The 89,271-nt window shown below is 69.8% G+C and carries 76 protein-coding genes, 1 tRNA gene and 5 pseudogenes; 41 read left to right on the top strand and 41 right to left on the bottom strand.

Going from position 1 to position 89,271, the window contains the following annotated elements:
* The first annotated feature begins 330 nt into the window (after positions 1–330).
* Entirely contained in the window at positions 331–885 is a 555-nt protein-coding gene (locus J5V16_RS23215) for a uridine kinase family protein (protein ID WP_208499600.1), read from the top strand.
* 133 nt (positions 886–1,018) lie between these two features.
* Entirely contained in the window at positions 1,019–1,198 is a 180-nt protein-coding gene (locus tag J5V16_RS25655; protein ID WP_208499598.1) for a hypothetical protein, read from the top strand.
* A gap of 76 nt (positions 1,199–1,274) precedes the next feature.
* Here J5V16_RS25655 and J5V16_RS23205 read toward each other — a convergent pair whose 3' ends face one another.
* The 4 genes from J5V16_RS23205 to J5V16_RS23190 all read right to left on the bottom strand — a co-directional run bounded on the left by J5V16_RS23205 (position 1,275) and on the right by J5V16_RS23190 (position 6,079).
* Positions 1,275–1,862: a GTP-binding protein gene (locus J5V16_RS23205; protein ID WP_208499596.1), complete on the bottom strand. Its 588-nt coding sequence runs from the start codon at positions 1,860–1,862 to the stop codon at positions 1,275–1,277.
* A 6-nt stretch (positions 1,863–1,868) separates the two neighbouring features.
* On the bottom strand, positions 1,869–2,246 hold the full coding sequence (locus tag J5V16_RS23200) for a DUF742 domain-containing protein (protein ID WP_208499594.1): 378 nt from the start codon (positions 2,244–2,246) through the stop codon (positions 1,869–1,871).
* A 218-nt stretch (positions 2,247–2,464) separates the two neighbouring features.
* Entirely contained in the window at positions 2,465–2,863 is a 399-nt protein-coding gene (locus tag J5V16_RS23195) for a roadblock/LC7 domain-containing protein (protein WP_030161947.1), read from the bottom strand.
* 45 nt (positions 2,864–2,908) lie between these two features.
* The gene (locus J5V16_RS23190) at positions 2,909–6,079 is read right to left on the bottom strand and encodes a sensor histidine kinase (RefSeq protein ID WP_208499592.1); all 3,171 of its coding nucleotides are present in this window, start codon (positions 6,077–6,079) and stop codon (positions 2,909–2,911) included.
* Between the two features lie 636 nt (positions 6,080–6,715).
* On the opposite strand from J5V16_RS23190, the gene J5V16_RS23185 reads away from it, so the two are divergent.
* Both J5V16_RS23185 and J5V16_RS23180 read left to right on the top strand, forming a co-directional pair.
* A complete protein-coding gene (locus J5V16_RS23185; RefSeq protein WP_208499589.1) occupies positions 6,716–7,552 on the top strand; it encodes an MHYT domain-containing protein in 837 nt (278 codons plus the stop codon).
* 78 nt (positions 7,553–7,630) lie between these two features.
* Entirely contained in the window at positions 7,631–8,752 is a 1,122-nt protein-coding gene (locus tag J5V16_RS23180) for an MHYT domain-containing protein (RefSeq protein WP_208499586.1), read from the top strand.
* Between the two features lie 140 nt (positions 8,753–8,892).
* Here the strand turns inward: J5V16_RS23180 and ccsB are convergent, their stop codons facing one another.
* The 8 genes from ccsB to J5V16_RS23140 form a co-directional block, all read right to left on the bottom strand.
* Positions 8,893–9,867 (bottom strand): c-type cytochrome biogenesis protein CcsB, encoded by a 975-nt coding sequence (ccsB, locus tag J5V16_RS23175; protein WP_208499584.1) that lies wholly within the window; start codon positions 9,865–9,867, stop codon positions 8,893–8,895.
* Complete coding sequence (gene resB / locus J5V16_RS23170) at positions 9,864–11,459, bottom strand: cytochrome c biogenesis protein ResB (protein ID WP_307793049.1); 1,596 nt, start codon at positions 11,457–11,459, stop codon at positions 9,864–9,866. Before resB ends, ccsB begins: the two co-directional genes overlap by 4 nt.
* Positions 11,460–11,550: 91 nt before the next feature.
* Positions 11,551–12,294 carry a cytochrome c biogenesis CcdA family protein gene (locus J5V16_RS23165; protein ID WP_208499581.1) on the bottom strand — a complete coding sequence of 248 codons (744 nt, stop codon included), beginning with the start codon at positions 12,292–12,294 and terminating at the stop codon, positions 11,551–11,553.
* A gap of 181 nt (positions 12,295–12,475) precedes the next feature.
* The gene (locus J5V16_RS23160) at positions 12,476–12,631 is read right to left on the bottom strand and encodes a hypothetical protein (RefSeq protein ID WP_208499579.1); all 156 of its coding nucleotides are present in this window, start codon (positions 12,629–12,631) and stop codon (positions 12,476–12,478) included.
* Entirely contained in the window at positions 12,628–13,224 is a 597-nt protein-coding gene (locus J5V16_RS23155) for a TlpA family protein disulfide reductase (protein WP_208499576.1), read from the bottom strand. The genes J5V16_RS23160 and J5V16_RS23155 overlap by 4 nt, the downstream gene beginning before the upstream one ends.
* Before the next feature lie 2 nt (positions 13,225–13,226).
* The gene (locus tag J5V16_RS23150) at positions 13,227–13,880 is read right to left on the bottom strand and encodes a histidine phosphatase family protein (RefSeq protein ID WP_208499573.1); all 654 of its coding nucleotides are present in this window, start codon (positions 13,878–13,880) and stop codon (positions 13,227–13,229) included.
* On the bottom strand, positions 13,877–15,184 hold the full coding sequence (gene hemL, locus J5V16_RS23145; RefSeq protein ID WP_208499569.1) for a glutamate-1-semialdehyde 2,1-aminomutase: 1,308 nt from the start codon (positions 15,182–15,184) through the stop codon (positions 13,877–13,879). The genes J5V16_RS23150 and hemL overlap by 4 nt, the downstream gene beginning before the upstream one ends.
* 316 nt (positions 15,185–15,500) lie before the next feature.
* Positions 15,501–17,306 carry an adenylate/guanylate cyclase domain-containing protein gene (locus J5V16_RS23140; protein ID WP_307793048.1) on the bottom strand — a complete coding sequence of 602 codons (1,806 nt, stop codon included), beginning with the start codon at positions 17,304–17,306 and terminating at the stop codon, positions 15,501–15,503.
* 589 nt (positions 17,307–17,895) lie between these two features.
* On the opposite strand from J5V16_RS23140, the gene J5V16_RS25650 reads away from it, so the two are divergent.
* From J5V16_RS25650 to J5V16_RS23120, 4 genes are all read left to right on the top strand, one after another.
* Entirely contained in the window at positions 17,896–18,870 is a 975-nt protein-coding gene (locus J5V16_RS25650; RefSeq protein WP_208499566.1) for a lytic transglycosylase domain-containing protein, read from the top strand.
* A gap of 72 nt (positions 18,871–18,942) precedes the next feature.
* A complete protein-coding gene (locus J5V16_RS23130; protein WP_208499565.1) occupies positions 18,943–19,968 on the top strand; it encodes a GNAT family N-acetyltransferase in 1,026 nt (341 codons plus the stop codon).
* Between the two features lie 54 nt (positions 19,969–20,022).
* Positions 20,023–21,789, top strand: a complete 1,767-nt coding sequence (locus J5V16_RS23125) for a potassium channel family protein (protein WP_208499563.1) — start codon at positions 20,023–20,025, stop codon at positions 21,787–21,789.
* Between the two features lie 230 nt (positions 21,790–22,019).
* A complete protein-coding gene (locus J5V16_RS23120) occupies positions 22,020–23,258 on the top strand; it encodes a trypsin-like serine peptidase (protein WP_208499561.1) in 1,239 nt (412 codons plus the stop codon).
* 65 nt (positions 23,259–23,323) lie between these two features.
* On the opposite strand, the gene mqnC is transcribed toward J5V16_RS23120, so the two are convergent.
* The 6 genes from mqnC to J5V16_RS23090 all read right to left on the bottom strand — a co-directional run bounded on the left by mqnC (position 23,324) and on the right by J5V16_RS23090 (position 31,618).
* Positions 23,324–24,481 carry a cyclic dehypoxanthinyl futalosine synthase gene (gene mqnC / locus J5V16_RS23115; protein ID WP_208499559.1) on the bottom strand — a complete coding sequence of 386 codons (1,158 nt, stop codon included), beginning with the start codon at positions 24,479–24,481 and terminating at the stop codon, positions 23,324–23,326.
* 93 nt (positions 24,482–24,574) lie between these two features.
* A complete protein-coding gene (locus tag J5V16_RS23110; protein WP_208499557.1) occupies positions 24,575–25,348 on the bottom strand; it encodes an FAD-binding oxidoreductase in 774 nt (257 codons plus the stop codon).
* 30 nt (positions 25,349–25,378) lie between these two features.
* On the bottom strand, positions 25,379–26,242 hold the full coding sequence (locus J5V16_RS23105; RefSeq protein WP_208499554.1) for a menaquinone biosynthetic enzyme MqnA/MqnD family protein: 864 nt from the start codon (positions 26,240–26,242) through the stop codon (positions 25,379–25,381).
* A 229-nt stretch (positions 26,243–26,471) separates the two neighbouring features.
* Complete coding sequence (locus tag J5V16_RS23100) at positions 26,472–26,762, bottom strand: HPr family phosphocarrier protein (RefSeq protein ID WP_208499550.1); 291 nt, start codon at positions 26,760–26,762, stop codon at positions 26,472–26,474.
* Between the two features lie 581 nt (positions 26,763–27,343).
* On the bottom strand, positions 27,344–30,214 hold the full coding sequence (locus J5V16_RS23095) for a hypothetical protein (RefSeq protein WP_208499547.1): 2,871 nt from the start codon (positions 30,212–30,214) through the stop codon (positions 27,344–27,346).
* Between the two features lie 102 nt (positions 30,215–30,316).
* Positions 30,317–31,618 (bottom strand): C40 family peptidase, encoded by a 1,302-nt coding sequence (locus tag J5V16_RS23090; RefSeq protein ID WP_208499545.1) that lies wholly within the window; start codon positions 31,616–31,618, stop codon positions 30,317–30,319.
* Positions 31,619–31,971: 353 nt separating this feature from the next.
* On the opposite strand from J5V16_RS23090, the gene mqnE reads away from it, so the two are divergent.
* Genes mqnE through J5V16_RS23075 form a run of 3 tightly spaced genes read left to right on the top strand, consistent with a single transcriptional unit; the run spans position 31,972 to position 33,805 of the window.
* Complete coding sequence (gene mqnE / locus J5V16_RS23085) at positions 31,972–33,147, top strand: aminofutalosine synthase MqnE (RefSeq protein ID WP_208499542.1); 1,176 nt, start codon at positions 31,972–31,974, stop codon at positions 33,145–33,147.
* A complete protein-coding gene (locus tag J5V16_RS23080) occupies positions 33,147–33,560 on the top strand; it encodes a hypothetical protein (RefSeq protein WP_208499539.1) in 414 nt (137 codons plus the stop codon). Before mqnE ends, J5V16_RS23080 begins: the two co-directional genes overlap by 1 nt.
* Positions 33,557–33,805 (top strand): DUF4229 domain-containing protein, encoded by a 249-nt coding sequence (locus J5V16_RS23075; RefSeq protein ID WP_208499537.1) that lies wholly within the window; start codon positions 33,557–33,559, stop codon positions 33,803–33,805. The genes J5V16_RS23080 and J5V16_RS23075 overlap by 4 nt, the downstream gene beginning before the upstream one ends.
* Positions 33,806–33,812: 7 nt before the next feature.
* Here J5V16_RS23075 and J5V16_RS23070 read toward each other — a convergent pair whose 3' ends face one another.
* Positions 33,813–34,568: an oxidoreductase gene (locus tag J5V16_RS23070; protein WP_208499533.1), complete on the bottom strand. Its 756-nt coding sequence runs from the start codon at positions 34,566–34,568 to the stop codon at positions 33,813–33,815.
* 329 nt (positions 34,569–34,897) lie between these two features.
* On the opposite strand from J5V16_RS23070, the gene acs reads away from it, so the two are divergent.
* The 3 genes from acs to J5V16_RS23055 all read left to right on the top strand — a co-directional run bounded on the left by acs (position 34,898) and on the right by J5V16_RS23055 (position 39,473).
* A complete protein-coding gene (acs, locus tag J5V16_RS23065; protein ID WP_208499531.1) occupies positions 34,898–36,856 on the top strand; it encodes an acetate--CoA ligase in 1,959 nt (652 codons plus the stop codon).
* Between the two features lie 442 nt (positions 36,857–37,298).
* On the top strand, positions 37,299–38,219 hold the full coding sequence (locus J5V16_RS23060) for an alpha/beta fold hydrolase (protein WP_208499529.1): 921 nt from the start codon (positions 37,299–37,301) through the stop codon (positions 38,217–38,219).
* A gap of 114 nt (positions 38,220–38,333) precedes the next feature.
* Positions 38,334–39,473: an amidohydrolase gene (locus tag J5V16_RS23055; RefSeq protein ID WP_208499528.1), complete on the top strand. Its 1,140-nt coding sequence runs from the start codon at positions 38,334–38,336 to the stop codon at positions 39,471–39,473.
* A gap of 155 nt (positions 39,474–39,628) precedes the next feature.
* Here the strand turns inward: J5V16_RS23055 and J5V16_RS23050 are convergent, their stop codons facing one another.
* Entirely contained in the window at positions 39,629–39,841 is a 213-nt protein-coding gene (locus J5V16_RS23050; RefSeq protein ID WP_208499526.1) for a hypothetical protein, read from the bottom strand.
* A 1,237-nt stretch (positions 39,842–41,078) separates the two neighbouring features.
* Between J5V16_RS23050 and J5V16_RS23045 the strand changes: the two genes are divergently transcribed.
* On the top strand, positions 41,079–41,381 hold the full coding sequence (locus tag J5V16_RS23045; RefSeq protein ID WP_208499524.1) for a hypothetical protein: 303 nt from the start codon (positions 41,079–41,081) through the stop codon (positions 41,379–41,381).
* Positions 41,382–41,484: 103 nt separating this feature from the next.
* Positions 41,485–42,825 (top strand): hypothetical protein, encoded by a 1,341-nt coding sequence (locus tag J5V16_RS23040; RefSeq protein ID WP_208499522.1) that lies wholly within the window; start codon positions 41,485–41,487, stop codon positions 42,823–42,825.
* Between the two features lie 53 nt (positions 42,826–42,878).
* Here the strand turns inward: J5V16_RS23040 and J5V16_RS25870 are convergent.
* Both J5V16_RS25870 and J5V16_RS23030 read right to left on the bottom strand, forming a co-directional pair.
* Positions 42,879–43,085 (bottom strand): annotated as a pseudogene (locus J5V16_RS25870) (transposase); the annotation flags it as partial.
* A gap of 134 nt (positions 43,086–43,219) precedes the next feature.
* On the bottom strand, positions 43,220–44,065 hold the full coding sequence (locus J5V16_RS23030; RefSeq protein ID WP_208499518.1) for an FAD-dependent oxidoreductase: 846 nt from the start codon (positions 44,063–44,065) through the stop codon (positions 43,220–43,222).
* A 316-nt stretch (positions 44,066–44,381) separates the two neighbouring features.
* Here J5V16_RS23030 and J5V16_RS23025 point away from each other — a divergent pair, with 316 nt between their 5' ends.
* Complete coding sequence (locus J5V16_RS23025) at positions 44,382–44,825, top strand: MarR family winged helix-turn-helix transcriptional regulator (protein WP_208499516.1); 444 nt, start codon at positions 44,382–44,384, stop codon at positions 44,823–44,825.
* Positions 44,826–44,909: 84 nt separating this feature from the next.
* Here J5V16_RS23025 and J5V16_RS23020 read toward each other — a convergent pair whose 3' ends face one another.
* The gene (locus J5V16_RS23020) at positions 44,910–46,118 is read right to left on the bottom strand and encodes a DUF4241 domain-containing protein (RefSeq protein WP_208499514.1); all 1,209 of its coding nucleotides are present in this window, start codon (positions 46,116–46,118) and stop codon (positions 44,910–44,912) included.
* A 111-nt stretch (positions 46,119–46,229) separates the two neighbouring features.
* Between J5V16_RS23020 and J5V16_RS23015 the strand changes: the two genes are divergently transcribed.
* The 6 genes and pseudogenes from J5V16_RS23015 (at position 46,230) to J5V16_RS22995 (ending at position 50,166) form a co-directional block, all read left to right on the top strand.
* Entirely contained in the window at positions 46,230–46,724 is a 495-nt protein-coding gene (locus J5V16_RS23015) for an NUDIX domain-containing protein (RefSeq protein WP_208499512.1), read from the top strand.
* A gap of 221 nt (positions 46,725–46,945) precedes the next feature.
* Positions 46,946–47,506 carry a hypothetical protein gene (locus J5V16_RS23010; protein WP_208499511.1) on the top strand — a complete coding sequence of 187 codons (561 nt, stop codon included), beginning with the start codon at positions 46,946–46,948 and terminating at the stop codon, positions 47,504–47,506.
* A pseudogene (locus J5V16_RS25865) lies at positions 47,503–47,867 on the top strand (hypothetical protein); the annotation flags it as partial. The gene J5V16_RS23010 and the pseudogene J5V16_RS25865, both read left to right, overlap by 4 nt.
* Positions 47,868–48,041: 174 nt before the next feature.
* Positions 48,042–48,758, top strand: a complete 717-nt coding sequence (locus J5V16_RS23005; protein WP_208499509.1) for a hypothetical protein — start codon at positions 48,042–48,044, stop codon at positions 48,756–48,758.
* Between the two features lie 221 nt (positions 48,759–48,979).
* The gene (locus tag J5V16_RS23000; RefSeq protein WP_208499507.1) at positions 48,980–49,789 is read left to right on the top strand and encodes a hypothetical protein; all 810 of its coding nucleotides are present in this window, start codon (positions 48,980–48,982) and stop codon (positions 49,787–49,789) included.
* Positions 49,790–49,845: 56 nt separating this feature from the next.
* Positions 49,846–50,166, top strand: coding sequence for a hypothetical protein (locus tag J5V16_RS22995; RefSeq protein WP_208499504.1), 321 nt, complete (start codon positions 49,846–49,848; stop codon positions 50,164–50,166).
* A 165-nt stretch (positions 50,167–50,331) separates the two neighbouring features.
* Here J5V16_RS22995 and J5V16_RS22990 read toward each other — a convergent pair.
* Positions 50,332–51,267, bottom strand: a pseudogene (locus J5V16_RS22990) (hypothetical protein); the annotation flags it as partial.
* Between the two features lie 9 nt (positions 51,268–51,276).
* Here J5V16_RS22990 and J5V16_RS25860 point away from each other — a divergent pair.
* Positions 51,277–51,459 carry an FAD-dependent oxidoreductase gene (locus tag J5V16_RS25860; RefSeq protein ID WP_208499501.1) on the top strand — a complete coding sequence of 61 codons (183 nt, stop codon included), beginning with the start codon at positions 51,277–51,279 and terminating at the stop codon, positions 51,457–51,459.
* Between the two features lie 1,067 nt (positions 51,460–52,526).
* Here the strand turns inward: J5V16_RS25860 and J5V16_RS22980 are convergent.
* Both J5V16_RS22980 and J5V16_RS22975 read right to left on the bottom strand, forming a co-directional pair.
* Positions 52,527–53,012 (bottom strand): hypothetical protein, encoded by a 486-nt coding sequence (locus J5V16_RS22980; protein ID WP_208499499.1) that lies wholly within the window; start codon positions 53,010–53,012, stop codon positions 52,527–52,529.
* 311 nt (positions 53,013–53,323) lie between these two features.
* Complete coding sequence (locus tag J5V16_RS22975) at positions 53,324–55,207, bottom strand: RCC1 domain-containing protein (protein ID WP_208499496.1); 1,884 nt, start codon at positions 55,205–55,207, stop codon at positions 53,324–53,326.
* A 579-nt stretch (positions 55,208–55,786) separates the two neighbouring features.
* Between J5V16_RS22975 and J5V16_RS22970 the strand changes: the two genes are divergently transcribed.
* From J5V16_RS22970 to J5V16_RS25855, 3 genes and pseudogenes are all read left to right on the top strand, one after another.
* Complete coding sequence (locus tag J5V16_RS22970) at positions 55,787–56,137, top strand: replication initiator (protein ID WP_332842096.1); 351 nt, start codon at positions 55,787–55,789, stop codon at positions 56,135–56,137.
* Between the two features lie 14 nt (positions 56,138–56,151).
* Positions 56,152–56,367: a helix-turn-helix domain-containing protein gene (locus J5V16_RS22965; RefSeq protein WP_208499491.1), complete on the top strand. Its 216-nt coding sequence runs from the start codon at positions 56,152–56,154 to the stop codon at positions 56,365–56,367.
* A pseudogene (locus tag J5V16_RS25855) lies at positions 56,364–57,585 on the top strand (site-specific integrase). Before J5V16_RS22965 ends, J5V16_RS25855 begins: the two are co-directional and overlap by 4 nt.
* 76 nt (positions 57,586–57,661) lie before the next feature.
* On the opposite strand, the gene J5V16_RS22945 reads toward J5V16_RS25855, so the two are convergent.
* Positions 57,662–57,737: transfer RNA gene (locus J5V16_RS22945), tRNA-Lys, on the bottom strand.
* Positions 57,738–58,213: 476 nt separating this feature from the next.
* Here J5V16_RS22945 and J5V16_RS22940 point away from each other — a divergent pair.
* Positions 58,214–58,957: a YaaA family protein gene (locus J5V16_RS22940; protein ID WP_208499480.1), complete on the top strand. Its 744-nt coding sequence runs from the start codon at positions 58,214–58,216 to the stop codon at positions 58,955–58,957.
* Between the two features lie 359 nt (positions 58,958–59,316).
* On the opposite strand, the gene J5V16_RS22935 is transcribed toward J5V16_RS22940, so the two are convergent.
* Positions 59,317–59,814 carry an inorganic diphosphatase gene (locus tag J5V16_RS22935; protein WP_205325795.1) on the bottom strand — a complete coding sequence of 166 codons (498 nt, stop codon included), beginning with the start codon at positions 59,812–59,814 and terminating at the stop codon, positions 59,317–59,319.
* A gap of 55 nt (positions 59,815–59,869) precedes the next feature.
* On the opposite strand from J5V16_RS22935, the gene dacB reads away from it, so the two are divergent.
* Complete coding sequence (dacB, locus tag J5V16_RS22930; protein WP_208499478.1) at positions 59,870–61,309, top strand: D-alanyl-D-alanine carboxypeptidase/D-alanyl-D-alanine endopeptidase; 1,440 nt, start codon at positions 59,870–59,872, stop codon at positions 61,307–61,309.
* A gap of 71 nt (positions 61,310–61,380) precedes the next feature.
* Here the strand turns inward: dacB and J5V16_RS22925 are convergent, their stop codons facing one another.
* Positions 61,381–63,183 carry a carbohydrate-binding module family 20 domain-containing protein gene (locus J5V16_RS22925; protein WP_208499475.1) on the bottom strand — a complete coding sequence of 601 codons (1,803 nt, stop codon included), beginning with the start codon at positions 63,181–63,183 and terminating at the stop codon, positions 61,381–61,383.
* 306 nt (positions 63,184–63,489) lie between these two features.
* On the opposite strand from J5V16_RS22925, the gene J5V16_RS22920 reads away from it, so the two are divergent.
* Together J5V16_RS22920 and tilS are read left to right on the top strand one after the other, a co-directional pair.
* Positions 63,490–64,608 (top strand): zinc-dependent metalloprotease, encoded by a 1,119-nt coding sequence (locus J5V16_RS22920; RefSeq protein ID WP_208499472.1) that lies wholly within the window; start codon positions 63,490–63,492, stop codon positions 64,606–64,608.
* 5 nt (positions 64,609–64,613) lie between these two features.
* Complete coding sequence (gene tilS, locus J5V16_RS22915; RefSeq protein ID WP_208499469.1) at positions 64,614–65,636, top strand: tRNA lysidine(34) synthetase TilS; 1,023 nt, start codon at positions 64,614–64,616, stop codon at positions 65,634–65,636.
* A gap of 299 nt (positions 65,637–65,935) precedes the next feature.
* On the opposite strand, the gene hpt is transcribed toward tilS, so the two are convergent.
* A complete protein-coding gene (hpt, locus tag J5V16_RS22910) occupies positions 65,936–66,514 on the bottom strand; it encodes a hypoxanthine phosphoribosyltransferase (protein WP_307793047.1) in 579 nt (192 codons plus the stop codon).
* Positions 66,515–66,851: 337 nt separating this feature from the next.
* Here hpt and ftsH point away from each other — a divergent pair, with 337 nt between their 5' ends.
* Positions 66,852–68,831 carry an ATP-dependent zinc metalloprotease FtsH gene (gene ftsH / locus J5V16_RS22905; protein WP_307793046.1) on the top strand — a complete coding sequence of 660 codons (1,980 nt, stop codon included), beginning with the start codon at positions 66,852–66,854 and terminating at the stop codon, positions 68,829–68,831.
* A 117-nt stretch (positions 68,832–68,948) separates the two neighbouring features.
* A complete protein-coding gene (folE, locus tag J5V16_RS22900; protein WP_208499462.1) occupies positions 68,949–69,590 on the top strand; it encodes a GTP cyclohydrolase I FolE in 642 nt (213 codons plus the stop codon).
* A 116-nt stretch (positions 69,591–69,706) separates the two neighbouring features.
* Here the strand turns inward: folE and J5V16_RS22895 are convergent, their stop codons facing one another.
* On the bottom strand, positions 69,707–70,363 hold the full coding sequence (locus J5V16_RS22895) for a hypothetical protein (protein WP_208499459.1): 657 nt from the start codon (positions 70,361–70,363) through the stop codon (positions 69,707–69,709).
* 159 nt (positions 70,364–70,522) lie between these two features.
* Between J5V16_RS22895 and J5V16_RS22890 the strand changes: the two genes are divergently transcribed.
* A complete protein-coding gene (locus J5V16_RS22890) occupies positions 70,523–71,188 on the top strand; it encodes a hypothetical protein (protein WP_208499456.1) in 666 nt (221 codons plus the stop codon).
* Here the strand turns inward: J5V16_RS22890 and J5V16_RS22885 are convergent.
* The 5 genes from J5V16_RS22885 to J5V16_RS22865 form a co-directional block, all read right to left on the bottom strand.
* Positions 71,185–71,745, bottom strand: a complete 561-nt coding sequence (locus tag J5V16_RS22885; RefSeq protein ID WP_208499453.1) for a hypothetical protein — start codon at positions 71,743–71,745, stop codon at positions 71,185–71,187. The two genes, J5V16_RS22890 and J5V16_RS22885, sit on opposite strands and share 4 nt — an antisense overlap.
* Before the next feature lie 55 nt (positions 71,746–71,800).
* Positions 71,801–73,312 carry an alkaline phosphatase D family protein gene (locus tag J5V16_RS22880; protein ID WP_408612515.1) on the bottom strand — a complete coding sequence of 504 codons (1,512 nt, stop codon included), beginning with the start codon at positions 73,310–73,312 and terminating at the stop codon, positions 71,801–71,803.
* Between the two features lie 363 nt (positions 73,313–73,675).
* Positions 73,676–74,824 (bottom strand): DNA polymerase III subunit delta', encoded by a 1,149-nt coding sequence (locus J5V16_RS22875; protein ID WP_208499447.1) that lies wholly within the window; start codon positions 74,822–74,824, stop codon positions 73,676–73,678.
* Positions 74,821–76,995, bottom strand: coding sequence for a dTMP kinase (tmk, locus tag J5V16_RS22870; RefSeq protein WP_208499444.1), 2,175 nt, complete (start codon positions 76,993–76,995; stop codon positions 74,821–74,823). The genes J5V16_RS22875 and tmk overlap by 4 nt, the downstream gene beginning before the upstream one ends.
* A gap of 106 nt (positions 76,996–77,101) precedes the next feature.
* Positions 77,102–77,770, bottom strand: a complete 669-nt coding sequence (locus J5V16_RS22865) for a TetR/AcrR family transcriptional regulator (protein ID WP_208499441.1) — start codon at positions 77,768–77,770, stop codon at positions 77,102–77,104.
* 310 nt (positions 77,771–78,080) lie between these two features.
* Between J5V16_RS22865 and mshA the strand changes: the two genes are divergently transcribed.
* On the top strand, positions 78,081–79,382 hold the full coding sequence (mshA, locus tag J5V16_RS22860) for a D-inositol-3-phosphate glycosyltransferase (protein WP_208499438.1): 1,302 nt from the start codon (positions 78,081–78,083) through the stop codon (positions 79,380–79,382).
* Positions 79,379–79,690: pseudogene (locus J5V16_RS24765) on the top strand (YbjN domain-containing protein); the annotation flags it as partial. The gene mshA and the pseudogene J5V16_RS24765, both read left to right, overlap by 4 nt.
* A 162-nt stretch (positions 79,691–79,852) precedes the next feature.
* Here J5V16_RS24765 and J5V16_RS24760 read toward each other — a convergent pair.
* The gene (locus J5V16_RS24760; protein ID WP_243901590.1) at positions 79,853–80,848 is read right to left on the bottom strand and encodes a hypothetical protein; all 996 of its coding nucleotides are present in this window, start codon (positions 80,846–80,848) and stop codon (positions 79,853–79,855) included.
* Positions 80,841–81,260: a hypothetical protein gene (locus tag J5V16_RS22850; RefSeq protein WP_208499435.1), complete on the bottom strand. Its 420-nt coding sequence runs from the start codon at positions 81,258–81,260 to the stop codon at positions 80,841–80,843. The genes J5V16_RS24760 and J5V16_RS22850 overlap by 8 nt, the downstream gene beginning before the upstream one ends.
* 322 nt (positions 81,261–81,582) lie before the next feature.
* Here J5V16_RS22850 and J5V16_RS22845 point away from each other — a divergent pair, with 322 nt between their 5' ends.
* From J5V16_RS22845 to mgrA, 4 genes are all read left to right on the top strand, one after another.
* Positions 81,583–82,332, top strand: coding sequence for a phosphoglyceromutase (locus J5V16_RS22845; RefSeq protein ID WP_208499433.1), 750 nt, complete (start codon positions 81,583–81,585; stop codon positions 82,330–82,332).
* A gap of 100 nt (positions 82,333–82,432) precedes the next feature.
* Positions 82,433–83,659, top strand: a complete 1,227-nt coding sequence (locus J5V16_RS24750; RefSeq protein WP_208499431.1) for a sensor histidine kinase — start codon at positions 82,433–82,435, stop codon at positions 83,657–83,659.
* 32 nt (positions 83,660–83,691) lie between these two features.
* Complete coding sequence (locus tag J5V16_RS25645; protein ID WP_208499429.1) at positions 83,692–84,378, top strand: response regulator transcription factor; 687 nt, start codon at positions 83,692–83,694, stop codon at positions 84,376–84,378.
* Positions 84,379–84,494: 116 nt separating this feature from the next.
* Positions 84,495–85,490, top strand: a complete 996-nt coding sequence (gene mgrA / locus J5V16_RS22830) for an L-glyceraldehyde 3-phosphate reductase (RefSeq protein WP_307793045.1) — start codon at positions 84,495–84,497, stop codon at positions 85,488–85,490.
* A 48-nt stretch (positions 85,491–85,538) separates the two neighbouring features.
* On the opposite strand, the gene J5V16_RS22825 is transcribed toward mgrA, so the two are convergent.
* Positions 85,539–85,934, bottom strand: coding sequence for an Hsp20/alpha crystallin family protein (locus J5V16_RS22825; protein WP_208499425.1), 396 nt, complete (start codon positions 85,932–85,934; stop codon positions 85,539–85,541).
* A gap of 191 nt (positions 85,935–86,125) precedes the next feature.
* Complete coding sequence (locus tag J5V16_RS22820; RefSeq protein ID WP_208499423.1) at positions 86,126–87,373, bottom strand: NAD(P)/FAD-dependent oxidoreductase; 1,248 nt, start codon at positions 87,371–87,373, stop codon at positions 86,126–86,128.
* 170 nt (positions 87,374–87,543) lie between these two features.
* On the opposite strand from J5V16_RS22820, the gene J5V16_RS22815 reads away from it, so the two are divergent.
* Positions 87,544–88,353 (top strand): nucleotidyltransferase domain-containing protein, encoded by an 810-nt coding sequence (locus J5V16_RS22815; protein WP_208499421.1) that lies wholly within the window; start codon positions 87,544–87,546, stop codon positions 88,351–88,353.
* A 21-nt stretch (positions 88,354–88,374) separates the two neighbouring features.
* Here J5V16_RS22815 and J5V16_RS22810 read toward each other — a convergent pair whose 3' ends face one another.
* Positions 88,375–89,028, bottom strand: a complete 654-nt coding sequence (locus J5V16_RS22810) for a shikimate kinase (RefSeq protein ID WP_208499419.1) — start codon at positions 89,026–89,028, stop codon at positions 88,375–88,377.
* Between the last annotated feature and the right edge of the window lie 243 nt (positions 89,029–89,271).

Below are 89,271 nucleotides of genomic sequence, written 5' to 3'. Positions count from 1 at the left end.
CCACGCCAGTGCCGGTCTTAGGCTGCCCCAGTGGGCGACCGCTGGGGGAAAGCGCCGCACAGCAAGACCATGCAGCGCAAGCCCGATCCCGCATGGGTTCGGGCCCCTCGGCATGCCCGGGGCCGGAAACCAGCCCCGCCTCACACCCTCCTGTCGCTGCCCGATCGAACCAGGACCGAATCGTGCCGGGTCGCCGAAGACCGGGCCGGGGTTGCCTCCTGCCTCTTGTCGCTGCCTGCTTTGAGTCGAGCGTTCAGAGGAGGCCGGTGCTACAGCCGCCTTCGCAGATCCCTCTGGGTGACAAGTCGCCCGCTCCGTAGAATCGCATCGATGATCGAGGAATTGAGCGAGCGGATCACCGCGAGGTCACCCAAGAACGGCGAGTTCCTGATGGTGGCCGTCGACGGACGCGGCGGGTCAGGCAAGTCGACCTTGACCGACAAGCTCGCGCACTTCCTCCCGGGCTTCACCATCATTCACGGTGACGACTACTGGGAGCCGAGCCAAGACAGCGAATTCGGCTGGTTCAACGAGGATCGCTTCCATCACGACGTCGTCGAACCCCTGGGCAAGGGACAGCGACGCCTGGCATATCGCCCCTACAGCTGGGAATCCGAGCCGCACCTGCAGACTCATGAACTGGTCGTGGACGCCGGGATCGTCATCGAGCGCTGCTACTCGATCGGCCTGCCGCTCAATTGGGACTACACCATCTGGGTCGATGCCACCCCCGAACTGGCCTTCGAGCGCGGCATCGGCCGCGAACCGCACCAGGCCGAGGTCTGGGCGAACCTCTGGCTCCCCAGAGAAGACGCCTACATCGAACGCGAACAACCGAAAACCCGCGCCGACAGCGTCATCGACGCAGCCCTGCCCTTCACATGAACCAGCCCCGGCGGCACCGTAGCCGACCGGTGTCATGCGAGCTCCATTGAGAGGCAGGGAAAGGCCGGGTGCGCAGATGCGTTCCCGACCTTGGCAGTTCGAATGGGGGTGTGCGTTAGGCGCGGGCCGCCGCTTGGAGCAGGCCCACGAAGTCGGCCGACTGCAGCGCGAAGACCGGCGAGTCGTGGCCGAGCTTGGAGTCGCGGACCTGGAAGCCCTCGGCGCGCTGGCGGGCTTCGCCGCAGTTGCTGTCAGCACTTCACCGGTCAACCGACGCTCGATCACGACAAAAGAAGAGGCCCAAGGCGGGTGAGCCTTGGGCCTCTTCGAAGCATGGTCCAGGTGGATGGGTCAGCCTAGACGATCGCCGTGCGTCCGTTTGTGGGCAACTAGTGGACGCCGACGGTGCGGGTGCGCCGCATCGAGAGCACGTATTCGACGAGCTTGATGAGCACCTGCTTGGTGGACTCCCGGTTCCGGGCGTCCGTGTACATCACGGGGACGTCGTGCGAGATCTGCAGGGCGTCGCGGATGTCGTTGAGGTCGTGGAGCTGCTTGCCGTCGAAGCAGTTCACGGCCACCAGGTAAGGCAGCTTCCGGTGCTCGAAGAAGTCGATGACCGAGAAGCAGTCGGCGAGGCGGCGGGTGTCGACCAGGACGATGGCGCCGATCGCGCCGCGCACGAGCTCGTCCCACATGAACCAGAAGCGGGTCTGGCCGGGGGTGCCGAACAGGTACAGGATGAGGTCCTGGTCGATGGTGATACGGCCGAAGTCCATCGCCACCGTGGTGGTCGCCTTGTCGGGCACCAGGTTGTTGTCGTCGACGCCCTCCGAGGCTGAGGTCATGATGGCCTCGGTCGTCAACGGAGTGATCTCGGAGACCGATCCGACCAGGGTCGTCTTGCCGACGCCGAAGCCGCCGGCGATGACGATCTTGGCAGAGGTCACACGAGAGGTGTCTGCGGGTGAGTTCATTAGGTTCTATAGCCTCCTGAGTCCACTGAGGACACGCTCAAGGAGTTCGGTTCCGACCGATCCGTCGCCGCCGTCCGCGTCGAAGCCGGTGGGTTCGTGCACTGCCAGCAATCCATCGGCCGCCATGTCGGCGACCAGCACGCGCGCGACGCCCAGGGGCACCTCCATGCGCGCGGCGATCTCGGCGAGGGACTGCAGGCGTCCGCCGCAGAGATTGACGATCACCTTCTGCTCCCGGCCGCCGAGGAACTGCCCGGACCGGCCGCGCGCGGTGGTCTCCACCAGCGCTTCCAGGGCGATCTCCAATTGGGGCCGCGTACGGCCGCGAGTGACCGCGTACGGTCTGACGAGTGAGCCGGTCGGCTCATCACCACCGAGGACCATTACTTACCTCCAACCACAGCGCACAGATCCCACAATCCTTGTGCCGCAGTCATGTCAGTTATCCGTGTACCGCGTGCCAGGGGAGGCACCGGCCCGTCGCCTGGGGATGCGACGGAGGGGTTCGATTGTTGTTCGTCCCACGCGTGCTGCTGTCCGCTCGGATGGAGCCTACCGTGCCGCACGTGCATTCGCCAATCGCGCCCGCTCAGGGAAGCGGTTCAGCTGCGGGCCGAAGGCGTCAGGGCCTGCCCGACGCGGTCGACCAGCAGGGCCATCTCGTAGCCGACCTGGCCGACGTCGCAGTTCTTCGAGGCCAGCACCGCGAACGAGGAGCCGTCGCTGATGGACATCAGGAACAGGAAGCCGCGGTCCATCTCGACGACCGTCTGCAGGACGGCGCCGCCTTCGAAGCATCGGGAGGCGCCCTGGGTGAGGCTCACCAGTCCCGAGGTGACGGCCGACAGCTGGTCGGCGCGGTCCCGCGGCAGGTCCCGCGAGGAGGCCAGCAGCAGACCGTCGGCGCTGACCGCGACGGCGTGGGCCACGCCCGGCACGCGTTCGGCGAAGCCGGCCAGCAGCCAGCCCAGGTCCTGGACCGAGGTTCCACCAGTGCTCATCGTTTGCGCTCCTTAGTAGCGTCTTCCGTGTTGCGGTTCAGCGACTCAGTTACCGTCATTGCCACGTCCTCGCTGCACCCCACGGTGATAGGCCGACAGCAGGCCCCGAATGCCCTCGGGGTTGCGCTTCTGCGCGCTGACGGTCTCCTGTGATTCCTCCACGGCCCCGGGAACCAGGCGTTCCATGGGGCGGCGCTTGGGAAGTCCCACCGAGGTCGTCTCAGCGGAGACGGTCTCGGCGAAGGCGTTGTCCACCCGAGACCAGCCGTCGTCGGCGGCCGTGCGCCAGGCGTAGGAGCCCGACTCGGCTTCGGGGGAGGTGAGGCGGCGTCGTTCCAGGCCCGGTGCGGACGAGTGCTCGTCGGCGGGCTTGCTCTGCATGGGCGTCGAGCCTTCCGTGGGCTGCGGAGGGGCGGGCGGTGCCGCCTCCCAAGCCGGGGCGGGGGGATCGACCGCTTCTGACTGGTCAGCGTAGCGCGGCGAGGTTGCCTCCGCCACCTCTGCGGGGGCCTCGTCGGCGGTCCGGAAGGCGGATTCGGGGCGCTCCTCGGCGGCGCCGAGCGTCGGCGCGTCGTCCTCGACCTTCTTGGGGGCGGGGGTGACCGCCTTGAACCAGGCCGACTCGACTTCGCGGAAGATCGGCAGCTCGGTCGTGGCGTCCAGTGCGGACACGCGGTCCTTCTTGGCCGCGCGGGGGGCCTCGGTGCCGGCGGGGGCGGCGGCCGCGTCGGGCCACGAGGGCGGGACGGGCTCCGGTTCGGGCGTGAACGCCTCGAGCTGGATCTTCGGCAGCGCGACGTGCTCGGAGGAGACGATCTCGCCGGTCACTTCCATGACCTTGCCGTTGGGACGGCGCTCCTCGGCGAGGCCGCCGGGGCGGAACATGAAGCCCGGCTCTTCGTCGACGACAGGCTGGAAGTGCGAGGGCTGGCTCTGGCCGCGGTGCAGCTGGTGTTCGCCGGTCAGCGGCTCGGGCTGCGGGGGCGCGACGGGCGGCCGGGACGGCTGCTGCGGGGCGCTCGGCTGCCACATCGGCTGCGGCTGTGCGGGAGGCGGCGACTGCGGGCCGGGCTGGGCGACCGTGTCGAACAGGCCGGCGGGGCTCTCGGGGACCTGCGGCAGGGCGCCGGAGTTCATGCCGAGGGCGCCGCGCGGGGAGTGGTCGCGGTCGAGCGAGAACGTGTCGCCGGTGTTGAGGGCGGCGGTGTCGAAGTCGGTGCCGTCGAGCGGGACGCCGGAGCGGAGTCCGCGTTCGGGGAGCTTCGGGTCGGTGAGGACCGAGTCGCCCATGATCACTTCGGCGACGGTGCCGCGCTGCTCGCCGGGGCGGAGTTCGACGCGGACGTCGTGCCGCTTGGCGAGGCGGGCGACCACGACCAGGCCCATCATGCGCGAGGACGCGAGGTCGATGGCGTCGGCCGATTCGGAGAGCTGGCGGTTGATGTCCTCGATCTGCCCGGGGGGCATGCCGATGCCGATGTCGTTGATGCGCACGCGGATCGCGCCCTGCGGGGAGTCGGCGGTGCGCATCTGCTCGGCCTCGACGAGCACCGGGGACTCCGGCGGGGAGAACGCGGTCGCGTTGTCCATGAGCTCGGCGATGAGGTGCACGAGGTCGTTGACCGCGGCCGGGCGGATCTCCCGCTCGGCCTCGAGGTTGCCGAACTCGATGCGGGTGTACTGCTCGACCTCGGACTGCGCGGCCTGCAGGATGTCGCCGATCGGGGCGGGGTAGCGCTCCTGGCGGGTGGAGTCCGCGCCGGCGAGCACCAGGAGGTTCTCGTCGTTGCGGCGCATGCGGGTCGCGAGGTGGTCGAGCTGGAACAGCTCGGCCAGGCGGTCCGGGTTCTCCTCGCCGCGCTCCAGGTGGTCGAGGTGGCCGATGAGCCGGTCGACGAGGTTCTGGGAGCGGCGGGCGAGGTTGATGAACATCTGCGAGACGTTGGCGCGCAGGGCGGCCTGCTCGGCCGCGATGCGGATCGCCTCGGTGTGGACGATGTTGAACGAGTGCGCCACGTTGCCGATCTCGTCGCGCTGGTCGATGTCGATGACCGCGCCGGTCTCGGCCGCGACCTCGTCCGGGGTCCGGTTGCCGATCGTCTCGGCGTCGCGCATCTGCGCCACCGCCTGGGGCAGCGACACGTGCGCCACGTCGAGCGCGCCTTCGCGGAGGCGGCGCAGACCGGTCGCCATGTTGCGGGCGATGAGGAGGGCGATCACGGTCGCGACCACGAAGGCCGCCAGGATGAGCACGGCCTCGAGCAGCAGCTGGAAGATCTGCGTGTCGCGGTCGGCGGCGGCCTGTTCGAGGACCTGGTCGGACTCGTCGTTGATGTATTTGAGGCCGTTCTCGAGGATCGCGTCGTAGGAGGCGATGACCTCGGCGTCGACCTTGAGCGCGGTGTTCGTGCTCGCGGAGACCGCGTCGTTCTCGAACTCCAGGGCCCGCTGGGCCTCCTTGGTGTTCAGGCCGCCCGGGCTGAAGAAGAACGCGAGCTGCTCGTCGCGGTCGGCCACGGTCTTGAACTCGACCTCGGCGGTCTCGCGCAGTGACGCGTAGGAGATGAAGTTCTGCCAGCGCGTGTTGTTGATGAATTCGTTGCCGTTGCCGACGTTGATGGCGATCGCGCGCTCTTCCTCGAGGGTTTCGAGGATGGTGGTGGCGGCGGCGATGGCCTGGAGGTTCCGGGCGATGTCGGGGTCGTTGACGATGCGCGAGGAGATGTCGGTGATGGTCACCAGTTCGGCGACGAGGCGCTGGTAGACGCGGGAGGTCGCGTCGATCGAGGCTTCCAGGCTCGGGTCGGCGGCCTGGGCGCGGATCTGGACGAGGCTGTCGTACTGGGTCTGGACGGCGTCGATGCGGTTGGCGATGTCGACGTCCAGGTCGGGGAGTTCGCCGGCCTTCTCGTTGAAGCGCTCGTAGGCGACGTCGGTCTCGCCCTGCTGGGCGGCGACGTTCGACTCGTCGTAGAGGGCCTTGTCGATGCCGGCGACGTGCTCGTCGTCGAGGCGGAGGTGGGTGACGAGGAGGGACCGCTCCTTCTGGAGCTCGTACCGGAGGTCGGCGACGTAGGTGTTGAACTCGACGAGGTCCACCATGTCGTTCGATTCGAACACGCGGTCGGAGAGGTCGTAGAGGCGGAGGCCGGCGACGGCCACCAGGACTACGAGGGGCACCAGGAGGATCAGTCCCAGCTTGGACCGGATTCGCATGTCGGCGATGCGGGGCAGGCCGAGCGGTCCTCGTCGAGCCGCTGAACCCGCACGGTTCGAGCTGCGCTTGCTCACCTTGTCTAGCCTCCTGGGGTGGTCCTCTGTGTCAGACCGAAGGGCCCGGGCCGGGCGGGTCGGTCTCGGGCCGACGTGTCGAGTCGGCTGCCGTCGCGCCGCCGGGGCGGCGGGGGCGGCATGTGAAGCCCAGCAGATTCCATCATGACGAATGCGGGCGGCGAAATCCAGGGGCGTACTGGAGTACTGAAGACCCCTGCGTATGCCACCGTGTTGCGGGGCGAATCCGAGGATACACTGATCTTTCGGACACATGCCTATGCGGTATTCGGTCGATCGGTCGAGAAGACGGTCCGATAGGTCGACAACCCCGGTGCCGGTCGGGCGGGTTCCGGTCCGTGGACGCGGCCTCGCGGGCCAGTACGGATCGCAACGGCGCGAACACGTTTTGTGGTGACCGTTTCGCCACCTTAGTCCATTCACCGAGCGCGATCCCGGGGACACGATCGAGGGACAGATCCGGCATAGCGTCCGCAGGTCCGCGCGCGACTCGCACATCCTGTGCGACACACTTCGCCCTCCATTAGGCACGGTTGATCCACAACCCCAGGAGGCGCCCCCATGGCAGTGCCAACGCACGACCTGCTCGCTCAAGCGCTCGAGCACCACCACTTCACTTACGGCTGGCTCAACCCCGTGATGGGCCTCGCCTTCGCCGCGGCCGGGTCGTTCCTCGGCCTGTCCGCGTCCCGCTACGCCCGCGCCGCCGCCTCAGCCGGTGGGCGCCTGCGCTGGACCCTGTTGGCCGCCTTGGCCATCGGCGGGGTCGGCATCTGGATGATGCACTTCATCGCGATGGTCGGCTTCACCGTGACCGGCGCCGACATCGCGTACGACCCCGGGCTCACGGCCGCGTCCTTCGGGCTCGCGGTCGCGGCGGTCGGCGTCGGCCTGTTCGTGTCGGGGGGCAAGCGCGCCGGCTGGCCGCGCTTGATCCTGGGCGGGCTGGTGTGCGGCGCGGGCGTGGTGGGGATGCACTACACGGGCATGGCCGCGGTGGCCGCGGGCGGCCGGGTCGTCTACGACCCCGTGCTGGTCGGGGCTTCCGCGGCCGTGGCGGTGGTCGCCTCGACGGTGGCCCTGCGGTTCACCGCGGTCGTCGACCGGCGCGGGACCATGGCGCTCGCTTCGGCGGTCATGAGCGTCGCGGTGGTGGGCATGCACTACACCGGTATGGCGGCGGTCGAAGTGCAGGGCCCGCCGCGGGAGGACGTGTCGGGCATCAGTCCGCTCGTGCTGCTCCTGCCGATCCTCATCCTGGCGATGATCGCGATCGTGGGCATGGTGTTCGGGGTGCTGGCCTCGCCGGCGCTCGACGCTATCTCACAGGACGATAACGCTGACCGAAATGACCGTCCTAGTGCAACTGTCCGTCTTGCGGACGCCGCCGGACAGTAGTCGTATAAATTTCACATCGCGCTGCACCAGAGGCGCCCTATTCCGGATACGGGCCGAGCCCGGGGAGGAAGACCACGGATGGAACATGTCAGTCACTTCACGTACGGCTGGATCAACCCCATCATGGCCTTCGGATTCGCGTTCGCGGGTTCGATCCTGGCGCTCATGTGCATGACCCAGGCCCGCCGCCAGGACGGGACGGTCAAGTCGGCCCGCAAGCGCGTCCGCTGGATCGCGCTCGCGGCGTTCGCCTTGGGCGGCACCGCGATCTGGATGATGCACTTCACGGCCATGATCGGGTTCAAGGTCATCGAGTCCGACATCGGCTACGACCCGCTGAAGACCTTCCTGAGCCTCATCGCCTCGATCGGCGCCGTCTTCTTCGGCCTGCTCGTGGCGGGCACCGGCCGGCGCAACACGGTCGCGAAGATCCTCATGGCCGGGCCGATCACCGGCATCGGCGTCGTCATCATGCACTACTCGGGCATGGCGGCCATCAACGTCTCGGGCCGCATCTCCCATGACCGCACGTTCTTCATCGCGTCGGTGGTGATCGCGGTCGTGGCCGCTACGGCGGCCCTGTTCTGCGGCATGTACCTCGACGGCTGGAAGTGGCAGTCGGGCGCGGCGATCATCATGGCTGTCGCGATCTGCTCGATGCACTTCACCGGCATGGCCGGGGTGCGCGTGACGCTGACCAACGAGGGCCGCAACTCGGTGCCGGGCATCGACCCGATCATGCTCATCCTGCCGATCCTCGGGGTGGCGACGATCGGGATCATCGTGCTCCTGTTCGCGCTCATGGGGACCCAGCCGAAGATGGTCACCAAGCGCGACCAGCTCGGCATCGAGGTCGCCGACGAGGAGGCGCCCCCGGCCACGACCGGTGCGATCCCGGTGGACAAGCTCCGCGGCCCGCAGCCGCACGCGAACCGCCAGGGCCCCAGCCGTTCCGGGAGGGTGCGCAACAAGAGCGACCGCGGCCAGGGCGGGCGCGGCGTGCAGGGGCGGGGTGTGCAGGGGCAGGTCGTCCCCGACCAGCGGACCGCGCCGATCCAGGCGCCCATGGGCAGCCACGACGGACCCTTGATCGTCCCCGACCGACCCGGTGCACGCGGGCAGCGCTCGTTCCAGCAGGCGAACCTCGAGCGGACCGCCGAGCACTACGACATCACGCCGCGCCAGACCCCGCGCCGGTAGCGCGGATATCGAAGCGCGCCTTCAGGGCTCGCGCACACGTCAAGCAGCGGGAACGGGCCCCCTCCGATCGGAGGGGGCCCGTTCCCGTGCCATACCTTATATATAGGGCCCGTCACGCACCGCGATCGGTGCGGCCGGGACTAGACGCCCGCGTACGAGTGGAGGCCGCCGAAGACGAGGTTGACGGCGGTGAGGTTGAAGAGCATCACGGCGTAGCCGAGAATGGCGATCCACGGGGCGTTCGCCTTGGCGCTGCGGCCGGAGACGCGCGCGTGCAGGTAGGCGGCGTAGACGACCCAGGCGATGAACGCCCAGACCTCCTTGGGGTCCCAGTTCCAGTAGCGGCCCCACGCGAGGTCGGCCCAGACCGCGCCCGCGAAGATGCCGAAGGTGAGCAGCGGGAACGCGAACACGTGGATCTTGAACGTCAAGCGCTCCAACGCGGTCGCGTCGGGCAGGCGCTCGGCCACGTCGAGCGGGAAGCGGATCGGCTTGCCGTCGGAGACCTGGCGGTCGAAGCGGCGCTTGACCAGGTGCAGGATCGCGAAGACGCAGCCGATGAGGAGGATGCCCGAGGCGGCGATCGCGGCCGTCACGTGGATGACGATCCAGTACGAGTCCAGGGCCGGGACGAGCGGCCCCGCTTCGGTGTAGACGCGCACCGAGGTGCCGAGGACCATCGTCACCGCGAAGGTCGCGAACAGGCCGAGGCGGCGCGGGACGGAGCCCTTGGAGACCAGGACGAGCCAGGTGATCATGCCCGCGAGCGCGACGCCCACCGTGTACTCGAACATGTTGCCCCACGGCCACCGTCCGGTGTAGACGACGCGGGTGACGATGCTCGCGGCGAGCGCGGCCGTGCCGAGGAAGGTGAGGATCAGCCCGAGCCGGCCCGCGCCGCGCGCGGCGGCGGGACTGATCGGGGCCTCGCCGGCCGGGGCTCCGATCTCGGCACCGTCGTCGGCGGTGCTCTCGGCGCCGACGACGGCGAGCTGCTTGGAGCGCTTGGGGGCGCGCTTGTCGAAGGCGTATTCGACCGCGTAGGCGAACATGGCCCCCGCGAAGAGGATGATGGCGGCGACGAACAGCGCGTTCGCGGCTTCGGCCCCGGTCATTGCTGGCTCCCGGTCGGGTCGTCGGAATCGGATGCGGGCGGCGGCTCGTAGCCGGGCGCGATCGCTGCGGTGAGCTCGTCGCACTCCTCGTCGAGGCCGTCGTAGTCGTTGCGGTTGAGCCCGGCGGTCTCGACGGTGCCGTCGGGGTTCCACCGGATCCAGAAGCGCCTGCGGCGCACCGCGAGCGCGGGCAGGAGGCCGCCGAGGAGGAGGATCGCGCCGGCGAGGACGACGGGGCGGCCCGGGTCGTGGCGGACCTGCAGCACGGCGTACTGCTCGACGCCGTCGAAGGTGAGGGTGGTGCCGTCGGGCAGGGTCATCGCGTCGCCGAGGCCGATGACCTCGACCTGGTCGTTGACCCGCTCGAGGTTCCCGGAGGCGACCTGGGCCTCGTTGATCGCGTACACCGACTCGGGCTGGCCGTCCGCGAGGCCGAGGTCGCCGGTGTAGGCGGTGAGGGCGAGGACCGGGTTGTTGAGCTCGGGGTCGGTGCCGAGGAGCATCGCGGTCGCGTCGTCGTACGTGGGCACGAGGATCGCGTCGAACCCGACCTCGGCGTCGGCGTCGACCCGCCCGGTCTCGGGGTCCACGTTCGCGTCGGGGAACTTGAAGGCGCCCTCGGAGTTCATCGCCGCGTCCATCGCCAGGAGCTCCTGGTGGAGGGTCTGGGTCTGGCCGTAGCGGTCGGTGTAGGTGACGACGGCGGTGTAGCCGTGGCCGATGAGGAAGACGTTCGTGCCGTCGATATTCAACGGGTGGTTGACCTCGAGGCCGTAGTCGCCGGAGCCGTCGGCGGTCTCGTAGGCGACGTCGGCGTCGTAGGCGGTCGGGCCGCCGTTGGTGAACTGGGCGTCGAAGTCGTTGAGGGTGAGGCAGAACCGGGGCAGGCTGGTCTCGTCGACCCACGCGCCCAGACCGTACTCGTCGTACTGCTGCAGGTTGTTGCAGTAGGCCTTGTCCTCGGAGAGGATGCGGTTCCCGTACCAGCTCATGAGGCTGCCGACCGCGACGCCGACGAGCATGAAGATGATGCTGGTGTGGAACAGCAGGTTCCCGGTCTCGCGCAGGTGGCCCTTCTCGGCGGCGAAGGTGACGGTGCCGTCCTCGGCCTCGCGCACGGTGGTGCGCCAGCGCCGCTGCTTGAGCACGGCGCGGGCCATCGACTGGTTCGCCTCGACGGCGACCACGCGGTGGTACGGCAGGATCGACATGCGCTTCGGCGCATCGGGGACCTTGGCGCGCAGGGCCTTCCAGTGGACGCCGAGGCGCGGCACGATGCAGCCGGCGAGGCTGATCATGAGCAGCAGGTAGATCGCGGAGAACCACGGCGAGGTGTAGACGTCGAAGGCCCAGAGGCGGTCGAGCCAGGGCGCGAGGTCGGGGTGCTCGTCGTAGTAGTTGGCGACGTCGACGGCGCTGATGGTGCGCTGCGGGAACGTCGAGCCGGGGATCGCGGCGAGCGCGAGCGCGAGCAGCAGCAGGAGCGCGGTGCGCATCGAGGTGAGCTGGTGCCACCAGCGGCGCGCGAACGCGCGGAAGCGATTGGCGGCCTTCGGCTTCGAACGGGGCGGGGGCGCGAGGGTGGCGGTCACGGGGCGCTCACCTCGGTGTCGGCGCGCAGCCGGTTCGTGGTCTTCACCGCACGCCCGGCTCCGACCGTGGCGCGCAGCATGTCGGTGGTCTTCACAGCACGCTCACCCCGGCTCCGACTGTGGCGCGCAGCCAGTTCGTGAACTCAGTCCAGGCGCCGGTGACGAGGGCGATGCCGACGAGGCAGAGCATGACGCCGCCGGCGACGGCGATGGCGCGGCTGTGGCGTTTGAGGAAGTCGAGGGCGCCGGCGAGGCGGTGCATGCCGACGGCGAAGAGCACGAAGGGCGCGCCGAGTCCGGCGCAGTAGGCGATCATGAGGCCGACGCCGCGCGCGGAGCCGTCCTGGATCACCGCGAGGCTCGTGATCGCGGCGAGGACCGGTGAGGTGCAGGGGATCCAGGAGAGCGCGAAGACCGCGCCGAAGAGCGGGGCCCCGGCGAGGCCGACCGCGGGACGCCATTTGGGGGCGAAGCCGCCGCGGGCGGGGATGAGGCCGATGAACATGAGGCCCATGGCGATCATGACGATCCCGGCGACGGTCTCGAGGGTGGAGGAGTTGGTGAGGAGGGCCCGTCCGGCGCTCTGGAGGGCGAACACGACGGTGGTGTAGACGGCGGTGAACCCGGCGACGAACAGGAGCGCGCCGAGCAGGACGCGTCCGGTGCGGCGGCGGTCCTTCGCGAGCTCCTGGCCGCTCATGCCGGTCACATAGGACACGTACCCGGGCATGAGCGGGAGGGTGCACGGGGACGCGAAGGAGACGAGTCCGGCGAGCGCGGCCACGCCGAAGGCGAGGAGCAGCGGGCCGGAGGCGGCGGTCTCGGCCGGGTTCATGCGGCCTCCGCGGAGGGGGCTGTCGCGGCGGCGCGCAGGGAAGCCGGTGCGGTGCGGCGGGCTCCGGGCCCGTGCACGTCCGGGAGCGCCCGGAGCCCCTGCGGCGCGGGGAAGCGGCGGGCCGTGGCGATGCGAAGGGCCGTCCGCGGTCCTCGCGGCGCGGCGGGTGCGGGGCGGAGGCTCACTCGGCCTCCTTGCGCGGCAACGGTTCAGCGGATTCGTCGAGGCGGCGTTTGACGAGGGTGCCGACGGCGACGGCGGCGAGCGCGGCGGTGCCGGCCATGACGGCGCCCTTGGCGGCCTTGCGGAGGGCGGACTTCGGGGCGGGCGGGGTCATGACGGCTCCAGGGCTTTGCGGACGTCGGCGATGAGGGTCTCGGCGTCGTCGATCTCGCCGCGCCAGATGGAGAAGACCCGGTGCTCGGCGTCGATCACGATGGTGGCGGGGATGTCGTTCGGGGAGAGCCCGTAGTCGACGAACTGGTCGGCGACGCGGCCCGCCTCGTCGCTGAGGGACGGGTACTCGACGCCCCAGCGCCGCTCGAAGGCCTTCGCGGTGTCGGCGGTGTCGCGGATGTTCACGCCGAGGAACTGCACGCCCTCGTCCTTGAACTCGGCGGCGGCTTCGACGAGGTAGGGGGCCTCGGCGACGCAGGGCGGGCACCAGGAGCCCCAGAAGTTGACGACGAGGACCGACCCGGCCCAATCGTCGGTGTCGATCGGGTCGCCGTCGAGGTCGTCGCCGGTGAGGCGGGGCGCGGCGAAGCGCTCGTCCGGCTCCTCCCAGCGGTAGTTGGAGCCGTCGCCCGAGACGAACCGGTCGCGGTTGATCTCGTTGACGCGGTTCGAGTTCTCGCCGCCCGTCTCGGAGCAGGCGGCCAGGGCCAGCAGCGGCACGGCCGCCAGCATCGTCCTCCGCCGCAGGGCCATCCTCAGGCGCCCTTGGCCTTCCGAGCGGACTCGGACTTGAGAAGCAGGTGCGCGGCGGGCTCGGAGTACTCGATGCGGGCGAGCTTGGCGCCTTCGTAGACGAAGCTCGTGATCGACGCAAGGGAGCATTCGCGCTTGCGCGGGTCGTGCCACAGGCGCTTGCGCTCGGCGAAGCGGCGGGCGGTCCAGATCGGCAGCTGGTGGCTGACGAGGACGGCCTCCGAGCCTTCGGCGGCGGTGCGGGCCTGCTCGATCGACTCCATCATGCGGCGCGCGATGTCGAGGTAGGCCTCGCCCCAGGAGGGGCGGAAGGGGTCGCGCAGGCGCCACCAGTAGCGGGGCTGGCGGAGGGCGCCGTCGCCGACACCGACGCGCTGGCCCTCGAAGGAGTTCCCGGCCTCGATGAGGCCGTCGTAGGTGGTGATGTCCATGCGGTAGGAGGCGGCGACCGGTTCGGCGGTCTCCTGGGCGCGCTGGAGCGGGGAGGAGCCGACGTGCACGACGTCGCGTCCGGCGAGGCGCTCGGCGGCGGCCAGGGCCATCTCGCGGCCCAGCGCGGACAGGCCGAAGCCGGGGATGCGCCCGTAGAGGATGCCGTCCGGGTTGTGGACCTCGCCGTGGCGCAGCAGGTGGACGATGGTCGTGGAGCCGCTCATGAGCGCACCTTAGCCGCGGCTTCGGCCGCTGTGTGCATGGCCTGTTCGATGTGTGACAGGGCTTCCTCGTCGATCGCGGCCGAGGTGAACCAGCATTCGAAGGCGCTCGGGGGCAGGTAGACGCCGCCTTCGAGCATCGCGTGGAAGAACGCGCCGTACGCCTCGGTGTCCTGGGCCTTCGCTTCGGTGAAGTTGCGGACCGGGCCTTCGGAGAAGAAGACGCTGAAGAGGTTCGAGGGGGCCGAGACGTAGTGCGGGACACCGGCTTTGGTGAGCGCTTCGGCGGCCATCCGCTGGAGTTCGGCGGCGGTGGCGTCGAGCGTGCGGTAGACGGCGTCGTCGCAGGCGCGGAGGGTCGCGAGGCCGGCGGCGACGGCGAGCGGGTTGCCCGAGAGGGTCCCGGCCTGGTAGACGGGGCCGGCGGGGCTGATCCGCGACATGAGGTCGGCGCGGCCGCCGAACGCGGCGGCGGGGAGGCCGCCGCCCATGACCTTGCCGTAGGTGTAGAGGTCGGCGGGGGCGGCGAGGCCGCCGGGGGCGACGCGGAAGCCGGTCATGACCTCGTCGGAGATGAGGAGCGCGCCGCGGGCGCGGGTGACGGCGTAGAGCTTCTCGTTGAAGCCGTCGAGCGGCTCGATCGCGCCCATGTTGCCGGGGACGGCCTCGGTGATGACCGCGGCGATCTGGCCGGGGTGCTTCGCGAACGCGGCTTCGACCGCTGCGATGTCGTTGTAGGGCACGACGATCGTGTCGGCCGCGGCGGCGGCGGGGACGCCGGGCGAGTCGGGGTGGCCGAGGGTGGCGACGCCGGAGCCGGCTTCGGCGAGGAAGTAGTCGGCGTGGCCGTGGTAGCAGCCGGCGAACTTGACGACCTTGTCGCGGCCGGTGGCGGCGCGGGCGAGGCGCACGGCGCTCATCGTGGCCTCGGTGCCCGAGGACACGAGGCGGACCATCTCGCACGGGGTGCGCTCGACGATGAGCTCGGCGAGCTCGATCTCGCCGACGGTGGGCGCGCCGTACGAGGTGCCGCGGGCGGCGGCGTCGGTGAGGGCCGCGACGACGTCGGGGTGGGCGTGCCCGAGGATGAGCGGGCCCCAGGAGCCGACGAGGTCGATGTAGGTGTTCCCGTCGATGTCGGTCATCCGGGCGCCCCTGGCCTCCTTGATGAAGACCGGGTCGCCGCCGACGCCGCGGAAGGCGCGCACGGGCGAGTTGACGCCGCCGGGGATGACCCGGGCGGCGCGCGCGATCGCGGCCGCCGAGGCGGAATGGGTGCGGGCGGCCTGCGATTGCCTGTCTGTCACGGCCTCAGCATCGCACACGGAGCGCGAGCCGACCGTGATCGGCCCGGACCGGTATCGCGCGGGCCGCAACACCCCACCCACCACCCCCCACCCACCACGAGAGGGGAGAAAACTGTCGCGCCGTTCGATCCTCCCGCCGGGGTCCGACAGAAAAAACGCCGAAAACGGCCCCGGCGGCCGAAGTGTCCCCCGAAAGAGGTCACCCGGCCGCCGAAGCGGGGCTCGCGAGGCGCACGGCAGGCGAAGCGGGCGCCGCACGCCCGGTGCACGGCGGCCCGCCGCGCGGCCGATGCGGTGCGCCGCCCGGCATGGGCCGCTAGGCGACCGCGCGCAGTCGGGCGTCCTCCAGGTGCACCGGGTGGACGAGCCGGCCCGCGAAGCCCGCCGCGATCGCCGGGCGCGGCTGCAGGCGCTCGGCGCGGGACGGCGCGGGACCGCGCTCCTCGCGGGCCGGGGCGGTCCCGGTGAGCAGCCAGCGCAGCGGCGCGGGCACGCGGTACACCGCCTGGTCCATCGCGGGCCGCTCGATCACCACGAGCGCGACGTCGACGAGCTCGACCAGGGCCTCGAGGCTCCCGTCGCGCTGTCGGCACAGGTCCAGGACCGCGTCGACCGTCGCGCCCTGCGACCGGCCCGCGAGCTCGAGGAGGACCGCGCGGGCCGGGCCGGAGATCGCGGCGACGGCCTCGTCGACCGCGGCGCGGAAGCGGCCGCCGCCGTCGAGGGCGCCCGCCGGGTCGTCGCTGAGGTAGCGGAGGGCGACGCCGGGCGAGCCGAGGGCGGTGACCTCGGCGAGGGCGGTCAGGGCGGGCACGAAGCCGTCGACGGCGGCCGCGAGCGGGCGGCAGTCGGCGACGGTCCAGGGCGCGCCGCGCTCCTCGCAGAAGCCGGCGAGGATCGCGGCGCTCACGTCGTCGGACGCGAGCCCGAGCGCGCGCTTGGCCTCGCCGGGGAGTTCGAGCGGGCGGGCGCCGACGGCGAGGACGTTGAGGCCGGGGCAGTCGCGGAGCAGCCGTTCGACGTCGGGCGCGTGCGAGCGGTCGAGGTCGTCGAGGACGAGGAGCGCGGCGGCCTCGCGGAGGCGGTCGGCGGCCGTGTCGAGCGGGGCCCGGAAGACCTCGGGCCGCTTGCCGAGGGCGTCGAGGAGGGCGGCGCCGAGGTCGTCGCCGGCGCGGCAGTACCAGACGCCGTGCTCGTAGCAGGCGAGGCGGCGGCTGGCCCAGGCCTTGGCGACGGTGGTCTTGCCGCAGCCGCCGAGGCCGGTGAGGGAGACGAGCCGGTGTGTGGCGAAGGCGCGGTCGAGCTCGCGGTACTCCCCCGGGCGTTCCACGGGCGGTTTGAGGTCGGCGGGCAGGTGGTGGGTGCGGGGCCGCACGGGCGGCGGCGGGAACGCGGTCGGGAGCCCGGGCGCGGCGAGCTGGACGAGTTCGGTCGCTTCGGGCAGGCCGCGCAGTTCGAAGTCGCCGAGGCGGTGCAGCGCCGCGGGCGGGAGCCCGGCCGCGGCCGCGCAGGCGGCGGAGGCGAGGATCTGGTCGCCGTGGGCGGCGGAGCAGATGCGCGCGGTGCGGTGGACTTCGGGCGTGGCGTAGCCGCCCGCAGAAGGCCAGGCCTCACCCGTGTGGAGTCCTATGCGGACTCTCGGACGGAGGGGGCGGCCGTCGTGGTCGGGCCAGGCGGCGGCGCGCAGGGCGGTCTGGATCCCGATGGCGGCGGCGCAGGCGTCGGCGGCGTCGTGGAAGGCGACGAAGAACGAGTCGCCCTCGGTGTCGATCTCGGTGCCGCCGGTGGCGCGCAGGACCTCTCTGACGAGCGCGCGGTGCCGGTGGAGGACGACGCGGTAGCGCTCGGCGCCGAGTCCGGTGGCGAGCCGGGTAGAGCCCTCGATGTCGGTGAACATGAACGTGACGTCGCCGGAGGGCAGCGGGGCGGTCCGGGCGGCGGCGCTGCCGCGGTCCGCAGGTCCGCTACCGGATGCACCGGTGTCGGCAATGGCAGCAGGAGCGAGGGCCGCGTCAGCGCAGCGACCCTCTACATCGGACGCATACCGGCACTCCGGTCCGTTGTCCCCGAGGGGAAGGGCAATGGCTGTCAGTGCGGTGTGCGATGCCGTTGTCGTATCCACGTGTCGATCAACTTTCGTTCAGCCCCCGTATGCCGGGCTGTGGCGCGCTGGTGCGCGGGCACAATTGCCCAGCGGCCTCACAGTGTCACCCCCATCTCAGTCGGTTACCTGCCGTGATGGGAAGTGGCACACGCCTGAACGCCGCTTCCAGCGCAGACGCGGATATGAGACTCTCTCGCCGCGGGTTTGCTCGTGGCAACCGCCGTGTCCGTTGGGAGAACGAGTCGAACGCCGCTCGGTCGCGGCCGAATCCGGAATTATTGGCGCTCAGGCGTTGCCCCCCGGGACGAAATTAGGGAATACTCGCTTTCAGTCCGGTCCTTCGCGAACGCACCCCACCGCCGCCGCGACCCACGGCCCCGCCGTTCCGGACGCCCACCGGCACCGCGGCACCGGCGCCGGACGACGCGAGGCACCGCCGCCGCGCCGTCCCCCGCACGCCCCGACCGAACCGGCGCCCGCAAGGCGCCGCCGACGAGACAGCGCAGCAACGACCGCGCCCCGACCACGAGCGCACCCAGCACACCGCGCCCCGACCGAACAGCGCTCGCCGAGCAAGCGCTTCGACAAGAGAGGACGACCCCCTCCCGTGTGGTTCGCGACCCTCCTCCGCCGCATCGCCGCCCTGCCCCGGCTCGCCCTCAAGGCCCTCCGCCGCAGCCCCCGACTGCTGTGGCGGGCCGTCAAGGCCACCCCGCGCGCACTCCGGCTCGGCGCCAAGGGCGTCTGGCGCGGCACCAAGGCGACGGGACGGGGCCTGCGCGCCGCCTACCGCGGGCTCCGGGCCCCCGCCGGGCGGCTCAGCGTCCAAGTCGTCCTCACCGTGCTCGCCCTCGCCGGCGCCCTCGCCGCGGGCTGGCTCGTCGTCCCCGGCGCCGGACCCGCCTGGTCCTTCGGCACCGAACCGACCCCCGAGGCGGCAGAGACGCCCCTCGCGCTCTCCCCCGAAGGCGCCCTCGACGCCGCGCCCGCCCCGGGCCTGCCCGCCGACACCACCCCCGTCGGCGACATCCTCGACCCGACCGAGGCCGCGACCGAATCCCCCACGAGCGCGGCCACCAGCCCCGCCGGGCCCACCAGCCTCGACGCGTGGGCCGCGGACCTCAGCGACCTCGGCATCCCCCAGCGGGCCCTCGTCGCCTACGGCCGCGGCGAACTCGTCTCCGCCGCCCAGAACCCCGGGTGCAACCTCTCCTGGACCACCCTCGCGGGCATCGGCGCCACCGAGACCACCCACGGCACCATCGACGGCAACCAGATCCAAGCCGACGGCACCACCCTCACCGACATCATCGGGCCGATCCACGGCGAATGGGGGCCCATGCAGTTCCTCCCCAGCACATGGGAGCACTGGAAGGCCGACGGCGACGGCGACGGCGAATCCGACCCGCACGACATCGACGACGCCGTCACCGCCGCCGCCAACTACCTCTGCCACGACAACCGCGACATGAGCAGGCCTGACGGCTGGTACGCCGCCCTGTGGAGCTACAACCCGCGCGACGACTACGTCAAGAAGGTCTTCGACCGCGCCGACGAGTACGGACGGAAGAGCACCACCTGACATATCCCCCGATCCGCTGCATGCTGTGAGGAGGGGGTTCCGTTCGGTGACGATTTCGGGTAAGGATAAGAGATGCCCCTGAAGCAGCTCGCTCCCGGCGAGATGACCGCCGACGACCTCCGCGACTGGTGCTCGGTGCTGAACGACATGACCGCCGCGGACATGCCGGCCGAACCGCGCTGGCGCACCGACCGCCTCAGCGACTACCTCACCGGGTCGCTCCCCGACGACCGCCGGTTCCTGTTCATGGACCGCGACGCCGACGGCGACCTCGTGGGGCACGCGAGCCTGATCCTGTTCGGGGGCGAGCAGGCCGGCACCGGCGTCGTCGAGATGTCCACCCGACCCTCGGCGCGCGGCAAAGGGGTCGGCTCGCGGCTGCTGCGGGCCGTCGCCGAATGCGCCAAGGCCAACGGCTGCCGGACCCTCTCCGTCGAGGTCATCGCCACCACCCCCGCGGTCGGCTTCTACGACCGGCACGGCTTCAAGCGGGCCGCCGTCGAACAGCGCCACCTCCTGCGCTGGGCCGACATCGACTGGGAGAAGATCGAGCAGGCCGCCGGGCGCCTCGCCGCCGGGTACCGCCTCGAATACCACGCCGGGGGCGTCCCCGACCGGCTCATGGACTCCTACGCGGACGTCAAGGCCAACCTGCGCTCCAGCCCCGGGAACGTCGCGTTCGTGCCCGAATGGCGCGGCTCGGCGTACGCCCCGGCCCTGCGCGACTCGTTCCAGACCCTCGCCCGCCGCGGCATGCGCTCGCACATCGCCGTCGCCATCGCCGAGCCGTTCGGGAACGTCGTCGGCCTCACCGAACTCGTCGTCTCCGCGCAGCGGCCCACCCGCGCCGACCAGTACGACACCGTCGTCGCCCCCCAGCACCGCTCCTACGGGCTCGCCATGACCATGAAGGCCCGGCTCCTCACCGAACTGCGCCGCGCCGAACCACAGCTCGTCGACGTCCAGACCTGGACCCTCGAGACCGCCGACGACGTCCGCTGGATCAACAGCGAACTCGGCTTCGTCCACGACGTCGACTGGTACGACTACGAAGCCGACGTCGAGAAACTCCTCGCCCGCCTCGACCGCAGGCGCTGAGAAAGCAGACCCTTTGGGCCGCAATCGTTTGCGAACCATCCGTAGAATTCACCCATGCACCCCCGGCACGATCGCTACGACGACCCCTCCGAACGGCACGTCATCGTCGTGGGCGACAACGGACTCACCCTCCGCTTCATCAAGCACCTCATCGAGCGCTACGCCTTCCGCGTCACCGCCGTCTTCCCCGACGGCCCCGGCGGCCAGCGCGAGGAGATCCGCCGCGAAGCCGAGGTCAACCGCAAACTCCAGGTCTTCACCCAGCCCGTCGTCACCGCCGAGACCGTGCGGCTGGCGGGGCTCGACTACGCGTACGCGGTCGCGCTCATGGACCAGAACGACGTCGGGAACCTGCACCTGGCGCTGACCATCCGCGAGATGTCGCACTACTTCGGCGACCAGACCCTGCCGCGGCTGGTCATCCGCATGTACAACAGCGGGCTGCGCGCGAACATCCGGAAGCTCCTGGGCGACGACGAGGACGGCGTGTACGTCCAGTCGGACGCCGACATGGTCGCGGACACGTACGCGCTCGCGGCGCTGCAGCAGCTGCCGCCCGGGGAGATCAAGGTGTGGGGGCGGCGGCTGTACCTGTCGCGGCAGCGGGAGGAGCGCGCGGAGGCGCAGTGGGTGGTCGCGGGCGGGAACCGGGCGGGGATCGAGCTCATCCCCGAAGACGAGAACGAGGCGCTGCGGTACCTGTGGCTCTCGCCCGACCGGAAGCCGGCCCAGCTGCGGCCGAAGCTAGTGAACGCGACGCTCGCGGTGAAGGAGGCGCTGAGCGCGCTGCGGGGCATGCTCACTAGGAGTCTGGTGGTGCTGGCGCTGGTGCTGTTCGCGGTGTTCGCGTTCGGGTACCTGGTGCTGCAGTTCTGGCCGAGCGGCGCGAACCGGCCCGATGGGACCGGTGAGGTGTTCTACCTGCTCGCGCTCATGGCGGGCGGGGGCATCGACCCGGACATGACGGCGAGCCGGCTGCTGAAGGTGACGCAGGCGGTGGTGGTGCTGACCGGGTCGCTGCTGATCCCGTTCGCGACCGGTGCGATCGTGCAGGCGGTGGTGGACCGGCGGTACGCGCTGTCGGAGGGGCGGCGGACGCGGCAGGTGCGCGAGCATGTGATCGTGGTCGGCTTGGGCAACATGGGGACCCGGGTGGTGGAGCGGCTGCGGGAGGCGAAGATCCCGGTGGTCGCGATCGAGAAGAACCGTGACGCGATGGGGGTGCGGGCGGCGCGGGCGAAGGGCGCGCAGGTGCTGCTGGGGGACGGCTCGAACCAGGAGATCCTGGAGGAGGCGAACATCAAGCACTGCCGGTCGCTGGTGGCGATGGCGAAGCAGGACGAGTCGAACCTGGAGGCGGCGCTGTCGGGGCTGGAGTGCAATCCGCAACTGCGCACGGTGATGCGGATCTACAACCCGGAGTTCGCGACGCTGGTGCGGCAGAACCTGAACCGGTCGACGCCGCGTCAGGAGGCGCCGCCGCACGCGTCGTACAGCGCGCCCGAGGTCGCTTCGGCGAGTTTCGCGCAGGCGCTCACTGACGACAAGGTGCTCGTGACGATCCCGGTGCGCGGGCACATCGCCTATATCGAGGCGTTCGAGGTCGGCGAGGGGTCGCAGATGGACGACGCGGCGGCGCACCGGGCGACGAAGGTGGGTTCGCACCGGCTGCTGGCGGTGAAGCGGGCGGGCGGGACGATCAGCTGGAACCCGGACGCGGCGTTCCGGGTCGGGCGCGGGGACACGCTGCTGGTGGTGGCGACGCGCAAGGGCCTCAACGACATTTTGGAGCGGTGCCGCCCGGGAGGGCCGGGCTGGTAGGCCCGGAGGGCGGCGGAGCCGTCTGAGGGCGATGGTGGCCCGGGAGCGGCTGTTCGGGCCGACCTGACCGCGGGGCGGAGGGCGCAGCCTGCGTCCGCCCCGCTGGTTCCTGTGACGCACGCCTTGGCCGATGTCGGCTTCTCACGCGGCAAGCGGCGCAACTTCCGTCGGGTTCGCTCGTTGAACGGTCGACACATCTCTCACGAAAGGGGCCGACCGTGGCGGCAAGCGTGCGGAATCCACGAACCGGGCAAAGCGGGGCCGATCGCAAGCGCCGCAAGCTCGTCCTCGCGGCGGCGGCCGGGTCGATCGCGCTGGGCGGGGCGGCGGTCGTGGTGCCGAGCGCGTTCGCCGAGGAGGACCCGGTGACGGCGCTCCTGGACGACACGGCCGAGATGCTGCCGGTCGACGACGACCTGCTCGGCCTGGTCGACGTGGGCGAGGTGGCCGAGCTGAGCGAGTCGCTGACGTACGCGGACGGGGCCGACATCCTGAAGGTCTCCGGGCCCGACGCGGGTTACGTCAAGGTCCACTTCGAACGGCTGCTGCTGAACACGGGCGATTTCGTGACGGTGTCGAGCCCCGACGGTGCCGAGTCCTACCGGTACGACCAGTCGATGATCGACGCGTGGGCGACCTCGATCACGGGCGACACCGCGGTCGTCGAGCTGCACCGGGAGTCCGGCGGCGGGGGCTCGTCGGCGCTCGGCGTGCTCATCGACAAGGCCGCGTACGGGTTCACGGCCGACGAGGTGGACGGTCTCGCGCAGCAGCGGGCGGACAACGCCCGGCCGGAGGAGAGCATCTGCGAGGGCGACGAGAAGCGGGCCTCGGCCTGCTACCGCACCTCGCACCCGGCGGTGGTGGCCAACGCGGAGCCGGTGGCGCGCCTGCTCATCGACGGGACCGTGCTGTGCACGGCGTTCCGGGTCGGGGAGGGCAACCGGCTGCTGACCAACCACCACTGCTTCACGGAGACCAAGGAGGCGCAGGGCACCGAGGTGTGGTTCGGGTACGACTGCACGGTGTGCGGCGCGGACATCACGAACGCGCCGGTGAAGGTGCACGGCTCGGAGGTGCTGGCGACCTCGAAGTCCTTGGACTACACGCTGTTCACCGTGGACGACTTCGAGCGCGTCGAGGAGTTCGGCTACCTGGAGCTCGCCGACCGTCCGGCGCGCAGCGGGGAGGCGATCTACATCCCGCAGCACCCGGCGGGGCGGCCCACCGAGATCGCGATGGAGTCCTCGGTCGACGGCGGCAACTGCGTCGTCAAGCACGAGACCTACGACGGCTACGTGGCCGGCAGCGACGTCTCGTACTACTGCGACACCGAGTTCGGGTCGTCGGGTTCGCCGGTGATCTCGCGCGACACGCACGAGGTCGTTGCCCTGCACCACTTCGGGGGCTGCCCGAACTCGGGCGTGAACGTGCAGCTCATCAAGAACGAGATCGGCCGGATGATCTGACGGCCTGACGACGGCGTTCGGGGCGGCGGACCTTTCGGCCCGCCGCCCCTTTGCTTCGCCTTGGCTTACTTCGCTTGGATCTGCAGTTCGGTCACGATCGTGGAGAAGTGCGAGCGGACCCGGTCGTCGCTCGGGTCGTCGGCCGGGGTCCAGTGGACCGACATGCGCTCGTAGAGGGTGTTCCGCTGCGCCGGGACGCGGTCCGCGCTGCGGATGAGGCCGATGAGCTCCGAGAGCCGCGACTGGTGCCGGGCGCCCGCCGAGGAGATCACGTTCTCCTCCAGCATGATCGAGCCCAGGTCGTCCACGCCGAGGTGCATGCTCAGCTGGCCCGAGGCCTTGCCGGTGGTCAGCCACGAGGACTGCAGGTGCTTCACATTGTGGAAGAACAGCCGCGCGGTCGCCAAGAGCCGCAGGTATTCGAGGGTCGTCGCCTGCGTCCGGCCCTTCAAGTGGTTGTTCTCCGGCTGGTACGTCCACGGGATGAACGAGCGGAACCCGCCCGTGCGGTCCTGCACCTCGCGGATCATCCGCAGGTGCTCGATCCGCTCCGCGGCGGTCTCGCCGGTGCCCATCATCATCGTCGCCGTCGACTCCAGGCCCTGCAGGTGCGCGGCCTCCATGATCTCCAGCCAGCGCTCCCCCGACTCCTTGAGCGGCGCGAGCGCCGTGCGCGGGCGCGCCGGGAGCATCTCGGCCCCGGCGCCGGCGATCGAGTCGAGCCCGGCGGCCTTGATGCGGCGGATGGCCTCGTCGACCTCGACGCCGGAGACCTTCGCCATGTGCGCGATCTCCGAGGGCCCGATCGAGTGGATCGCCAGCTGCGGGTATTCGCGCTTGACCGAGGAGAACAGCTCCTCGTAGTACTCGACGCCGAAGTCGGGGTGGTGCCCGCCCTGGAGCATCACCTGCGTCGCGCCGAGGCTCACGGCCTCGCCGCAGCGGCGCAGCACCTCCTCCATGGGGTGCGCCCAGCCCTCTTCGTGCTTGGGGGCGCGGTAGAAGGCGCAGAATTTGCACGCGGTGACGCACACGTTCGTGTAGTTGATGTTGCGGTCGATGAGGTAGGTGACGATGTTGTCGCCGATGACGCGCCGGCGGGCCGCGTCGGCGGCCTCGGCGAGGGGGTGGAAGGGCGCTTCGGTGTAGAGCAGCAGGGCTTCCTCGGCGCTGATGGCGCCGCCGTCGGCGGCGCGGGCGAGGACATCGTCAATCTCGGCCATGCACGAAGCGTATCGCCGCATGGCCTTCCGGGACAGTGCGCCCGCGCGCAGTGACTCGTAGGTCTCGCTTCGGATCAGGGGGCGGGTCGGGTCTCAGACGGTGTACAGCTCGGTGTGGATGCGCTGCGCCCCGGCCTCTTCGAGGACGTCCTTGACGCCGAGGACCATCTCGTAGGGGCCGCAGAGGAACCACTCGTCGATTTCGTGCGGGTCGACGAGTCCGGCGGCGATCGCTTCTTGGAGCCGTTCGGGGGTGAGCCGACCGGTGAGCAGCGGGGACTCGCCTTCGGTGCGGGTGCGCACGTGGTGGAGGCGCAGCCGGGGGCCGTGCTCGGCCTGGAGTTCGCGCAGCTCGGCGGCGAACATCGTGGATTCCTCGGTGCGGTTGGAGTACAGGAGGGTCACGGTCGCGCCGGCTTCGAGGGCGGCGGTCGCGATGGCGATGATCGGGGTGATCCCGGAGCCGGCGACGACGGAGCCGTAGTGGCGGTCGGCGCGGATCTCGGTCCAGAAGTTGCCGAGCGGCGGGAGGACCTCGAGGACGTCGCCGGGCAGGAGCTGCCGGTTCGCGTAGCCGGAGAAGGTGCCTTTGGGGATCGAGCGGATGCCCAGGCGCAGCGTGCCGTGCTCGGCGAGTTCGCGCGGGGTCGAGGCGAGGGAGTAGGAGCGGCGCACTTCGGCGCCGTCGGCTTCGACGCGCTGGAAGGTGAGGTGCTGGCCGGGCTTGAAGTCGAAGGCGGGACGCAGCTCTTCGGGGACGGCGAGGGTCACTTCGACGGCGTCCTCGGTGAGCGGCCGGACGCGGCTCACGGTGAGCTTGTGCCAGGCGGGGCGTTGCTTGCGGGGCTTGTTCAGCGCGATGGCCACGGCAGGGTCCCTTCGTCGTCCGGCTCGGTTTCAGAGGCTGGTGTCGGGGCCGGTCGCGAAGAACTCCGGACCGCCCGCCCGCAGGGGGGCTATATCGGCATAACGGGACGCACGGGACGCGAATTCCCGCAATCCGGCGAGGTGTCGCTCACTGAGGCCGAACTGGAGGCGCTCGAAGTACTCGGCGAGGGCGGCGGGCGGGAACGGCTCCCAGCGGGCGGCCGAGGCGACGACCTCGCCGATCTCCTCGCGGCTGCGGCGGACCGAGTCGCGGAAGGCCAGGTGGACGTCCTTGACGAGGCCGGGGTGGGCCTCGGCGTAGTCGCGGCGGACGGCCCACACGGCGAAGACCATGGGCAGGCCGGTCCAGTCCTTCCATTCGGCGGCGAGGTCGAGCACGTGGTGGCCGTCGGGGTCGTGATGGACGCGCAGCGCCTCGTCGCCGATGAGGACGGCCGCGTCGGCGTCTGCGAGCGCGGAATCGAGGTCGGGCGCGGTGACGGTGTAGGCGGGCGTGCGGCCGTAGCGGTCCTCGAGGAGCATGCGGCCGAGGAGGACGCCGGTGCGGGAGGTGGAGGCGAGGGAGACGCGCGGGGCGGCCGGGAGGTCGGCGAGCGGGGTCCTGGAGACGAGGTTGACGCTCAGGACCGGCCCGTCGGCGGCCACGGCCGGGTCGGGGATGAGGAGGAGGTCGTCGGCGTGCTTGAGGTATTCGACGAGGGTGATCGGTCCGATGTCGAGGTCGCCGGCGACGAGGCGGCGGCTGAGCTCGTCCGGCGGGGCGCGGTGGAGGTCGACGTCGAGGAGCGCGCCCGTCCGCGCCAGTCCCCAGTAGATGGGGAGGCAGTTGAGGAACGCGATGTGGCCGACCCTGGGGCGCCGTGCGATGTTCACAGCTTCGACCGTAGCCGGTCGCGCGGCAGGGAAGTACGTGAGCGCGGGCGGCGTCGCCGACATCACCGGACGCGCTGAACCGTCCGGATGGTGGACGGGCCGGTTGGTCGGGAGGCGCGGCGAGTGCGCCCGCAGGGCGGTTGCCGGCCTTGGTACGCGGTTGTCGCGGATTCGGCTGCGCGCTCGCTTCGCTGTGCGCTGTTTCTGCAGCGCTCGGTGCCGGGTGCGCTCAGTTCTCGTCGATGTCGCCGATGTCGGCGCCGCCGGTGTCGTCGTCTTCGCTGACGAGGGCCACGAGGCGGTCGAGGACGCCTTCGTCGTCGCCGGAGACGACGATCTCGTCGCCGGGCCGGACGTCGAGGGTCAGCACCTGCAGGATCGATTTGGCGTCGTGCGGTTCCCCGCCCGGCTTCGTGATCGCCACGTCGGTGCGGGACTCGGCGGCGGTGCTGACGAAGACCGTCGCGGGCCGCGCCTGGATGCCGACTTCCGTGGTGACTTTGACACGGCGCTCCGCCATGCTGCTCCCCCTCCCCGGTCACGCGGGCGGCGGGCCGGAACGGCCCTGCCCGCGAGGCTCGCGGGCCGCTCGGCGGCCCGTAAGGATCAGGATGAACCGCAGTTGCGGACGGCGGACGCGTTTTCGGCGAATGCCGCGGGAAGTGGGACACACGGTGCTCGCCGCCGCAACACCCTTGAGCCGCCGCAGTCGTCGGCGGGTCCGGGGTCCGGGGCCTCCGCCGTGTGCCGCGCCTTCGGGCCTCGCTGGGTCCGGGGCCTCGCCGCGCGCCACGCCTTCAGGCCTCGGCGGGTCCGGGGCCTCGCCGCGCGCCACGCCTTCGCCTCCGCCGCGACGGGCCGTCCCTAGCCCCCACCCACCACTAGAGGGGAAAGATCAGTCTGCGCCGATCGTCCCGCCCGGGTCCGACAAAAACCGGCCCCCGCGGCCCACGTGTCACCCGAAAGAGACAACGCGGGCGTGAACAGCAAACCTGGCGCGGGAGCGCGAACGAGGTTCCGGCGCAGCGCCTTTGCGGTTCGCAGCGGACGCGGCGCGCCGGGAACGGACCGCCGGCCCGGCCTTTGGGCCGGGCCGGTGCGTCAGTCCTCTGCGTCGGCGGGCTTGGCGCCGTAGACGGTCGGGCGCGGGAGCGGGATGTGGTCCGGGAGCTCCGAGCGGTCGAGCAGGTTCTTGACCCGGGCGCGGCCGGGCTTGAACCCGTCCGTCTCCACGACCGGCTTCGCGGTCGGCAGCTGGTGCGCGCCGGTCTTCGTCTCCGGCTCCTCGAACAGGCTGATGTCCGGCGCGTTCACGATCTTCTTCCGCGCCGACTCGACCGCCGACTGCGGCCCCTGCTCCGGGGCCTCCTCCGGCTCGGGCGCCGCCGGCTCCGGCTCGGGGTAGTCGATCGGGGCCGCGTCCGAGAACGGGCTGTCGTTCACGCGCGGAATCGGCGGCACGGGCGGCATCGGCGGACCCGGTTCCGGGTTCGGCGGCAGCGGTTCCGGCGTCGGCACCGGCGAAGGCTCGGGACGCGGCATCGGCGGGCCCGGCTCGGGGTTCGGCGGCAGCGGCTCGGGCTGCGGCGGCGTCGGTTCAGGACGCGGCGGCGTCGGCTCCGGGTTCGGCACGGGCTCAGGCTGCGGCGACGGCGGCGTGGGCTCAGGGTGCGGCACCGGCTCCGGACGCTCAGGCTCGGGTTCGGGCCGCGGCGGTGTCGGCGCGGGACCGGGCAGCGGGTCCGGCAGCGGCCCGGGCGGCGTCGGTTCGGTGTCGGTCAGCACCGGCTCAGCGTAAGACGATTCGTGAACCGTGGTCCCCGAATCGATGGCACTGGCCTCGGTCGACTCGGCCTCGACCGGTGCGGCGTCCGCGAACGGCGCGACGGCGTAGTCCTCGACGGGAGTGACGGCGGGCGCAGCGGCGTAGTCCTCGTCGGTGGCGGCGGTCTCGACGGCGTCGTTCTCGCCGGGAGCGACCGCGACGGGCTCGACGGCGGCCGAGCCGGTGTTCGGCTCGACCGGGGCCTCGTCAGAGAAGCCGGTCGGGTCCGTTGGGGCCGAAGGGGTTGCATCGGCCGGTTCGGCTGCGGGGGCGGGATCGACGGACGCCTGGTAGTCGGGGACGCCGGGCTCGGGCGCGTCGTCGGCCGCTTCGGGCTCGGCGATCGGCTCGGCGACCGCGACGGGTTCCGGCGATTCGGCCGCGGGCTCGGGTGCTTCGCCGGCGGTGGGCTGATCCGCGGCCGGTTCCGGCACTTCGATGCCGACCGCTTCGGCGACCTCGACCGCGCCTTCCACGCCGGCCTCGGCCGCCTCGATCAGGTCGGCACCGGGGCTCGGCGCCTCGACGGCGGCGGCTTCGGCGAGCGCGGCGTCGAGGACGGGTTCGATGGCGGGCGCCTCGGCGTCGTCCTCATCGTCGTCGTCGGACCCGGCGCTGGAGGCCGAGACCGGGGCGGGCGGGAGGGACTCGCCGGGCACGTCGTCGCCGAGACCGGCGAGCGAGGCCTCTTCCTCTTCGGAGAGCTCCACGTCCTCGTCGTCGTCATCGGGGTCGGGCAGTTCGTCCCAAGCGCCGTCCTCGTCGTCCTCGATGGCCTCGACGACCGTCGGCCCGCCGGTCGGGGCGGCGGGCGCCGCCGCCGGGGCGGGGGTGTCGATGTCGGGGACGCTGAAGGACATCGCCGGTTCGGACGGCGTCTCGTCGAACGGCAGGTCGTCGTCGAGGTGCGTCTCGTCGAGCGGCTGGTCCGCGCCGGCCGGCGGCGCGGGCTTCGGTTCCTCGACCGGTTCCGGTGCGGGGCTGGGGATCTCGGCCGCGGGGGTCGGGACCGGCGCGGCATAGGCCGCACCGGGGACGTTGTCGGCGGACGGCAGGCTGAACCCGGCGGGCTGCGCCGGGGTGGGCGAGTCGGCAAGCGACACAGGCGGTTCGGGGTCGGCGAACGGGGCCGGGGCGGGCGGCTCCGCGGCGTTGGGCCTGATGCGCAGGATCTGGGTGCCGTCGGGGACGGGCTCGGGCCGACCGGGCGGGTTCGCCGCCGGTGGGGCGAACGCGCCGGACTCGGACGGCAGGCTGAAACCGCTGCTAGCGGGCGGGGCCGCGAACGAGGTGCCCGAAGGCGCGCCGGTGACCGGCGACGACGCGGGCGGTTCGGCCGCCGCGGGCGGGGCCGTGAACTGGGGCTCGGGCACCTGCGGAGGCGCGTACGGTTCGGGGACCGGCGGCGAGAACGGGGCCGAGGCGGGCGGGGCGGCCGCGACCGGCGGCAGCGACTGCGCGGACTGGTACGGCTGCGGCGGCTGGTACGAGGGCGCCTGGAAGCTCTGCGGCGGCGCGGAAGGGTGCGCCGGGTATTGCGGCGCCGACGGGTACTGCGGCACCTGGGCCGACCCCGAGGCGGGCTGCTGCGGGTAGGCGGGCACTTGGGCCGAACCCGAATGCGGCGCTTGGTAAGGGGCGGGCGCGCCGTACTGCGGCACCGCGGCGGAGCCCTGCGCGGCGCCCTGCGGCGGCATGCCGGGAGGCGCGGCCTGCGGGTTCCAGCCGCCGGGGGCGGCGTAGCCCGGGGGCGACCCGGGCGGCGGGTTCGCGCCCGGCTGGCCGGGCTGGCCGTACTGCGGCGGGACGGCGGCGTAGCCCTGGTTCGCGGAGGGCTGGTAGGCGCCCGGCGGGGCGTAGTTCGGTTCGGGGACGGCCGCATAGCCCTGGTTCGGGGCGGGCGCGTAGCCCTGGGGGCCGCCGGGCGGCGCGTAGCCGGGATCGCCGGGCGGGGCGTACTGCGGGACGGCGGCGGCACCGTAAGCAGGGGCCGCCGGAGCCGCGCCGTACGGGGCGGCGGCGCCGTAGGGTCCGGCATCGGCAGGGAAGCCTCCGAGCGGCGGGGGCAGCGGCGCTCCGCACTGCGGACAGCGGCGCTGACCCGACGTCAGTCGCTGGCCGCAGGAGCTACAGCTGTTTCCGTCCACGGAGCCTCCTTGGGGCTGGAGCGTCGTTCGGGCAACTCAACAACCATCGTGCCATCAACCGGTCGCGAACCGTGCGCGCCTTCCCACTACCGTGCAGTACCCCTACTCCTCCGGATCACGCGTCAGCGTGCCCGAATCCGAGTCGGCCGTGGCCGGATCGGGGGTGTCCTCGCCGCCGCCGGAGGGCGTCTCGGAGGACGGGGTCTGCGTGGGGGTCTGCGAAGGCGAGGGCGACGGCGACTGCGAGGGGGACTCGCTCTCCGTGGGCTCGGGGTCGGGCGACGAGGTCTCGTCGTCCGGGGAGGTCGTGGGCGGACGCGGCGACGGGTTCGTCGGCTTGTCGTCGTCCGGCGTCTGGGTCGGGTCCTCGGCGTCCGGGTCGGTCTTGACGGCGTCGACCACGCGGTGCGCGCCCGCGAAGTTGTCGAACCAGATCGAGCTGATCTTCACCACGTCGCCGGTGCGGGGGGCGACGACCATCTTGCCGTTCCCCAGGTACATGCCGGTGTGGTAGACCGACTGCCAGTTGCCCGGGTCGTCCCACCAGTAGAGGAGGTCGCCGGGAAGGAGCTTCTCGGTGTCCACCGGCTTGTCGCGGGTGGCGTTGAACTGGTCGGCGGCGACGCGCGGCAGCGAGACGCCCGCGTGCGCGTACGCGGCTTGGACGAGGCCGGAGCAGTCGAAGGAGTCGGGGCCTTCGGCACCCCACACGTACGGGTCGCCCAGCTGCGCCAGCGCGTACTCGACGGCCTTCTTGGCCTCGGGGGCGGCGTCCCAGCCGTCCACTTCGGACGAGAAGTCGTTCGAGTGCTGGGCGGCGGCCGCTTCGCGGTCGGCCTCGATGTCCTCGAGGGCTTCGCGGTTGTCGGCGATGAGCTTGTCGAGGGCGGCCTGCGCGGTGTCGAACTCGGCGTCGAGGAGGGTGTAGCGGTACTCGGAGCGGTCCGCGGAGAGGGTCGCGGCGTCGAGGGAGGCGCGGGCGACGGACTCGGCGGTCGCGGCGTCCTCGAAGTCGGCGTTGAGGCTGGGGAGGTCCCATTCGCCGCCGATGGGGGTGAGGCCGGTGAGGTCGGGGAGCTCGGTGTCGGGGCGGGCGGCGGTGTCGGCGTAGGCCTCGCTCGCGGCGTAGTCGAGGGCGGCCTGGGCGGTCTCGAGCTGGGTGAGGGTGGCGGCCCATTCGGTCTGCGCGTCGGTGAGGCGGGTCTCGCGCTGGAGCCATTCCTCTTGGGCGGCGGTGGTGCGCTCGGCGAGCTGCGCGACGTCCGCTTGGGCGGCGGTGATCTGGGCGCTGAGGGGTCCGTTGCCCGCGTCGGGGTCGGCGACGGGGTTCTCGTCGGAGGCGGTGCCGGCGGGTCGGTTGCCGTCGTCGGGGACGGTCACGCCCGGTTCGGCGAATCCTGGCATCGCGCCGCCGCTCTGCACGCAAAAGATGGCAACGGCGGCTGAACCGGCGGCGGCGATCACTCGGGCACCGAACCGTGAAACGCGCATGTGAGGTGTCCTTCTGTGGGGGAGGCCACGAATACTGTACCGAAGACACGCAACACTCGCATCCTCGGTTGCCCGCGGCCGCCGGCCGGTGGCAGGCGACACACATGTCGGACCCTCCGCATACATTGGAATCGGGGGACCTCGCGATGTCCGTTTTGCCAGGACGCTCCGCTCGCGTTCACAGCCTCACATCCCGCGACGTGCGCCCCCGCGACCGCGTCCCGGCGGGGCTACCCTGGCGGAAACGCCACAACGTTGGGAGCGCCATGGACGACAACGCCGAGTTCAAGGCCGGCATCGAGGAGAAGCTCGCGGCCGGCGAGCGGCTGACCTTCGAGGACGGCGTGGGCCTGTACGAGGTCGACGACCTCGCATGGCTGGGTCGCCTCGCGCACGGCGTCCGCACCGCCAAGAACGGCGACCGGACCATGTTCAACGTCAACCGGCACCTCAACCTCACCAACGTCTGCTCGGCGTCCTGCGCGTACTGCTCCTTCCAGCGCAAGCCCGGCGAGACCGACGCGTACACGATGCGCGTCGAGCAGGCCGTGGCCCTCGCCGAGCAGATGCGCGGCGACGCGCCCACCGAGCTCCACATCGTCAACGGCCTCCACCCGACCCTGCCGTGGCGCTACTACCCGCGGGTCCTCAAGGCGCTCAAGGAGACCCTGCCGCAGGTGAACCTGAAGGCGTTCACCGCCACCGAAGTGCAGTGGTTCGAGAAGATCTCCGGGCTCAGCGCCGACGAGATCCTGGACGAGCTCATCGAGGCCGGCCTCGAGTCGCTGACCGGCGGCGGCGCCGAGATCTTCGACTGGGAGGTCCGCCAGCACATCGTCGACCACGACTGCCACTGGGAGGACTGGTCGCGGATCCACCGCCTCGCCCACCAGAAGGGCCTGCGCACCCCCGCGACGATGCTGTACGGGCACATCGAGGAGCCGCGCCACCGCGTCGACCACGTGCTGCGCCTGCGCGAGCTGCAGGACGAGACCGGCGGCTTCGCCGTGTTCATCCCCCTGCGCTACCAGCACGACTTCCACGACTCCAAGGACGGGAAGATCCGCAACAAGCTCCAGGCGCGCACCACGATGGCGAGCCCGGCCGAGTCGCTGAAGACGTTCGCGGTCTCGCGGCTCCTGCTCGACAACTTCGACCACGTGAAGTGCTTCTGGGTCATGCACGGGCTCGACGTCGCGCAGTTCTCGCTGTCGTTCGGCGCCGACGACCTCGACGGCTCGGTCGTGGAGTACAAGATCACGCACGACGCCGACGCGTACGGCACGCCCGACAAGATGACCCGCGACGACCTGCTCGAGCTCATCCGCGACGCCGGGTTCCAGCCCGTCGAGCGCAACACCCGCTACGAGGTCGTGCGCGAGTACGAAGGGCCGCAGACGATCGCCGAGCGCCGCGCGGAGCCGCAGTCGGTGAAGTTCTAGTGGCGCAAGGCAAGTCCGAGCGGGAGCGCCCGAAGGTCGAGACCCTCGGGCAGCTCCTGGGCACCGCGCTCGCGTACTTCGTGATGGGCGCGGTCGTCCTGGTCGTGATCGACCTCGTGTTCGTGCTGCCGACCGGGCGCGGCTTCGGCCAGACCTCGGGCTGGATCGCGGCGCTGCCCACGGTGTGGGTGTACACCGAGCAGTTCCGGCGGTACGCGGGCGCGCGCCGCTGGGGGCTCATGCTCGTCGGCGTCCTCCTCGGCCTCGCCGCCGGGTTCGCGGTCGCCCTCATCGCGCCGACCGCGTGGCCGCCCATGCTCACCGGCGGCCTCGGCGGCCTCACGGCCGCACTCGTCTACGGCCCGCTGTGGTTCGCGGGCATCAACGCCTTCGGAGAGGAGCGCGCCGGATGAACAACCCGGTCGCCAAGTACTTCCTGACCCGCCTCGCGATCATCGCCGTGGTCGCGGTGCCGCTCATGTTCTTCATGAACGCGCTCGTCGCGCTCGCGATCGGCCTGCTCGCGTCCATGGTCGTCGGGTTCACGCTGCTGCGCAGGCAGCAGATCGCCATGATCGACCACATCGACGCGTCCGCGCAGCGCCGCCGCGAGGAGAAGGAGCGCCTGCGCGCCGAACTCGCCGGCGACGACGCTTAGGGCCCGCCTAGCCGGCGTCCTTCATCAACTCGGTGCAGATCTGCAGGGTCTCGGCCGCGCCGGCGGTGAGGGCCTTGCCGTAGTGCTTGAGCCATGAGCGCACGCCGTCGGGCGTGCCCGTGGCCCAGGCCCGCTGCGCGCCCACGTACTCGGGGGCGCGCTCGAGGTGCCCCGCGTCGACCGTGATGAGCAGCTTCGGGTCGAGCCCCTTGCTCGCCAGCGCGAGCCGCGAGGCGGCGCGGGCGACCACGTTGTTGGCCACCGGGAAGGGGCGCACGGCGAGGAGTTCGCCGTGGACGACGGCGGCGGCCATCGCGGCCGGGATCTCCTTGGTGGGGTTGGTGACCAGCGCGCAGAGGGCGTTGATGCGGTTCATGCCCTTGTCGTCGACCTCGATGCGGCCGGGCTCGAAGTCGACGCCGGCGTCGGGGAGCTCCTTGGTGGCGAGGGTGTGGAGCTTCGCGAGCACGTAGCGGGGCGAGACGGGCCACATCGGGGCGAGGCCGGGGAGGGCTTCGATGACGCGCAGGACGCCGGAGACGGCGGGGTCGTCGAAGTCGCGTTCGCGCAGCCGCTCCACGTCGCAGTCGTACCCGTCGAGCGCCAGGGTCGCGGAGGCGCTGTGCAGGGCCACTTCCGCCGCGACGAGTTCGTCGCCGCCGCGGAGGGCTTCGTGCCACAGCATCCGGTCCACGTTGGCTCTGGCGTTCTCGAGAGCGTCGGCGACCTCGGAGAGTTCGAGGAGAGGCGCGAGAGGATCCACGGGCGGAACCTTACCTTTTGGGCGGAGCGCGCATACGGCGCACTGGGCGGTCTAGAGGGCAGTCACAAGGAGGCGCCGGCGTCCCGGATCGTGCACCGGTCCGACGATACCTTCCGAATTGGGGCGGCAAGGGCCCCGATGGGACCGGGCGGACCCTTCGCGGGCCGCCCGCCGACCGTCCGCGGGCCGTTCGGCGAGCACCGCTCCCAGATGCCGGTGCGGGCGCGGCCGCCCGTATTCGTGTCGGGTTCGTCGCGGTAGTGTTGCCGGACATAGACCCGCCTCACAGTCGCGTTTCGGCGCGTAGATCTGTAAGGAGCGAAATACCAGTGGCATCAACCCCGCAAGAGACGCTTGCCAACCTGCTCTCGGAGGACCGGACGTTCCCTCCTTCGCCTGAGTTCGCAGCGCAGGCGAACGTCACCGCGGCCGCTTACGAGGAGGCCGCGGCCGACCGGCTGGCCTTCTGGGAGCGGCAGGCGCGCCGGCTCGACTGGTCGAAGGACTGGGACCGGGTCCTGGACTGGGACGACCCGCCGTTCGCGAAGTGGTTCACCGGGGGCGAGCTCAACGTCGCGGCGAACTGCCTCGACCGGCACGTGGACGCCGGACTCGGCGACCGCGTCGCGATCCACTTCGAGGGCGAGCCGGGCGACAGCCGCGCGGTGACGTACGCGGAGCTGCTGGACGAGGTCAAGCGGGCCGCGAACACGCTCACTGATCTCGGTGTGGGCGCGGGCGACCGGGTCGTCATCTACATGCCGATGATCCCCGAGGCCGCGGTGGCGATGCTCGCGTGCGCGCGGATCGGCGCGCCGCACTCGGTGGTGTTCGGCGGGTTCAGCGTGGACGCGCTGTCGAGTCGCATCGACGACGCGGGCGCGAAGCTCGTGATCTGCGCCGACGGCGGGTTCCGCAAGGGGAAGCCGCTGGCGCTCAAGCCGACCGTGGACGCTTCGCTGGAGCGGTGCCCGTCGGTGGAGAAGGTCCTGGTGGTGACGCGCACGGGCCAGGAGGTCGAGTGGACCGACAAGGACGTGCGCTGGGAGGAGACCGTCGGGACGGCCTCGAACGAGCACGAGGCGCAGGCGTTCGACGCCGAGCACCCGCTGTTCATCCTGTACACGTCGGGGACGACGGGGAAGCCGAAGGGCATCCTGCACACCTCGGGCGGGTACCTGACGCAGGCGTCGTTCACGCACCACGCGGTGTTCGACCTGAAGCCGGAGACCGACGTGTACTGGTGCACGGCCGACATCGGCTGGGTGACCGGGCACTCGTACATCGTGTACGGGCCGATGTCGAACGGCGCCACGCAGGTCATGTACGAGGGCACGCCGGACACGCCGCACACGGGGCGGCTATGGGAGATCGTCGAGAAGTACAAGGTCACGACGCTGTACACGGCGCCGACGGCGATCCGGACGTTCATGAAGTGGGGGGACGACGTCCCGGCCCGGTACGACCTGTCGAGCCTGCGGCTCCTGGGGTCGGTTGGCGAGCCGATCAACCCCGAGGCGTGGATCTGGTACCGCGAGCACATCGGCGGCGGGAAGTGCCCGGTCGTCGACACGTGGTGGCAGACCGAGACGGGGGCGATCATGGTGTCGCCGCTGCCGGGCGTCACGTCGACGAAGCCGGGTTCGGCGCAGCGGCCGCTGCCGGGGATCAATGTGGACGTCGTCGATGAGAAGGCCGAGTCGGTGCCGGACGGCGGCGGCGGGTACCTCGCGATCCGCGAGCCGTGGCCGTCGATGCTGCGCACGATCTGGGGCGACGACCAGCGGTTCATCGACACGTACTGGTCGCGGTTCGGCGGCCTGTACTTCGCCGGGGACGGCGCTAAGAAGGACGACGACGGCGACCTGTGGCTGCTCGGCCGCGTCGACGACATCATGCTCGTGAGCGGGCACAACATCTCGACCACCGAGGTCGAGAGCGCTCTGGTGAGCCACGAGACGGTGGCGGAGGCCGCGGTCGTGGGGGCCTCCGACCCGGTGACGGGGCAGGGCATCGTCGCGTTCGTGATCCTGCGCGGGGGGCGGGACTCGAGCCCCGAGCACCTGGCGGAGCTGCGCAAGCACGTGGCGAACACGCTGGGGCCGATCGCGAAGCCGCGCCAGGTGATCGTGGTCGCCGAGCTGCCGAAGACTCGCTCGGGCAAGATCATGCGCCGGCTCCTGCGCGACATCGCCGAAGACCGCGAAATCGGCGACGTCACCACCCTCGCCGACAGCGCCGTCATGAGCCGCATCAAGGTCGGCCTGCAGAGCGGCAAGGAAGACTAGCGAAGATCGAGTGTGAGGGGCTGCGGCGATCCGCCGCGGCCCCTCACGCATGCGGGAGCCGGTGCACACCCCGCAGCCCGCAGCCCGCAGCCCGCAGCCCGCAGCCCGCAGCCCGCAGCCCGCAGCCCGCAGCCCGCAGCCCGCAGCCCGCAGCGGCATCATCCCCACGCGCGCGAACGATCCTCGCGTGTCACACCCATGTGAGACCGTGGTCTTTTTCGGTTGGCCGGAAGGCGGATGCGGGTGGGACGGGGCACGCCCTACGCACGAAGCGCGGGCGAGCCCGCGGCGGGCCACCGCAGCCCGCTCCGCCGCACCCACCCCGCCCCCTCGCCTCGAGCGGGCCGCCTCCGCGACTCCCCAGCCTCCGTCCCGCGTGACGGGCCGCCTCCGCCGCCGTCCGGGGCTCGCCCCGCGGGCGGTGACCTCGTACGCTGAGCGCGTGACCCGCAAGACCTTCGCCGACAGCGCCGCCATCAAGCAAGGCCCCTGGACCCACCGGCACATCGACGCCAACGGCTCGCGCTTCCACGTCGCGGAAGCAGGCGAGGGCCCGCTCATCCTGCTGCTGCACGGCTTCCCCGAGTTCTGGTGGGCCTGGCGCCACCAGATCCCGGCCCTCGCCGACGCCGGCTTCCGCGTCGTCGCCGTAGACCTGCGCGGCTACGGCGCCTCCGACAAGCCGCCGCGCGGCTACGACGCCTACACGATGGCCGCCGACGTCGTCGGGCTCGTGCGCGCCCTCGGCGAGCGCGAGGCCACCGTAGTCGGCCACGACCTCGGCGGCATCCTCGGCTTCGCGGCCGCCGCGTTCCACCCGCGCCAGTTCAAATCCCTGGTCGTCATCGGCGCCGCCCACCCGCTGCGCCAGCGCGCCGCGCTCGCGGTCGACCCGAAGGGGCAGATGGCGGCGTCCCGGCACCTCTTCGCGTTCCAGATGCCCCGCTACGAGCACAAGCTCACCGACTGGGACGCGCGGAAGGTCGCCGACCTCATGTACGCGTGGTCCGGCCCGGGCTGGCGGGGCAGCCGCGACTTCCAGGAGTACGTGCGCGCCTGCCGCGACGTCATCCAGATCCCGCAGGCGGCCTTCTGCGCGCTGGAGGCATTCCGGTGGCCGTTCCGGACCGCGATCGGGCTGGCCGGGCGCCGGTTCGTGAAGCTGCTGCAGCGTCCGACGCCGGTGCCGACGCTGCAGCTGCACGGCGCCCTCGACTCGTGCGTCCTGCCGCGCACGGCGCAGGGTTCGGGCCGGTACGTGCACGGCCGCTACGAGTGGAAACTCCTCGACGGCGTCGGCCACTTCGCGCAGCAGGAGGCGCCGGAGACGATCACCAAGGAGATCATCCGGTGGGCGAGCTGACCGCAGTGGGACGCTCCACGAAGCGGCCAGCGCGCTAGCCGCGCGGCTAGCGCATCGGGCAGGATGGGCGGCGGGGCCAACGCCCCACCGACGAGCCATCTGGAAGGCGGGTCCATGTCCGAGGCCAGTTTCGCGCTGCGCGGCGCACGCGTAGTCCCCATCACGTCAGCGCCGATCGAGCACGGCGTCATCCTCGTCGAGAACGGCCGCATCAGCGCCGTCGGCGGGGCAGACCTTCCTGTGCCGGAAGGGGTCCCGGTCGAGGATGCGACCGGCAGGTGGATCATGCCGGGCCTGATCGACGCGCACACGCACCTGGGCGTGCACGAGGTGGCCGAAGGCTGGGCGGGCGACGACACCAACGAGATGACCGACCCGAACACGGCGTACGTGCGGGCGCTGGACGGCATCAACCCGGCCGAGCCGGGCTTCGCCGAGGCGCTCGAGGGCGGGGTGCTCGCGGTGAATGTGAACCCGGGTTCGGGCAACGTGATCGGCGGCGAGACCGTCGCGATCAAGACCGTGGGCCGGTTCGTGGACGAGATGGTGCTGCGGTCGCCGTCGGGCGTGAAGTCGGCGCTGGGCGAGAACCCGAAGCGGGTGTACGGCGAGCAGAAGAAGACGCCCTCGACGCGACTGGGCACGGCGGGGGTGCTGCGGCAGGCGTTCGTGGAGGCCGAGAACTACCGGGGCGGGGAGGGCCGCGACCGGGATCTGAAGCTCGAGGTGCTCGGGAAGGTCCTCGACCGCGAGATCCCGTGGCGCCAGCACTGCCACCGCGCTGACGACATCGCCACGGCGCTGCGCGTGGCCGAGGAGTTCGGGTACGACCTGGTGCTCGACCACGGGACCGAGGCGCACCTGCTCGCGGACGTGATCGCGGAGCGGGGGATCCCGGTGATCTTCGGGCCGCTGCTGTGCTCGCGGTCGAAGGTGGAGACGGCGAACCGGTGGCCCGAGAACGCCGCGAAGCTCGCCGCGGCGGGCGTCAAGCTCGCGATCACCACGGACCACCCGGTCGTCCCGATCGAGCACTTGATCATTCAGGTGATGCTGGCGGTGAAGGCCGGGCTCGACCGCGACACGGCGCTGCGGTCGGTGACGATCAACCCGGCGCAGATCATGGGCGTCGACGACCGCCTCGGCTCACTCGAGGCCGGCAAGGACGCCGACTTCTGCATCTGGTCGGGCGACCCGCTCGACATCTACTCGAAGGTCGAACGGGCGTACATCGACGGCAGGCCGGTCGGCTAGAGCGCCGGCGCTGCCGGCTCGGGATGCCAAGGGCGCCTGTGCATACGAGCGGGTCCAGGGCGGCGGTGCGGTGGAGGCTGGGCCGCCGCCCCGGACGGCGGGAACGGCGCAGGGCCGGGCGACACCGTGGAGGTGCCGCCCGGCCCTGTTGCGCCTCAGGCGGCGCGGCGGACGTCGGCCCGCTTCGGGAGGGCGGCTTCGGAAGCCGCCCGCAGGTCGCGGGCGATAAGGCCGCGACGGGCGGCGGTCACGCCGCCGGCGATCCGGCTGAGCAGGGTGGGACGGTCGGCGACGACGGGGGCGTCGGGCAGTGCCGAGCGCGCCTCGGTGCCGAACAGCTGAATTGCCAAGATTCCGTAAGCGTCCATCGGTGTTTCCTTCCGGGCGGTGATGCGAGATGCGTGCCGCGCCGGTGCGGCGGTGAGGCCCGCCCCGCGATGGCCGGGGTGGTCCCCCGGCGCCGCGGTCGGTTCCGGGGCCTCGGCCACTACTCTGACCGGCCCGTGTCACCGGCTCATTACGCCTCAGGAAACCCTCGGACAAGTCCCGTGAACACCAAGGTGCCGATCATGCCCCAGGTCACACCCCTTGCATCGCAAAACGAAACCGTCCCGGTCGGCGGGCACCGACCGGGACGGTCATGAAGTGGGTCCAGTGGGACTCGAACCCACAACCTACGGTTTCGAATGGCACCCGTGACCTGCGGCTTAACACGTGTTTCCGTCGGCGTATCCACAGGTCATCCACAGCTAAACTGGCCCGCCGTTCTGACCACCGGTTTCGGCGCTCGTATCGGGAAACTGTTCCACGCTGAACAGTCGATCCGGCTCCACTGCAACGAGATGCATGTGTCGCGGCGACCGAAGTCGCTGCGTCGCGTCGACCACTTCGCCGAGTACATGAACATGTGGGCGACACGCGGATTTCCCTGAACCTCAAGTCGGCTGACTCGCCCATCACTGCGTGACGCGGCTCCCCCCAGCCACGACCAGTGGCCCGACCACTGGTTCAGCCAGCAGCGGGCGCAATGAAGCGGGCCCCCGAGAGCAGCGGGGGCCCGCAGACCGAGTTCGTGCCGACTGTTAAGGACGCAATCTCGGTGCCTCCAGCCAATACTAGGAGTCACATCGCAGGCACAATGGATTCGATACCGTGAACGGCATCAAACTCTCAGGTGATTTGAGTCACGCTCTCACGTACCCGGTCACTTGCCTGCTCAGGGGGACTCTCTAGGGCTGTCACTAGCTTTGCATTCACCTTGTCTGTTGCACGAACCGCAACTCGGGAAAAATCGTAGAACAAATCCACTAAGGATACTCCCTGGTCTTTCAAGCAGTCTCGATGATTTGGACAGTACTATTTGGCGCCGAACATGTCGACTATGCAACCGTTTCCTCAGGGGCGCAGTGCGAACGAGTTGACATCATGGGGCGCAGTGCTTGGCCGGTTTGTCGAGCGATGCGCTTAAGCTTGGTACACGCGCGGTGGAGAGCAACCGGGATCCGTTCCGGACCCCGCGCCGTCATTTTTGCCGACTGTTACTCCCGTACCCCGGCGCACCCGCGTCGGGGTACGGGAGCTCGATTCACGAGAGGGTGCACCACCATGGGCTCCACGCCCCCTGCGCGCAAGCGCATCCGCATGGCCCCGGTCCCGATGACCGGGCTCGTCCACCACATCCCGAAGGTCCCGGCCGCGATGGCGCGCTTCGTGCCGCCGCCTCCGGTTCCGTTCGCGGGCGCCACGGCGCTGCCGCCGATCCCGATCGGTTACATCCTCCTGCTCCTCGCAATGGTGGTGGGCGTGCTCGCCCTCCACACGCAGGGCGCGACCTACAGGCAAGCGGTCGCGATCGTCGATGCGCTGCTAGTCACCCTTGGTTTCTTCGCCTGGAAGCAGAACAAGTAGCGCCATGAGGGGATCGGACACGATCCCCCGTACCCGGCTGGCGGAGTTCCAAGCAGCACTGCGTGAGCTCCGCCAGCGGGCCGGGGACCCGACGTACCGAACGATGAAGCGCCGCACCGGCGTCAGCGTGGCAACGCTGCACGGAGTCGATGCGGGATCCATCGTTCCCTCGCTGGCGGCTACGACCGCCTACGTCTACGCGTGCGATGGGAACCGGGAGCTGTGGGAGGCACAGCACCGGGAACTACTGCGAGGCTCACGCTCGAACGTGTCATTCGTGCCGTGGAACGACTACTTCGACGCAGAGAAGCCGCTCCCGCCGCCAACAGTGGCCGTGCTACGCACTGAGATGCGACGCCTCCGCGCCAGCTCGGGACTTTCGCTCCAGGAGCTCGCGGACAAGACCAAGAAGGCCCACATCGCTGAAATTGTCGGCGAACGGGGGCTGGGGCCCACGACCATCAGCGACCTGTGCAACCCGAAGCACATCCGCGTCCCTCGCCGGCGCACACTTCACGGCTTCCTTCTCGCGATCGACGCGGAGGAGACCGTTATCGAGCAGTGGCTGACCGTCCGAAACCAGCTAATGGCTAATCGAGACCCTCACCTGGAGTCGAGCACCACGGCCGTGAATACGCCAGCCCAGCGGACCACAGCCGCCACTGCGGGCACGGCCGAGTTGCAGCATGGCCGCCTCCCGACCGAGGGGGACATCCTCCTGGCCCGATTCCGACGGCTTCGAACCGACTTGATACATGGAGAAACGACACCTTCACCCGAGCGGATCCAACGCGTCCTTTGGAGCATCGGCATCCCTGCCCCGATTGCCGGGAAGCTGTCGCTGAATCGCGAAGCCACGACGTCTTTCGTGCTAGGAACCGAACTCGAGTTCGAAAGGATCATGAAGGAGAGCCGCCTTCCCTCCAGCAGTGCTGGCTTCGCCCTCGAACTCGCCGCCCGCCGCGAAACTAGTTCGCAGCATCTCGTCATCAATGGCCTTGCGGAAGCAATTGACCAAGCACGCGACGCGCAAGAAGAACTCGAGGTTGCAGAGTCCGCCCTCAAATACGCAAGTTCCCAGCTTGAGGTCGCCTACAAGGAGCAAAACCACGCACAAGCGAACATCGACGAGGCCTGGATGCGGGCGGCGAAGATCAAGGGAATAGCCGAACACCGGGAGATGTGGGCCCGTGTCATTGGAACCCCCGGATCACTCCGGACTGCCGAGGCATGGTCCCTAGCGGTCGAGTCCCATGCGGTATGGCACCGCATCGCCGAGGAGCGGCTCAGGAAGGCCCGAACTGCCGCCGAAACCAGCGCCCGTCGGTTTCAGCAAGCGACAGCACACAGGGACCAGCTCCGCCAACACCTGCTCCTGGCAGTGGCTGAGGTGGACAACCTCCGTAGCGGCCGGGTCGTGCAGCGTGCTCCCAGGTCTCAATAGCGCGGGCCTGAGGCAAGTCTCCACGCCCCGGCTAGATCTCAGGCGCGGCGGAACCGCCGCCAGCAGGTGATACCGGATCCGAAGCCGAGCTCGGGCGGCAGGTGTTTCCAGTTGATGCCGGTATAGAGGACGAACAGGATGCTCTGCAGGCACTTCCGGTCATCGAGCGGGACCGGCCGACGTTTCCCGGGCCGGTGAACCGGCAGCATCGGGTTGACCCGGACCCATAGCTCGTCGTCGATATCCCATGGTTTCGCCATGTCCGTTGAACGAGCGAATCTGAAACCACGCCCCGCACAACCAGTCCGAACACGAACCCAGTTCCTAGCGGTGAAGCTGGCGATAATTGCACCGGCGATACCGCCGAGGCCGTCGTCGATCTCCCAGCGCCGGATCAACCGGTGGTCCCGTTCGCCCTGGCGGTTTCCAGGACACGGGCCACCTCGGCGAAACCTGAGTCGAGCATCTCAGCCTCATAGGCGCGGACGGCGTCCAGGAGCGGCCCGGTGCGTTCGGTGATGCGGCGGCAAAGCAGCGCGGCGTCCTTGAGGGCGAAGGCAGCGCTGGTGCCCTGCGGGATCATCGTGTGCGCTGCGTCGCCCATGAGCGTGACCGGCACAGTCTCCCACGGCGCCAGAGGCTCTGCGGTCAGGATCGAAGTTGGGTTGACCGTAGCCGGATCGGTGAGCCGCACCAGTGCGCTGATGCTGGGGTGCCAGTCGTCGACGGCTGCGGCAGCGGTCTCGGCGAGCGCCGCGCCGTCCATCGCATTGAGGCCGTGTGGGAATCGCTCAGCCGGAGCGACGACCACCCACATGAGGTAGTCATTGCCCTCGCCGGAGGCGAACTCATGGGCGGCCAGGGAGACGAAGCGCCCGTCGGGACCCATGATCGAGCAGAAGCCGTCGAGCGCGGCGGTGGGCGCGATGGCGCGGACCTCGCCGGTGAGCGGGGTCTTGCCGTAGATCTCGGTCTGGCCGGTCTCCAGGACCCGGGCGTGCGGGAGCAGTTGGGCGCGGACCCGCGAGTGGGTGCCGTCGCCGCCGACGAGGAGGTCGGCTTCAGCGGATTCGCCGTTCGCGAAGTGGGCGCGGACCCGGTCGCCGCCCGGTAGTTCGTAGCGTTCGAAGGGGGCGCCGTGGTGGACCTCGACGCCGGTGAGCAGGATGCGGCGCAGCGTTTGCCGGTCGACGGTGAGGTGGCGTCCGGCCGCTTCGTCCTCGGCAGGTGGGACGAGCATCTCGTGGACGAGGTTAGGTCGGGGTCCAGGAACCGGACCCCGGATCCGTGCTTTCCGGAGGTCTCGGCGATCTCCGCATACAGGTGGCTCGGGAGGTGGCTACGGAGGGCGAAGTCGCCTTCGGGGGCGATGTGGATGCGGAACCCTTGACTCGGCTGGTCGGCGTCCTCGCGCTCGTACAGCGCGACGTCGATGCCGGCCTGCATCAGGCCCTGTGCCAGCAGCGGGCCGGCCAGGCCGGCGCCTTTGATTAGAATATGCATGAATTGAGATTATCTGTATACAGACTATCTGTCAAACCGTCTATGATGTGGGCATGGACGAACCCGATGCAGCGCTCGGCGTGCAGATCGGCGGCCAGATGTACCTGGCCCACCGCTATGCCCGGGCCGCGACCAACCGCGCCTTGCAGGAACACGGCGTCGAGTTGCGTCACCTCGGCGTGCTCGGCCAGATTGCCGAGGCCGGGCCGATGAGCCAGCGCGAGCTCATCGACCGGCTCCAAGTCGACAAGTCCTCGATGGTCCACATCGTCGACGAGCTGGAGCGCCAGGGCCTGGCCGAGCGCCACCGCAACGAACGCGACCGCCGCAGCTATACCGTCCACATCACCACCGCGGGCGAGGAACGACTCAAGGAAGCGCAGGCCAGCACCGCCAAGGTCATGACGCGCCTGCTGAAGCCATTGTCGGCGGCCGATCGTCGCCAACTGCAGGACCTCCTGGCCCGCTTCATCGACAACGCCGCGCGGCAGGAGTGAACAACACGGTGCTTCCAGCCGGAGGCAGGAATGGGCGCAGTGGATGCATCCTCACTCAACGCGGCTGCGGGCCCGGCGCTTCGGCTACCAGTCCTGTTCGAAGGTCTCGTCATCGTCGTTGGGCTGGCCGTTGTCGACGATGAGCATGTCGCTGAGGAAGCAGGTCACGGCTCCGGCCTCGTCTCGGCCGATCCATGTCGGATAGGAGCCGTCACCGAGGTAGCAGCCGTATGCGAAGAGATTGAGGTCGGTTTCGGGGATCGTGAACTCTTGACGGAGCACCACCTCGTCATGGAATTGGTAGTGGTCCCCGTCGATATATGCGAGGAGGGCCTCGTGCGTGGAGGCGTCCATGAGAGATCCCAAGCCGGCGTCGACGCCGAAACCGTAGAAGTGGCCGTCATCGAGGCACTTGACGTCTTGCCCCGGGCGCAGGGCCAGCTCCCATGTCGCAGTCGCCTCGTACGAGATGCGCAGCAGGAAGCCGGCGGCGGCCCAGGACCCGCCCGACGCTTGGTGGATCTGGATCTCGACGACCGGGTAATCCCCGGGCGCCACTGCGACAGTGAATGGCTCCACTTTCGTTCCCCAGGTCGGGTCGCATGCGACCACTCGTCCTGTGGGCAGACCGAGCAGACCCAGATACTCATGCTGGACTTCCACAGGCGTGCTCGAATCCTCGAAGATTACTGTCGCTCCCTCGTTCAGCAAGTTGCCCAGGTAGGGCGCCTGGTACGGCATCGGCGGGAGCCAAGGGCGGGGCAATGAGGATTCGCTGGACCGCGCAGGGCCGGGTGCTTCGTGGAGGTCTTGGTCAATCCCGAGCACTGACGTCCACGATCCGAAGGTCACCGGTGCACGCATGAACTCACTCGGGGTTTCCCTTGTCCTGGTATGGCTGGATCCACTCCGGTCCCGGTCGTAGACGTCGGTCACGCCGTTGAGACCGCGATCGAAGGTCTCCCGGGCCAGCACCGGGTCGCCGTCGACATCGGTGTCCTCGTACTGCCATTGCGTCAGTTTGCGTTCGAACAGCCTTCCGTCAGGCATCCGCCGGTGGACCGCACGGGAAACCCGGCGCTTGCGATCGTCGAGGTTCCAGCGCGCGAGGTAATCCTGGCCCCAAGCGATGTCGAGAACGTACCGCGGTATGGTCCCTTCGGAGACGACGACCGAATAAGGGAGACCCATGGTGTCCCTTCGCCGCGCTTCCGCGGGATCGATCGGGCCCACGACTTCGGCTTGGGGCCCGTTCCAGCCTTCGCAGTATCGTGCGATCCAAGTGTTGCTCATGTGCGAGATGGTAAGGATGGGGAGTGACACTGCTGGCAGTCGAGCCATGGCGTCTGGCCTTCGGGTAGCGACCTGCTGGCAGCATGGGGTTGGCCCGCTAGGGTTTGCTGCATGGTGGAAACTGATCCTTCCAGTCGGGCGCTCATTGATCGGATCGCCGTCTCGGGTACCGTCGCGGCTGCGTTCATCACCGATGTCTCCGGCCAGGTACTGCTAGTGAAGCCCGCTTCCAGGGATGAGTGGGGCTTCGTGGGCGGCTGGGTCGATCGGGGAGAGTCGCCGCACCAGGGCTGCGCGCGGGAGGTCGAAGAGGAGATCGGGGTGGCCCTGCCAGTCGGTGATCTGCTGGTACTCGATTGGCTGACCGAGACGGGGTATGTCGACGAGCCGTTGACGTTCTATCTTTTCGACAGCGGCGTCATCGACGAGCCCAATCTGATCCGGTTGCGGGCAGGGGAGATCGAACAGTTCGGCTTCTTCCCGCCTGAACAAGCGCTGTCGCGGTGCGGCGAGTTCAACCGGGCGCGGCTCGGGTTGGCGTTGGAAGCGCGGCGAATGGGCAGGACCGTGTATCAGCCGCTCGGTCAACCCCGTCAAGAGGCCTAACGACGGGTTCGCTCGTGTTCTTGCTCCAGACGACACCTGCTCGCACCACTTGAGACCGGAACCCTATGCCCCGCAGTACCCACCCCCGCCAGCGCCAAGAAGCTCGGCTAATCGAAGCTCGAAGGGAGATCATTCTCGCCGTCGCGCTCCCCCTCGCCGCGGCCGCAGCGACATCAGCCGCGTTGTGGCTGGCCCAGTTCTCCTCTGCCCCGCTTACGTGGTTGGGTCAGCTGCTCAGCTTCGCCGCCGTCGCCGCACCGGTCGCCACCGCCATCACATTGAGCTTTCAGGGACCGTCGCGACGGAACTGGAAGCTCGCTCTGGCGTTTCCACTGATCATCATTGCCGGTATGAGTTCGCTGATTCCCGCGTTCGACGCTTTCGCGCTCGCGCACCACGGTGTCGACGTCGAATGCGTCGTCACTTCCCGCCGCGACTACGTCTCCCACACCGACGACGGCGATGAACCCATGTCCGAGCACGAGTTCCGGTGCATCGGATGGGACTCGCCAACCATCGATACGGACCGGGATGAAGCGCTGCAAGTCGGCGATCACCAGATCGTCGTCCTCGACCCGCTCGGTCGGGTCTCCCCCGATCTCGGCGACCCGACCTGGAGCGACGGCCTGTTCTACGCGTCCTTGTCACTCCTCCTCTTCGCCGGGGCTGCGGCGTTCCGGCTGTATTTCATCGGCACCATCGCAGGAACGCTGCGATCCCGCTTCCGCAGCCTCGCGCCCGATCACGACCGTGCCAAGGGCGCTACGGGTGGCGACACGTGAGTGATCTGCGTTGGGATGCCGTTCGTGATCTCTTCGACCCTGAGCTCATGGGAACCCTTCCGGACGTCGTCGTCCCCCAGACCTCAACCGAGGACTGGCAAGCGGTCCTCGACCTGGTCGCCGAGCGCAGGTGGAGGTGCGAGTACACCGAAGGGCTTGCAGTGCTTCCGGTCCCCGCGGCGAGCGCGATCCTGTCCTGCGTGAGCTTCAAGGTCAGGAACAACTGGACCTCTTCTGCGGGTTCCTCACCGCCATCGGCCGGCGGCTGGGGAAGCCGGTGCTCATGGATGCCGAAGGCGGCGACCACCACAGTCCTGTCCTCGGATACAGCGTCGAGCATGATCGCGTGGTCCAACTCGCTGCAATCCCGGAGCGGTTATCACTCGGCGGCCAATCCGCTAGGTACTGGACTGTTCACGGACAGTTGACGGAACCGCCCAACCACGGCTCGGCCGTATACTGGCCGGACCCTCGACCCACAACTGGAAAGCCCGACCCCGCCCATGACACCGCTTCACCTCTCGCAGGACCGCGCATGAGGTTCATCGCCGAACACGCGCTCCCCTTGGGACTGACGCTCACCGGCGCGCTTATTGCACTCGCGCTCGTGCAGTTCTTCTTCTCCCCGCGTGATTCCAAGAAATTCGTTGCCAGCGCCATGATGCTCGCCTTCTTCATCCTTCCCCTCACGTTCTGGTTTGCCGCGAACCGGGGCTACATCGTCGAGCACGACACCACCGTCGCGGACCTCGTCAACGAGGCGCCCCTTCCCTCCGTGCCGACTGAGACCGGCATCAGCGAATGGAAAGCCGCCTTCAACGCCTTCGAACTGGTCTGGCCCGAAGAAGACACACTCCAGACCGAACGGCCGGAAAACCTGATCAGCTTCGACCCCGAAACCGGCGGCTACTACGCAGGCGAAGGGATGCAGGACGGGGCGACGCTCTTCGCGGCCATCGGATTCGAGGGCGACAACGTCGACTGGTTCACGTGTCACGCGTTCGGCATCCGCACTCATACCACCGAGGATTTCCTGAACACCTGCTGGACCGCGGCGGCGGTCACCGGAGCAGATCAAGTCGCGGGAACCGAGTGGTTCGCATCGGTGCTCGCAGAAGAATTGCCGGAATCGGGCCAGATCCTTAGCAGCAGTGAAACCATCTGTCCTGCCAACCTGACCGTAACCTCGCTGAGCTCAACCGAGACGTACCTCAACATGCAGTTCAGCATCACCCCCGCGCCGGACTGCTGAAGTGCTGAAGCGACTTCGCCATGCCGTTCACTACCCCGCCCCGCCCCGTCGATGTCACCGCGCTGTGGCCCGGGCTCTCGCCACTCGCCCGCACCGCAGTCCGCCTGCATCCACGCCGAGGTAAGCCGACCGCCGACCAGTCCTCCATCGGCGGGCCGCTGCTGTGGCCCGAAGATGACCCCTGGCCGACGTGCGGGCGATCGCACATCTGGCATGAGGCGATGACCCTTGACGAAGTCGCCCGGCGCCGGCAGATGCTCGAGACGGCACGGACAAGGACGCACCTGCCGAGGAACCACCGGTTCACTCCCGACGAGCGCGCGTTCCTCGACGGGCTGAGACTCCCCGGCCGCAACCCCTGGGGCGAGACCGACCCAGGCGCGCCCGAGACCCTGATACCCGTCGCGCAGCTCTACTATCGCGATGTGCCAGGCTTGCCGTTCGGCGACTGGTTCGACCTGCTCCAAGTGCTGTGGTGCCCGTTCGACCATGAACCACACCAGTCCTGGCCGAGCGTGCACCTCTACTGGCGCGACACCGGCAGCTTCGCGGGCGTCTCGGCTCGGCCACCGGGGTCGACCGTGGTCGGGTACCAGGAGTACGTGCCGCATCCGTGCACCCTCACCCCCGAACCGGTCACCGACTACCCCGACTACGACCTGCTGCCAAAACCCTTGCACGAAGCGGTCGAAGCGTGGGAAGGCAACGAGGACCCTGGGACGTCGTACCGAGATATCGCGGTCGTCCCAGGATGGAAGACCGGCGGCTGGGGCACCGCCTGGGCCCTGTTCGGTGCACACGAGGTGACCTGCGAGTGCGGTGCGCCGGCCGAACCGCTGCTGACCGTGGCGGGGTCCGAATGGGACACCGACACGGTCGCGTACTGGATGCCAGTAGAGGAACAACATCTGACCGAGTGGCACAACCAGCACCGGAACGATGTCGACGTCACCATCGGCCGCGGCTACGACCTCCAAATCTTCCACTGCGGCACCGATCCAGCGCACGCGCCCGTGACCGTCATGGTGTGACCTAATGGGCCGCATGCCGCTCTGACCCAGCTCCTGCGACCAAGATTGGACTCGCGATGTACATGGTCCTGTACCGGTTCTATATAGGAACCGGTGGTCGACCTCGAGGTTTCGGCGACATCCACAGCAGCCAAGCGCTCGACGGCGATTTCAACGCCCTGGCGCGGAAGTACGACGGGTACGCCATGCTCGGCCGGATCAGGCCGCATCGGAACCTCATGCTCGCGCGCGGCACCGACGCCCTCGACCTGGTCGACGAACTCAACCGGTTGGTCCGCGTCGTCGAGGAGCACGAAAGCGACCTCGTGCAGCGGTTTCGCAACCTTGCCCTGAACTGCTTCGGCGAGGACATGGAGATCCACTACGAGATCTCATAGCGCTGCTGGCAAGGCCGAACCCGCTTGCGACGAACGCACCGTCATTCGGGCGAGTCCAGCCGGACTCGCGTCACTCGACCGCGACTTCCGGCCGCGGTGGCGCAGCATCGCTGTCTCGGCTGTCTGCGACTCCGGACGCGACGGATTGGTCCCCTGCCTGACAGGTCACGACACGGCCGGCAGGTCCCACAAAGGCGGTATGCGTGTCGGCTTCCACGAAGGGTCGGGTTTGGATGGTTCCGATGGCCCCGGTCGCCATCTCCGGTTGTGGATGGCCTGTGGATAGCCGTTCGCTCGCCGTGGCCTGCCGGTTCCCGAGGGTGGGAACACGACTTCGGACAGGGGCGGTTGCCCTGGGCCGATGAGGTTGGCTTCGTCGAATGCGGCCTTCACCGGCGGGAAGGCGTTCGTCGCATCGTGCCCCATGCCCGGGTACTGGCTGCCCTGCCCGGTGAACAGCGCCGCAACCCGGCTGCCGTCGCCTCCCGCGCTGCGGCGGTAGAAGACGCCGTCACGGTTCCACTCGTCGGCGTCGATACGGTCGCGCAGCTCGGTGACGGCCGCCGTGAGCCGGGTGTCGTAGTCGCCTTCGTCGGCGGCGACGAACCCGATCCGAGCGTGATCGGGTGGGATCGCGGCTTCAGGATCGGCAGGCGCTCCCGAGGTGAGCCGGTCGAGCAGCACTGCGGGGTCGGGGGCGTGCCAGAGGCAGGCGAACGGGACTCTGTGCGACAGCCTGCCGGCCGGGTCGTCGTGCTCCTCAAGCACCACATGGAAGTTGACGCCGCCAAAACCGAACGAGGAGACGCCCCCTCGCCGCAGAGGCCGGTGCGGCTCCCTGATCCATGGCCGCGCGGTGCCGTTGACGTAGACGGCGCCTTTGGCACGGGTCGCCTCCTCGCACGGCTCGTCGGCGTTGATGTGCGGCGGAAGGATCTTGTCGTGCAGCGCCATCGCCATCTTGATGAGGCCCGCTGCCCCCGCGGCCGCCTTCGTGTGCCCGATCTGGGACTTGACGGATCCGATTGCCACTGAGTGGGGACGGGCGTCGCCAAAGTGCCGGTTGAGCGTGGCGAGCTCGACGCCGTCGCCTGTCGGAGTGCCGGTGCCATGGCGGAGGGAAGCATTGTCGTGGTTGGCGCCGGCATCATCGGGGCATCACTGGCGTACCACCTGGCCGGGCGCGGCCGATCCGTCACGTTGATCGATGCCGGCCTGCCGGGTTCGGGCGCCACCCGCGCGCGCCCGGCGAGCGCGTCTTCGCCCGCTCAAGAAATGGTGCATCCTGCATAGGCTCCGCTGCGACCCTTGCTTGGCCACACAAACCGCTCGTGCTATCGCCGTACTCAACCATCAAGAACAGCATCCAAGTTGATACCGGATCTCTGTAACACCAAGCGCCACAATGGTATTGAAGTTTCACTGCCATTCTTGCACGTCGCCTCTCCGGAGAACCGGCGCAAGTGCTCGGGCCACCAGCCCGGTAATCTGACTCACATGTCCCTCACGGGCCGAATCTTGGCCGGACTCTATGGCTTGGCGGGTTTGCTCCTCGCCGGCATGCCTATAGCGCGGGGCAATCTCATCGAAGCCAACATTGTTGATCCATGAGACAAACGCGAGCGCGTCGCTTCGATAGACCGTCGCATGCTGCAGGGCGTCTCGGATTCCTCGTGCTCGGCGACGCGGTCGCCACCGTCGATCCTGTCTACGGGCAAGGCATGTCAGTCGCCGCCCTCGGCGCGCTCGAACTGCACCGCCGAACTACTGGGTCCGTGCTAGAAGAGGTACAACTTCTGCTGGCACGAAAACGGGAGCCACACAACGGCTTCGCAACCTCTCGCATGTTCGCATTGCTCGAAAGCGAGTGAGCTCGATATCGAAGGTCGTTGCGCGACCGAGCTTTGGTCCCTGGCGAGGGAGAAACCAGAGATGGCAACGCAAGGACTCAACCTCCATGTCACCAGCTGCATTTCTCATGGCAGGGAGCAGGAACTTCGGGGAGGACGGATCTAGCTCCGCCCTCAGAGCATCAGTTGAACTCCAAGCGGCTCCCCAACGCCGTTCCTTCGAAAGCTCATGAGCCGCAACAAGCTCATCCATCGTCACCATCTTGACCACATAGTCGACATCGTCCATACCGATTTCAGAAAATCGTACGGGCTCTTCGTCCTCCACATGACCCTCCTGGATCGGTCCGCGAACTCGTCAGATCGCGATGGTCACTCCACCGGGCGGAAGACTACAGCTCGGAGCCAGGCGTCATGAGCTCCAGGCCGACCACCGGGTCCGGATCATGGCCGCCGGGGTCATCTCACACCGGAACGGCCCAGAGATTAAAGCGCAAGCTAGGTGAGATTTCAAGGTCGAAGTTGCCGGAGTAGACGCACTACGTTTACTACCCTGGGACCATCCGCTTCTTCTCCAAAACATCGGTGCAGCGCCTCGATAACGAGATGTTCTAGTTCTGAATCGCCAATCTTTGAGATATCTCCGTTCACAGGAGCCAGCAGGACTATCAACTCTCGAACAACGTCTGAATATTCGTCTGGATTTCCCGGATAAACCACCTCCATCGGGTCAGCAGTCTCCAGGCTTGTCGAGAGATCTGAATAGGTCTGCGGAAACCGCCGCTTCAGAATCCGCTGCACCAATTTCTCTTCGCCATCCCCTAGCAGCCAGAAGGACTCACTCAGGGTTGCTTCATCTTGCGAAGTCATCGACGCTCCAGGATTGTCTTGAAAACGACATTGCCGTTGGGCTTGATCTGATAGACAGCGTATCCACTGGTGCCGATCGGCACCAGTACACCGCATCAGCAGGAGCAGGAGCAGGAGCAGGAGCACCGATCGCAGCATAGAACGCACCACGAAACGCCGACAAAGCTGACGGGTCGCCGGCCGTCCTGGCTTGCCCCGGCTCAGTAGCGGATGCAGTCGCGAACTCTTGTGGCACAACGACGATGATGAACCATCGACCTCAGGATGCTTTCAAACACCCTGCAGCACAGGCTAAACAGGTTAAAACGCAAGCTAAGTCCCGCCTCCGGCACATGGATCCACGAACCCGGGCGCAATTCCGATACCGCGCCCCGGAGCCGCTCAGCGACGATGCTCGTCGCTGAGCGGCTCCGTACTGGGCACGGCCGGTTCGTTCGCTATCGCTTTCCAGCGAGCTTGCGCATCAGTCGGGCCGCCATGAGCAGCAGCGTTCCCAGCGCCGCCACTGCGAGACCGGCCGCCGCGGCGACGCTGGTGTTGTTGCCGGTCTCGGGCAGACCCTGGCAGGGGCCCGGCTGCTCCGCTTCGCCACCGGGAAACGGCGGGTCACCGCCGTTGAAGTCGCTCGCAGTCAAGCTGCCGCCGTCAGTGCCGGGCGCGCCGTCGCCGTCCCCGTCACTGCCGGAAGGCGGGTCGGTGCCGTCGCCGTCCGAGGGCGGATCATCGGTGTCGCCGTCGCCATCACCATCAGTGCCGTCGTCGGAGGGCAGGTCGTCGCCGTCACCGTCCCCGTCGACGTCCTCGCCCCCGTCTTCATACGGCGGGAAGTCGCATTCGGTGTACGTCACGGTGACGGTGACGGGCTCGGAGTCGGAAGGCGGGCAGAGGCCGTCACCTTCGTAGTGGGCGACGATCTCGCGCTCCCCTTCGGTCAGCGCATCGGTGACGAGCACCGCGACGCCTTCTTCGAGTGCGGCGGTGCCGAACTCCTCGCCGTCGACGAAGAAGGCGACCGTGCCGGTCGGCGTGCCGGTCGTGCAGGCGACCTCGGCGGTCAACGTCACCTCGTCGCCGAGCTCGGCTTCGAGCGGGTCGGCGGTGAGCGTGGTCGCGGTCTGCGGCGACTGCGCGATCGCGAGGCTGTGGTAGCTGCCGACGCCGATGGCGACGAAAGCGTACGCCTCCGGCTGCACGACCTGGACCGGCTCGTTGCGGTTGGTGGTGGTCCCGTCGCCGACTTGGCCGTAGCGGTTGTATCCCCAGCCGTACACGGCGCCGTCCGAGGTGAGCGCGATGGCGTGGTCGTCGCCTGAGTCGACGGCGGTGACCTCGGTGCCGTCGGGCATGTGGACGGACACCGGCTCGGTGCGCCTGGTGTTGGTCCCGTCGCCGATCTGGCCGTACGAGTTGTCGCCCCAGGCCAGCAGCTCGCCGTTGGCGGTGATCGCGAAGCTCTGGAACCCGCTCGCACCGGCGATGGCGGCGACCTCGGTGTCGGCCGGGAGGTGGACGCTCACCGGCGACGTCCGGGTCGTGGTGGTCCCGTCGCCGATCTGGCCGCCGCCGTTGTAGCCCCACGCCAGCAGTTCGCCGCTGGAGGTCAGAGCCAGGCTGTGGTCGTCACCGCCGGCGATCATGGTCGCGGTCGCGTCATCGGGAAGGGGGATCTCGACCGGCGTGGTCCGTTCGGTGGTGGTGCCGTCGCCGACTTGGCCGAAGTCGTTGTCGCCCCAGGCGAAGACCGTGCCCTCGGCGGTGAGCGCGAGGCTGTGTCCGGCACCGGCCTCAATGGCAGTGACGGTGGTCCCTGCCGGGAGCTGGACCTCGACGGGAACACCGCTCTCATCGTTCGTGCCGTTCCCGAGCTGGCCCCACTCGTTGTAACCCCACGCCAGCACGGCGCCGTCCGCGGTGAGCGCCAGAATGTGGTCGTCACCCACGGCGATCGCTTCGATCGACACGCCGTCGGGGAGGTCGACCTCGACGGGCTCGGTGCTGTTGGTGAACGAATCCTCGCCGAGCTGGCCGACGTCGTTCTGGCCCCACGCGAGGACCTCGCCGTCGGTGGTCAGGGCGATGGAGAACCCATAGCCGCCGCTCACCGCGGTCACACTGGTGCCGGCGGGCAGTGCGACCGGGCCGAGGATCGGCTCCCCTGCGGCATTCGTGGCGCCGTTCCCCAACTGGCCGTATTGATTGCGGCCCCAAGTCAGGACCTCGTCGCCGGTGGCCGCGGCAGCCGGCACCCCCGTCACGACGGACCCGGCGACCGCGGCGATCGTCACCGCGGCCGCAAGCCCTCGTCGCATTCCAGAACCCATGCACCCTCCTCCTTGAGGTCGTGCTGTCCGATGGAAACTCCGAACCTACGGCCAATCGAGGCAGCCCACAGGTGAACGCGCAGGCACACTCGGAACAAACCGACGTTCATGTTTCCAATGTGCACATTCTGGTGGAGAGGCGCGGCTATCCCGCGCCGAACCCAGACAGATCAAATTGTGGTTACCGTCACTCCAAGCCCCGCTCGTTAGACCTTGCATGGCGCAGGGCGGAAACGATGATCGCGGCACGCGGCGGTCGATGTCCGCCTCTACTTGCGCTTCGGGCACGGCTCAGGCGGCGAGGACTGTCCTATGTCCTGGCCGTCTCCTCCACCACCCCGGTCGTTGTCGAATCGGGGAAGACCACGGCCGCGGAGGCGATCGAGCAGGCCGGGATCGCCTGGCAGAGGCGCTCGGCCGGGAACGGAGCGAAACGACTGCGCCGCTACGACTGGGCCTGGATCGACCTGGTCGGCGAGGGCGCAGATGCCGAGCGCGGCAATGGCCGCGCTCCCCTGAGGAGCATCCGCTGGTCCTCGTCCCGCACCGGGGGGCTACGCCGACCCCGAGGGCGACCACATCGCCCGGCTCATCGCCGCCTGCTGGAACCTCGGCGGCGATACGGGCTGGTTCCGGCTGCGCAAATGGGCGCACATGCTCGGCTTCGGCGGCCACTTCATGACCAAAGCGCGCGCCTGGTCGGCCACCTTCGGTGCCCTCAGAGACGCACGCGCCCAATGGATTCGCAGTCAACACGAGGTTGACACCGAGGCGGCTGACACGATCGTCCTCGTCAACTACCTGCGTTATGACGGCACCGGCTGGCACACCGAAGCTGACGCCCTCATGGCCTCCTCCGCCGCTGCTCGCGCCCGAGAGCAACGGCAACTCGCCCGCGAAGCCTTGCATGAACTGAACACTATGGATTGATTGGATTGATTGCTATGGATGGAAAGGTCGTTCTCGCGCCACGTTGGTACACGATGGCGCAGGTCGCCGAACTGCTCGGCTACAGCGTTGCCAAGGTAAAAACCCTGGTCTACTCCGGTGAGCTGCGGTCGCTCAAGGACGGCGGTAGCCGCCGCAGCCTCCCCCAGTGGGTAGATGAGTATGTCGAGCGCAAGGCCGCCGATTCCGAGGTCATGGAGTTGGCGGCATGACTGGACGGAAGCGGGGCAACCGCGAAGGCTCGATGTACCCCTACAAGGACGGCTGGGCTGCCTACGTCTGGGTGACGACGCCGTCAGGGCTGCTGAAGCGCAAGTACGTGACGTCCAAGGACCGCGACACGTGCCACGCCAAATGGATTGAGTTGCAGGCCAAGGCGAGAACTAACGTGGTGTCTACGAGCACTGACACCGTGGCCGCGTACGCCGCGTACTGGCCCGAGGAGATCGTCAAGCCGAACCTCTCTCTGGGAACGTATATCAACTACAGCGGTTGGGTGCGGACTCAGATCGCGCCGGGCATCGGCGGCAAGAAGCTGACGACGCTTCGGGTGCGTGACGTGCAGGTCTGGTTGAACAAGGTGGCCGCAACCTGTCACTGCTGCTTCCAGGGAAAGGACACTGGACGCATGCCGGAAAAGCGTCGATGCTGTGCGCTCAAGAAATGCTGCAAGGACTTGTACTCGAAGGAGTCGCTCCGAGGGCTGCGGCGGACCTGCGCGCAATGCTCGGGTGTGCCGTCGCCGAGGAGGAGATAGACAAGAACGTCGCCTCCCCGGTCAAGGTCCGCCCGGTGCGCAAGCACAAGACGCAGCGTCGTCGTTGGAGTTCCGAGGAGGCTCGCCGGTTCTTGGAGTCGGCGCGTGAGGATGACGATCCCTGCTATGTCCGCTACGTCGGCGTTCTCGTGCTCGGGCTGCGCAGCGGCGAAGCGCTCGGCGTCGGCGAAAGCGAGTTGGATCTTGAAGCGGGGCAGCTCGGCTGGCGTGGCAGCTCCAGCGGCTGGGCAAGGAACTGTCGTTGAACGAGTTGAAGACCGATGAGGCCGAGGACTACTTGCCGCTGCCGGACATCTACGTGACGGCGGCCCGTATCCGCCTTCGGCAGAAGGAGCTGGACCGTGCGGCTGCCGGGGAGGCGTGGCAGGGCTCGGACCTGTTGCTGACCTCGCGGATTGGAACGCCGCTTGAGCCTCGGAGTTTTGCGCGGATGTGGGATCGTCGCTGCGATCTGGCGGGGGTGCCTCGCATGACTCGGCGCGATGCTCGCCGAACCTGCAGCTCGCTCCTGGCGGACCTCGACGTTCACCCTCGGGTTGCGATGCGCATTCTTCGTCACTCGAAGTTCGACATCACGATGGAGGTCTATACGAAGGTCTCCGATGAGGCCACGCGCGAGGCGCTGCGGCGTCTTGGGGAGGAGCTGGGCTAGCTGCTGTACTCCGGTGCTGTACCGGGCGGGCATTCGGGCTCGCCCGGTTTCTTGCGCCCTGGCTGAGCTGGGCTTTTGGTGGGTCCAGTGGGACTCGAACCCACAACCTACGGATTAAAAGTCCGCAGCTCTGCCAATTGAGCTATAGACCCAACGGGGAGATTACCGCATCAGGGGAGTGCCGGTGCGGGTGGCGGGGGCCGGATGGCCTGCGGCACTCGGATTGTCGGCGGCGGGTGCGATAGTGGCGGGAGGCCGGTCGTCCACAGCCTGTGGACGACGCGCAGGAGGCAGTGAGCGATGGCTGAGAACCAGTTCTTGGACGGACTCCACCGCCGGGCCGGTGGCGGTGGAGCCTGCGGCGGGCGGTGTGGGCTTCGCACCGCCGCTGGTGGACGGCGCGGCGGCAGTCGCGGAGCACCGCCGCCGCGCCTATTCGACCAGCGTCGCACGCAGTCCTCGGTGGGGTCGGACCCGCTCCCGCTTGATCGAACATATGTACTATAAACCATGGCGTCAACCCCGCACACACCCGGTCGGGTGAATTCCCAACGGATCTGAGGAACGCGCTCGCCGCGCGGCACGGCCCCGGCGGCACCAGGCGGACGGGCAGGTAGACTCGCCTGCTGTGCTCATACTGCTGCCGCCGTCAGAAGGAAAGGCCGGTCAAGGCGACGGTCCGCCCTTGGACCTCGGCCGACTCTCCTCACCCGCGCTGAACCCCATCCGCGAACTCCTCGTCGACCGCCTGGTCGAGCTGTGCGCCGACGAGGACGCCGCCGTGAAGGCGCTCAAACTCCCTGCGAGCGCACGCCATTACGTCCAGGCCGGCCGGACGCTCCGCACGGCGCCGACCCTTGCGGCGTGGGAGCTGTACAACGGCGTCCTCTACGACCGGCTCGGGCTCGGGGACCTCCCCGACGGCGAGCAGGTCTTCATCGCGTCGCCGCTGTGGGGGCTCCTGCGGCCCTCCGACCGGGTGCCGCCGTACCGGATGCCGATGTCTACGCGGTTCGCCGGGCTCGACACGCTCGCGAAACTGTGGCGACCGGCCGTCGCCGACGTGCTCGGCGCCCGCGATGAGCTCATCGTGGACCTCCGCTCGGGCACGTACGCCCAGGTGTGGGGTCCGAAGGACCGCGGCGTCGCCGTGCGTGTGTTCAAAGAGGACGCGGACGGCGGACGCAGCGTGGTCACCCACATGGCCAAGGCCACCCGAGGCGAGGTCGCCCGCGCGCTCCTCGCCGGCGGCGCCCGGCCCGAGTCCGCGGCGGATCTGGCTGACTTCCTCGCCGGGCAAGGCTTGAAGGTCGAGCTGAGCGAACCGGCGACGCGCTCCAAGCCGTGGCAGCTCGACATCGTGAGCACCTGAGTCCATAGCTACCCTCGCGTGTAGTAGCGCGGGCCCCCGGCAACAACCCTGCCTCGGGGAACCTGAAGCGGAGCTGAAGGCGGAAGCGGGCAGCGGGCAGCAGGCAGCAGGCAGCAGGCAGCAGGCAGCAGGCAGCACGGTAGTTACCCTCGCGTGTAGTACGGAGCGCCCCCGGGCAACAACCCTGCCGCAGGGATGCTGAAGGGGAGCTGAAGTGCTTCGCGGGCAGGGTGAACGGGCGGCAGTGACGATGGCGGCGGTGGCCCTGGCGGCGGTCGTGGTCGCGGTGTAGACGAAAGGAACGGCCCGGACGTGGTGCGTCCGGGCCGTTCCTTGTTTAGTTCGTGGTGCGTGTCCCGCTAGTGGTTCGAGTGGTAGCCGTTGGCCTTGGCGCGCTCGAAGGAACGGCGCACCTCTTCCTCGGCTTCCGCCCGTCCGGTCCAAGTCGCGCCTTCGACGCTCTTGCCAGGCTCCAAGTCCTTGTACACCGTGAAGAAGTGCTGAATCTCCAGGCGGTCGAACTCGGGAACGTCGGCGATGTCCTTGAACCGGTCCTTGCGGGGGTCCTCGGCCGGAACGCACAGCACCTTGTCGTCCACGCCCTTCTCATCGCGCATCCGGAACATGCCGATGGCACGCGCGCGGATCACGCAACCGGGGAACGTCGGCTCCACCAGGACCAAAGCGTCCAGCGGGTCGCCGTCCTGGCCCAGCGTGTCGTCGATGAAGCCGTAGTCGGCCGGGTACACCGTCGCGGTGAACAGCGTCCGGTCCAGACGGATGCGTCCGGTCTCGTGGTCGATCTCGTACTTGTTGGCGCTCCCTTTCGGGATCTCCACGGTCACGTCGAACTCCATCGGCCGACCTCCTCCAGGCTCAAATGCAGTGCTCTTAATGGCCTAGTCTCTGTGCATGTCCCTCAGCGACAACGCCGACCCCAAGGTCGCGAGTAGTACGCCACACGCCGCACCCGCCCCGCAGCAGGGCGGAGCGCGCCGCAGACGGGCGCTCACCTGGGTACTCGCGGCCCTCGCCATCGTGGTCACCGTAGCCGCAGCGGGGGGTCTGGTGTGGCAGATCTCGGCCGTCACCAGCCCTCGGACCGGGACGCTCACCGCACCCGAGGCCTATCCCCCGGCCGAGCCCGCGCCCGTGCTCGCCGGGTCGGACGCCGACGCGCCGCTCCCCGACCTCGCCTCGGTCCTGCCGGACCTGCTCGCCGACGCCCGCCTGAACGGGAGCCTCTCCGCGTCCTTCGCCGACGCCCTGACCGGGGAAGTCCTCTTCGAGCAGGAGGCGACGACCCCGCTCGCGCCGGCCTCCTCCATGAAAGTGGTCACTGCCGTCGCCGCGTTCCAGCACCTCGGCGCCGAATACCGCATCCCGACCAAGGTCGTGGAGGGCCCGACCGAGGACAGTGTCGTGCTCGTCGCCGGCGGCGACCCGACCCTGACCGTGGACGGCGAGGGCTACTACACGGCGTACGGGAAGGGCGCGAGCCTCACGGAGCTCGCCGAACTCGTCCTCGAAGCGCGCGGCGGCACCGCGCCGACCACCGTCTACCTCGACACGAGCGTGTTCACCGACTCGGTCAGCGCCGCGGGCGTGACCGCGGCCGAACTGGACACCTCGACCGCGCCGATGGCGCCGATCATGGTCGACGGCGGCCGCACCGACAACACGTTGAAGTACTCCCCCCACCACGCCGACCCGGCGCTGGTCGCCGCCCAGGAGTTCGCGAACCTCCTCGGCGCGAGCACCGTCGAGGCCGGGACCGCCGAAGCGGGCGCGGCCGAGCTGGCCGTCGTCCACTCCGCGCCGATGTCCGCGCTCGTGGACTCGTTCATCCTGACCTCGGACAACCTGCTCTCAGACGCGGTGGCGCTCCAGACAGCGCTGGTGGTCGAAGGCGAGATGACCTGGGCCGCCATGTCGACCGTGCACGCCGCGACCCTCGAAGACCTCGGGGTGAACACGGCCGGGCTGGTGTTCCACGACGGGTCCGGGCTCTCCCCCGACGACCGCATGACCGCGGAGGCGTTCACGCAGATGTTGCTCGGCGCCGCCGGGTCGCAGGCGTCGTCGGTGTTCGAGTCGCTGCCGGTCGCGGGCTACTCGGGCACACTGGACGACCGCTTCGGCGACGCCGAGGAAGGCATGGGCGTCGTGCGGGGCAAGACCGGCACCCTCACGCAGCCGACCGGCGTCATCTCCCTGACCGGCACGCTCACCACCGCGGACGGCAGGCAGCTGATCTTCTCGCTCATCAGCAACGGCCACACGACCGGGACGGAAGCCGTTGAAGCGGCCATGGACGCGGTCACCGCCGAGGTGTCGCAGTGCGGCTGTTAGTTCGGCAGGCGACGGAAGCGCGAAGAAGGGGCCCCGGGCTGTCGCCCGGGGCCCCTTTGCGTCGCTCGGGGTTACGCGACGTTCCAGGTCTGGTTGAGGTTCAGGCAGCCCGAGGCGGGCACGGTCGCCGTCCGGTTCCCGATCGACTCCCAGGTGTAGGCGCCCGAAGAACGCACGATCACGTATTTGTACTGGAAGGTCGTGCCCGCCGGGAGGCCGGCGATCGTGCCCTTCCACACCGGGTACGACGCGCCCGAGAGGTGCGCCGAGCTGATCGCGGTCCAGTTGCCGAGCTGCGGGATCGAACCGACGATGTACACCTCGTCGCCCATGTTCGTGCCGCTCACGGTCGCGTTCACGGCGACGCAGTCGTCCGCTTCGCCCTCGTTGCCGCCGCCGCCCGAGCTGTTGCCCGCGTAGATCGCCAGCGCGGTCTTCGCCGCGACGGTGGCGGTGAAGGCGCCGCCGGAGACGGTGACGGTGCTGCCGGAGATGACGTCGACGTACGAGCCGTTCGGGAGCGAGGTCGTGAAGGTCTGGGTGATCGAGGAGGTGCCGGCGTTGACGACGGCGTGGCCGGCGTCGCCGCGGCCGAAGGCGAGGGCGTCGCCTGAGCCCCAGGTGTTGACGACGGCTTCGCCGGCGGTGGCGGCGCGGAAGCCGGCCATGCCGCTCATGTAAGGGGAGCGGTGGAGGCAGGTGAAGGCGCCGGTGCCGCAGACGGCGTCGGCGACGGAGCCGTCCGGGTTGAGGGGCGGGGCGGCGTGGTTGTTCGCGAATTCGTAGCCGGTGTAGGAGGCGGGGGTGCCGAAGGGGTGGGCGAGCATGAACGCTTCGGCGAGGAGGTAGTCCTGGCCGTACTGGTAGTTCATGGTCTGGGAGCCGCGCTCGGTGTCGTGGTTGGCGACGAAGACGCCGGCGGGGGTGGTGTAGCCCCAGCTGGTGCCCATGGTGGTGAGGTGGCGGGCTTCGGAGCCGCCGTTGATGTGGTTCTTGAGGTCGTAGGCGTAGCTGAACTCCTGGACGTCGCCGATGCCGGTGTACTCGGCTTCGGTGATGGGTTCGCCGGCGGCGCCGATGACTTCTTGGACGATGTAGGGGTCGCCGTCGACGAGGTTCATGATGGCGGCGAGGTCGGTGGCCGAGATGTGCTTGGCGGCGTCGACGCGGAAGCCGGCGACGCCGAGGCTCTGGAGGTCGTCGAGGTAGGCGGCGATGGTCTCGCGGACGTCGGTCTGGGAGGTGTCGAGGTCGTTGAGGCCGACGAGGTGGCAGTTCTGGACCTGGTTGCGGTCCTGGTAGTTGGTGATCTCGCAGTAGGAGGAGCCGGTGTTGTGGAAGTCGGAGGCGTCGTAGCCGGCGTCGGGGTAGTGGAACTGGCGGTATCGGCTGCCGGCCCAGCCGGTGCGTTCTTCGGTGGCGGAGCCGGCGGCCATGTGGTTGATGACGACGTCGGCGATGACGCCGATGCCGTTGGCTTCGCAGGTGGCGACCATGTTCTGGTATTCGGCGCGGGTGCCGAGGCGGGATTCGATCTTGTAGCTGACGGGCTGGTAATGGATGTACCAGGCGTGTTCTTCGCCGGCGGTGGCGTCTTCGCCGAGGATGTGCTCGTTGGGCGGGGAGGTCTGGACGTAGGTGTAGCCGGAGTCGGCGAGGGGGCCGGCGCATTCGGCGGCGATGGAGTTCCAGGTCCATTCGAACATGTTGAGGGTGGAGTCGCCGCCGGTGAGGGCGGCGGCGGGGGCGGCGTCGAGGGGTTGCGGGGCGGGGTCGTCTCCGGTCGGGGCGGTGGGGACGGCGGCGGCGAGGAGGGCCGCTAGGGCGGCACCGCCGATGGCGGGCAGTGCGCGGCGGCGGACGTGGTGAGGCATCGTTGCTCCCTTTGCAATTCCTGCCTGCATTACTGCAAGATGTTGCGGACTCGAGAAGAACGTAGCATCCGGAGTCCGATAGTTTCAAGATGTTCGATATTTGAATCCGTTTTGTCACTGTGAGTGAAATGCGGCACGGGCGAACCGCCGCAAACCGCTCCCCCTGCTGGAAGCGGTCGGCACGGCGGGCGGCAACGGCGGCAAACAGCCGCGGTCAAGCTTGAGCCGCAGGTCCGAAACGTGCCGGTTCGCGCCCGCTTGCGCGTGCCAGTGGCGCCGCAACTGCGCTATGGATAGGCTTGTCCGATGGCGCCGCCCGCAGGAAACCCGATGCTGCCGTCCGTCGACTGGCAGACCGCCGCCTCCTGCTCCCGCGCCTTCAGCCGCGGCGGCCCCCGCATGAGCCCCGAAGGCGCCCTCGACGTCGTCGCCGACCTCCACCGGCACGCCCGCACCGCGATCGACCTGGTCACCGACTACACCGGACTCGTCCCCGGCCACGCGGTGAACGTCGACGTCGTCGACCGCACCCGCTGGAGCCGGGCCAACATCGCCGGATTCCGGCGCCTCCTCACCGAACTCGGCGCCGAAGACCTCGACCCGAACGCGCCCGTCCCGGCCGCCGCCAAGCTCACCGGCGTCCAGACCGGCGCGGTCCTCGCGTTCCTCTCCTCCCGGGTGCTCGGCCAGTTCGAGACCTTCTCCACCGACAGCGGGCGGCTCCTCTTCGTCGCCCCCAACATCGTCGAAGTCGAACGCCGCCTGCGCCTGCCCTCGCGCGAGTTCCGCCTCTGGATCGCCGTGCACGAGGCCGCGCACCTCACCCAGTTCACCGCCGTCCCGTGGATGCGCGGGCACTTCCACGACCTCATCCACGCGTTCTTCGACGCCGCCGAACCCGACCGCTCCACCGCCTCCGGCCTCGCCCGGGCCGTGCGCCGCGCCCTCGCCTCGGCCCGCGAAGAGGAACGCGGCGGCCCGCCGCGCGAAGAGGCACCCGGCACCGACGTCATGTCCGCGGTCACCAGTCCTGAACAGCGCGAAGCGATCTCGCAGATCCAAGCGCTCATGACACTGCTGGAGGGACACGCCGAATCCGTCATGGACGGCGTCGGCCGCACCGCCATCAACCACGTCGCGCTCCTGCGCCGCCGCTTCGACCGCCGCCGCGCCAACCCGACCACCCTGCAGCGGTTCCTGCGCCAGCTCCTCGGCCTCGACGCCAAGATGCGGCAGTACGCGGCCGGCCGCCGCTTCGTCGACCACGTCGTCGCCGAGCACGGCGTCACCGGCTTCAACCGCGTCTGGGAACGCCCCGAGCACCTGCCCACCGAGACCGAGATCGACCACCCCGACCGGTGGATCGCGCGCGTCCTGCGAGGCCAGGGCCTCGCGCCGCAGCGGCTCGGCGCCAGGCACGGCTGACCGGCATGGCGAAACTGCCGCCGGCGGTGGCGCGCCTGCGCGTCGCCGTCCGCGACGCGATCGCCGACCTGCCCGACGGATCGCTCGTCCTCGCCGCCTGCTCGGGCGGACCCGACTCGCTCGCGCTCGCCGACACGCTCGCGTTCTGCGCGCCGCGCATGGGCCTGCGGGCCGGGCTCGTGACCGTCGACCATGGACTGCAAGAGGGTTCGCGGGAACGCGCGGCGGCGGTCGTCGAGTGGGCTAACCGTGTGGGATTCGAACCCGCACTGGCAATTGCGGTCGACGTCGGCGGTGCGGGCGGGCCGGAGGCGGCCGCTCGAGCGGCCCGGTACGCGGCGCTGGACGAGGCCGCGCGGCGGCACGGCGCCAGCGCGATCCTCTTGGGGCACACCAGGGACGACCAGGCCGAGACGGTGCTGCTCGCGCTCGCGCGCGGCGGCGGGCCGCGCGGGATCGCCGGGATGCGGGCGGTCCGGGGCGTGTACCGGCGGCCGCTGCTGGGCGTCTCGCGGGCGGACACGCACGCGGCGTGCGCCGAGCGCGGGCTCGAGCCGTGGGCGGACCCGCACAATGCGGACCCGCGGTTCCTGCGGTCGGCGCTGCGGCCCGCGATGGACGTGCTGGCGGCGACGCTCGGCGAGGACGTCGTGGCGAACCTCGCGCAGACGGCGGCGCTCGTCGGGGCCGACACTGATTATCTGGACGGCGTGGCGCGGGAGGCGCTGGAGGCGTGTCGGGTCGAGGGCGCTGCGGGCGAGGTCGAGGCCGGTGGGCTCGATGCGAAGCGGGTCGCGGCGCTGGCCGGGCCGGTGCGGCAGCGGGTGCTGCGGGCGTGGGTGCTCGAGGCGGGGGTCGACGGGTCGGCGCTGAACCACCGGCATCTCGAGGCGGTCGACGCGCTGGTCGCGGCTTGGCGCGGCCAGGGTCCGACGTTCCTTCCCGGAGGGATCGAGGTGCGGCGCAGCGGCGGCCGTCTGACGGCGGTGCCCGGTGCGCCGGGCTGGTCGGATCCGGGGCAGCACTGAGCCTCAGACGCCCGCGTTTTCAGCGCCCCCTGGCAAGACCCTGGCATGCGGGTGCGACATTCGCGGCTTCGAACAGGTCGCGCGGGGCGCTCGTGTTCGGGGCTGGATGGCGGGCATCACGGAGCCTCAGGCGCCCGCGTTCTCGGCGCCCTCGGGCAAAACCCTGACATCCGGGTCTGACAATTCGGGGGGCCGGGCGGTGGGGTTCTGCTTGTAGCGAAATAAATAAGGACGGCCCGCGCGGGGCGCGGGCCGTCGGGGACGGGAGTGGGGAGGGCGCTGGGGTGCGTCCTCGGGAGTTACTTCTGGTAGACCGCCGGGTTGAGGACGCCGATGAAGGGGAGCTCGCGATAGCGCTCGGCGTAGTCGAGGCCGTAGCCGACGACGAACTCGTTCGGGATGTCGAAGCCCAGGTACTTGACGGGGATGTCGACCCGCTGGACGCCCGGCTTGCGGAGCATCGAGACCACCGAGACCGAGGCGGGCTGCAGGCCCTCCAGGTACTTCAGCAGCCAGTCGAGGGTGAGCCCCGAGTCGATGATGTCCTCGACCACGAGGATGTGCTTCCCGGTCACATCGGAGTCGATGTCCTTGAGGATGCGCACGGTCCCCGACGAGGTCGTCGAGCTCCCGTACGAGGACAGCGCCATGAACTCCATCTTCACCGGCACGCTCAGCGCCCTCGCGAAGTCGGCCATGAACATGACCGCCCCCTTGAACACGCCCACGAGCAGCAGCTCGTCGCCGTCCTCGAGCACGCCGTCGGCGTAGTCGGCCGAGACGCGGGCGCCGAGTTCGGCGACCTTCGCTCGGATCTCGTCTTCGGTGATGATGGTGCGCTCGATCTCCTCGGCGTACCACGAATCAGGATCGAACACCGCGTCCCGCGCTGCAGCGGACGGGACGGAAGGTGGGCTGGCTAGCTCCGACGTCATGTAACAAGGGTGCCACCCGATCGCCCGCGGCGCTGGCTTGGGTGGGCGAACTCAACCCGCCCGTGGTACTAATTACGGTCTATCAGCCGGCGGGGTAAGGCGGTATCCGTCGCGACGGGCCAGGGGTGCTGACGCTGCGGGACGTCGGACCTCCGCACCGTGTACGTTCGAGTTGTCCAGCCCTGCAGCCCAGGAAACCCTGTGGGGCCGCGGTGAAGCTAGCGAGCCGCGAACGAGACAGCATCGCTCTCGAGAACGCGAATTACGCAGGAGGAAACGAGTGGTCGACGCCGGGAGACCCACACCTGAGCGGAAGCGGTTCTTCCGCAGGCCGCTCGTCTGGATCGTGCTCATCGCCCTCATCGCGGTCCTGATCGGCAGCTTCTGGTCCGGCGGCTCCGACTACGAGGAGGCCACGACCTCCGAAGTCCTCAAGGACATCAACGACGGCAACGTCAAGGAGGCCAACCTCCTCGACAAGGAGCAGCTGGTCCAGCTCACCAAGAGCGACGGCAGCCAGGTCGAGGCGTACCTCCCGGCCGGGATGATGGAGACCGTCGCCACCGAGCTCGAGGACGCGGGCGTCAAGTTCGACACCGAGGTCAACGAGACCTCCGTGTTCGTGTCGTTCCTGCTGAGCCTCCTCCCGATCGTGCTCATCGTCCTCCTGCTGCTGTTCTTCATGTCGCAGATGCAGGGCGGCGGCTCGCGGGTCCTCAACTTCGGCAAGTCCAAGGCCAAGATGGTGTCCAAGGACACCCCGAAGACCACGTTCGACGACGTGGCCGGCGCGGACGAGGCCGTCGAGGAGCTCCGCGAGATCAAGGACTTCCTCGAGGACCCGAAGAAGTACCAGGAGATCGGCGCGAAGATCCCCAAGGGCGTCCTCCTGTTCGGCCCTCCCGGCACCGGCAAGACCCTCCTCGCGCGCGCCGTCGCCGGCGAGGCCGGGGTCCCGTTCTACTCCATCTCCGGCTCCGATTTCGTCGAGATGTTCGTCGGCGTCGGCGCCAGCCGCGTCCGCGACCTGTTCACCCAGGCCAAGGAGAACGCCCCCGCGATCGTGTTCGTCGACGAGATCGACGCCGTCGGCCGCCACCGCGGCGCCGGCATGGGCGGCGGCCACGACGAGCGCGAGCAGACCCTCAACCAGCTCCTCGTCGAGATGGACGGCTTCGACACGCGCGGCGGCGTCATCCTCATCGCCGCCACCAACCGCCCCGACATCCTCGACCCGGCCCTGCTGCGGCCCGGCCGCTTCGACCGCCAGATCCCCGTCGACGCCCCCGACAAGGAAGGGCGCCAAGCGATCCTGGCCGTCCACGCCAAGGGCAAGCCGTTCGTCCCGAACGTCGAGTTCGAGACCATCGCGCGCCGCACGCCGGGCTTCTCCGGCGCCGACCTCGAGAACGTCATCAACGAGGCCGCGCTCCTGACCGCCCGCCACAACGAGAAGGCGATCTCGGCCGCGTCCCTCGAAGAGGCCATCGACCGCGTCATCGCCGGACCCGAGCGCAAGGGCCGCGTCATGGGCGACGCCGAGAAGAAGATGACCGCCTACCACGAGGCCGGGCACGCGCTCGTCGCCCACGCGCTCCCGCACGCCGCGCCCGTCCACAAGCTCACGATCCTCCCGCGCGGCCGCTCCCTCGGCCACACGCTCGTGCTGCCCACCGAGGACAAGTACACGCAGACGCGCTCGGAGATGATCGACACGCTCGCGTACGCGCTCGGCGGCCGCGCCGCCGAAGAGCTGGTCTACCACGACCCGACCACCGGCGCGTCCAACGACATCGAGAAGGCCACCAAGGTCGCCCGTGCGATGGTCACCGAGTACGGCATGTCCGCCAAGCTCGGCGCCGTCAAGTACGGCTCCGGCGGCTCCGAGCCGTTCCTCGGCCGCGAGTACGGGCACCAGAAGGACTACTCCGACGACGTCGCCGCCGACATCGACGCCGAGGTCAGGGCCCTCATCGAGATCGCCCACGACGAGGCGTACGCGATCGTCACCGAATACCGCGACGTCCTGGACCAGATGGTCACCGAGCTCCTCGAGAAGGAGACGCTGAACACCGAGGACCTCGAGCGGATCGCGACCCGCGTGGTCAAGCGCCCGCCGATGTCCCCGTTCAACGGCACCGCCAAGCGCAAGCTCGGCGAACCGCCCGTCTCCACCCCGAACGGCTCCAAGCCCGCCGAAGGCCCCGAAGAGGGCATCGAGGTCGGGCCCTCCACCGAAGGGCAGACCCCGCAGCCGTAACCGGCAGTGACGACATTCACGCAGCGGCCCCTCCACCTGCAGGTGGAGGGGCCGTTCCGCGTCCACCTGATGGCCGAGGCCACTGGTGTTGTCAGTGATACGTCGTAAGCTTGTGCGATGGCTGAACTCGACAACCTGGCCGCGCGCCTCATCGACGGCCGCATCAACGGCAGCCCCGTCGAAGACGCGGTTGACCTCGAGCGGATCGAAGCCGCCGTCCGGGAGATCCTCATGGCGATCGGCGAGGACCCCGACCGCCAGGGCCTCCAGGAGACCCCGCGCCGCGTCGCCCGCGCGTACGCCGAACTCTTCGCCGGCCTGCGCGTCGACCCCGCCGAAGTGCTCAAGACCTCCTTCGACGAGAACCACGACGAGTTCATCCTCGTGCGCGAGATCGACGTGCAGTCCTTCTGCGAGCACCACCTGCTGCCGTTCACCGGCGTCGCCCACGTCGGCTACATCCCCGGCCCCGCCGGGAAGATCGTCGGCCTCTCCAAACTCGCCCGCCTCGTCGAGGTGTACGCCAAGCGCCCGCAGGTGCAGGAGCGGTTCACGAGCCAGATCGCCGACCAGCTGTACGCGTCGCTCGAAGCGAGCGGCGTCATCGTCGTCGTCGAATGCGAGCACACCTGCATGTCCATGCGCGGCATCAGGAAGCAGGGCGCGAAGACCATCACGTCCGCAGTGCGCGGGATCATGCAGTCCGACGCGCGCACCCGCGCCGAGGCGATGGCGCTCCTGCGCGGCACCACCAACTGACCCGGGCGACGCCCTGTCTGCCCAGGGGAACGCGAAGAGGCCGGATGCGGTGCATCCGGCCTTCGCTATGAGGGCGAGCGAGCCTAGGGGTGTCCAGGCATCGGAACGCTCGGTTGTTAGATGACCTGACCGGTCTGCGACTGGAAGGAGTCGCCCTCCGGCACGGCCTCGGTGTAGGCGGTGTCGAGGAAGCCGTCGGCGTCGCTGTCCGAGATCACGGCGTCGGTGATGCCGTCGGCGTTCGTGTCGAGGGACATCTCGTCCACCAGGCCGTCGCCGTCGTAGTCCGCGATCACGGTGTCGGCGTAGCCGTCCGCGTTCGAGTCGGTGGCGACCGAGTCGATGTAGCCGTCGGCGTTCGTGTCGGCCGAGACCTGGTCGGTCAGGCCGTCGCCGTCGGTGTCCGACTCGTAGGTGTCGAGCATGCCGTCGCCGTCGCTGTCCGAGGCGAAGGACTCGATGGTGCCGTCGCCGTCGGTGTCGAGCGACAGCTCGTCGGAGACGCCGTCGCCGTCGTAGTCGACCGCCATGCCCTCGGCGTCGCCGTCGCCGTCGGCGTCGATCAGGGTGACGCCGTCGGAGGAGATGGTGGAGTCCTCGAAGCCGTCGCCGTCGACGTCGAAGGTCTCGGTGACGGTGGAGACGGGGGACTCGTCGTACGTGTCCTCGTAGGTCTCGTCCGCGGCGTAGTCCTCGGTGACGACCTCTTCCTCGGCGGTGTAGTCCTCGGCGGCGACGTCTTCTTCGACCGCGGTCTCGTCGTACTCGCTCATAGCTCTTCCATCCTTAGTTGAGAAGTGTTCCGTGCTTGTGAGAAGAACTTTACGGCCGCCCTGAGGGGCGTGAATCCCCAGAGTGTGCCAACCCCCTATGCTTTCTTCCGGTCACCCTGGCACCCGCTCGTCACATCAGGTCTGGAGATCCCTTTGGGCATGCCCGACAACGCATCCAGCAGTGCCTTCGCCGTTCCCGAGCCCCCTCCGGCGCTGGTGCCGATGCCCGCGACGCGGGCGTTCGACCTGCACTCCTCGCGGGTGATCGCGGGCGGCGCCGGCTGCGGGTGGCAGTTCGACCTGCGGGCCGACGACCCCTTGACGAGAGACGGCATGCTCCTGGTGCCCTTGATATCCGAGGCCGACTACTACCGGGCGGTCGACGGCGACGGCGACGCGTACGCGAGCCTCGTCCCCGCCGAGGACGTGTGGGTGCAGCAGCCCGAACCCGGCACCGGATCGCCGCGCCCGGGCTACCTCATCGAACGCCTCTGCGATCCCGACGCGCCGCCGATCCGCCGCCCCTACCCGGCATCGGACGTGCCCGGCCTCATCGGGCGGCGGGTCTGGTACTGGACCGGCGGCGAGTTCAGAGACGACTTCCGCTGCGTCTCAGAGGCATTCGAGACCGACGGCGACTTCTGCGTGCGCGTGGTCGAAGAACGCGCCTGGTACCGCTGGCAGCGCACCGGCACGCTCCCGAAAGCGCGCGACGCGTTCATCCAGCACCTGTGGACGCCGTCACCCCCCCCCGCGCACCCGTCCCCCTATAAGGGACGCGGCGCCCGCCCCGGGGGCGGCGCGCCGCACCGGACGGGGTCCTAGTCGCGGCCGCGACGGGTCAGGACGGCGACCGCGAGCGCCCCAGTGAACAGGACGACGATCGCGAGGAGCGAGAGCAGTCCGGTCCAGCCGAGCACGTTGACGCCACCCGAGGCCAGCTGCGGCATCGCGATATCCGGATGGAGCACGGGGACGCCGTCCGCGTGGTTCCCGATGTCGAGGTACTCGACGGTCGCCCAGGCGTACAGCACCAGGCCAGCGGCGCTGACGTACGCGAGCCGCTGCACCACGCGCCGCGCGCGGTCGTCGCCGTCCCGCAGCCGCGCCAGCCGCTTCGAGCCCGCTCGGAGCAGCGGCCAGTGCGCCGCGACCGCCAACGCCGGCGGCACGACGAACATCGCATAGTCGTACCAGGAGAAGACGGCGAGCCCGCCCTCGTTGTCGGGGAACACCTCGATGTCCCGGTACAGCGCGACCAGGAAGTACGCGCTGTTGACGACAAGGTTGACGAGTGCGAGGGCCATCAGACCGCGGAGCCAGCGCGCGGCGGTCTCCAGGCGGTCGCCCGCGCGTTCGTCTCCGGCTTCGATTGCCGCCATTGGTGTCTGACCTTCCGTTTGTGTTCGGGCCGCGAAGTGTGCGCGGCGTTTCGGGCTAAGCCGCCGGTTCGATGGCCTGGGTGAACAGGTCGTTGCCGTCGAGGTCCTTGAGGGTCACTTCGCAGACCTCGGTCTCGGCGTCGATGTGGACTTCGCCGAAGAACTGGTAGCCGACGGCGGGGTTGGTGTTGGCGGCCGGCGGCGGCTTCTGGAAGACCACTTGGGGGCCGAAGGTGGCGTCGAGGCGGCCGGGGCCGAACGAGCCGGCGTTGAGCGGCCCGGAGACGAACTCCCAGAACGGGTCGAAGTCCTGGAACGCGGCCCGGTCGGGGCTGTAGTGGTGGGCGGCGGTGTAGTGCACGTCCGCGGTCAGGAAGACCAGGTTCCGCACGCCGTCGCGGCGGCAGTGGGCGAGCACGTCGGCGATGTCGAACTCGCGGCCCAGGGGCGCGCCGTTGTCGCGCTGGGCGATGCCTTCGTAGATGTTGGTGCCGTCGCCGATGATCAGGCCGATCGGCAGGTCGGCGGCGATGATCTTCCATGTCGCGGTCGAGGCCGAGAGCTCGGCCTTGAGCCAGGCGCGCTGCTCGTCGCCGAGGAGGCGCCCGCCTTCGGGGGCGTTGTTGGGGCCGTTGGCGTCCTTGAAGGTGCGCATGTCGAGCACGAACAGGTCCATCAGGGGCCCGTAGGCGATCTTGCGGTAGATCCGGTCGCTGCCGGGGAGTCCGACGGCGCCGGGCGTGTACTCGGCGAACGCCTGGCGGGCCCGCGCGGCGAGGACGTCGACGTTCTTCTCGGTGTACTGGGGAAGGTCGAGGATCTCGCCGGGGTACCAGTTGTTGACCACTTCGTGGTCGTCCCACTGGTTCACCATCGGCACCTTCGCGAGGTAGTCGCGGAGGTTGTCGTCGATGAGGTTGTACTGGAACTGGGCCCGGAACTCCGGCAGGGTTTCGGCCACTTTGGACTTGCCTGCGGTGGTGACGTTGCGCCAGACGGTCCCGTCGGGCTGGACGACCTCGGCGGCGATCGGGTTGTCGGCGTAGATGAAGTCGCCCGAGCAGAGGAAGAAGTCCGGCTCGGAGGTGGCCATGGTGTCGAAGATCCGGTAGCCGCCGAGGTCGGGGTTGATGCCCCAGCCCTGCCCGGCGAGGTCGCCCGACCACTGGAAGCGGATGTCGGCCGGAGCGTCCGACGCGGTGGTGAAGGAGCCCTGGAGCGGCGCCGAGCAGTGGTCGGCGAGGGCGCTGATCCGGTAGTGGTACGTCTTGCCCGGCAGCAGGCCCTGGAGTCGGAGCTTCCCGGTGAAGTCGGTGGCCTCGGTGAGGGCCGGTCCGGTGATCGTCCTGGCGCGCTTGAAGTCCGGGCGCGTCGCGAGTTCGACCCGCATCTGCGAGGCCCTGTCGGCCCGCGTCCATACGACGGCGCCGCGGTCGCTCACGTCCCCTGATTGGACGCCGTGGGTCAGTTGCGGCCGCGAGGCCGCGAACGAGATCCCCGGCAGTCCGAGCGCGACCGCGCCCCCGGCTCCAGCGGCCAGCAGCCGACGTCGGTTCATCTGCACCATCATCTCCATTTCGACTGCGCGTCCGCCGCAGCGGCACGCAGCGCTCACCTGCTGTCAATGCGCCGACCCGTCCGCTCGGCCGGCCCCTGCCGCTCACCTGCTGCGGGGCGGTCGGTCGGCTCGTTATCGCTTGGGGCGCATAGGGGTCGACTCCATCAAGACGTGACACCGCGGTCCGGCGGGCATCGTCCGAACGGTCAGGTATTGACATCCGAACGGATGATTCGGACCGTATCAGTTCGCGTCGCACGCGGTGGCGCTGGAACGGCACGGGGCGTCACCGCTCGCGAGAGGGCGCCCCGCTCCATCGCGTTGCGGGGCAGCGGCAGCGCGGCTGCGGGGCAGGGGCCGCCGAGGAGGGCGCTAGCTCTGCCAGAGCCTCGTCATCATCGCCTCGACCGCGATGCGGGGGCGGACGTTCGCTTCGATCGCCTTGCGGCACTCGAGGATCGCGTCGATGCGGCGGAGCAGGGACTCGGCGCTGAGCTTCGCGGCGGCCGCCCGAGTCGTGTCGGCCATGTCGATGTGGATCGGGTCGACGCGGGCGCCGAAACCGGCCGCGAGGGCGTCGCGGTAGAAGGCCGCGAGGTCCACGAGCGCACGGTCCAGGGAGTCGCGTTGGGCGCGCGTGTCGCGCGTCTTCTGGCGCTTCTCCAGCTCCTTCAAGGCCGCCGCGGAGCCGCGCGCGGCCTTCGACGCACCCTTCCCGGTGCCGCCCTTGCCGAGTGCGGTCTCGAGCGCTTCCTTCTCTGCCGCCGACTGGTCGGTGTACACGCCCGACGCTTCGGCTTCCGCGGCCTCGATCAGCTCGACCGCGGCAGTGAAGCACGCGCCCAGGCCCGTGAGGCGGCGCGGGATCTGCAGCACGTCATGGCGTTTCGCCCGCGCCTCCGCGTCCGTCGCCAGCCGCCGCGCCCGGCCCACATGCCCTTGCGCCGCAGCCGCGTACAGCTCGGCCTCGCGCCGGTCCAGACCGTCGCGGGTGACGAGCAGGTCGGCGATCGCGCCGGCCGGCGGCTGGCGCAGGCCCAGCACCCGACAGCGGGAGCGGATGGTCACCGAGATCTCCGCCGGGTTCGTCGACGGCGCGCACAGCAGGAACACCGTCCGCTCCGGCGGCTCCTCGACCGCCTTCAGCAGCGCGTTCGCGGCCGCCTCCGTGAGGCGGTCGGCGTCCTCGACGATGAGGATCTGCCACCGCCCCGACGTGGGCGCGCGGCTCGCCTCGAGGATGAGGCGGCGGACCTGGTCGACGCCGAGGGTGAGGCCTTCGGGGATGACGCGGGTGACGTCGGCGTGCGTGCCGCCCAGGACGGTCCGGCAGGTGTGGCAGTCGCCGCAGCCGCCGTCGGGGCATTGGAGGGCGGCGGCGAAGGCGACGGCGGCAGTGGAGCGGCCGGAGCCGGGCGGGCCTGTGAAGAGCCAGGCGTGGGTCATGCCCAGGCCGCGGGCGGCCTCGGCGAGGACCCGCTGGGCCTCGTCCTGGCCTACGAGCTCGTCGAACACGCTCACGGGCGGCCGGCTTCCTCGGTGAGGGTGTCCCAGCCGTAGTCCTTGGTGGACTCGGGGGCCGCGGGGGCGTCGGTGGCGGTGCCGCCGGCCGCGGCGTCGGTGCGGGTGCCGTCGAGACCGGGCCAACCCGACTCGGTGCGGGCGGTGTCGGTGCGGATGTCGAGGCGCGCGGCGACGGCGTCGCGGACGCGGGCGGCGATGTCGTCGGGGGTGCCGCCGGGCTCGATCACGAGGTAGCGGGCGGGTTCGGCGGCGGCGAGCTGGAGGAACGTCTCGCGGACCTTCTGGTGGAAGTCGAGCGCCTCCTGCTCGAGGCGGTCGCCGGTGCCGCCGGCCTTGGCGCGGTGGAGGCCGTCGGCCGGGTCGACGTCGAGGAGGACCGTGAGGTCGGGCTTGAGGCCGCCGGTGGCCCAGGCGGAGACCCAGGCGATCTCGTCCTTGCCGAGGGCCCGGCCGGAGCCCTGGTAGGCGATGGAGGAGTCGATGTAGCGGTCGGAGACGACGACCGCGCCGCGTTCGAGCGCGGGGCGGATGACCTTGTCGACGTGCTGGGCGCGGTCGGCGGCGTACAGGAGCGCTTCGGCGCGCGGGGCGGGCGCGGAGTCGCCACCGGAGTCCAGGACGAGGCTGCGGATGCGCATGCCGATGTCGGTGGCGCCGGGCTCGCGGGTGAGGACGGCCTCGTAGCCGCGGAGCTTGAGCCAGGCGGCGAGCTTCACCGACTGGGTGGACTTGCCGGCGCCTTCGCCGCCTTCGAAGACCACGAAGAAGCCGGTGCCGGCGACCGGGTCGACGGCGGAGAGAGGACGGCCGCGCAGGGAGGACCAGAGGTCGGCGAAGACGGGGACGCCGGGCTTGTCGTCCATGGAGCGGAAGGCGGTGACGCCGAGCCAGACGACGAGGGCGGCGGCGAGGAAGAGCAGGATGCGACTCATGGAGAGCGACACCTCGGTGAAGCCGAGGTCGAGGCTGCGGGCGGCCTGCCAGCCCGCGAGCGGCGCGGCGATCGTCATGGAGAGCATGAGGATGACGCGGGCGGAGACGGCGATGAACGCGAACATGCGGCCGCGGATCTCGTCCTCGGTCTCGCGCTGCAGGAGGGTGATCCCGGCGAGGAAGGCCATACCCGCGCCGAGGCCGATGATGAGGGAGCCGAGCAGGGAGAACACGATGTGGGGGGCGACGGCGTCGAAGGCGAGGCCGGCGCCGGCGAGGACGATGCTCATGCCGAACCAGCGGAGGCGGGAGAGCTCGCCGATGAGCTTGGGGCCGAGGGCGATCCCAGCGCCGAGGCCGAGGAAGAGGAAGACCGCGAGGGTGTAGAACGCGGCTTCGCCCGCGTCGAGCGTGGTGGCGTAGACCGTGCCGACGCCGATGAGGATCCCCGCGCCGCTGAACGCGCCGAGCATGCCGACGATGAGGCCGCGCACCCGCTCGGACGTGCGCAGGTAGGACCAGCCTTCGACGAAGTCGTGCCAGACGCTGGAGGTCTTGGCGGCGGCCTCGCCGATGCGGCCCGAGATCTGCGGGATGAAGAAGTAGACGGTGACCGCGAGGGTCGCGAACATCGCGGCGGTGAGGTAGAGCGCGATGACCATCGGCTCGGCCCAGGCGCCGAGGTTGGACCAGACGGCGGAGCCGCGTTCGAGGATCGCGAGGACGGCGAAGGCGAGCGGCGGGGCGATGCCGTACGTGGTGGCGAGGCTGAGCTGGTTCGCGGCCTCGTACTTCTCGGGCGGGAGGAGGTTCGGGACGGCCGCTTCCTTCGCGGGCGACCAGATGAGGACGGCGCCTTCGATGCAGAGCTGGGCGATGGCGAGCCAGGCGACGGTGACGGCGGTGTTGTTGGTGATGAGGTAGACCGTCGGGACCGAGGCGATGAGGAGGAAGCGGGCGGTGTCGCAGGCGGCCATGGTCTTGCGGCGGTCGAAGCGGTCGGCGAAGACGCCGGCGACGGGGCCGAGGACGAGGGACGGCAGGAGGCGCAGGACGATCGTGGCCGAGAAGGCGGCGCCCTTGGCGGCGGGGTCGTCGAACAGGGACTGCGCGAACCCGGCGGTGGCGAAGATGGCCAGCCAGTCGCCGAAGGACGCGAGTCCGAGGACGGTCCACAGGCGCCTGAACGGGCGGATCCGCAGCACCGTCTGGATGTCGCCAAGGGTGTTCGCCATGCTGCTCCTCGAAAGTCAGAGACCGCACCGGGTCGACTACGAGACTAGTCGGCCCAGTGCGGTCGCATGCCCCGGCGCGGTCGTTTGAGTGGCCTGGGACCAACCCTCAGAGGCGGCGTGCGAGGTAGTCGCAGACGACGTCGCCGGCCTCGGCGATCGACGCGGTGCAGCCCTCCGGGTCGCGGCGGAACGCGAGGCGGACCAGGGCCTGCCCGGTCTCGACGGCGACGGTGACGGTCTTGTTGAGCTCGTCGTCGCCGCCGATGCCGAAGCGCTGGGCGAGCCCGGCGAGGATCTGGTCGGCGATGACGTCGCCGCCGGTGGTGACGGCGTCGGCGCGGCCCGGGTCGATGGCGTCGGCCAGGTGGAGGACGCGGAAGCCAGGCGCGGTCCGGTACATCTGGACGTACTCGTCGATCGCGACCTCGACCCCGGCGCGCCAGTCGGCGGGCGGCTCGGCGTCGAAACGGGCGGCGAGGCGCTCGAAGTACAGGTCGATATAGCGCTGGCTCAGCGCTTCGGCGAGCGAGCGCTTGTCCCCGAAGAACTGGTAGACCGACCCGATGGCGACGTCGGCGCGCTGCGCGATGGCGGTGGTCGAGAGCCGGTCGTAGCCGACCTCTTCGATCAGATCCGCGGCGGCGTCGAGCATGCGGCGCACGCGCGCGGCGGAACGCTCCTGGACGGGCAGGCGGCGCAGCGAGTGCGTCGCACCGAACTTCGACACCGGCGACATCGTGGGCTGCCTCGCGGCCGGCACGGTTGCAGTGCTCATGGTGTTGTCTCCCCCCTGTGATGACAAGTCTCCCCATCATGGACGACTTGCCCGGATTTGAGGCTCATTCCCGGTCGTGTCGCGAGGGAATTTCCAACTTCACCCCTGCCGGGGCGACGGCGCGGCCCGGAGCGTCATGTCGCGAAACGGCTTGACGAAATGCGGAGTTCGTCACTTCCGCGGTTGCGGCGGTTGTGCGTGAACACCCGGACACGGAAGTATTGCGAGGGTTTTGCGCGTTGCTTCAGGGGACGAGCAGCGCATCTAGGCTCGCGAGCTTCGCCAAGCCCCCGCGGGAGAGGACCACCACATGCAGCAGCGGCGCACGCCGGCCTTCAGGGCACGATGCCGAAAGCTCCACGTCAGACGCGTGGCGATGGTCTCCGTCCACACCTCCCCGCTCGCCCAACCGGGCACGGGCGACGCCGGCGGCATGAACGTCTACGTCCTCAACACCGCCCGCGAACTCGCCCGCTCCGGCGTCGAAGTCGAGGTCTTCACCCGCGCCACCAGCTCCGAAGAACCCCCCACCGTCGAAGCCGCCCCCGGCGTCCTCGTCCACCACCTCCCCGCCGGGCCCTTCGAAGGCCTCTCCAAGAACGACCTCCCGACCCAGCTGTGCGCCTTCACCGGCGGGCTCCTGCGCGCCGAAGCCCACAACCGGCCCGGCCACTACGACCTCATCCACGCCCACTACTGGCTCTCCGGGCAGGCCGCCTGGGTCGCCGCCGACCGCTGGGGCGTCCCCCTCGTCCAGACCTTCCACACCCTCGCCAAGGTCAAGAACGCGCAGCTCGCCGCCGGCGACTCGCCCGAACCGATCGGCCGCGTCGTCGGCGAGGAGCAGATCACCACCGAAGCCGACCTCCTCATCGCCAACACCGCCGCCGAAGCCGCCGAACTCCAGCGGTACTACGGCGCCGACGAACGCCGCGTCGAAGTCATCCATCCCGGCGTCGACCTCGGCGTGTTCCGCCCCGGCGACCGGTACGCCGCCCGCCAGGCCCTCGGCCTCCCCCACAACGCCCTCGTCGTCGCCTTCGTCGGCCGCATCCAGCCCGCCAAAGCCCCCGACGTGCTCCTGCGCGGCCTCGCCCGCCTCCGCGAGACCAACCCCGCGCTCGCCGAACGCATCGTGCCCGTCTTCGTCGGCGGCCCCTCCAACACCGACCTGTACTGGCTGCCCAAACTCGCCGGCGAACTCGGCCTCGGCGACCGCGTCCAATGGCGCACCCCCCGCTCCGGCGAAGCGCTCGCCCAGGTCTACCGGGCCGCCGACGCCGTCGCCGTCCCCTCCTACAACGAGTCCTTCGGGCTCGTCGCCCTCGAAGCGCAGGCCGCCGGGACCCCGGTCATCGCCGCGAAGGTCGGCGGCCTCACCACCGCCGTCAACGACGGCGCCTCCGGGCTCCTCGTCGACTCCCACGCCGCCGACGACTGGGCCGCCGCCCTCGCCCGCCTCCTCGGCGACGGCGCCCTGCGCGAACGCCTCGCCGCCGGCGCCCGCACCCACGCCGCGCTCTTCTCCTGGCAGGCCACCGCCGAAGGCCTCAGCGGCGCCTACCGCCGCGCCCTCCTCGCCCGCTCCCAGGCGATTACCCTGGACCGGTGATCGAACAGCTCCAGGCCGCGCTCGACGCGATCGGCGCCGACTACCGCGCCGACACCCCCCGCTCGGTCGTCGTCAACCTCCCCGGGCAGCGCAAACTCAACATCGCCTGCGGGCTCGTCATCGAAGACCACGCCCTCCGCGTCGAAGCCTTCGTCGCCCGCAAGCCCGAGGAGCAGCACGAGCAGGTCTGGGCGGAACTGCTGCGCCGCAACGGGAAGCTGTACGCCGTCGCGTTCGCGGTCGACGAGGAGGAGGACATCCACCTCGTCGGCCGCCTCCCGCTCACCGCGATCACCGCCGACGAACTCGACCGCGTCCTCGGCCAAGTCCTCGAAGCCGCCGACGAGACCTTCAACGCCATCCTCGAACTCGGCTTCCGCTCCTCCATCGAGGAGGAATGGCGCTGGCGGCTCGCCCGCGGCGAGTCCACGAAGAACCTCACCGCGTTCGAGCACCTCAGGCCCGCCGAGTTAGAGGGTCCCGTCCGCCAGGATCTCCTGGGCGCGCGCCTGCATCTCGCTGGCACGCTTGTGGAACGAGTAGAACGCCTCCTCGTGGCCGCTCACGTACGCGATCAGGTACTCCCAGAACACCTCGACCTGCACGTCTTCCAGACCGGACTCGGCGTGGCACGCCGCGTCGGCCTCCGCCGCCGCCAGCACCTCCTCCCCGAACGCCGCCTCGGCTTCTCGGAGGGTCATCGAGCCTTCGATCTGCCAGGCGGCCTTGAAGTCCGCGGCCCGGGACTGGAGGGCGCCGCGCAGGTGGGCGGGCTCCTCGTGGTCGCGGCCGGACTCGCGTATGCAGTCGGCCCAGGCGGCGCGGGCTTCGACGACGCGGTCGTCGCCCTCCCAGTCGGTGCCGCCGCGGGCGCCGGCGAGGCCGGCGTGGTTGAGGTAGTCGGGGTAGGCGCCGTCGGCGAGGGCGTCTTCGGCTTCGCGCATGCAGCCGCCGCCGGCGCGTTCGGTTTCGCCGACGTCGGGCAGGATCACGGTTTCGGCCTCCATGCCGGGCGAGCCGAAGTAGGCCTCGAAGTAGGCGTCCTGGTCTGCTTGGGGCAGTGCGGTGAAGGGGTCGGGTTCGGTGTGGACGTCCTGGCCGCCGTCGCCTTCCATGACGAGGGTGATGTTGGGGTTGTCGACTTCGATGCCGTAGATCTCCATGGGGGGCAGGGTGAGATCGGGTGCGGAGTAGACCCAGAAGCCGAGGAGGTCGTCGAGGCCGGGGTGCTCGGCGTACTCGTTGGGGACGGGGTGGACGGTGAAGCCCTGGAGTTCGACGCAGAGGCGGGCGACGCGTTCGAGGGCCGCCTGGACCTGGTCGGCGGCGGCCATGTTGTCGGCGAGGACGGCTTCGGCGGTGGCGCGGTCGATCGGTTCGGGGGGCTCGGCGCAGGCGGTCAGGAGGGCGGCCGCGAGCAGGGCCGGGACGGCGAGCGCGGCCCGGCCCCGGGTGCGGTCAGGCATACGACCAGGCGCTGTAGCAGCCTGAGCCGCAGCCGGAGTGCCAGGACTTGTAGACGCCGTTGCGGTAGTAGCGGAGGGTGACGGGGTCGCCGACCTGGGCTTGGCTGGAGGACTGGCGTTTGCCGGTGCTGCCGCTGCCGCTGGAGTTGGCGTAGTAGACGTTGACCCAGGCGTAGTGGGAGCCGCAGGAGGTGGCGCGGGAGCGGAACCGGGTGGTCTCGCCGTAGTCGTCGCCGACGAGGGTGGAAGTGCCTGACCACCAGTCGTCGCAGCTCATCGTGTAGGTGACGCCGCCGGCGCGGGCGGCCTGCGGGACGGCGACCGTGCCGCCCGCGACGAGCACGGCGAGCGCGGCCGCCGCGCCGAGGCGGCGCGCGACGGAGGCTAGAGTGGACCGAGGTCCCCTGGTCATTCGGACTCCTTCCAGTGCAGGGTGATTCACGGCGCGCGGTCTCTCGGTTGGCGCCTGTGACCGCGCGCTGACCAGACGCTATCGGCCGCTTCGGCCGTCCACAAGGTCCTGATCATGGATTGGCACACCATCCCACAACGTGGACTATGCGTCATGAAACGTCACGAGCGGGGCGAGTGGGACCGGAGCAGGCGTCGCACCGGCGGTGTCGCCGCCGGTGCCGGGCCGCACTTCCCAAGGCGTGGACGTGCGGGGCGACGCCCGCCACACCTGTGCGCCGACCGGACGGCAGGACGGGGAACGGCACGGCAGGATAGGGGGCATGACCGCTACTCTCGTGCTGCTTCGCCACGGCGAAAGCGAATGGAACGCCAAGAACCTGTTCACCGGCTGGGTCGACGTGAAGCTGTCGGCGTCGGGCGAGGACGAGGCCCGCCGCGGCGGCCGCCTGCTCGCCGAGGCCGGCCTGCTGCCGGACGTCGTGCACACCTCGCTGCTGCGCCGCGCCATCAACACCTCCGAGCTGGCGCTCGCCGAGGCCGGCCGCTCCTGGATCCCCGTCAAGCGCTCCTGGCGCCTGAACGAGCGCCACTACGGCGCGCTGCAGGGCAAGGACAAGGCCGCGACGCTCGCCGAGTACGGCGAGGAGCAGTTCATGACCTGGCGCCGCTCGTACGACGTGCCGCCGCCCGCGATCGAGGCCGGCTCCGAGTTCGCGCAGGACGGCGACGCCCGCTACGCCGAGCTCGCCCCCGAGATCCTCCCGGCGACCGAGTGCCTCAAGGACGTCCTCGAGCGGATGCTCCCGTACTGGTACGACGGCATCGTGCCCGACCTCAAGGCCGGGAAGACCGTGCTCGTGGCCGCGCACGGCAACTCGCTGCGCGCCCTCGTCAAGCACCTCGACGGCATGACCGACGAGGCCGTCGTCAAGCTCAACATCCCCACCGGCATGCCGCTGCGCTACGAGCTGGGCGAGGACCTGAAGCCGCTCAAGGCCGGCGGCGAGTACCTCGACCCCGAGGCCGCCGCCGAGGCGGCCGCCGCGGTGGCCGCGCAGGGCAAGAAGTAGGCGCGATATCGACCCGAATGCGCACCCTGTGTTAACAGAAGGTGACATCCGTTACGGCCCGGCGTTCGACGCCGGGCCGTTTCGGTCTTAATCTGGGGTCGTGGCCCACAACGAAACGCCGCCGCTGGAGGGCCTGCGCAAGAGCGCGGGCCGTGTCCTCACCGGCCTGGCCGCGGGAGCCGCTTTCGGCGCCGCCGCCGCCGCGCTCCTGCGCACCCGGCACCGCGGCGCCCCCCGCCCCGAAGTCCGCACCGCCCCCGTCGCCGACTCCCGCCCCTGGGAGGCCGCGACCGACCTGCTGCGCACCGGCGTGTGCCTGGTCGACGACCACAACCGCGTCCTCTACACCAACCGGGCCGCCCGCGACCTGGGACTGGTGGACGACCACGAGATCGTCTCGCTCACCCTGCGGGCGCTGCTCGCGCAGGCCCGCCGCTCCGGGCGCTACCGGGACGCCGAGATCGAGGTCCCCAAGCAGGTCATGGGGGAGCCGAGCGCGGTGAGCGTGCGGATCACGCCGCTGCCCGACGGCGTGTCCGTGGCCGAGTTCCAGGACATCTCCGAGCTGCACCGCGTCGAGCGCGTGCGCCGCGACTTCGTCGCGAACATCAGCCACGAGCTGAAGACCCCGGTCGGCGCGATGCAGATCCTCGCCGAGGCGCTCAAGGACGCGGCCGAGGACCCGGACGCGTCGGCGCGGTTCGCCACCCGCATCCAGTCCGAGTCCAAGCGCATGAACCACCTGGTCACCGATCTGCTGGAGCTGTCGCGGCTGCAGGGCGCGGAGAAGCTGCCCGACCCCGAGCCGGTCGAGGTCGACCGGATCGTGGCGGAGGCGTTCGACCAGACCCGCATCTCGGCCGAGGAGAAGGGCATCGAGCTCAAGTACTCGGGCGTGCGGGGCGCGGAAGTGCTCGGCTCCGAGTCGCAGCTGGTGACCGCGGTGAAGAACCTCGTGGGGAACGCCATCTCCTATTCACCCGAGGACACGTCGGTCGAGGTCTCGACCTCGATCGCCTCCCCGTCCGGGCACCTCGCGGGCGTCCAGATGGTGTGCATCGCCGTGCGTGACCAGGGGATCGGCATCCCCGCCGAAGAGCTCGACCGGATCTTCGAGCGGTTCTACCGGGTGGACGCGGCGCGGTCGCGCTCGACCGGCGGCACCGGCCTCGGCCTGGCGATCGTCAAGCACGTCGCGGTCAATCACGGGGGTAGGGTCGAAGTGTCCAGTATGCCCGAAGCCGGATCAGTGTTTACCTTGATGTTGCCTGCCCGTTCCCTTCCGTCCGACGCCACGGCACCGGACTCGGATGCAATCGGAACATAGTCAGCAAGCCGGCCTTCTAGAAAGGTTCACTCGTGACCCGCGTGCTCGTAGTTGAAGACGAGGAATCGTTCTCCGATGCCCTCTCCTACATGCTCCGCAAGGAGGGCTTCGAGGTGGCCGTGGCCGCCGATGGCGACGCCGCCATCAAGGAGTACGAGCGCGCCGGTGCCGACGTGGTCCTGCTCGACCTGATGCTGCCCGAGAAGTCCGGCACCGAAGTGTGCCGCGAGCTGCGGGCGCACTCGAACGTGCCGATCATCATGGTCACCGCCCGGGACTCCGAAGTGGACAAGGTGGTGGGCCTGGAGCTGGGCGCGGACGACTACATCACCAAGCCCTACTCCTCCCGCGAGCTCGTGGCCCGCATCCGCGCGGTGCTGCGCCGCTCGGCCGAGCCCGACGACCCGATCGTCACCGTCCTCGAGGCCGGGCCGGTGCGCATGGACGTCGACCGCCACACCGTCACCGTGAACAGCGCCGACGTGCAGCTGCCGCTCAAGGAGTTCGAGCTGCTCGAGATGCTGCTGCGCAACGCCGGGCGCGTGCTCACCCGCGGCCAGCTCATCGACCGCGTCTGGGGCGCGAACTACGTGGGCGACACCAAGACCCTCGACGTCCACGTCAAGCGCCTGCGCTCCAAGATCGAGCCCGAACCGGGCAAGCCCCGCCACCTCGTGACCGTGCGCGGCCTCGGCTACAAGTTCGACCCGCACGCCTAGTTCACCTGGCGGCCACCTTCAGGGTCGTCAACCTGGCGTTCACCTTCCTGATGCGCGGCCCGCCAGCGCCGACCAGGGCGGATACAACGCTTGCCGGACCGGATAGGCTGCAGAACGTGACTTACCTTCCCGCGGACGACCGCTACGAGAAGACCATGCAGTACCGCCGCTCCGGCCGCAGCGGTCTCAAGCTCCCCGCCATCTCCCTCGGCCTGTGGCAGAACTTCGGCCACACCCGGCCCCTGGAGACCCAGCGGGCGATCGTCCGCCGCGCGTTCGACCTCGGCGTCACCCACTTCGACCTCGCCAACAACTACGGCCCGCCCGCCGGCAGCGCCGAGGAGAACTTCGGGCGGATCCTCGCCGACGACCTGCGGCCCTACCGCGACGAGCTCGTCATCTCCTCCAAGGCCGGGTACCACATGTGGAACGGCCCGTACGGCGACTGGGGCTCGCGCAAGTACCTCGTCTCCTCGCTCGACCAGTCCCTCGCCCGCATGGGCCTGGACTACGTCGACATCTTCTACCACCACCGCCCCGACCCCGAGACCCCGCTCGAGGAGACCATGGGCGCGCTCGACGCGATCGTGCGCTCGGGCAAGGCGCTCTACGTCGGCGTCTCGAACTACAACTCGGAGCAGGTGCGCCAGGCCGCCGCGATCCTCAAGGACCTCGGCACGCCGCTGCTGATCAACCAGCCGTCCTACTCGATGTTCAACCGCTGGACCGAGCGCGACGGCCTCCTCGACGCCCTCGACGAGGTCGGCGCGGGCTGCATCGTCTTCAGCCCCCTCGCGCAGGGCCTCCTCACCGACCGGTACCTCAAGGGCATCCCCGAGGACTCGCGCGTGCGCACCAGCGTCTTCCTCAACGAGGACGCCCTCGAAGAGGAGAAGATGGCGCGCGTGCGCGCCCTCAACGACATCGCCGCCGGGCGCGGCCAGACCCTCGCCCAGACCGCCCTCGCCTGGGCGCTCCGCGACGAGCGCATGACCAGCGTCATCATCGGCGCCTCGAGCGTCAAGCAGCTCGAGGACAACGTCGGCGCCCTCGGCAACCTCGACTTCACGGCCGACGAACTCGCCGCGATCGACACCTACGCGGTCGGCTAGCGCCGCCGCGCCACGGAGCCGCCCCGCCTCGCGCGGGGCGGTTTCCCGCTAGGTGATCTCGATCGTCTTGTGATCCCCCGAGGCGGTCTTCGGGAGGGTCATGCACAGCACGCCGTCGGTGAACTCGGCCGTGCACGACGCCGCGTCGACCGGGTGCGGCAGCCGCACCGCGAACTCGAACTTCCCGATGCTCCGGGCGGACCGGCGCGCGGTCGCCCCCTCCATGTGCTCGAGCTTCCTCGCCTCACCGGTCACCGAAAGCTCCTGGCCCTCCAGGTCGATCGTGATGTCCTGCTTCTCGACACCGGGCAGGTCGATGTCGACGTGGTAGGCCTCGTCGTTCTCGCTCACGTCCGCGGTCGGCGACCACGCGCCCTCCCCGGTCTCGAGCGGCGAGAAGTACGGGCCCATCACCTGGTTCATGTACGCGGTGAAGTCGTCCATCAGATGCATCGGATCCGACAGGCCCCGCCGCGCGGGCAGATGTGTCATCGCTGGTCTCCCCTCGTGCAACTGCGAGCACCGCTCGGTGCCTCGCCCGCCGGGGATGCCCGGTCGGCAGACCGCCAAAACTGAACGTCAATGAATGGTCACATTCAGTTGAAGTTCGATGCGAACGGCGAGATCCGGGCCGCTCAGCGGAACGATTGCAGCGTCTCGGTGCTCGGCGGCTCGGCCGCGCGGATGAGCACTTCGACCTCGGCCATGCGGTCCCAGGTGTTCACGGTCATGCCCGCGAGCACCCGCCCGGCCTTCGTCCAGAACGCCGCGAACTCGAGCGACTCGACCGAGCCCGAGACCACGACCTCGTCGTAGGCGTCCGGCCCGGCGACGAAGCCGAGGTACTCCATGCCGAGGTCGTACTGGTCGGTGAAGAAGTACGGCAGCTTGTCGTACGGCGTCTCGTCCCCGAGCATCGCCCTCGCCGCGTGCGGTCCGGTGTCGAGCGCGGTCTGCCAGTGCTCGACCCGGATCGGCCGTCCGTACTGGACGGACGGGATGCTCGCCACGTCGCCGGCGGCCCACACGTCCGGGCCGCTCGTGCGCAGCGTCCCGTCCACCGCGATCCCGCCGCCGAACTCCTTGGAGCGCAGGTTGATCCCGGCCTCCACGGCCAGACCCGTGTTCGGCGTCGCCCCGACCGCGAGGAGCACCACGTCGGCGTCGACCCTGCGCCCGTCCTCGGTCTCGACCGCGACCGCGCGGTCGTCCTCTCCGATGATCTTCGCGACCTGGGTGCGCCGCAGCAGCTCCACGCCGTGGTCGGTGTGCAGGCGGCCGAAGACCAGGCCCATCTCGGGGCCGAGCACGCGCTCGAGCGGCTGCGCGCCGAGCCCGAACACCGTCACCTCCCGGCCGAGCTGCCTGGCCGAGGCGGCGACCTCCATGCCGATCCAGCCGTCGCCGACGATGGCCACGTGCTCGGCCTTCTCGATCGCGGCGTGCAGCAGGTCCGACTGCTCGACCGTCCGCAGCAGGTACACGCCCTGCAGGTCCGCGCCGGGGATCGGCAGCGGCCGCGGGCTCGAACCGGTGGCGATGAGGAGCTTCTTGTAGTCGAGCGAGGAACCGTCCGCCAGCGTCAGCCGACGCCGCGCCGAATCCAGCCCGGTCGCCGGCTCGCCGGTGCGCAGCTCCACATTGTGCTCGTACCATCCTTCGTCGACGGTGAACACCTTCGACCGGTCGACCTCGCCGCGCAGGTAGTCCTTCGACAGCGGCGGCCGCTCGTACGGCCGGTGCGCCTCCCCCGTGACGACCACCAGGTCGCCCTCGAACCCTTCGTCGCGCAACGTCTGCGCGGCCTTCGAGGCGGCCAGGCCGCCCCCGACGATCACAAAGGGCGCCTTACTCGACGACTCCTTGTACGGTGCGCTGTTCATCTGCGTCTCCCCACGCATCGACGAGGCTGGTCACGCCCGGTCCGGCCCATTGTCACCGCGATCAAGGGCGACCGGGACCGTTCAGCGGATTCCCGCCTCCCGGCCATGCAATCCCCTCAGGGCGCGAATCTCGCTCGCGTCACAGGCCGGAACTTGGCAAGCTGACCCGCATGACCGAGACCCTCCTCCACACCGAGCACGGCGACGCGGCGATCGCCCGCTCCGGCGAGATCCTGCGCACCGAGGTCGGCTCGGGCCTGCACGGCATCGCCATCGCCGGCACCGACGACCACGACGAGATGGGCGTCTTCGTCGAACCGCCCGATTGCGTCATCGGCCTGCGCGGCCCCATGGACCACTACGTGTGGCGGACCCAGCCCGAAGGGCACCGCTCCGGGCACGGCGACACCGACCTCGTCATGTACTCGCTGCGGAAGTTCCTCAAGCTCGCCATCGCCGGCAACCCCACGATCCTGCTGCCGCTCTTCGCTCCTGCGGCCTCGGTCTACACGGTGACCGACCTCGGCGAGGAACTGCGCGCGCTCGCGCCCGCGTTCCTTTCGCGGCTCGCCGTCCAGCGCTTCATCGGCTACCTCGACGGCCAGACCGATCGCCTCCTCGGCCGCGGCCGCCAGAGCTCGGTGCCGAACCGGCCCGAACTCGTCGAGCGCTACGGCTACGACGTCAAGTACGCCTCGCACGCGCTCCGCCTCGGCCTGCAGGGCCTGGAGATCGCCGAGCACGGGCGGCTCACGCTCCCCATGCCCGACGCCGACCGCGAACGAGTCCTCCACGTCAAATCGGGCGGTGTCAAGGACATCGGCGACGTGCTCGCCGAGATCGACGCCGTACGGACCCGCATCGTCGGCCTGCTCGAGTCCGGTGCGACGCCGCTGCCCGCCGAGGCCGACATCGACCGCATCTCCGCCTGGTCGGTCGACGCCCACCGCCGCCACTGGCGCGAGCGCGACGGCTTCTAGCCCAGGGGTTCTTTCGAGGGGTCAGGCGAGACCGAAGTGCTCGGCCACATGGTCGACGGATTCGTTCTCGCCTGCTGCGTCGACGGTGATCGCCTGCAGCCCGAGTTCGCGGGTCTCGATGCGCAGACGCTCGACGAAGTACCGGTCGCGCTCAGCGATGTTGCGGCCGGCGCGTTCGGGGTCGCTGGTCCGGTGCACGAAGCCGGGCGGCCCGGTCGGCGTCTTGGCCCGGTTGTCGATCGCGAACGCGCGGAAGTCGGGGGTCGGCAGCAGCCACACGGCCCGACTCCGGTCGGCGAGCAACGGCGCGACGAGCGACGGCAGGAGCCGGAACCCTTCGACGACGATCCCCTGGCCGGGCGGCATCGCGAGCAGGTCTTCGACGATGAGGTGGAAGCCTTCGCCGTGAAACCAGTGGAAGGTCTCGTACATGGTCGCGGGCGACCGGTCCACCCAGCGCTCGTCCATGCTCATCCCGATGAACTGGTGGAGCAGGGGCGCTTCGGCGGCGGTGGTCCGCCGCGCGTGGTCCTGCATCGATTCGTCGGTGCCGCAGTACCGAAGCCCGTAGCGTTCCGCCAATCGCCTTGCGACCGTGGTCTTCCCTGCCCCGCTGCCGCCTCCGATCCAGTACACGTGCTGTAGCCGTCGCTGCAGCTCCGGATCGCCTGCCATGTCGAGTCCGCCCCTCGCTGTCGATGACCAGTGCCCGGTTGCACGCTATCGGTCGGTATCGGGTTGCGGTTCAAGCGGTCAGCGACGAAGAGGTGGGAATGGGGATGGGGGCGAGTGGCGGGCTGCGGGTGGGTTGCGGGGCGGGCGACACTCCCGACCGCGGGGGCCGGTCTCGGTGTTTTGCCTTGGGGCGCAGGAGGGTCCGGCGGAACATGAATGGCTTCTCGTCTTGTGGGTGATGTC

It is taken from the genome of Glycomyces niveus (genome assembly GCF_017592475.1).
GTDB classification, from domain to species: Bacteria; Actinomycetota; Actinomycetes; order Mycobacteriales; family Micromonosporaceae; genus Glycomyces; species Glycomyces niveus.
The sequence above is the reverse complement of the archived record's forward strand: the minus strand, read 5'-3'. Positions and strand labels throughout refer to the sequence as shown.

Bases quoted from the DNA above. Each gene is read 5' to 3' on its own strand.
- J5V16_RS23215 (WP_208499600.1), top strand. From the start codon at position 331: ATGATCGAGGAATTGAGCGAGCGGATCACCGCGAGGTCACCCAAGAAC.
- J5V16_RS23205 (WP_208499596.1), bottom strand. From the start codon at position 1,862: ATGAACTCACCCGCAGACACCTCTCGTGTGACCTCTGCCAAGATCGTC.
- J5V16_RS23200 (WP_208499594.1), bottom strand. From the start codon at position 2,246: ATGGTCCTCGGTGGTGATGAGCCGACCGGCTCACTCGTCAGACCGTAC.
- J5V16_RS23195 (WP_030161947.1), bottom strand. From the start codon at position 2,863: ATGAGCACTGGTGGAACCTCGGTCCAGGACCTGGGCTGGCTGCTGGCC.
- J5V16_RS23190 (WP_208499592.1), bottom strand. From the start codon at position 6,079: ATGCGAATCCGGTCCAAGCTGGGACTGATCCTCCTGGTGCCCCTCGTA.
- J5V16_RS23185 (WP_208499589.1), top strand. From the start codon at position 6,716: ATGGCAGTGCCAACGCACGACCTGCTCGCTCAAGCGCTCGAGCACCAC.
- J5V16_RS23180 (WP_208499586.1), top strand. From the start codon at position 7,631: ATGGAACATGTCAGTCACTTCACGTACGGCTGGATCAACCCCATCATG.
- ccsB (WP_208499584.1), bottom strand. From the start codon at position 9,867: ATGACCGGGGCCGAAGCCGCGAACGCGCTGTTCGTCGCCGCCATCATC.
- J5V16_RS23165 (WP_208499581.1), bottom strand. From the start codon at position 12,294: ATGAACCCGGCCGAGACCGCCGCCTCCGGCCCGCTGCTCCTCGCCTTC.
- J5V16_RS23160 (WP_208499579.1), bottom strand. From the start codon at position 12,631: ATGACCCCGCCCGCCCCGAAGTCCGCCCTCCGCAAGGCCGCCAAGGGC.
- J5V16_RS23155 (WP_208499576.1), bottom strand. From the start codon at position 13,224: ATGGCCCTGCGGCGGAGGACGATGCTGGCGGCCGTGCCGCTGCTGGCC.
- J5V16_RS23150 (WP_208499573.1), bottom strand. From the start codon at position 13,880: ATGAGCGGCTCCACGACCATCGTCCACCTGCTGCGCCACGGCGAGGTC.
- J5V16_RS23130 (WP_208499565.1), top strand. From the start codon at position 18,943: ATGCCCCTGAAGCAGCTCGCTCCCGGCGAGATGACCGCCGACGACCTC.
- J5V16_RS23125 (WP_208499563.1), top strand. From the start codon at position 20,023: ATGCACCCCCGGCACGATCGCTACGACGACCCCTCCGAACGGCACGTC.
- mqnC (WP_208499559.1), bottom strand. From the start codon at position 24,481: ATGGCCGAGATTGACGATGTCCTCGCCCGCGCCGCCGACGGCGGCGCC.
- J5V16_RS23100 (WP_208499550.1), bottom strand. From the start codon at position 26,762: ATGGCGGAGCGCCGTGTCAAAGTCACCACGGAAGTCGGCATCCAGGCG.
- J5V16_RS23090 (WP_208499545.1), bottom strand. From the start codon at position 31,618: ATGCCAGGATTCGCCGAACCGGGCGTGACCGTCCCCGACGACGGCAAC.
- mqnE (WP_208499542.1), top strand. From the start codon at position 31,972: ATGGACGACAACGCCGAGTTCAAGGCCGGCATCGAGGAGAAGCTCGCG.
- J5V16_RS23075 (WP_208499537.1), top strand. From the start codon at position 33,557: ATGAACAACCCGGTCGCCAAGTACTTCCTGACCCGCCTCGCGATCATC.
- J5V16_RS23055 (WP_208499528.1), top strand. From the start codon at position 38,334: ATGTCCGAGGCCAGTTTCGCGCTGCGCGGCGCACGCGTAGTCCCCATC.
- J5V16_RS23050 (WP_208499526.1), bottom strand. From the start codon at position 39,841: ATGGACGCTTACGGAATCTTGGCAATTCAGCTGTTCGGCACCGAGGCG.
- J5V16_RS23045 (WP_208499524.1), top strand. From the start codon at position 41,079: ATGGGCTCCACGCCCCCTGCGCGCAAGCGCATCCGCATGGCCCCGGTC.
- J5V16_RS23040 (WP_208499522.1), top strand. From the start codon at position 41,485: ATGAAGCGCCGCACCGGCGTCAGCGTGGCAACGCTGCACGGAGTCGAT.
- J5V16_RS23030 (WP_208499518.1), bottom strand. From the start codon at position 44,065: ATGCTCGTCCCACCTGCCGAGGACGAAGCGGCCGGACGCCACCTCACC.
- J5V16_RS23025 (WP_208499516.1), top strand. From the start codon at position 44,382: ATGGACGAACCCGATGCAGCGCTCGGCGTGCAGATCGGCGGCCAGATG.
- J5V16_RS23020 (WP_208499514.1), bottom strand. From the start codon at position 46,118: ATGAGCAACACTTGGATCGCACGATACTGCGAAGGCTGGAACGGGCCC.
- J5V16_RS23015 (WP_208499512.1), top strand. From the start codon at position 46,230: ATGGTGGAAACTGATCCTTCCAGTCGGGCGCTCATTGATCGGATCGCC.
- J5V16_RS23005 (WP_208499509.1), top strand. From the start codon at position 48,042: ATGAGGTTCATCGCCGAACACGCGCTCCCCTTGGGACTGACGCTCACC.
- J5V16_RS23000 (WP_208499507.1), top strand. From the start codon at position 48,980: ATGACCCTTGACGAAGTCGCCCGGCGCCGGCAGATGCTCGAGACGGCA.
- J5V16_RS22995 (WP_208499504.1), top strand. From the start codon at position 49,846: ATGTACATGGTCCTGTACCGGTTCTATATAGGAACCGGTGGTCGACCT.
- J5V16_RS25860 (WP_208499501.1), top strand. From the start codon at position 51,277: ATGGCGGAGGGAAGCATTGTCGTGGTTGGCGCCGGCATCATCGGGGCA.
- J5V16_RS22975 (WP_208499496.1), bottom strand. From the start codon at position 55,207: ATGGGTTCTGGAATGCGACGAGGGCTTGCGGCCGCGGTGACGATCGCC.
- J5V16_RS22965 (WP_208499491.1), top strand. From the start codon at position 56,152: ATGGATGGAAAGGTCGTTCTCGCGCCACGTTGGTACACGATGGCGCAG.
- J5V16_RS22935 (WP_205325795.1), bottom strand. From the start codon at position 59,814: ATGGAGTTCGACGTGACCGTGGAGATCCCGAAAGGGAGCGCCAACAAG.
- dacB (WP_208499478.1), top strand. From the start codon at position 59,870: ATGTCCCTCAGCGACAACGCCGACCCCAAGGTCGCGAGTAGTACGCCA.
- J5V16_RS22925 (WP_208499475.1), bottom strand. From the start codon at position 63,183: ATGCCTCACCACGTCCGCCGCCGCGCACTGCCCGCCATCGGCGGTGCC.
- J5V16_RS22920 (WP_208499472.1), top strand. From the start codon at position 63,490: ATGGCGCCGCCCGCAGGAAACCCGATGCTGCCGTCCGTCGACTGGCAG.
- tilS (WP_208499469.1), top strand. From the start codon at position 64,614: ATGGCGAAACTGCCGCCGGCGGTGGCGCGCCTGCGCGTCGCCGTCCGC.
- folE (WP_208499462.1), top strand. From the start codon at position 68,949: ATGGCTGAACTCGACAACCTGGCCGCGCGCCTCATCGACGGCCGCATC.
- J5V16_RS22895 (WP_208499459.1), bottom strand. From the start codon at position 70,363: ATGAGCGAGTACGACGAGACCGCGGTCGAAGAAGACGTCGCCGCCGAG.
- J5V16_RS22890 (WP_208499456.1), top strand. From the start codon at position 70,523: ATGCCCGACAACGCATCCAGCAGTGCCTTCGCCGTTCCCGAGCCCCCT.
- J5V16_RS22885 (WP_208499453.1), bottom strand. From the start codon at position 71,745: ATGGCGGCAATCGAAGCCGGAGACGAACGCGCGGGCGACCGCCTGGAG.
- J5V16_RS22880 (WP_408612515.1), bottom strand. From the start codon at position 73,312: ATGGTGCAGATGAACCGACGTCGGCTGCTGGCCGCTGGAGCCGGGGGC.
- tmk (WP_208499444.1), bottom strand. From the start codon at position 76,995: ATGGCGAACACCCTTGGCGACATCCAGACGGTGCTGCGGATCCGCCCG.
- J5V16_RS22865 (WP_208499441.1), bottom strand. From the start codon at position 77,770: ATGAGCACTGCAACCGTGCCGGCCGCGAGGCAGCCCACGATGTCGCCG.
- mshA (WP_208499438.1), top strand. From the start codon at position 78,081: ATGCAGCAGCGGCGCACGCCGGCCTTCAGGGCACGATGCCGAAAGCTC.
- J5V16_RS24760 (WP_243901590.1), bottom strand. From the start codon at position 80,848: ATGCCTGACCGCACCCGGGGCCGGGCCGCGCTCGCCGTCCCGGCCCTG.
- J5V16_RS22850 (WP_208499435.1), bottom strand. From the start codon at position 81,260: ATGACCAGGGGACCTCGGTCCACTCTAGCCTCCGTCGCGCGCCGCCTC.
- J5V16_RS22845 (WP_208499433.1), top strand. From the start codon at position 81,583: ATGACCGCTACTCTCGTGCTGCTTCGCCACGGCGAAAGCGAATGGAAC.
- J5V16_RS22825 (WP_208499425.1), bottom strand. From the start codon at position 85,934: ATGGACGACTTCACCGCGTACATGAACCAGGTGATGGGCCCGTACTTC.
- J5V16_RS22820 (WP_208499423.1), bottom strand. From the start codon at position 87,373: ATGAACAGCGCACCGTACAAGGAGTCGTCGAGTAAGGCGCCCTTTGTG.
- J5V16_RS22815 (WP_208499421.1), top strand. From the start codon at position 87,544: ATGACCGAGACCCTCCTCCACACCGAGCACGGCGACGCGGCGATCGCC.
- J5V16_RS22810 (WP_208499419.1), bottom strand. From the start codon at position 89,028: ATGGCAGGCGATCCGGAGCTGCAGCGACGGCTACAGCACGTGTACTGG.